This window comes from Leptospira meyeri, from assembly GCF_004368965.1.
GTDB classification, from domain to species: Bacteria; Spirochaetota; Leptospiria; order Leptospirales; family Leptospiraceae; genus Leptospira_A; species Leptospira_A meyeri.
Genome location: NZ_SORO01000002.1, coordinates 288,358 through 403,700, shown reverse-complemented (window position 1 = coordinate 403,700; position 115,343 = coordinate 288,358). Strand labels below are relative to the sequence as shown.

103 protein-coding genes (2 of these 103 only partly in view) are annotated in these 115,343 nt (G+C 37.6%); 38 read left to right on the top strand and 65 right to left on the bottom strand.

Going from position 1 to position 115,343, the window contains the following annotated elements; all coding sequences use genetic code 11:
* On the top strand, window positions 1–399 hold the 3' portion of the coding sequence (locus CLV96_RS16030) for a CsgG/HfaB family protein (RefSeq protein WP_231292542.1). 219 nt of this gene lie to the left of the window's left edge; the window shows 399 of its 618 coding nt (coding positions 220–618); the start codon falls outside the window, past its left edge; the stop codon is at window positions 397–399.
* 23 nt (window positions 400–422) lie between these two features.
* Window positions 423–896: a Dps family protein gene (locus tag CLV96_RS16025; RefSeq protein WP_208739809.1), complete on the top strand. Its 474-nt coding sequence runs from the start codon at window positions 423–425 to the stop codon at window positions 894–896.
* Window positions 897–968: 72 nt separating this feature from the next.
* Here the strand turns inward: CLV96_RS16025 and CLV96_RS16020 are convergent, their stop codons facing one another.
* From CLV96_RS16020 to asd, 14 genes are all read right to left on the bottom strand, one after another.
* Complete coding sequence (locus CLV96_RS16020) at window positions 969–1,772, bottom strand: alpha/beta fold hydrolase (protein ID WP_004787657.1); 804 nt, start codon at window positions 1,770–1,772, stop codon at window positions 969–971.
* A gap of 29 nt (window positions 1,773–1,801) precedes the next feature.
* A complete protein-coding gene (locus tag CLV96_RS16015; protein ID WP_040917086.1) occupies window positions 1,802–2,923 on the bottom strand; it encodes an SH3 domain-containing protein in 1,122 nt (373 codons plus the stop codon).
* Window position 2,924: 1 nt separating this feature from the next.
* Window positions 2,925–4,142, bottom strand: coding sequence for a pyridoxal phosphate-dependent aminotransferase (locus tag CLV96_RS16010; RefSeq protein WP_004786073.1), 1,218 nt, complete (start codon window positions 4,140–4,142; stop codon window positions 2,925–2,927).
* An 8-nt stretch (window positions 4,143–4,150) separates the two neighbouring features.
* The gene (locus tag CLV96_RS16005) at window positions 4,151–5,848 is read right to left on the bottom strand and encodes a DNA repair helicase XPB (protein WP_004787372.1); all 1,698 of its coding nucleotides are present in this window, start codon (window positions 5,846–5,848) and stop codon (window positions 4,151–4,153) included.
* 334 nt (window positions 5,849–6,182) lie between these two features.
* Window positions 6,183–7,154, bottom strand: coding sequence for a tRNA dihydrouridine(20/20a) synthase DusA (gene dusA / locus CLV96_RS16000; protein ID WP_004786567.1), 972 nt, complete (start codon window positions 7,152–7,154; stop codon window positions 6,183–6,185).
* Between the two features lie 10 nt (window positions 7,155–7,164).
* Window positions 7,165–9,279: a flagellar biosynthesis protein FlhA gene (locus CLV96_RS15995; protein WP_004785715.1), complete on the bottom strand. Its 2,115-nt coding sequence runs from the start codon at window positions 9,277–9,279 to the stop codon at window positions 7,165–7,167.
* Between the two features lie 4 nt (window positions 9,280–9,283).
* Window positions 9,284–10,534 (bottom strand): EscU/YscU/HrcU family type III secretion system export apparatus switch protein, encoded by a 1,251-nt coding sequence (locus CLV96_RS15990; RefSeq protein ID WP_004784878.1) that lies wholly within the window; start codon window positions 10,532–10,534, stop codon window positions 9,284–9,286.
* The gene (fliR, locus tag CLV96_RS15985) at window positions 10,531–11,313 is read right to left on the bottom strand and encodes a flagellar biosynthetic protein FliR (RefSeq protein ID WP_004785277.1); all 783 of its coding nucleotides are present in this window, start codon (window positions 11,311–11,313) and stop codon (window positions 10,531–10,533) included. The genes CLV96_RS15990 and fliR overlap by 4 nt, the downstream gene beginning before the upstream one ends.
* A gap of 1 nt (window position 11,314) precedes the next feature.
* Window positions 11,315–11,578, bottom strand: a complete 264-nt coding sequence (gene fliQ / locus CLV96_RS15980; protein WP_004786411.1) for a flagellar biosynthesis protein FliQ — start codon at window positions 11,576–11,578, stop codon at window positions 11,315–11,317.
* The gene (gene fliP, locus CLV96_RS15975) at window positions 11,575–12,384 is read right to left on the bottom strand and encodes a flagellar type III secretion system pore protein FliP (protein WP_004784989.1); all 810 of its coding nucleotides are present in this window, start codon (window positions 12,382–12,384) and stop codon (window positions 11,575–11,577) included. Before fliP ends, fliQ begins: the two co-directional genes overlap by 4 nt.
* Window positions 12,381–13,124 (bottom strand): FliO/MopB family protein, encoded by a 744-nt coding sequence (locus CLV96_RS15970; protein ID WP_004786126.1) that lies wholly within the window; start codon window positions 13,122–13,124, stop codon window positions 12,381–12,383. The genes fliP and CLV96_RS15970 overlap by 4 nt, the downstream gene beginning before the upstream one ends.
* A 41-nt stretch (window positions 13,125–13,165) precedes the next feature.
* Window positions 13,166–14,236: a flagellar motor switch protein FliN gene (fliN, locus tag CLV96_RS15965; protein ID WP_134152045.1), complete on the bottom strand. Its 1,071-nt coding sequence runs from the start codon at window positions 14,234–14,236 to the stop codon at window positions 13,166–13,168.
* 94 nt (window positions 14,237–14,330) lie between these two features.
* The gene (locus CLV96_RS15960; RefSeq protein WP_004787162.1) at window positions 14,331–14,654 is read right to left on the bottom strand and encodes a DUF971 domain-containing protein; all 324 of its coding nucleotides are present in this window, start codon (window positions 14,652–14,654) and stop codon (window positions 14,331–14,333) included.
* Between the two features lie 2 nt (window positions 14,655–14,656).
* Window positions 14,657–16,903 (bottom strand): archaetidylserine decarboxylase, encoded by a 2,247-nt coding sequence (gene asd / locus CLV96_RS15955; RefSeq protein ID WP_004787274.1) that lies wholly within the window; start codon window positions 16,901–16,903, stop codon window positions 14,657–14,659.
* A 35-nt stretch (window positions 16,904–16,938) separates the two neighbouring features.
* On the opposite strand from asd, the gene CLV96_RS15950 reads away from it, so the two are divergent.
* From CLV96_RS15950 to CLV96_RS15940, 3 genes are read left to right on the top strand one after another with little or no spacing between them, the layout of a single operon-like run.
* Window positions 16,939–17,763 (top strand): LIC_11366 family protein, encoded by an 825-nt coding sequence (locus tag CLV96_RS15950; protein WP_004786534.1) that lies wholly within the window; start codon window positions 16,939–16,941, stop codon window positions 17,761–17,763.
* Between the two features lie 38 nt (window positions 17,764–17,801).
* Window positions 17,802–18,041 (top strand): hypothetical protein, encoded by a 240-nt coding sequence (locus CLV96_RS15945; protein WP_004786700.1) that lies wholly within the window; start codon window positions 17,802–17,804, stop codon window positions 18,039–18,041.
* The gene (locus CLV96_RS15940; protein ID WP_020776500.1) at window positions 18,038–18,385 is read left to right on the top strand and encodes an arsenate reductase family protein; all 348 of its coding nucleotides are present in this window, start codon (window positions 18,038–18,040) and stop codon (window positions 18,383–18,385) included. The genes CLV96_RS15945 and CLV96_RS15940 overlap by 4 nt, the downstream gene beginning before the upstream one ends.
* A 12-nt stretch (window positions 18,386–18,397) precedes the next feature.
* On the opposite strand, the gene lpxD is transcribed toward CLV96_RS15940, so the two are convergent.
* Window positions 18,398–19,417: a UDP-3-O-(3-hydroxymyristoyl)glucosamine N-acyltransferase gene (lpxD, locus tag CLV96_RS15935; protein ID WP_004787690.1), complete on the bottom strand. Its 1,020-nt coding sequence runs from the start codon at window positions 19,415–19,417 to the stop codon at window positions 18,398–18,400.
* 102 nt (window positions 19,418–19,519) lie between these two features.
* Between lpxD and CLV96_RS15930 the strand changes: the two genes are divergently transcribed.
* Window positions 19,520–19,996: an OmpA family protein gene (locus CLV96_RS15930; RefSeq protein WP_004785280.1), complete on the top strand. Its 477-nt coding sequence runs from the start codon at window positions 19,520–19,522 to the stop codon at window positions 19,994–19,996.
* Here CLV96_RS15930 and CLV96_RS15925 read toward each other — a convergent pair.
* The 5 genes from CLV96_RS15925 to CLV96_RS15905 are packed head-to-tail and all read right to left on the bottom strand — an operon-like array spanning window position 19,993 to window position 24,764.
* A complete protein-coding gene (locus CLV96_RS15925; protein ID WP_004786963.1) occupies window positions 19,993–20,589 on the bottom strand; it encodes a TIGR04282 family arsenosugar biosynthesis glycosyltransferase in 597 nt (198 codons plus the stop codon). The two genes, CLV96_RS15930 and CLV96_RS15925, sit on opposite strands and share 4 nt — an antisense overlap.
* Complete coding sequence (locus tag CLV96_RS15920; RefSeq protein WP_004784419.1) at window positions 20,549–21,832, bottom strand: MptA/MptB family glycosyltransferase; 1,284 nt, start codon at window positions 21,830–21,832, stop codon at window positions 20,549–20,551. Before CLV96_RS15920 ends, CLV96_RS15925 begins: the two co-directional genes overlap by 41 nt.
* Complete coding sequence (locus CLV96_RS15915) at window positions 21,822–22,535, bottom strand: glycosyltransferase family 2 protein (RefSeq protein ID WP_004785631.1); 714 nt, start codon at window positions 22,533–22,535, stop codon at window positions 21,822–21,824. The genes CLV96_RS15920 and CLV96_RS15915 overlap by 11 nt, the downstream gene beginning before the upstream one ends.
* Window positions 22,528–23,883 (bottom strand): multiheme c-type cytochrome, encoded by a 1,356-nt coding sequence (locus tag CLV96_RS15910; protein ID WP_004784801.1) that lies wholly within the window; start codon window positions 23,881–23,883, stop codon window positions 22,528–22,530. The genes CLV96_RS15915 and CLV96_RS15910 overlap by 8 nt, the downstream gene beginning before the upstream one ends.
* Window positions 23,841–24,764: a sulfurtransferase gene (locus tag CLV96_RS15905; RefSeq protein WP_040917089.1), complete on the bottom strand. Its 924-nt coding sequence runs from the start codon at window positions 24,762–24,764 to the stop codon at window positions 23,841–23,843. The genes CLV96_RS15910 and CLV96_RS15905 overlap by 43 nt, the downstream gene beginning before the upstream one ends.
* Window positions 24,765–24,902: 138 nt before the next feature.
* On the opposite strand from CLV96_RS15905, the gene CLV96_RS15900 reads away from it, so the two are divergent.
* The 8 genes from CLV96_RS15900 (at window position 24,903) to CLV96_RS15860 (ending at window position 32,988) form a co-directional block, all read left to right on the top strand.
* Entirely contained in the window at window positions 24,903–25,379 is a 477-nt protein-coding gene (locus tag CLV96_RS15900; RefSeq protein ID WP_004786678.1) for a DUF4395 domain-containing protein, read from the top strand.
* Window positions 25,380–25,588: 209 nt separating this feature from the next.
* The gene (locus tag CLV96_RS15890; RefSeq protein WP_004785353.1) at window positions 25,589–26,710 is read left to right on the top strand and encodes a hypothetical protein; all 1,122 of its coding nucleotides are present in this window, start codon (window positions 25,589–25,591) and stop codon (window positions 26,708–26,710) included.
* Window positions 26,694–27,305 (top strand): helix-turn-helix domain-containing protein, encoded by a 612-nt coding sequence (locus tag CLV96_RS15885; protein ID WP_004784412.1) that lies wholly within the window; start codon window positions 26,694–26,696, stop codon window positions 27,303–27,305. The genes CLV96_RS15890 and CLV96_RS15885 overlap by 17 nt, the downstream gene beginning before the upstream one ends.
* A 224-nt stretch (window positions 27,306–27,529) precedes the next feature.
* A complete protein-coding gene (locus CLV96_RS15880; RefSeq protein ID WP_004786936.1) occupies window positions 27,530–28,885 on the top strand; it encodes a hypothetical protein in 1,356 nt (451 codons plus the stop codon).
* Between the two features lie 81 nt (window positions 28,886–28,966).
* Window positions 28,967–29,326, top strand: coding sequence for a hypothetical protein (locus CLV96_RS15875; RefSeq protein WP_004786363.1), 360 nt, complete (start codon window positions 28,967–28,969; stop codon window positions 29,324–29,326).
* Between the two features lie 3 nt (window positions 29,327–29,329).
* Window positions 29,330–30,286, top strand: coding sequence for a hypothetical protein (locus tag CLV96_RS15870; protein WP_134152043.1), 957 nt, complete (start codon window positions 29,330–29,332; stop codon window positions 30,284–30,286).
* Between the two features lie 8 nt (window positions 30,287–30,294).
* Entirely contained in the window at window positions 30,295–31,746 is a 1,452-nt protein-coding gene (locus tag CLV96_RS15865) for a rhodanese-like domain-containing protein (protein WP_004787664.1), read from the top strand.
* 105 nt (window positions 31,747–31,851) lie between these two features.
* Window positions 31,852–32,988 (top strand): multiheme c-type cytochrome, encoded by a 1,137-nt coding sequence (locus CLV96_RS15860; protein WP_004787464.1) that lies wholly within the window; start codon window positions 31,852–31,854, stop codon window positions 32,986–32,988.
* Here the strand turns inward: CLV96_RS15860 and CLV96_RS15855 are convergent.
* The 11 genes from CLV96_RS15855 to CLV96_RS15805 form a co-directional block, all read right to left on the bottom strand.
* On the bottom strand, window positions 32,948–34,120 hold the full coding sequence (locus CLV96_RS15855; RefSeq protein ID WP_004786673.1) for a trans-sulfuration enzyme family protein: 1,173 nt from the start codon (window positions 34,118–34,120) through the stop codon (window positions 32,948–32,950). The two genes, CLV96_RS15860 and CLV96_RS15855, sit on opposite strands and share 41 nt — an antisense overlap.
* A gap of 95 nt (window positions 34,121–34,215) precedes the next feature.
* A complete protein-coding gene (locus tag CLV96_RS15850) occupies window positions 34,216–34,884 on the bottom strand; it encodes an ABC transporter ATP-binding protein (protein WP_004785018.1) in 669 nt (222 codons plus the stop codon).
* On the bottom strand, window positions 34,885–36,138 hold the full coding sequence (locus CLV96_RS15845; protein ID WP_004785909.1) for an ABC transporter permease: 1,254 nt from the start codon (window positions 36,136–36,138) through the stop codon (window positions 34,885–34,887).
* A gap of 1 nt (window position 36,139) precedes the next feature.
* Window positions 36,140–36,910: an efflux RND transporter periplasmic adaptor subunit gene (locus CLV96_RS15840; protein WP_004785954.1), complete on the bottom strand. Its 771-nt coding sequence runs from the start codon at window positions 36,908–36,910 to the stop codon at window positions 36,140–36,142.
* 55 nt (window positions 36,911–36,965) lie between these two features.
* The gene (gene mtaB, locus CLV96_RS15835) at window positions 36,966–38,255 is read right to left on the bottom strand and encodes a tRNA (N(6)-L-threonylcarbamoyladenosine(37)-C(2))-methylthiotransferase MtaB (protein ID WP_081581530.1); all 1,290 of its coding nucleotides are present in this window, start codon (window positions 38,253–38,255) and stop codon (window positions 36,966–36,968) included.
* Complete coding sequence (locus CLV96_RS15830) at window positions 38,252–39,031, bottom strand: tetratricopeptide repeat protein (protein ID WP_004784124.1); 780 nt, start codon at window positions 39,029–39,031, stop codon at window positions 38,252–38,254. Before CLV96_RS15830 ends, mtaB begins: the two co-directional genes overlap by 4 nt.
* The gene (locus CLV96_RS15825) at window positions 39,028–39,462 is read right to left on the bottom strand and encodes a hypothetical protein (protein WP_004785347.1); all 435 of its coding nucleotides are present in this window, start codon (window positions 39,460–39,462) and stop codon (window positions 39,028–39,030) included. Before CLV96_RS15825 ends, CLV96_RS15830 begins: the two co-directional genes overlap by 4 nt.
* 26 nt (window positions 39,463–39,488) lie before the next feature.
* Window positions 39,489–42,041: an ATP-dependent Clp protease ATP-binding subunit gene (locus CLV96_RS15820; protein WP_004785613.1), complete on the bottom strand. Its 2,553-nt coding sequence runs from the start codon at window positions 42,039–42,041 to the stop codon at window positions 39,489–39,491.
* A 61-nt stretch (window positions 42,042–42,102) separates the two neighbouring features.
* Window positions 42,103–42,882 carry an ATP--guanido phosphotransferase gene (locus CLV96_RS15815; RefSeq protein ID WP_004786245.1) on the bottom strand — a complete coding sequence of 260 codons (780 nt, stop codon included), beginning with the start codon at window positions 42,880–42,882 and terminating at the stop codon, window positions 42,103–42,105.
* Between the two features lies 1 nt (window position 42,883).
* Window positions 42,884–43,579, bottom strand: coding sequence for an ABC transporter ATP-binding protein (locus CLV96_RS15810; RefSeq protein ID WP_004784813.1), 696 nt, complete (start codon window positions 43,577–43,579; stop codon window positions 42,884–42,886).
* On the bottom strand, window positions 43,572–44,924 hold the full coding sequence (locus CLV96_RS15805) for an ABC transporter permease (RefSeq protein ID WP_035983248.1): 1,353 nt from the start codon (window positions 44,922–44,924) through the stop codon (window positions 43,572–43,574). The genes CLV96_RS15810 and CLV96_RS15805 overlap by 8 nt, the downstream gene beginning before the upstream one ends.
* 60 nt (window positions 44,925–44,984) lie before the next feature.
* Between CLV96_RS15805 and CLV96_RS15800 the strand changes: the two genes are divergently transcribed.
* Together CLV96_RS15800 and CLV96_RS15795 are read left to right on the top strand one after the other, a co-directional pair.
* Entirely contained in the window at window positions 44,985–45,971 is a 987-nt protein-coding gene (locus CLV96_RS15800) for a hypothetical protein (RefSeq protein ID WP_004786538.1), read from the top strand.
* Between the two features lie 6 nt (window positions 45,972–45,977).
* Window positions 45,978–46,997: an LIC_10230 family protein gene (locus CLV96_RS15795; RefSeq protein ID WP_004786369.1), complete on the top strand. Its 1,020-nt coding sequence runs from the start codon at window positions 45,978–45,980 to the stop codon at window positions 46,995–46,997.
* A 4-nt stretch (window positions 46,998–47,001) separates the two neighbouring features.
* On the opposite strand, the gene CLV96_RS15790 is transcribed toward CLV96_RS15795, so the two are convergent.
* The 6 genes from CLV96_RS15790 to acpP are packed head-to-tail and all read right to left on the bottom strand — an operon-like array spanning window position 47,002 to window position 51,180.
* On the bottom strand, window positions 47,002–47,742 hold the full coding sequence (locus tag CLV96_RS15790; RefSeq protein WP_208325422.1) for a toxin-antitoxin system YwqK family antitoxin: 741 nt from the start codon (window positions 47,740–47,742) through the stop codon (window positions 47,002–47,004).
* Window positions 47,717–48,613 (bottom strand): mechanosensitive ion channel family protein, encoded by an 897-nt coding sequence (locus tag CLV96_RS15785; protein WP_004785960.1) that lies wholly within the window; start codon window positions 48,611–48,613, stop codon window positions 47,717–47,719. Before CLV96_RS15785 ends, CLV96_RS15790 begins: the two co-directional genes overlap by 26 nt.
* A 1-nt stretch (window position 48,614) precedes the next feature.
* The gene (aroB, locus tag CLV96_RS15780; protein ID WP_004786949.1) at window positions 48,615–49,706 is read right to left on the bottom strand and encodes a 3-dehydroquinate synthase; all 1,092 of its coding nucleotides are present in this window, start codon (window positions 49,704–49,706) and stop codon (window positions 48,615–48,617) included.
* Window positions 49,703–50,167, bottom strand: coding sequence for an NUDIX domain-containing protein (locus CLV96_RS15775; protein WP_134152041.1), 465 nt, complete (start codon window positions 50,165–50,167; stop codon window positions 49,703–49,705). Before CLV96_RS15775 ends, aroB begins: the two co-directional genes overlap by 4 nt.
* Window positions 50,164–50,892 carry a ribonuclease III gene (gene rnc / locus CLV96_RS15770; RefSeq protein ID WP_004785212.1) on the bottom strand — a complete coding sequence of 243 codons (729 nt, stop codon included), beginning with the start codon at window positions 50,890–50,892 and terminating at the stop codon, window positions 50,164–50,166. Before rnc ends, CLV96_RS15775 begins: the two co-directional genes overlap by 4 nt.
* 54 nt (window positions 50,893–50,946) lie before the next feature.
* A complete protein-coding gene (acpP, locus tag CLV96_RS15765; RefSeq protein ID WP_002974954.1) occupies window positions 50,947–51,180 on the bottom strand; it encodes an acyl carrier protein in 234 nt (77 codons plus the stop codon).
* A gap of 376 nt (window positions 51,181–51,556) precedes the next feature.
* Here acpP and CLV96_RS15760 point away from each other — a divergent pair, with 376 nt between their 5' ends.
* From CLV96_RS15760 to CLV96_RS15750, 3 genes are all read left to right on the top strand, one after another.
* A complete protein-coding gene (locus CLV96_RS15760) occupies window positions 51,557–53,050 on the top strand; it encodes a sulfurtransferase (RefSeq protein ID WP_004785404.1) in 1,494 nt (497 codons plus the stop codon).
* A 101-nt stretch (window positions 53,051–53,151) separates the two neighbouring features.
* On the top strand, window positions 53,152–55,056 hold the full coding sequence (locus CLV96_RS15755; RefSeq protein ID WP_004786523.1) for a DUF1538 domain-containing protein: 1,905 nt from the start codon (window positions 53,152–53,154) through the stop codon (window positions 55,054–55,056).
* A gap of 1 nt (window position 55,057) precedes the next feature.
* Window positions 55,058–56,182 (top strand): P-II family nitrogen regulator, encoded by a 1,125-nt coding sequence (locus CLV96_RS15750; protein WP_004786641.1) that lies wholly within the window; start codon window positions 55,058–55,060, stop codon window positions 56,180–56,182.
* A 258-nt stretch (window positions 56,183–56,440) separates the two neighbouring features.
* Here CLV96_RS15750 and CLV96_RS15740 read toward each other — a convergent pair whose 3' ends face one another.
* From CLV96_RS15740 to CLV96_RS15710, 7 genes are all read right to left on the bottom strand, one after another.
* On the bottom strand, window positions 56,441–57,619 hold the full coding sequence (locus CLV96_RS15740) for an integrase core domain-containing protein (protein ID WP_040917460.1): 1,179 nt from the start codon (window positions 57,617–57,619) through the stop codon (window positions 56,441–56,443).
* A 144-nt stretch (window positions 57,620–57,763) separates the two neighbouring features.
* Complete coding sequence (locus tag CLV96_RS15735; protein ID WP_004787843.1) at window positions 57,764–59,314, bottom strand: GH3 family acyl-acid amido synthetase; 1,551 nt, start codon at window positions 59,312–59,314, stop codon at window positions 57,764–57,766.
* Between the two features lie 61 nt (window positions 59,315–59,375).
* Entirely contained in the window at window positions 59,376–60,014 is a 639-nt protein-coding gene (locus tag CLV96_RS15730; protein WP_208325416.1) for a hypothetical protein, read from the bottom strand.
* A gap of 68 nt (window positions 60,015–60,082) precedes the next feature.
* Window positions 60,083–61,159: a hypothetical protein gene (locus tag CLV96_RS15725; RefSeq protein ID WP_004788163.1), complete on the bottom strand. Its 1,077-nt coding sequence runs from the start codon at window positions 61,157–61,159 to the stop codon at window positions 60,083–60,085.
* Window positions 61,137–62,450, bottom strand: a complete 1,314-nt coding sequence (locus tag CLV96_RS15720) for a B12-binding domain-containing radical SAM protein (protein ID WP_004788202.1) — start codon at window positions 62,448–62,450, stop codon at window positions 61,137–61,139. The genes CLV96_RS15725 and CLV96_RS15720 overlap by 23 nt, the downstream gene beginning before the upstream one ends.
* A 65-nt stretch (window positions 62,451–62,515) precedes the next feature.
* Entirely contained in the window at window positions 62,516–63,856 is a 1,341-nt protein-coding gene (locus tag CLV96_RS15715; protein WP_004788064.1) for a B12-binding domain-containing radical SAM protein, read from the bottom strand.
* Between the two features lie 6 nt (window positions 63,857–63,862).
* Complete coding sequence (locus CLV96_RS15710) at window positions 63,863–64,435, bottom strand: YybH family protein (protein ID WP_004787952.1); 573 nt, start codon at window positions 64,433–64,435, stop codon at window positions 63,863–63,865.
* A 57-nt stretch (window positions 64,436–64,492) separates the two neighbouring features.
* On the opposite strand from CLV96_RS15710, the gene CLV96_RS15705 reads away from it, so the two are divergent.
* Window positions 64,493–65,431, top strand: coding sequence for a fatty acid desaturase (locus tag CLV96_RS15705; protein ID WP_243836516.1), 939 nt, complete (start codon window positions 64,493–64,495; stop codon window positions 65,429–65,431).
* On the opposite strand, the gene CLV96_RS20165 is transcribed toward CLV96_RS15705, so the two are convergent.
* Window positions 65,381–65,764, bottom strand: a complete 384-nt coding sequence (locus tag CLV96_RS20165; RefSeq protein WP_420813715.1) for a phosphatase PAP2 family protein — start codon at window positions 65,762–65,764, stop codon at window positions 65,381–65,383. The two genes, CLV96_RS15705 and CLV96_RS20165, sit on opposite strands and share 51 nt — an antisense overlap.
* Window positions 65,765–66,446: 682 nt before the next feature.
* Here CLV96_RS20165 and CLV96_RS15695 point away from each other — a divergent pair.
* Window positions 66,447–67,154, top strand: coding sequence for a hypothetical protein (locus tag CLV96_RS15695; RefSeq protein ID WP_208325415.1), 708 nt, complete (start codon window positions 66,447–66,449; stop codon window positions 67,152–67,154).
* An 8-nt stretch (window positions 67,155–67,162) separates the two neighbouring features.
* Window positions 67,163–68,080: a Rieske 2Fe-2S domain-containing protein gene (locus CLV96_RS15690; protein ID WP_004788087.1), complete on the top strand. Its 918-nt coding sequence runs from the start codon at window positions 67,163–67,165 to the stop codon at window positions 68,078–68,080.
* Between the two features lie 4 nt (window positions 68,081–68,084).
* Here CLV96_RS15690 and CLV96_RS15685 read toward each other — a convergent pair whose 3' ends face one another.
* From CLV96_RS15685 to CLV96_RS15675, 3 genes are read right to left on the bottom strand one after another with little or no spacing between them, the layout of a single operon-like run.
* On the bottom strand, window positions 68,085–70,361 hold the full coding sequence (locus tag CLV96_RS15685) for a transglycosylase domain-containing protein (protein ID WP_004788281.1): 2,277 nt from the start codon (window positions 70,359–70,361) through the stop codon (window positions 68,085–68,087).
* Between the two features lie 14 nt (window positions 70,362–70,375).
* A complete protein-coding gene (locus tag CLV96_RS15680) occupies window positions 70,376–71,608 on the bottom strand; it encodes an SH3 domain-containing protein (protein ID WP_004788196.1) in 1,233 nt (410 codons plus the stop codon).
* 9 nt (window positions 71,609–71,617) lie between these two features.
* Window positions 71,618–72,601 (bottom strand): NADase-type glycan-binding domain-containing protein, encoded by a 984-nt coding sequence (locus tag CLV96_RS15675; RefSeq protein WP_004788259.1) that lies wholly within the window; start codon window positions 72,599–72,601, stop codon window positions 71,618–71,620.
* A 749-nt stretch (window positions 72,602–73,350) separates the two neighbouring features.
* Between CLV96_RS15675 and CLV96_RS15670 the strand changes: the two genes are divergently transcribed.
* A complete protein-coding gene (locus tag CLV96_RS15670; protein ID WP_004788235.1) occupies window positions 73,351–74,319 on the top strand; it encodes a hypothetical protein in 969 nt (322 codons plus the stop codon).
* Complete coding sequence (locus CLV96_RS15665; protein WP_004787935.1) at window positions 74,316–77,687, top strand: hypothetical protein; 3,372 nt, start codon at window positions 74,316–74,318, stop codon at window positions 77,685–77,687. The genes CLV96_RS15670 and CLV96_RS15665 overlap by 4 nt, the downstream gene beginning before the upstream one ends.
* Before the next feature lie 79 nt (window positions 77,688–77,766).
* Here the strand turns inward: CLV96_RS15665 and CLV96_RS15660 are convergent, their stop codons facing one another.
* The gene (locus tag CLV96_RS15660; protein WP_004788081.1) at window positions 77,767–78,852 is read right to left on the bottom strand and encodes a helix-turn-helix domain-containing protein; all 1,086 of its coding nucleotides are present in this window, start codon (window positions 78,850–78,852) and stop codon (window positions 77,767–77,769) included.
* Between the two features lie 169 nt (window positions 78,853–79,021).
* Between CLV96_RS15660 and CLV96_RS15655 the strand changes: the two genes are divergently transcribed.
* The 4 genes from CLV96_RS15655 (at window position 79,022) to recD (ending at window position 89,728) form a co-directional block, all read left to right on the top strand.
* Entirely contained in the window at window positions 79,022–80,743 is a 1,722-nt protein-coding gene (locus tag CLV96_RS15655) for an alpha/beta fold hydrolase (protein ID WP_040917453.1), read from the top strand.
* A gap of 274 nt (window positions 80,744–81,017) precedes the next feature.
* Window positions 81,018–84,326, top strand: a complete 3,309-nt coding sequence (locus tag CLV96_RS15650) for an exodeoxyribonuclease V subunit gamma (protein WP_004788151.1) — start codon at window positions 81,018–81,020, stop codon at window positions 84,324–84,326.
* Entirely contained in the window at window positions 84,327–87,938 is a 3,612-nt protein-coding gene (locus CLV96_RS15645) for a UvrD-helicase domain-containing protein (RefSeq protein ID WP_004788208.1), read from the top strand.
* On the top strand, window positions 87,935–89,728 hold the full coding sequence (gene recD / locus CLV96_RS15640; protein ID WP_004788275.1) for an exodeoxyribonuclease V subunit alpha: 1,794 nt from the start codon (window positions 87,935–87,937) through the stop codon (window positions 89,726–89,728). Before CLV96_RS15645 ends, recD begins: the two co-directional genes overlap by 4 nt.
* Here recD and CLV96_RS15635 read toward each other — a convergent pair.
* From CLV96_RS15635 to CLV96_RS15620, 4 genes are all read right to left on the bottom strand, one after another.
* Complete coding sequence (locus tag CLV96_RS15635; protein ID WP_004788017.1) at window positions 89,720–90,241, bottom strand: nucleoside 2-deoxyribosyltransferase; 522 nt, start codon at window positions 90,239–90,241, stop codon at window positions 89,720–89,722. The two genes, recD and CLV96_RS15635, sit on opposite strands and share 9 nt — an antisense overlap.
* Window positions 90,242–90,283: 42 nt before the next feature.
* Complete coding sequence (locus CLV96_RS15630; protein ID WP_004787972.1) at window positions 90,284–92,665, bottom strand: TonB-dependent receptor plug domain-containing protein; 2,382 nt, start codon at window positions 92,663–92,665, stop codon at window positions 90,284–90,286.
* Window positions 92,666–92,770: 105 nt separating this feature from the next.
* A complete protein-coding gene (locus CLV96_RS15625) occupies window positions 92,771–93,376 on the bottom strand; it encodes an HmuY family protein (protein ID WP_239671275.1) in 606 nt (201 codons plus the stop codon).
* 135 nt (window positions 93,377–93,511) lie between these two features.
* Window positions 93,512–94,234 carry a hypothetical protein gene (locus CLV96_RS15620; RefSeq protein WP_004788051.1) on the bottom strand — a complete coding sequence of 241 codons (723 nt, stop codon included), beginning with the start codon at window positions 94,232–94,234 and terminating at the stop codon, window positions 93,512–93,514.
* Window positions 94,235–94,360: 126 nt separating this feature from the next.
* On the opposite strand from CLV96_RS15620, the gene CLV96_RS15615 reads away from it, so the two are divergent.
* Genes CLV96_RS15615 through CLV96_RS15600 form a run of 4 tightly spaced genes read left to right on the top strand, consistent with a single transcriptional unit; the run spans window position 94,361 to window position 98,020 of the window.
* On the top strand, window positions 94,361–95,209 hold the full coding sequence (locus CLV96_RS15615; protein WP_004787941.1) for a heme/hemin ABC transporter substrate-binding protein: 849 nt from the start codon (window positions 94,361–94,363) through the stop codon (window positions 95,207–95,209).
* Window positions 95,206–96,192 (top strand): FecCD family ABC transporter permease, encoded by a 987-nt coding sequence (locus CLV96_RS15610; protein WP_004788252.1) that lies wholly within the window; start codon window positions 95,206–95,208, stop codon window positions 96,190–96,192. The genes CLV96_RS15615 and CLV96_RS15610 overlap by 4 nt, the downstream gene beginning before the upstream one ends.
* Entirely contained in the window at window positions 96,189–96,968 is a 780-nt protein-coding gene (locus CLV96_RS15605; protein ID WP_004788126.1) for a heme ABC transporter ATP-binding protein, read from the top strand. The genes CLV96_RS15610 and CLV96_RS15605 overlap by 4 nt, the downstream gene beginning before the upstream one ends.
* The gene (locus tag CLV96_RS15600) at window positions 96,965–98,020 is read left to right on the top strand and encodes a hemin-degrading factor (RefSeq protein WP_004788258.1); all 1,056 of its coding nucleotides are present in this window, start codon (window positions 96,965–96,967) and stop codon (window positions 98,018–98,020) included. Before CLV96_RS15605 ends, CLV96_RS15600 begins: the two co-directional genes overlap by 4 nt.
* Here the strand turns inward: CLV96_RS15600 and CLV96_RS15595 are convergent.
* Window positions 98,000–99,532, bottom strand: a complete 1,533-nt coding sequence (locus CLV96_RS15595; protein WP_004787974.1) for an MASE3 domain-containing protein — start codon at window positions 99,530–99,532, stop codon at window positions 98,000–98,002. The genes CLV96_RS15600 and CLV96_RS15595 overlap by 21 nt on opposite strands.
* An 89-nt stretch (window positions 99,533–99,621) precedes the next feature.
* Complete coding sequence (locus CLV96_RS15590; RefSeq protein ID WP_004787985.1) at window positions 99,622–101,487, bottom strand: 7TM diverse intracellular signaling domain-containing protein; 1,866 nt, start codon at window positions 101,485–101,487, stop codon at window positions 99,622–99,624.
* Between the two features lie 134 nt (window positions 101,488–101,621).
* Here CLV96_RS15590 and CLV96_RS15585 point away from each other — a divergent pair, with 134 nt between their 5' ends.
* Window positions 101,622–101,801 carry a YegP family protein gene (locus tag CLV96_RS15585; RefSeq protein ID WP_004788220.1) on the top strand — a complete coding sequence of 60 codons (180 nt, stop codon included), beginning with the start codon at window positions 101,622–101,624 and terminating at the stop codon, window positions 101,799–101,801.
* On the opposite strand, the gene ppnP is transcribed toward CLV96_RS15585, so the two are convergent.
* A complete protein-coding gene (gene ppnP, locus CLV96_RS15580; RefSeq protein ID WP_035984072.1) occupies window positions 101,792–102,103 on the bottom strand; it encodes a pyrimidine/purine nucleoside phosphorylase in 312 nt (103 codons plus the stop codon). The genes CLV96_RS15585 and ppnP overlap by 10 nt on opposite strands.
* Window positions 102,104–102,219: 116 nt before the next feature.
* On the opposite strand from ppnP, the gene CLV96_RS15575 reads away from it, so the two are divergent.
* The gene (locus CLV96_RS15575) at window positions 102,220–102,825 is read left to right on the top strand and encodes a TetR/AcrR family transcriptional regulator (protein WP_004787905.1); all 606 of its coding nucleotides are present in this window, start codon (window positions 102,220–102,222) and stop codon (window positions 102,823–102,825) included.
* 3 nt (window positions 102,826–102,828) lie between these two features.
* On the opposite strand, the gene CLV96_RS15570 is transcribed toward CLV96_RS15575, so the two are convergent.
* Window positions 102,829–103,299: a PaaI family thioesterase gene (locus CLV96_RS15570; protein ID WP_004787879.1), complete on the bottom strand. Its 471-nt coding sequence runs from the start codon at window positions 103,297–103,299 to the stop codon at window positions 102,829–102,831.
* 93 nt (window positions 103,300–103,392) lie between these two features.
* Here CLV96_RS15570 and CLV96_RS15565 point away from each other — a divergent pair, with 93 nt between their 5' ends.
* Complete coding sequence (locus CLV96_RS15565) at window positions 103,393–103,980, top strand: TetR/AcrR family transcriptional regulator (protein WP_040917450.1); 588 nt, start codon at window positions 103,393–103,395, stop codon at window positions 103,978–103,980.
* A gap of 19 nt (window positions 103,981–103,999) precedes the next feature.
* Here CLV96_RS15565 and CLV96_RS15560 read toward each other — a convergent pair whose 3' ends face one another.
* From CLV96_RS15560 to CLV96_RS15540, 4 genes are all read right to left on the bottom strand, one after another.
* Window positions 104,000–104,188, bottom strand: a complete 189-nt coding sequence (locus CLV96_RS15560) for a hypothetical protein (RefSeq protein WP_004788110.1) — start codon at window positions 104,186–104,188, stop codon at window positions 104,000–104,002.
* A 23-nt stretch (window positions 104,189–104,211) separates the two neighbouring features.
* The gene (locus CLV96_RS15555) at window positions 104,212–104,844 is read right to left on the bottom strand and encodes a helix-turn-helix domain-containing protein (protein ID WP_004787991.1); all 633 of its coding nucleotides are present in this window, start codon (window positions 104,842–104,844) and stop codon (window positions 104,212–104,214) included.
* Between the two features lie 519 nt (window positions 104,845–105,363).
* A complete protein-coding gene (locus CLV96_RS15545) occupies window positions 105,364–106,242 on the bottom strand; it encodes a ParB/RepB/Spo0J family partition protein (protein WP_004788174.1) in 879 nt (292 codons plus the stop codon).
* Window positions 106,243–106,268: 26 nt separating this feature from the next.
* Window positions 106,269–107,000 carry a ParA family protein gene (locus tag CLV96_RS15540; RefSeq protein WP_004788236.1) on the bottom strand — a complete coding sequence of 244 codons (732 nt, stop codon included), beginning with the start codon at window positions 106,998–107,000 and terminating at the stop codon, window positions 106,269–106,271.
* Between the two features lie 711 nt (window positions 107,001–107,711).
* Between CLV96_RS15540 and CLV96_RS15530 the strand changes: the two genes are divergently transcribed.
* Window positions 107,712–108,293 (top strand): helix-turn-helix domain-containing protein, encoded by a 582-nt coding sequence (locus tag CLV96_RS15530; protein WP_004787858.1) that lies wholly within the window; start codon window positions 107,712–107,714, stop codon window positions 108,291–108,293.
* A gap of 28 nt (window positions 108,294–108,321) precedes the next feature.
* Here the strand turns inward: CLV96_RS15530 and CLV96_RS15525 are convergent, their stop codons facing one another.
* Complete coding sequence (locus CLV96_RS15525; RefSeq protein ID WP_004788113.1) at window positions 108,322–108,768, bottom strand: hypothetical protein; 447 nt, start codon at window positions 108,766–108,768, stop codon at window positions 108,322–108,324.
* A gap of 114 nt (window positions 108,769–108,882) precedes the next feature.
* On the opposite strand from CLV96_RS15525, the gene CLV96_RS15520 reads away from it, so the two are divergent.
* Entirely contained in the window at window positions 108,883–109,848 is a 966-nt protein-coding gene (locus CLV96_RS15520) for a YheT family hydrolase (RefSeq protein WP_040917444.1), read from the top strand.
* Here the strand turns inward: CLV96_RS15520 and mdoH are convergent.
* The 3 genes from mdoH to CLV96_RS15505 are packed head-to-tail and all read right to left on the bottom strand — an operon-like array spanning window position 109,787 to window position 113,812.
* The gene (mdoH, locus tag CLV96_RS15515) at window positions 109,787–111,868 is read right to left on the bottom strand and encodes a glucans biosynthesis glucosyltransferase MdoH (RefSeq protein ID WP_004788010.1); all 2,082 of its coding nucleotides are present in this window, start codon (window positions 111,866–111,868) and stop codon (window positions 109,787–109,789) included. The genes CLV96_RS15520 and mdoH overlap by 62 nt on opposite strands.
* Window positions 111,865–112,254 (bottom strand): hypothetical protein, encoded by a 390-nt coding sequence (locus CLV96_RS15510; protein ID WP_004788117.1) that lies wholly within the window; start codon window positions 112,252–112,254, stop codon window positions 111,865–111,867. The genes mdoH and CLV96_RS15510 overlap by 4 nt, the downstream gene beginning before the upstream one ends.
* A complete protein-coding gene (locus tag CLV96_RS15505; RefSeq protein ID WP_004788158.1) occupies window positions 112,238–113,812 on the bottom strand; it encodes an OpgD/OpgG family glucan biosynthesis protein in 1,575 nt (524 codons plus the stop codon). The genes CLV96_RS15510 and CLV96_RS15505 overlap by 17 nt, the downstream gene beginning before the upstream one ends.
* 142 nt (window positions 113,813–113,954) lie before the next feature.
* On the opposite strand from CLV96_RS15505, the gene CLV96_RS15500 reads away from it, so the two are divergent.
* On the top strand, window positions 113,955–115,343 hold the 5' portion of the coding sequence (locus CLV96_RS15500) for a hypothetical protein (protein ID WP_004788040.1). The gene runs 90 nt beyond the window's last position; only the first 1,389 of its 1,479 coding nucleotides appear in the window; its start codon is at window positions 113,955–113,957; its stop codon lies off the right edge, out of view.

Sequence of the window (115,343 nt, the reverse complement as noted above, 5' to 3'; positions counted from 1 at the left end):
ATCGAAAGAGAACAACTCTCCAAAGTGGTAAACGAACAAAGTTTTTCGAAAACCGGAATCATTGATACACAAACAGCCGTTCGATTAGGAAAAGTGCTTGGAGTGGACGCACTGGTTTTCGGCAGAGGATCTGCACTCAAAAAATATGATGAAAAAGGAAAACTCATTCCCAATTTGGTGGATACAGTTTCCCTCAAAATTGTTCATATTGAATCAGGGCAAGTCATTGTCAACGCTCGTAAAAAACCAGGAGCTGATTGGACTCTAGGAAAGTTAATCCAATATAGTCTAGGGCTTGGACTCATTTGGAGTCGTGAGGACATTCTGTTAACCACTAGCCAATATGACTTTGTTGCAGAGAGCCTGGTAGAACGGATTGTTTCAGAACTAAAAAAATAATTTATATCAAACCAAAAGGATAAATAATGAAAATTAATATTGGAATCCCAGAAGAAGAAAGAAGTGCGATCTCTGAATCTTTAAAAAAACTTTTAGCGGATACGTACACTTTGTATCAAAAGACTCATAGTTACCATTGGAATGTAACTGGGCCAATGTTTCAAACTTTGCACATTCTGTTTATGACACAGTATACAGAACTTTGGAATGCAATTGATCCCATTGCAGAAAGAATTAGATCTCTTGGATACTACGCACCAATGGGTGGTTGGGAATTTGCAAAATATTCGAGCATCGCAGAAGACAAAGAAGTTCCCAAAGCCCAAGATATGATTAAACATTTAGTCGAAGGAAATGAAGCAGTCATTAGAACAGCACGGGCAGCATACGCACCAGCTGAAAAAGGAAACGACCAAGCAACATTAGATTTACTCACACAACGTTTGGACATTCACGAAAAAACAGCATGGATGTTGAGGTCCTTACTGGAAGATTAAAACCTTTCCTGATTTGACCAAAAAACTTCCTCTAAAAATTTAAAATCCAGCTTCTGCAACAATACTATTGTTTCAGAGGTTGGTGATTTTAGATTGAAACCAATTCTTCAAAATTTCCAAATACTCTGCTTGGTGGGTATAATGAATATAATGGCCACCTCCCAAAATACTTTTCATTGTTAAATGGGAAAAAGTTTCCTGAATCAAGATTTTATCCGAATCCGTAATGTAAGTAGAAGCTGCTCCCAGAATAAAAAAGGCGTTTGTATCAGAGGATATTTTTTCAGGAAAAGGATGATCGAAGATTCGCCTTGCTGCATTCAACCCCGATACATTTAATTTCCAACGATACTCACCAGAATCTAATCGTTCCAAACTCATTTGTAAAAATTGGCGGATAAACGTATCCGGTAAAAACTTTGCCATCTCCATATCTATTTGAGTTCGGGAAGTAAATCCTTGAAGGGGAAAAGACATAGACTGGATTTCCTGATCGTAAGCGAAAGGATAGGATCTAGGCGCAATGTCTTGCACAATCAAGGCATCCAAAAAACCAGGATGCATAAAATCAAAATACATTGCCACAAGCCCACCCATAGAGTGACCAAGTAAAATCGGATTTTTAATTTGATGGTCCAAAAGGAATTCTTCCATATCCTCTGACATTAACCGAATGGAGTGTTCATCTGCATGAGGAGAGTCTCCATGGTTTCTTTGGTCAACAGTATATACGGAACCAAAATTTGATAAAAACTTTGCCACGGTTACCCAGTTTTTTGATGAGCCAAATAATCCATGTAAGATGACAATATTACCTACAGATTTTTGATTTTCTGAACTTGCCTGAAATGGATACAGTTTGTAACTTAATTTCACAAAAACCTCTACTGCATCTCAGATGATTGCTAACGAAAACATTCTTTCTTTAGAATTTGTAAATGAGGGAGGATTTGTTTTTTTTCTCTCGGGCCAATCTCAGAAGCATATCGAATCATCTGATTGATTTCAGACTTAATCCCTTCCCCTACTGGGGCGAAACAAGGAATGGAATCTGGATCTTTTGTCATCGATTGTAAATTGTATACTAAATCTTTGGTATATAAATTGATATAATTGCCTGTGGGGAATAAATAAATATAACGAAGTTTTCCCTTTCTCATTTCTTCCAAACGACATTTCAAATCCACATTACAATCTGCATTCGGCATACTTTCTGTTGCCAGGTAACCTGCGTAATCCGAGTGTTTCGTTTTTGGATAGGCTTCCAGTAGTTTCCAAAAATAATTTGAATCTACATAGTATTTTCCAGAATTGTAATCATACAATAGCCGGGTTTGGTGGCGTTTTAAAAATTCCAAAGTACCTGGATCATTATCAGGTTTGATTCCCTTTGTATTCATCAAATCGACTGTTTTTTTTAAGAAAAATCCAGCTTTGGCTCGGATAAAAATAAAATCATCACCAGTAAATTTTCCCGTAGAAGAAATTGCAAAAATAGTATCTGTAATCTCTTGTTTGGCTGCAAAATCAATTTGATTGGAAAGAATCATTCGTTCTGCTTCAAATAACAAAGTCGACAAATACAGTTTTGGAGGAACCGAACGAACAACAGAACGTTTGATGAACCCGGAAAGACCATCTTCTAACTTCACTGGAATCCAATCTTCTTTTGGGCTTTCAAGCGAATCCTTGTCAAAAGATACAGGTTCCCCAAATTTTAGTTTTCGTAATACATCGCTTTTCTGATCGGCAAACAAATGCAAATTGAGTCCTATCACCGGAATGACAATCTGCGAGGTGGAATCTCGTTTTATGAGTTCAGATGGTTTTGTTTGTTTGGATTTATTTTGTATGGTCGGAAGAGAACTGAGTGAAGCGGACAAGGTAGAGACTAAGATCAAAACTGCAATGAATGAGGTAAAAAAATCCAATCCATTGCGAAAGAGAACCCTCGATCGTAAATATACCAATGACTGAGAAAAGACCATCCCTCTACAAAAAATTTTCTGTAAAGGGACAAATATCATTTTATTTTTGTAAATCCTCTACCATTTGTTTGATGCGAGAGACACCTTTTTCGATGTCTTTATCACCTAACGCATAGGACAAACGAATAGCTTTGTCATCTCCAAATGCAATCCCTGGCACTGCTGCCACATTGTATTTATCAAGAAGAACATCACAAAAAAGTTTGGAATAAGAAGTTTCTTTTTTCTCTGCGAGAAGTCGTTTGAACCCTGGAGTTTCGTACACACCCGTCATGTAAGGGAAAGCATAAAATGCTCCTTCTGGCATCCGGCATTCTACACCTGGAATCTCACGTAAGAGACCCACAATGAGTTTACGACGTTTGTCAAATGCTTTTAACATATCATTCACAGGAGTTTGGTCACCAGTGAGAGCGGCCTCTGCAGCTGCTTGGGAAATGGAAGATGCATTGCTTGTGGATTGGCCTTGCATGGTATCCATATTTTTCACAATCTCTGCGTTTCCTGCTCCGTATCCAATCCTCCAACCCGTCATGGAATAAGCTTTGGACACACCATTGATCACAAAGGTTTTTTCCTTCATCTTCTCGGAGATCATCGCTGGATTTACAAATTCCAAGCCATCATAGATGATTTTTTCATAAATATCATCCGAAACAGTAATGATATCTTTTGGCTCCAATACCTTTACAAGTGCTTCGACATCCGAACGAGTGTAAGCCGCTCCAGTAGGGTTGGATGGTGAATTAAAAATAAATACCTTTGTTTTGGGAGTGATGGCTTTTTCCAATTGAGCTGCGGTGATTTTAAATCCACTGGAAATATCCGTTGAAACAATCACCGGAGTTCCTTCCGCTAAACGAACGATGTCCGCATAACTTACCCAATACGGTGCAGGAATGATCACCTCATCTCCAGGATTGAGAGTTGCCATAAAAAAATTGTAGAGAACCTGTTTCCCACCTGTTCCTACAATGATTTGGTTCTTTTCGTATTTTAAACCGTTTTCAGTTTCGAACTTTTTAATGATGGCTTCTTTCAAAGAAACAGTTCCACTCACAGGAGTGTATTTGGTTTTCCCTTGGTCCATTGCTTTTTTGGCAGCTTCTTTGATATGTGTCGGTGTATCAAAGTCAGGTTCCCCTGCTCCAAATCCAACAACATCAAGTCCACTCGCTTTCAACTGATTGGCTTTGGCAGTGATTGCGAGAGTGGGAGAAGGTTCTACGACATCCAGTCGTTTTGCTACAAGTTTCATTTTTTCCTCTATTTAGTGAGTGATTCTTCCGGAACAGTTTCTTTAAACTGATCCAAAGTATAAATTTCGTATTCATACCCTTGTTCGGTGAGGAAGAGTTGCCTGTTTTGCCCAAATCTTTCTTCGTTGGTATCACGCGAAATCAACGAGTAAAAAATTGCCGTGTTGTCTTGGGATTTAGGACGAAGGATTCGACCTAAACGCTGTGCCTCTTCTTGTCTCGAACCAAAGGTACCCGATACCTGGATGGCAATGTTTGCATCTGGTAAGTCGATAGAGAAGTTCGCCACCTTAGACACCACAAGTTGTTTGATTTGACCAGAACGAAACGCTTGGTAAAGTTCTTGTCTTTCAGGCAGTGGAGTTTTTCCCGTAATCAAAGGGATTTTGAAAGTATTTGAAATTTCTTCCAACTGATTGATATACTGCCCAATCACCAAAATATTGTTAGTGGAATGTTTTTTTAAGATATAGCTAATCGCACGAAGTTTTTCCGGGTTTTCTGATGCCAATCGGAACTTCTCACGGTCATCTGCCACAGAATACTTCATACGAAGGTCATCTTCCATAGGTACACGAATCTCCACACAATTGGCTTCGGCAATCCAAGACTTTGCTTCGAGTTCCTTCCAAGGCACATCGTATTTTTTAGGTCCGATCAGTGAGAATACATCTTCTTCCAGTCCATCTTCCCTTACAAGAGTCGCAGTAAGACCTAACCTACGTTTGGCTTGGAGTTCTGACGTCATACGAAACACAGGAGCCGGCAATAAGTGAACCTCATCGTAAACAATCAGTCCCCAGTTGTTTGCACTGAAGATATGAAAGTGTGTGAAGTCGCCACCTTTTTTCTTTCTATGAGTTAAGATATTATACGTTGCAATCGTGATGGGTTTAATTTCTTTGAGTTCACCCGAATACTCCCCAATGTCTGATTCAGGGATATCGGTTTTGTCTAAAATTTCATTTCTCCACTGACGGATGGACAAAGTGTTCGTTACAAGAATCAGAGTTTCCGCACCGACAATCTGCATCACTCCCATCCCCACGATGGTTTTTCCCGCACCACAAGGAAGGACTACAACCCCAGATCCCCCTTCGTTACGCCCACCAGCATGAAAAGCCTCAACCGAAGCTCTTTGGTAGTCACGCATTCCAAACTTAATTCCACCTTTTGTTGTAGGACGTAAGTTAAACGGGTATTTATTACCTTCATCATAACCAGCAAGGTCTTCCACAGGAAAGCCAATTTTGATTAACGCTTGTTTGATGTGACCACGATATTCTTTTTTGATACGAATTTTATCACCTTCCATTCCATCCACAAAAGGTTGAACGGCACGGTTGTTTGCAATTTCAGTAATGAATCCTTTTTCGTTGGAAATGATATACAATTCCCCGGATTCTTCTTTCACTAGTTTTACTTTTCCATAACGAGAGATTTGTTCTCTCACTTCATTCATCACGTTTTTAGGAACGGAATAACGAGCAAACTTAGTTAAACCTTCAATGATCTCATCTGCCGTCATTTTAATGGATGCAGCATTCCACAAAGAAAGTGGAGAAATGCGATACGTATGCATATACTCTGGGCTTTTTTCGAGCTCAGCAAACTTGGAAACGAGGTCCCGACAGGCTTCAAATTCTGGGTTATCCACCTCTAGAAGCATTGTTTTGTCACTTTGTACGGTGAGTGGCTTGGTCATGGTATTCCCTCTCAATTTAACCAGGCTGGGAAGAGAAACCGCCCTGTCAACTCATTTGATTTTAATAGATTTTGGATGAGTTTTCTCCGTGTTTTTCAGGCAAATCCAGAATTTTTTGAACAAACTCTACACACAAGCCGTCTAATCCAAGTTAATCTATACCTTCCAATTTTAAATAATTCGATTGACTTCTTTTCCTTTTCATTGGGCGTTCCCCAATCCATTTGTATCCGAAACTTTCATTTTCCAAGGGTCAGGCTCCTCCGGGGTGCGCTTTCGCTCCCGTCAGCTTCTCGTCGTTAGACGAAAAGCTGACCTTACGCCCTTCAGATCCTTAACGCTTCAGATAATCCTCTAGGATGGATTCATTAGCTCCCGATAGGTGCATCCGGTCTGTGAGAAATTTTCGATACTCACGAGCTCCCCTTTCTCCAAAATAAAGTCCCAAAATATGGCGTAAAATATGATGTACTTTTCCATCTCTCGCAAGAGATGACCGAATATAAGGAATGAGTTCCCGAAGAACATCTTCTCTAGACGGAGGATTTTCCTTAGATCCATAATACAATTGGTCTACTTCATAAAACATATACGGATTATCATAAGCAGCACGCCCAATCATCACTCCATCTACTTTCATTAGGTGCTCTTTAATTTCAGAATGCGTCTTAATTCCCCCGTTGATGGTGATGGGTAAATCAGGGAAATCTGTTTTTAATCGGTAAACATCTTCATAACGAAGGGGAGGAACCGTTCGGTTTTCTTTGGGAGAAAGTCCTTCTAAAATAGCAATCCTTGCATGAACAATACTATGATCCACACCAGCGGCATTAATCTTAGAAACAAAATGATGCAGGTCCTCGTAACTTTCTTTTCCATTCACACCAATCCGATGTTTGACGGTTACAGGAACTTTAACCTTTCCCTTACAAGCAAAAACCATTTCTGCCACAAGGTCTGGATCTTTCATGAGGCATGCCCCAAAACTTCCACTTTGTACTCGATCCGAGGGACAACCGACATTCAGATTGATTTCGTCATATCCATAATCTTCGCCAATTTTGGCACATTCTGCCAGGGATACTGGCGAATCACCACCTAACTGAAGCACAACGGGATGTTCTTCTTTTGAAAAATCTAAGTATCTGTGGTTGTCTTTCCCACGGAGGATGGCACCTGTAGTTACCATCTCCGTATAGAGTAAGGTCTGTTTGGAGATAAGCCTCATCAAAAAGCGGAAATGTCTGTCGGTCCAGTCCATCATCGGAGCAACAGAAATGCGGTGCGATGGGACAAGACTAGGCAAAAAGATTCTCCTATGCTTCTTGTGGGTGTTCCTCTCGGGATGGAAGGCTTAAAACCGAAGCAATTTCTGTCGGAACCCCTCTATGAATTTCTTCAGAAGCAATTACTGCAAAGTTCCTGGGGGGTAGTTCCTTTGTCAAAAAGAATGCGAATGCTTGTCTGAGATACCTAGAAACTACAAAAATCAGGAACCTATTTTCATCCAATGCCTTTTGTAATTCATTGTAAACAGATTCTAAAATCCTCACACGAACATCATGTGGAAGGATGATGAGTTTACTACCATCAGTTTCATCCAGTGTGATACTTTTGTTCATACGATCAATGATCCTTGGGTCAATTGTAACCACATGTAACTTTCCATCTGGAGAAAGAAAATCATTGATGATTTGGCGCGATAAAGCTTGCCTTACATGTTCAGCCAAATCAAAAGGATTGTTTGTCCTTGGGAGATGGTTCGCAATCGCATCCATAATTTTCGGAAGGTTTTTAATGGATAGTCCCTCTGCCAGAAGGTTTTGCAAGGTTTGTTGGATGATCCCCAGTCTTCCTTGTTTGTCATAATCCAATTCTCCCACAAGAGTGGGATGGGTTTGTCGTAAGTGTTCTAGAAGTGCTTTTACTTCTTCTCTTCCTAAAAGTTGTGAAGCGTAATTTGAAATTAACTCTTTTAGATGAGTGATGATAACCGTTGATGGATCCACAACCGAATAACCTTTATTCTCCACCTCAATTTTATCATTTGGATCAATCCAAGTTGCCTTCAAACCAAATGCCGGCTCCGTGAATGGTTCTCCTACGATTGGATCCAAGTTACGTGCGGTATTGTTCATTGCCATCAAACGATCAGCTCTCACTGCTGATTGCCCAACAACAACACCATTGATGCGAATGCTATAATTATCGTGAGGGATTTCTAGATTGTCTATGATTCGAATCGCAGGGATCACGAGACCAAAATCGATAGCGAATTTTTTACGAGTATTGGCAATCTGCTCAAGTAGATGCCCACCAGAAGATGCATCCACTAACGGAAGTAAATCGCGACCTAGTTCCACTTGAATGGCTTCCACAGAAATTTCTTTGATGTAGTTTTCTGGTTTTTTCTCTTGGACCTTTTCTTGCGCAACGTTTTCAATTTTTTTGATTTCTTCTTTTGCCACTTGTTCGATGGAATATCCCAAATACCCAATGGCACCTGCTAAAAACAAAAGGGAAAAAAATGGAAGTCCCGGAATCAAACTAGAAAGACCAAGTGCCCCCGAAACCACATACAAAGTTTTGGCATTCCCAAAAAGTTGGTCTTTGATCTCTACGGTTAGCTTCTTTTCTGAACTGGAACGAGTGACAATGATACCAGTAGCAGTTGTAGAAAGAAGACCTGGAATTTGCGAAACAAGTCCATCTCCAATCGTAAATTTTCCATAGGTTTCAATGGATGCGAGAAATGATTCTCCACGAATCGTAGATCCAATCAGAATCCCACCAAGTAAGTTAATCGCGGTAATGATTAAACCTGCACGAACATCACCTTGAACGAATTTCGAAGCTCCATCCATGGCCCCATAAAAATCTACTTCTCTTTGGACTTTTTTACGTTTTACTTTTGCCTCTGCTTCTGTAATTGCACCACTATTCAATTCCATATCTATCGACATTTGTTTTTGTGGTAATCCATCGAGTGTGAACCTGGCAGCAACTTCCGAGATCCTCGTCGCACCTTTCGTGATCACTAATACCTGTACGATGGTAAGGATGATAAAGATAATAAGGCCTACGACATACTTCCCAAGTCCCGATTCTCCACCCACCACAAATGTTCCAAATGCTTCAATCACACTTGAGTTCATCGCAGGGCCTTTGGATAAAATTTGTCTTGTTGTGGATACGTTCAGCGCTAACCTAAATAAGGTGGTAATGAGTAGTAAACTTGGAAAAATCGAAAACTCGCTTGGTTCGGTCACGGACAATGCCGTCATGAGAATGAGTAACCCAAGCCCAATACTCACTACTATCAGAATGTCCAAGACAAATCCCGGTAAAGGGACAATCAACATTCCCAAAATCAGAAGTGTTCCCACCCCTAAAACCACATCGGATTGTTTGAGTATGTCTCTAAAGTTCATTTGCTTATGCCATTCCTACTTTTTTTTTGAACTTCTCAAGAGTGATGAGGATTTGCACCACTGCTTGGAAGAATTCTTGTGGGATCTCTTCTCCCACTTCCACTTGCGCATATAAAAGGCGTGCTTGTTTGGGACTTTCTATAATAGGGACATCGTTTTCACGAGCAATCCTTCGTATTTCAAGCGCTAGGCGATTCTCACCTTTAGCAATTACTCTTGGTGCTGAATCCCTTCCCATTTCATAAGATAATGCCACCGAATAATGAGTAGGATTGGTAATGACAACATCGGCTTTCGGGACTTCACGAAGCATATTTCCTTGCATCATATCCCTTGCCAATTGCATCCTTCGGTTTTTCATCACTGGATCACCAGAATCTTCTTTCATCTCTCGTTTGGCTTCAGAAGGAGTTTGTTTAAGAGATTCTTCAAATTCGGACTTTTGGAAAAAAAAGTCAGCAACAGCGATTCCAAGTAACAAAAGTCCAGCAGCCATCATAATCTTAAATCCAGAATACGTAATGAGAGTAATGGCCTGCATCATTCCCATATTTCCTGTCAAAAGAACTTTCAAAAAGTCACCTGATATTAAAACATAACTTATTACACCAATTAACACTACTTTTGCGAGAGACTTAACTAAATTAAATAATGTTTGGCGATTTGGCAAAACCCGTTTAAAGTTGGGAGCGATTCGATCAAATCGAAATGAAAGTGCTCTCGGCGAAAACATAAATCCCACCTGCACCACATTCCCAACAATAGCAAATACAAGTGTAATTGCAAGGATAGGCCAAAGCAGATTAAAAAAATCACGGGAAACACCGGCAAGGATCACCCGGAATTCCTCTGCCCCGAACCGGTCAAGTTTCATGCCCATGGGGAGATATTTTTTAATAAAAATTGCAGTGTTTCTTATAAATGTATCACCCAAGATAAACAAAACACCCGTTCCACCTAACAAAACAAGAGTGGACGCTACTTCGTTGGATTTCGGGACATTTCCCTTTTCCTTTTCTTCTCTTCTACGACGTTCACTCGGCGGTTCAGTTCGACCTTCATCAGCTGCAGCGAAGAGTTGGAGTTCTATCGCATAATAACCGGTAGTAAAACGAAGATCCTTTGAAAATAAATCTGTTTGCAAATCTTCAGCAAGGCCAAATGACAAAAAACGAATTCCACCAAACAAAGGTTTGGTCACAGCCTCTATCCATGCGGTTATCTTAGCAAAGAAGAACTTTAATTTCCCTTTCATAAGTTTGGCCACTCCCGGATGAGTAAATTTGCCTTATCCATGGAAATCTGAATTCCTTGTACCATTTGAGTTGCGATGAAAGTAAGGGTTGCAATGAGAGTGAGTGTTCCAATAAAAACTTTCAGTGGGAACGACATTGACATTACATTCATCTGTTGGGCAGCTTTTCCCATTAGGCCTTCTGCAAGGGAAACCAAAAATAGAATTCCCATCACAGGAAGTGCAATTTTAAAGCTAACAACAAACATAGCACCGATCGCTTCTTCCATCAACTTATAGAGCCCAGCATTTACCTTTCCCGTAAAAGCAATGATTCTAATTTTTTCAAAAGAATAGGCTAATGTTTCAATGAGAAATCGATGTGCTCCTATCACGAGAAAAAGAGCGGTTGCCATCAAATTTTTCATGGTACCAATCGCAGGAAGTGAGTTTTGAGTAACTGGATCCAAAATTTCCGTATAACCAAATCCAATTTGGTTATTAAAAAATTCTCCAGCCATTTGAAAGGCAGCAAACACTAGTGAGACGAGAAATCCAATAAATACTCCTACCAACAATTCAGAAAGAATTAGGATTCCAAAATTGATCATATGGCCGGGAACTGGTGGCATGTAAGTTGCCACAACTGGATAAACAATCAACGAAACCATAAAGGAAAAAATCATTCGGAGTGAAAAGTTGATTGATTCAGAAGAGAAAAATGGTGCTACCAAAAAAAGTCCGAGTAGTCGAACTAAGACAAAGAGAAAAGATTGAAAGTGTAAAACAAATGATTCCATATCATATCTTTTCTATCATAAAAAAAATTTCACGAGTATAGTCTGTCATCACCCGCACCATCCAAGCCGAAAAAAATACTATCACAGCAAAAATAGAAACAAGTTTGGGAACAAAAGCAATTGTAGGTTCTTGGATCGAAGTTGTGGTTTGTAAAATTCCAACAATCAGCCCCACAACAAGTGCAGTAATCAAGATGGGACTGGATATTTTTAGAGTCACAATGAATGCTTCTCGCATCAAGTTAACAACGTCTACTTCTGTCATTTATAACTCCTTACAAGTTCCAAAACAAGTAGGTTCCATCCATCAATCAAAATGAAAAGAATGAGTTTTAACGGAAGAGAAATCATCACCGGTGGCAACATCATAAAACCCATAGCAAGGAGGGCAGACGCAACAATCAAATCGATTACAATAAATGGTATGAAGATATAAATACCGATGATAAATGCTTTTTTGATTTCACTTAGCATAAAAGCGGGAACCAAAACGTAAGATGGAACATCTTCAAAAGATTTTACGTTTTGTACTTTCCCAATTTTCAGAAACAAAGCCACATCTTTGGTTCCATCTTTCCCTAACTGGCGAATCATAAATTGACGAAGATGTTTCATGGAACCTTCCATAAAAGCAGACTGGTCAATTTTCCCATTTAAGTAAGGTTGGAGTGCTTCATCATTCACCTTACCAATCGTAGGTGCCATGATAAAAAAAGTTACAAACAACGCAAGACCCATCATCACCTGGTTTGGTGGTAAATTCTGTAAGGAAAGTGCCCTTCTCACAAAATCAAATACAATCACAACCTTCGTAAATGAAGTCACACTCATCACAATCGCAGGTGCCAAGGAAAGAATGGTCACAAGAAAAAGGATCATAAGAGACAAACTTGTCTCTTTTGGGCCCTTCGCCTCATTTACGTTAAATGACAAGTTCGGAATTGGAATCCTTGCACCTTTGTCCTGAGCCATAAGGCCCGTAAACCCACCGGCAGTGATGAGGAATAGAATTCCAATGAGAAAAATAATCGATTTATGTCTCTTAAGGAAGGATAAAAAACGAGATTTCACGACTCCCCTCCCTCTAACAATTCACGGTGTTTGCGGAGACGCTCCAATCCTTCTTTGGCCTTTCTTTGGATTTCGGCCGCACCGTCAAATTCCAAACTTTCCATCTTGGATGGGTTGATACGAATTTTTCTTTGTGCTTTGGATTGTAAACTTTCGAGAACAGTTTCTAAAAAATTAGGAACGTAAGGATCAGCTTCCTCTTTCATTTTTTGGATTTGCGATTTTTCGTCCGGGGCAGTCACTTCTGTCAGTAAACTTACCGAACCATCGGCAACACCTAACACAAGTGTACGCCCACCCACTTCGACAATCTGAACCGATTGAGTGGCCGACAGCGGCAAACTAGATAAAACCTTCATAAACCCTTTTACGGGGTATTTAGCTGATTTTGTTTTTTGCATTTGTAGGATTAGAAAATATCCGGCACCAACGAGAATGCTTAAGATAAATAAAATTTTGAGTAAAATCCAAGTTGCGGAAGGAGAATCATCAGAGTTTTCCGCATATCTTTCTTGGATAAGATTGGTTTCTTCGTTCCCTTTTGTGGCCTCACCAGCATTCGAATTGGCCGTGTTAGTCGAGCCTTCAAACTTTGGACCGGAATTGGAGGGATTCGCATCAGCTGGTTTGGGTTTAGAATCACCTAATTCTTGGCGAAGGATTTGATCCAATTCCTTGGTTTCCGCATTTTGAGAATATACAGAAGAAACCGCAAAAACAAGGATCAGGCAAAAGTACATAACTTGCCCCTTTTGTTTTAAGCTTTTATGAATGGATCTGATCATTTTTCGCCTTTGAGTCGGTCAGTAGGACTTACAATATCGGTAACACGAACCCCAAAGTTTTCATCGATAACCACAACCTCACCTTTTGCGATGAGTTTGCCGTTCACAAGTAAATCAACTGGCTCACTAGCTAACTTATCCAACTCGATGATAGAACCTTCACCCAACCCCAAAATATCTTTGATGTACATTTTGGTTCTTCCGAGCTCTACTGTCAGTGCCATTTGCACATCCATTAGAAGATTGAGGTTTGTTTGTCCAGGGCCACCACCTGCGGTAGCAAGAGAGGGGAAATTGACACCTTTGATTCCAACAGATCCTTGTCCACCACCCATACCCATATTCGGTTGCATGTTGACGTTCATTCCGCCGGACTGTTGTTGTTGTTTTTGGCCGCCACCTTTTTGGATATCCAAAACGGAATTTGCCATAGACAATGCGATTACATAGTATACTTTAAAGGAACCAACTCCATCAATATTCAAACTGAGGGAAGTTTTCACCAAATTGCTGTCATCTGGTAGTTGTAAATCACGACCTGAATTCACAAGGGCAATTTCCGGTGGGCTACCTGACATGGTGCCACCAAGTTTCATTCCTATTTGTGCAGTCACGGTTCCAAGAATCGGCGATAATGAATCTTTTAGGGTTTGGAGCTGGGCGTTGTCTAATTGGCCCGGAGGGGTCATTCCCCCCATCATCACTCCTGCAATTTTGGCTGCATTTTCTTGGGCCATGATGAGACAAACACGACCCGCCAAACTTCCGCTAATTGTCGAAAACAAACTAACGGATTTTGTTCCAAGTTCCTTTTGAATGTCAGCAGAGGAGCTCGATTCGGTGGCAGGGTTCATAAAACGAGTGTTTTTTGCCAAGATCGTGCCAAGTGTGTTCCCCGCCACCTGGAATGCAGAGCCGATCACATCAGAAATAATGTCTCGGTCAATTGGAGATAGGTTGTCCGATGACGAACTTGCGGCGCCACTTAAAGAAGAGAGGTCGAATGTATCATCCGCACCTTGTAGTAATGCGTCTATCTCGTCTTGTGAGAGTGAACCTTCACCCATACCCTTATATCTCCGGAAAACTTAGGATAATGAGACATAATATGAATCTTTTTGTCACTCAGTTTTTTTCCGAATTGACAAAAAGTAAAAGAGGTCAGTCGAATGCGCTCGCAAATCCGTCCGAATAGGCACGAAGATTGTCATATGAGTAAATTCCAGTGTTATGGTAGTCACTCCAAACAATGGAAATCGCATACCGACCAACTTTGGTCCAAGAAAGGAGTTTGATGGACTGGATATGACCCGTCGCATCCCCTACTTTCCCACCATGCCCGCCCCGACAAGTGGCGCAGGGGCATTTTTTGCGAAGGTCTAAAAGAGAATACTTTGACCCATGGCCATCCTTCCATTCGATGTACAAAGAATCATCATCGAAAGAAATTTCTTTAGGGAAGGTAGCAAGTTGCGAATTCGACATTTTTAAGGTTTCACCGGTAGTTTTGTCGTTTTGGAACGAAAATTTCCCACAGTGGTTCCGTATTGGATTTTGTCACCGAGGGCGATGTTTGTCAAGTCGATGGTATCATTTTCGAAAACAAGGATAACGGTGGACCCCATCTCAAAACGTCCCAGTTCCGACCCTTTGTCGATCATAATAGAGACATCTTTGTAGTGGTATTCTTTTGCAAAACGAATCCAGTTGTTTGTTACAATTTTATTGTCATACGTCACGCGAATCTTACCCACGTTAGACGCCCCGACCTTAATGACCGCAATTTTGCCGTATTCAGTTTGTAAGAAGGTGATAAGTCTTTCGTTTTTAGGAAAAAGCCCGCGGATATTCAGAACGGCCAAATCATTCACGGGGAAAAGTTTTCCAGGCTCATAGTAATAACCAAGAATTTGACCAGCGAATGGACTGTGGATGCGGTGGTAATCTTGTGGGGACAAGTAAAAAGTGATGTATTTTCCATTTGTGAAGTAAGGATAATACTTTTCAGAGCCTAACAATTCTTTTACGGAATAATCGATTCCTTTGGCTTGGATAATGGTCGACTGGCTGATATTACCAAAACTTGTAATTTTGGAATCTGTTGGAGATACAACCGCATTGCTTGCCGAATCAATGATCCTTGCTTCTGCCCGAAGGGCTCTTGTAAAAAATTGATTGAGAGATGCGTATTCTTTTATCTCAAGTTCGGCTTCACTTAAATTGATTTTGTAAGCCTTCGCAAATGCCTTTAAAATAGGGATCATCATAAATCTTGGCAATTTTAAAGTCGAAAAATATCCAAAAATTTTGGAAATCAGGTTTTTAGGAAGTAAGGTCAAAAACAAAAGGTAAATGTCTTTGAAAATTTCGTAACGAGCACCTGATTCGGAAAGATACTTTTTTAGTTCCAAATTGGCAGATTTTCCTAGCAACATAAGTGAAACTAACAATGGCACACTGGTAATCACTGCTGCGATATAACCCCAATGCATTACAAATATAAATACACCAATTCCATAATTTACAAAAAGATAAGCAAAACCAAGAGTTGATCCAATGAATAACATTCTAAAAAAATTGGAAAACTTTTCACCAAACACATAAAATGCATTTTGTTCTCCACTATAAAACCAACCGGCAAGACTAAGAACTCCGAAACAAAGGAAGGAGACAAAAAATAAAATTGCAGGCAATGTATCCTTTTGTTCCAAAATTCGATTTGGAAAAGATAGAATGGTTTCTAAATTGACGGCACCGTAAGAATACAATACAAAACCAACAAGAGTTGCCATAACAAACCCTTCAAAAAAGGATGCAAGCATACTTACTAACCCTTGTTTTGCGGCATAATCAGTTCGAACCACCCCAGCAATCCCAGAAGATTTTCCGACAGCGGTTTCTGTAGATAAAAAGAAAGTACTTAAGGAAACAGAAAGGCCACGTAAAATTCCAAATGCCCCACCACCTTGTAAGGCCTTAATAGAAAATGCTTCTTTCGTAACGTCCGATAAAAATCCAAAAAAGGAAATCATTCCACCAGAGAATAAAGATACATACCCAAAAATAAAGAGAATGATACCAATTGGAGCAAGGATGGAAGCAGCACGACCGACTCGCCTAACACCACCAATGACAATAAAAAGCAAAATCACAGAAATGGATATGGGGCCCGATAAACCGGATAAACTCAAACCCTCTTTGGTGATATACGTGAGCCCTACATAAGGAAAAATTCCACCGAACAAAAGGACCGTTACCAAACTTGCGAGCGAAAAAGCAACGGCAAGCCATTTGGCACGCAAAGCTTTTTCGATAAAATACATTGGACCTGAAAGATAACGACCGCTCGGAAGTTGGTTTCTGAATTTGACTGCAAGTGTTGAGGAAACAAAACGGATGGGCATCACAAACAAACTCATGACCCAAATCCAAAAAAGAACGCCAATTCCGCCATAAGCGATGGCCAGTGCCGTTCCGATCACAGAACCAGCCAGTAAGGAAGAACCGATCCCTGCAAAAAATGCCTGTGAATGAACCAATTGTCCCTTGGAACCTTTGAAGTCCATATTGCCCGTAAGGATCTTGAGAGCGAGGAAGAGAAAACGAATTTGTGGAAATCCCAATCGGAAGCTCAAATACATAGAGGCAATCAGAATGAGATAAAAATAAGGGCTGAGAATGTCTGATCCTAAAATCAGATTAAACGTAGATCCGTTTTGAAAGAGTGTTTCCATATTGGTTCTTCCTCACGAAATTGGAATAAATTGTTATGTCAAGATGTATTGTGATCCTTTCTCTATTGGTTTTTATGATTTCTTCTCTAACCCTTGGCAACTTAGCCGCCGAACCATCCGGGATCGAAGTGGGAATGCGATATGGTGCTGGTGAACGAATTCCAGGTCGATTTGACGGTGACCTAAAACAGTTCTCTTCCACCTTTAATCCATTGGTTTTTTCTGACGTTAGTTTGAGCGGAGGAAAGTCTACCAACTTGTATGAAGGTTTTGTCCGTTTCCTTTTGGATTCTAGATCAAGGGTTGGGTTTGTTATTGGCAGAAATGATTGGCAAATGCTACACCTAACAGAAGCTACAAGTGATATGTATTACACAAAACTTAGGTCAGAAATTTACTCCTACCATGTCCTTGGGATGTATTACTTTTCAATGCCTATCTTTCGGAATTGGGAATGGGAAAATGGATTGGGTATTGGATTTACATCTGCCGATTGGAACATAAGAGGATATTCCATTGGGGAGTTACCTCCGGATACTCAATACTTTAATCAAAAAGGTAGGCTTAGGGGAAGTGGGCTCGCGTATCGAGCAGAAACTGCCATCAATCATAGGTTATACGAAAATACATTTTTTCAAATTGGCCTTGGTTATCATCATGTTGCTATTGATAAGTTTAGCGGAAACTATAATGGAGAGACTTCAAGTTTCTATATTCGGGCCGACGGGAAAGTCGGTGTGATTGATGACACTCGAATCTTAGATGCCACTGTGAGCACTGCACAAACTTTTCGAAGGTTAGATATGAATACGGGATCATGGGTTCTTTATTTTTCAGTCTTCCAAAGGTTTTTGGATTGACGATCCATTGATGAAAGTATCATTTTTAAGAAAATTACATGAAACCTTCTAAAATCATTACCATCGGTATTAAAGAATTGGCTCACCAAAAAGTCATCCTTGCTGCTTGGTATAACTTTCTAAAAGAAAACTTCGATGCAAAAAAAGTTTCTGCAGAAGAATTCACTTTATACCTACAAGCGCATGTCATGTACGACTTGGACAAAGATCAAATCGAATTGATGTTGTCTGGTCCTGAAATGCTTTTAGAAGATTTCAAAAAGTCTATTTTTGGATGAATCTCCAAATCTTCGGAACCAAAAAATGCAAAGATACGAAGAAGGCACAACTCTTCTTCCAAGAACGTCGCGTAAATTTTCAGTTCATCAACCTGCAAGAAAAAGAGATGAGCAAGGGAGAACTTCGTTCCATCCTCGGTAGTGTCAGTTTAGATGACTTGATTGATACAGAATCCAAAGTTTACGAAGACAAAAATCTCAAATATATGTTATACGATAAAGAAGAGGCCTTACTCGAAAACCCTCTTCTCTTCAAAACTCCAATCGTTCGAGATGGAAAACGTGCTACCATCGGATTTGTTCCAGATGTCTGGAAACAGTGGATCTTAGAATCTAAAAAATAAAAGTCGAAACCTTTAAGACTCCAACTTCTTTCTTTTTGAAAAATCTTTTGCAATTTCTGGTAACACTGGCAATGAACTATGAATTCGATGCATTTCCAATGCTGGCCTTGCAGGAATTCCAAAATATGCGGTTTTTTCTTTTGAATCTTCTGTAAGTCCCGATAATCCCATAAGAATTGAACCTTTTTTCATTGTTAGGTGTTCCGCAACAGCAGATTGTCCAGCAAGAAAACATCCATCTTCAATCGTAACAGAGCCAGCAAGAACAGTCGCTCCAGCAATATAAACGTAATTTCCAACACGACAATTATGACCCACATGGACATGGTCATCAAACTTTGTAAAATTCCCAATAGTAGTGGATTCAAGAGCGGCTCGATCCACAGTGCAATGTGCACCCATTTCTACTTCATCACCAATGATGACGTTTCCAATCTGGGGAACTTTGTAACGGATGCCGGCATAATCATAAAATCCAAACCCATCCGCACCTATTACAGTATTAGAATGAATCAAATTTCTTTTTCCCAACTTACAATTATAATATACGACAACTCCAGATTTTAAAACTGTTTCTTCACCAATTTCTACATCTGATTCCAAAACTACATTGGGATAAATAACTGCTCGATCACCAATGACTACATTTTCTTGGATCACAGCAAAGTCCATGATTGTCACATCTTTTCCAAGTTTGGCGGAAGGATGGATACTAGCTTTAGAGGAAATAGAAGCCGAATGTTTTGGTTTTTTTTCAAACAAAGAGACAACTTGAATGAATTTTACCTTAGAACCTTCTTCTGGGATAATGATAGCATTAGGAAATTGTGAAGCGAGCGAGTCGATTGTTAAAGCTACTTTTACATCCGAAGCTTTTTTGTGTTTTGCCAGGTATTTTTTGGATGCTACGTAATAAATACTATTTGGATCTACGGGAGTATGGTGCTCCAAATCTTTGATCCCATTGATTTCTAAGTCACCGGATCCGGTGAAACTTGCACCTAATTGTTCAGCTAAATCTTTTAGTTTCATTCATACACCTTACACTTGAAAATGAATTGGAAGGGACATATTTCAATCACATTTTTAAAATCTATCATATTGATTATTTTCAAACAATCCGATGATTAGACTATGCGCCATCTACTTTTAAACAAAGGTCTCCGCTTGCTTTTGTTAACTTACACCGTTCAATATTATTTATTCACAAAAGATCTAATAGCGCAGGAAGGATATGTCTTCGAAAATCCTTATAAAAAGAAAGAACAGGTTTCTGATGAAAAATCATTTACAATCTACTTTTCGAATCATTCTTCCAAAATTTCTAAATCAGATTTAGTTCGATTACAACCCGTCGCCGATTTTTTAAACCAAAATCGAAACTACTGTGTTTACATTCATGCGCATGCAAATGAAGGGAAAACGACTTCTGAAGATATCGCAATTAGCGAAAAAAGGTCTTTAGAAGTGGAACGTTTTTTTTTGATTCACTTTGTGGAACCGAATCAAATCAGAAGATTGTTTTATGGAAATGCAAAATCACCTAACAAAACGAAGGAACACCAAGCTCTTAACCGACGAGTCGAAATAAAACTACAGCCACTCCCCTAAAGTGGACCTTTCCAATCTTTGAGGTCAAAGATATCATCAATATCATTTAGCTCTGTAAGTAAAGTCACAGTTTTTTTGTTCTTTCGAATGACATCAAGTGTAAGCGGAAGAACTTCACTAGTGCTCCAAGGAATGGAATCAAAAACAAAGGGAAAAAATTCCCTCATTCCCAAAAGATAATACCCTCCATCCTTTGCTGGACCTATCACAAAATCAGTATCATCTAAACTATGATATGCTTTCTCTAAAATTTCTTTTGTTAAAAAGGGACAATCGGTTCCAATGATCAAGACCTTCCCAAAGTTTGATCGAAATTCATTCTCAAAGGCAATTTTCATTTTTAATCCAAGATCTCCTTCTGCTTGGACTTTCTTTGAATCACCAAATTCAAATTCTAAAGTGTTTCCTAGATGAAGGTGATCCCAATAAACAATTTTTTCTACCGAGAGGGTTGACGTAATTTTTTTTGTGATCTCAAGGAGTTCCAAATAAATCTTTAAAGTTTGAACTTCTCCGATACTCACTGCTAGGCGAGTTTTTACTTTTCCACGTTCAGGTTGTTTTGCGAAGATGATTAATTTGTTTTTTTCCATAAAAACCTAATACTAAAATTGAAATCGTCCAATGAAAGTATACAAAATCAGAATGTGCATACATTCCGTATGACAAAAAGGCCAAAAACACAATGAGAGAAACAATCTTTTCGGCTTCCTTTTTTTTAATCATAAACAAAATCCAAGGAATCCAATACCAAGGATGAACGACAGGAGAAAACAAAAGAAACAAAGAATACAAAACCAAAAATGAATCATTTTCCGTTAGGCGAAAGAAATACTTTTCTTTGGCTAAATAAAATAAAATTAATCCTAAAATTGAAAAAGAAATGGCCCCTGACAAATACTCTCCTTCAAATATAGATAAAACAAAATAGAAAAAAGGCTCTAAAATACCAGCAAATCGAAAGGAATGGAAAAAAAGTCCAATGCCGGCACTCCCCTGCAATAAAAAATCAGAAAATACTGTCAATTTCCAAATCAAGAGTGAAACAATCATTACAAATACCAAACGAATCCATTGTCTCCAGTCTCCAAGAAACCCAAAAACAAAAAGAAATACATTTAACTTTAATTGTGTTAGGATAAAAAAAGAAAACAAACGAAACCAATTGGACTGCAAAATAAACAGAAATAAAAACCCCGTGACTAATATAACCTCTGGATGCATTTGAGAAACTCCTTCGATGATGACGATAGGATTTCCAAAATATAACCAATAGGATTGGTTCTTATCTTGAGAGTATAATTTTCGAATGAGAGTCAAATTAAGACTTTCGGCCGCGACAAATAAAATCTGAATTCCGACCAAACTATCTCCAAAGATAGAACCAATCAAAATTCCAGTTGAAAAAAAAGTTTGCACTAACAAAGGATAAACGGAATAATAATCAGGGCTGTTCATCTTCAAAAATAATAAATCCAATCCGAGTTTCGAAGTGGCCTCAAGACCGAGAACTTCACGAGGAGTATAGTGATAAGGAGTGATACCGTTTAAAAATAGTTTTGCATCAAATAAATAACGATAAATATCATCGCTCCATACTGCCGGAGAACCAATCACGACAACCCGTAAAAAAATCCCATACAAAAGAAGAAGATAAAATCGACTTCCAAACAAAGATGTGATGTCCGATAAAAAATAAAAATATAGGGACAACACAACAGCCAACACAATGATTACACTGAATTCATTTCTATCTCCATAATGTACCGAAACAAACAAAAGAATCGGATAAATCAAAAGCAAAAGAACTTTTAAAATCAATGGTTTAGTGGACACGGAAAATTAATAACCGAAAGAAAGTGTATAAAATTTTAATACCAACACGTAAGGACATCGATAATGTTCCAGAAATTTTTGAGACACCGGCAAATCGTTTTCGATAATTGACCGAAATTTCACGAATATCCAATCCAAGTTGTAAAGCCTTTACATGCATTTCAATATTCCATCCCCAAGTTGGATCTTGCATTTGCAATTTGAGAAAGGATGCAAATTTTACAATGCGAAGAGGGCCCATATCCGTAAACTTACGTCGGAAAAAAAGTAGGATCAAAAAACAAGTAAGGGCATTTCCAAAAATTTGGATGGGGGACAACGCACCTCTTTCGACATTCCCAATGATCCTTGAACCAATGACCAAATCAGCTTTTGTTTCGTTTATCACCCGAATCAATTTTTGAATGTCAGAAGGATCATCGGAACCATCCGCATCGCAGAACAAAATATACTCGGGATCCAATTTTGATTTATTGATCCAATCCAATGCCACCAAACATGCGTTTCCATATCCAATTTCAGGACAATCCAATATCAATAAACCCATTTCTCTGACAATTGTTGGAGTTTGGTCTTTTGATGCATTGTTGACGACAATAAACTGAGATTTATTTAACCCAGAACCAACAATAAGACCATTTAACGCACGGGAGATACCTTCCTCCTCATCTCTTGCTGGAATGATACAAAGAACTTTATTCACCTTTTCTTTGTACGTTCCTTCGAAATAGTTCTTCTAAAGGAGTGTCTTTTCTAAATTTTGTTTTCAAATGATAAATTGATTCAATGATAATTGAACTATGAGGATACAAATCTTTCATTTTTTCCACTTTTTCTTTATACGGAGACGAAAGGTAACCAGAAGAAAGGATCATATAGTCTGAAGTTTTATCCTTTAAACGAACGTGGACCGCTTGGAAAAGATAAGATTCAATCTCAGTATCCGTTTGTTTCAATTTCCAAATGAAATCTTTTCCTGATTGGATCCGCGAATCACTAACTTTTTTGGCAGTAGGAGACCAAGACCATTCTTGCCCAATAGTAGTTTCTTGTTTAAAAATAGTTTTACCATCTTTGTTTAGGCCAATGAGTGTTAGCCGATAAAACCTCTCAGGATCTCCTGTCGTGACATGATGGTCCGCATTTGTATTAGTCAGTTTTAATTCTACAGAATTGTTTTCCACTTTTATGTTTGAAAGGATCATCCCTGGCTTGTAACCCAATCGGATTTGGTCAGAATACAATTCAAAAGTTTTTGGAACACCTCCACCAATAAATCCATGTTTGTGTGATGTTCGGATTGGTTTCTTTAAGGATGATTTTACAAAAGATCGACGAACTTCTGGTTGGTGACATGAAGAACAGGATTCATTTGATTTTGTCGCGAGGAGTTCAGTCCCCGTCTGAAAGGAACAAACAAGAGATTCGTTTAAAGTATAAGTTTCATTATGACAATCGTAACAACGACTTAGCAATTGTTTACGATCAATTTTTATGGGATGGGGTGGTGAAGTTCCGCCTGTACCACCAATCACATAACTTTCTTTAGTTTCAGAATCCACACGAACATGGCAGGTAGCACAAGTGACACCCTCTTCTTTCATCTCAGGGTTGAAACTGGGGTTTGCGATTTCTATCGGTCGGAAATAATCTCCATTTTTTAGACCCGTGATGATTGTTTCTCTTTGATTTTGTACAGGGATATGACAATTCAAACAAATCCATTTTGGTGAACTTGGTTTTGCTAATTCTGATTGAAATTGGATATCAGAGAGGGCATTGGCATGGGTGGAACGTTTCCACTCTTCATAAATTTCTGTGTGGCAATTCCCACAATTTTTTGCAGTCGGTGGCCCAACTGCTTTTAAATCTGTTAGGTTTTCAATTGGTTTTGCCCAAACCTTTCCAGGAAACACTTGTTCAATGGGAACTAATCTTTGGTTGAGATAAATAAAAAAACTCGAACTTAAAATAAGAAAAAGAAAAAATAAAATGTAAATATTTCGTTTCAATTTCCAGTTTCCAAAGGAAGTTTCGGATCGTGAGACCATTCCCACATAGAACCCGCATAGTTATAAGCATTATAACCATAAGTGCGAAGAATTCCAACGACAAAAGCAGACCGGACCCCTCCCGTACAATAAGCAACAATTGGTTTTTCTTTTTGGATACCCAAACGTTTTAAATAAAGTTCTACTTCGGCCTTAGATTTGATTCGACCTTTTGCATCGAATAACTCTTGGTAAAATGCAGATTTAGCTCCAGGGATATGCCCCCCGCGGGATTCGCCATATGGTGTGGCTCCGATATATTCTCTCGGCTCCCGAGTATCAAGGATTTGATACTCTTTTGAGGGTAAACTTTTCACGAGTTCCTCTTTTTGGATCCCATAGGATAGATTGGAATTTGGTTTAGGAAATTTCGTTGTCGAACTTATATTACTTTCTGATTTAGAATTTGTTTTCTTTTGAATTTCCTTTTCAAAAGTTTCAAATCCGCCATCCAACCAAAAGGCTTGTGAAAAACCAGCTTCACGTAGACTCCAAACGATGCGTCCCTCTTCTCCCCATCCGCCAGTGCCGTCACCTAACACAAGTATACTGTCATTTTCTTTGATTCCTAAATCATAAATTCTTTTACGCACTAATTTTAATTCTAACAATTCCCCTTTATGCGGAGCATCCGTTCTCGATAGCTCTTCCCATGAGATGACTTTGGAACCTGGAACCTTATTTTTCCAACGTTGTAAGGAGGAACGTACGTCTAGGATAGTAAACTGAGTGAATGGAAGAGAGGATTCTTTGGAAAGAAACCAAGGGGTTTCTTGGGTTTCTCCTGACTGGGCCTTGGGCCCTGCACTCAATGGAAGCCAAAAAGCCCAAAACAGAGACAAAGAAAAAAGATAAATCCCATAACCACAGAATACTTTCACGAAGATCCCTCCCGATTTCTAAAATCTTTCTCTTTTAAGACGAATTTTCGTCAATAAAATAAACATTTCATCCAAGAAAGCGAATTTTCCTTGCCGAATTGAACCCTCTTCGTAATTTGGAAGCAAATGGAGGGCAATATGAAAATTGGATATTATCCGGATGTGGTCAATGAAAATGTCACAAGAATTGTTGCTTCAACAGTCGTGTTCCTTGGTGTAACCGCTATTTTATTTCCGAATGCCTATGTGCTCGGACTTCTTTTCATTGGATTTACTCTACGATTGAGTTATGGACCAAAGTTTGAACCATTTGCTTTTTTTACCTCTCGGTATTTAGTGCCTTGGCTTGGAATTTCTTTTGTTGGAGTGGCAGGGCCACCAAAACGATTTGCTCAGTTGGTTGGATTTGTCTTTAGTTTGAGTGCAATCATTTTCTTTACTTTGGGTTATTCATTCGCTTACCAAATCACTCTGGCTACACTTGTTTTTTTCGCTTCACTTGAATCTTTTTTAGGATGGTGTGCTGGTTGTTTTGCCTTTGGTTTACTCATGAAACTGGGAATCATTCCAGAAGAAATTTGTGAACGATGCAACAACCTAAACTTCAATAAATAGGTTTGTAGTAGAACTGTGTTACGATGATTTTTTTCTCCTTTTTTTTTCTGGTAACCATACTCTTTTTGAGGATGGTTACCTTACCTAAAACTTTTTTTAAAAAATATTCTCTATTAATTTTTATATTAGGATTTGGAATTAGAATTCTTTGTATTTTTTTACCACCCATTTGGGAAGACGATTGGTCAAGATACTTGTGGGAAGGGAATTTGATTCGCAACGGAGAATCTCCCTACCAAATCGCACCTTCTGCCTATTTTCTAAAACAAAACATATCGGAAACAGAAATAGAAATTTTATCACAAATCAATCATCCTGATTGGACAACCATCTATAGTCCTTTTGTTCTGCTCTTTTTTGCCTTATTTTCCCCTGGTTTTTCCGGGATTTTTCTTAAACTCAGCTATCTCATTCTTGAAACAGCCAGTATTCTTTTTTTTTCCAAAAAAAAAATCAACAAACAACTGCTACTCTATTGGAGCTTTCCAATTCTTATCAAAGAAGTTTATTTAAATTTTCATTTTGAAATTTTAGTTTTATCTCTGGCTTTTGTTTCCTTTCGATTTATAAGAGATAAAAAAAGAATACTAGCAAGTTTCCTCTTGGGTCTAGGGTTCCATATTAAAATATTTTCGTTATTTTATTCTTTTTATTTAATCACTACAATGGAACTACAAAATTGGAAAACCCAGGTTATCCCTTGGATTTCAAATGCCCTTTCATTTTGTCTTGGATTTTTTATTTTCTTTTTTATCTACTATCTACTTTTTCCAAACACAATCGATTTTGGAACAACCAACTTACTTAAATTTGGTGCAAATTTTAAATTCAATCAATTTTATGAACCTTTCTGGAGACTATTTGGAGTAATAGATCTAAAAGTTTTTCCTTTTTTGATTCACTACATTACGATGACCGTGTATGTATTTCTCTCTTTAGAGAAACAAAATCGAATTCAAAAGTTCAGAAGATTTTTCATTCGTTACAATCTATATTTTGTATACAGTTATCTATTTCTATCCTTACTTCCCGTATCCAATCCTTGGTATTTTTTGGCCCTGGTCCCGTTACTTCTGATTTCTCCCTTTCCATCTATCATTCCTTGGATTTTGGTTTCAGTTCCGCAGCTATCTTACCTTACCAAAGTTCGATTGGGACAAGAATTTACCTACTTCTATGAAATCCCGGACCCAATTCTCCTTGTAGAAGCCCTCTTTTCCGTTTTATGTCTTTCCTGGTATTCCAAACAAATATTCATTTTACTTTACAAACTATCCAATATATCAAACATAGCCCCAAAGGGAAGTATTGGGTATGGAAACAGAAATTGAAAGTTTTTCGGCCTCAACAGAAAACGATAGAAATGTAGATGAAGTTTTGACGGTTGTTCTCGGAGAAACCTTAAAACGGAGAAGGCTTGAGTTAGGGTTATCAATGGAAAAACTTTCTCAGCTATCAACCGTAAGCCGGGGAATGCTCGGACTCATTGAATCAGGCAAAACCACACCCAGCATCGGTATTTTATGGAAATTATCAAAATCACTCCGGATTCCGATTGGAGAAATGATTCCTGATTTGTTTGCACAATCGCCTCGGTTTATCGGGGCAACCGAAGGAAGACGTTGGATTTCACCCAAAAATACAGCCGAATCCCGTATTTTTTACCAAGAGGAACGGGATCGTTTAAGTATCGTCGAGTGGAAACTGGCAACCGGGAAAGTCACTCAATTCGGACATTTGCCAACAGCTTTTGATATCAAAGTCTACCAAGTAAGCGGACAATCCAAAATTAAACTAAAAACAAAAGAGTTATTTTTGGAAACATCTGATAGTGCTTTTTTCCCAATTTCGGAATTGGAATCAATTGAAAATGAATCCCCAGTAGAATCCAAATTCCTTTGGATCGCTTCAAAAAAGGTAAGGTAAAAAATAAGATCCTATTGATGCACCTCCGTCCTCTTCATAAGGAGAGGGACCAAAAGAATGGACATCCCGAGAATATTTTGTGCGTTATATAGGATTTTATGTTCAATATATAAGATTATCTGTTTTTGGTTTTCTCTCCCTTTTTCAGACTGACCTTACCTTGTTTTTGGCTCTGGTGCAACCCCTACAGAGGAAAAACGGGAATTCAATCTAAGGATTTACAAATGAAAACCAATCTAGTTTCCAAACTGATTGCTCTTATTACCGCGGGGTTCATCGGAGCCTGCGGTGGAGCAAATAAGAATAACGATACCGAAAGTTTACTTCTAGCAGCACTTGCCCTTTCTTCTGGAATTAAGGTCAACAGCGCAGCAGAATTAGCCAAAGAATCTAACGATGATTACAATCTCAATGAGTATGGTCTCATCACTCCATCTACTTTAGGTAAATGGGTGAACAATTGGGCGGGAACAAAGCCTGCTGGTATCAATGGCAAATTGGTCATTTTACAAAATGGTGCAAGTGCCACAGTCGGAAAAGAATACATAGCAGGAAATGGAAACGATGTTGTTGTCTATAGTTTTACATTTGCTGATGGAGCAAGTGCCCTTGATGGCGGCGATGGATTTAGTCAAAAAAGAAATAGTGGACTTAGCGATACGGTTTCCATCATTGCAAACGGAACAAAAGTTGATTCGATTTTGAATCGTTATGGAATCGATCCAATCAATGACTTAGTTGTTTTTGTTTCTTCTGCTAATGCCAATAGCCATGTACAAGGAACTCTCAGAGGATTTTATACTTTCCGTTATTGGGGATTTGATGCCAAAAACTTAGCGTTTCTCAATGGAACACTACCTCGACTTGCTGTCACTGATGGAAATTTTGTTCCTTTCAGCTCTACTACAAATACACCTCCTGGTTTCACAAATCGTTATTCAGTTCGGTCACTAAGAGTAGACAACACAATTCTTATGTTACCTTTGGAAGATGTCATTAAAGCGGTCAAAGATCCAAACAACGTTACTGTTGCCGGCCTTACTTCTAGCGTATTTATTTCTGATGCACGATCATCATCAGGAACAAGCAATGAATACAACGGTGTGATTAAAAGTACAGCTTCTGAAGTTGCAGGAAAATATGTTGGTTTTGAAGGAAGAATTAAAGGTGCAAAAGAAGTAAAGTGGACTGATTTACTCGACACAGAATTCCGTTTTTTGCCAAAAGCTACTCTAAAAGCATATTATGCTGGCAAAGGATACCAAGCAGGACAAACCGCTATTCAACTTTGCCGAACAAATAACAGATCACAGGTGACCGGATTTTCTTACGTAGCCATCCTGGGATATCCTTCTACCTACTATGATGGAAGTTGGATTGAATGGGGTAGCCTGACTGGCGGAGGACCTGCGCCAAAATTACCGTCAGATTCTCCTTTCCGGACAGATGTACCTGAATTATCTGAAGTGATTACTTATAACGTAGCTGGAGATGTTGACCCAAGTCTTCCTACAAATCTAAATACTTTCGCAACAACTTCCAGAAAGATTGTTGAAGAAGACAAAGCATACAAACGCTAAAAGATACTAAAAAGTTTAGAGGGATGTTCCAACATCCCTCTAAAAAATAAATAAATAAATCGTTACAACAGGGAAAGTTATATGAAGAACTTATCAAAGCTTATATTAATTCAATTAACGCTCATTACATCATTAAGTGCATCCGGCGGAATTGGCGGCGGTGGGATTGCAAACATTCCACAAGGCCAAGATAGAGAGAAATACCATCTAGGAAAAGCGGTCTACAACCAAGACATCACTTTAGAAAAACAGACGAATGTTAAGTTAGTTGATCAAGAAGAGCGTCTAGAATACTTACAAGGTAGTCTACCAAATACAGAAAAGAGACGAGTTAATCTCCCTGACTTTGCTGGGAAATTGACAGAAGAGCAACTCCAAGCACTAGAATATTTCATCCAAATTCGGTTTAATGTTAAATTTCCAGACAAAAAGAAGGAATAAAACATGAAACCCTACTATAAATATATAAAATCATTTTTATTCGTTACTTTTTTTGTAAGCTCAAGCATCTACTCACAACAAGCCTGGGCTCCCTATGAAAGACAACTTTGGGTACGCCCCGTATTTATTCATTCCGAATACGACAGCGCATTTTTAGCCGGACAGAAAGCCAAATACGACGATAACGTTCGTTTATCGGTTGCAAACTTAGCTTTAGAATACGGGATCACTGATCGACTAACGGCAGATTTAACTTTAGGATTTGGTAAGTTAGGAAGGCATAGAGTTTTTAACAGATACTTAGGTTTACAACAAACCCCAGATGTTCCAGATAAATATGGCTTTATGGATACAAGATTCGGTATTCGTTACAAAATCCTCGACGAGTTTGATTCGAAATATAGATGGATGCCCACAATTTCTATTCGTGTTGGAGGAATTAAACGAGGAGATTATGATCGTAATCCACAATCACTTGGAGATGGTGCAAGTGGCGGTGAGGTAAACCTATATTTAGCAAAAGATTTTGGAGTTTGGGGACTTGGTTCTTTAGGTGAATTTTCCTATCGTAAACGTGAAAATCCTGTTCCAGATGACATTCTTTACTATTCAGCTATTTATAAACGATTTTTTGAATCTCTCTTTTTAACGGTAGGACTCCGCGGCCAAGTTGGACAAGGAGGATATGCTTATGCCGATCCAAGACAACAGCCTCCATTGAATATGGTTCGATATCCGCAACCATCGATCTATGGAATCAACCCATATGATCTTTATGTACAAAATGAACGGCCAGCTTGGGGGAGAAAGGAAGATTTTCATAATGCTGAAGTTGGTTTGAGTTATTCAGACAGTTTTGGAAATTTCTATATTCTATTTTATTCGGAAACAATCGCTGGCTATAACACAGCTAGACTTAAAACTGTCGGTTTTGCTGCGACACTTCCATACAATCTCTGAGGTTATCTATGAAACTTAAATACTTAACTATATTCACTGTTTTAATCATCCATATCCTAGGTTGCAAAGGTCTGCCGGAATATCTGTTTTTACCACAGAGTATGAAACTAGACCTAACTCCTTTTTTATTTCGTGTTTATTCACCTGGAGAACTGGCAACATTATCCAATTCTGATTATAACTTAAATGAAAGTGGACTCATTACTTCAACCAAGTTCTCTCGTTTTTTATCTAACTGGAGTAACAATCGACCTGTTGGAGTATCTGGAAATTTAATTGTTTTTCAGATCCAAACCTCTGGTGTGACAAGCGGTCGCTATGTCTTCTTTGATGGAAAACAAAGTTTTGCCTATCCCATTGCAAATTTACCTGATTTGCTAACGGATACAAGAGATGATGGAGTTTTAAATATTGATGGAGTTGTACCTAAAGGGAAAAAAATATCTGATTTTTTTGCCATTTACGGAATTGATCCTGCCATTGATTACGTTGTATTTGCACAGGATACGTCTTCACTGACCAATCTTTCCTCTGCAACTTTTGCTTATTATTCCCTACTGTATTGGGGATTCCCAAAAGAAAGGTTAGCTATCTTAAATGGTTCCATTGCTGATTTAACAGCTGCTAATAGTATATTTACAACACCATCCTATTCTTATGTGAATAGCAATCGAGCAGGAAGTATCAAAACTCTTTTTCGAGACCAAACTGTTTTGCAACTTACAATCGGAGATTTAATTCATGCGATTAAAAATGGGAACACAAATTTGGAAGAGGTAGATCCAATACCATCGGAAGGTTTTTTCCTAATTGATGGTAGACCAAATGCATCCTTTACTGGGGCAACAAATTCAACTGCTTCCGGATCAAAATATGCCAATTGCACAGCCAAAACAAATTCAACCTTTGTTACGAATACTTGCGTAGTGACATATGAAGGAAGAGTTAAATCTTCAACAAATTTAGTTCCTACCGATTTGTATGATGGGACTACATTCCAATTTAAATCCTTTGTGCAGCTTCAAACCTATTTAAACAATACAGGATATCCAACAAACAAACAAATCTACGTTTATGGAGAAGATGCAAGTAAAGGGTCCCTTGTTTGGTTTGTATTACACCAAATTCTTGGTAAACCAACAAGATTGTATGAAGGAGGATGGAAACAATTCGGTGCACTTGGACTTCGAACTCCATCTTCCGGATCAAGCCCAAGTGCCATCACACAACCTGCTTCTTATTGGAGAACCGACATCGCTACTCTTTCCGAAAGTAATACCGCAAATGCCGACAACAATGTTCCCAATTACCAACTCGATATTTCAAGACAATATTCGAAAACAGCAAACAAACTCCGAACAGAAGACAAAGCCTTTTTACGAGGATCTTCTTCTGGTGGATCTTCGGGCGGAGGCGGAGGTGCTCCATCCGGTGGTGGTGGAAATGCTTGCGGAGGATAATCCTTTTCGTATAGTTTACGATTAGGTATGCGATTTCTAAACTTTCAACTTACGAACATTTTATTTTTGGTCTCAATGTTCGTAAGTTGTTCTGACTCAAATTTTATGGAGTCCCACTGGATTCATCCCATCCAACCACAAGGGATCCCTCCTTCACATTTTTCTTCATTAGAAAAGAGTTTGGATCCAAATGCTTGTGCCACTTGCCATACGGAACAATTCCAAAACTGGAAAAAAAGTTTTCATGCAAAATCAATTGGCAAAGGTTTTTTATGGCAGAAAGAAGTTTTAACACCTGAAGAATATAAATCTTGCTTCAACTGCCACTCGCCTCTCCCGGAAACCAAATCCGAACTATCAACTGAATATCAAACTCCAGAAATCCTCAATTCTAAATCTCATAATTTTCCCAATGGAATCACAAACCCATCCATAATATGTGCTTCATGCCATATTCGAAAACAAATTCGATTTGGACCACCTTCAAAAACAAATACAGAAACAAACAAAGACAATCCGAATAAAATATTCCCACATAACGGATATATAGTGAAAGAAGATTTTGAATCATCAAAGTTTTGCAGATCTTGCCATGAAAGTAAAGAAGAGGGAGTGAGACTTAACGGAAAAAAACTGATGGAAGTGTATTCCGAGTGGGAAAAAAGCCCTTTTGCAAAACAAGGAGTAGAATGCCAAAACTGCCATATGCCAAACCGGGAACATTCCTGGAAAGGGATTCACGACAAGACCTTTGTTCAAAACTCAATTTCTCCAAGTTGGCAAATCAAAGAACAAGGAGGACTTTATTCAATCAAAGCCGAAATCAAATCAATCAGAGTCGGCCATATGTTCCCTACTTATGTAGTTCCGAAGATCTATTTACGTTTTTATGCTATCACAATCGAAAACAATCGAATCCTTTTGGATGAGTCGATTGTGGGCAGGTATGTGAATACCAATTTGAATGAAGAATACTATGATACAAGGATCAAACCAAATGGAATTCTACTAGTTCAGTTTAATTATAAACCAAAAGATGAAATTCAAGAATTCCTTTGGGAGATTGAAGTTGATCCTGATGAACAGTATGTTCGGAGTTTTGAAGAGCAGTTATCCACAAAATCTAATATCATCTCCAAACAAACTAAAAAGATGTTGGAAGAGTCCTTATCAGAAAAAAAGAACTCTCGTTATCTTCTATTTACTTTGAATTGGAGAGTGCCTGCTTCACTTCCGCAATGATATCGTCAATATGCTCCAAACCAACAGACACACGAATGAGTCCTGGTAAAATTCCAACCGCTTGTCTCTCAGCTTCTGTTAATTTTGAATGGGTTGTTGAAGTTGGATGAGTCACTGTGGTTCTTGTATCACCCAAATTAGCAGTGAGGGAAAACCATTTTAAAGAATCTAAAAATTTCCTTGCTCTTTCGACTCCCCCTTTGATCACAAAGGAAACGATTCCACCACCAGATTTCATTTGTTTTTTTGCGATCGCATAACCAGGATCATTCGGCAAAAAAGGATACCGAACTAATTCCACATCAGACGATTGTTCTAAAAATTCTGCTAATTTCATGGCATTTTCGGAATGTCTATCCATACGCACTGCAAGCGTTTCTAAACTTTTCGAAATAATCCATGCATTCATTGGGGATAAGGATGGACCAGTATTACGAGCCATATAGCGAATCGGTTGGATGTATTCTTTTTTACCTAAGATGATACCAGCGATCACCCTTCCCTGACCATCCAAATATTTAGTGGCCGAGTGAATGACGATATCTGCACCAAAGTCAGCAGGCCTTTGGATATAAGGAGAACAAAAACAATTATCAACTATGAGAATTGTTTTTTTCTTTTTACATAGCTCTGCAACCCATGCCAAATCTACGATATCAAGTCCTGGATTGGAAGGTGTTTCAATATAGACAATTTTAGTATTTTCTTGGAAAGCAGTTTCCCATAACTCAGGTTTGTTGATATCAACATAAGTAGTTGTTACTCCGAATCGGGGCAAAATGTTTGCAAAAATCTGATGGGTAGATCCAAAAATAGCACGAGCCGATACAATATGATCCCCCGACTTAACCAGCCCAAACACAGAAGTAAAAACAGCAGACATTCCTGAAGCAGTAGCAATCCCGTCTTCAGTATGTTCCAAAGAACATAATTTATCAATTAACTCGGTTGTGTTCGGATTAGAAAATCTTGTGTATTGATTGCCGGTCACTTCTTCTGCAAACAGAGCCCTTGCATGTTCTGCATCATCAAAAACAAAACTGGAAGTTAGAAATAACGGGGTGGAATGTTCTTTTTCCCCGGTTCGTTTGGTTTGGATGCGGATGGCGTCAGTCTCGAAGTGTTCAAACATACTTCTACCAAGTTTGGTGATGAACGCTCGAAAACATCATTTTTTTTAGAAAATATCTGCTATAAAATCGGAAATAAACTAATATAGCGGATATTTTAAGAAATTTCTGCAATTTTACCGTCAATCATATGGACACGACGGCTAGCAAGGCCTGCATAATCGGGATCATGAGTGACAAATAAAATGGTGGTCCCATCAACTTTGTTGATACGTTTAAATATCTCCATCACCTTATCTCCGTTAGTTGTATCTAAATTTCCTGTAGGTTCATCTGCAAAAAGAAACTTTGGTTTTTGGACAAGGGCGCGTGCGATGGCAACCCTTTGTCCTTCTCCCCCAGACATTTGGCTTGGAAATTTATCTTTACAGTGTAATACGGAAAAACTTTCCATCAAATGTAAAGCATACTCTTCCATCAATTTATGTGATCCAGTTTTTCTCGCAGGCATAGTGATGTTCTCAAGTCCAGTGAGCTCAGGAAGTAAGTAATGAAATTGAAAAACAAATCCAATCGATAAATTTCTTAGGGTATGAATTTCTTTACTTCCCATTCCCACAAGAGAATTGCCATTCAGTTTAACATCACCACTGGTGGGGTTGTCAAGACCACTCACAATATAAAGTAAGGTTGATTTTCCAGATCCAGATTTTCCAGTCAGTGCTACAAAATCGCCAACTGCAATTTCAAGCGATACATCCTTCAATACATCTTGAGGTGGTTCTCCAAAAGATTTAAAAATATGTTTGGCTTCGATTCCTAACATTTACGTTGCCCCTCGGATGATATCTACAGGAGAAAGACGACTTGCCATACGAGCCGGTATATAACTGGCAATTGACGCACTAAGGACTGCGATGGAAAAACCCTTTACATAAATCATCCAGTCCCATGAAATCATCATCGTTTTCATCAGGGCTTTGGAATTTTGTTTTGGATCTCCAATGGGAATTCCATCAATATAATAACATCCTAGAATTCCTACAAAAATTCCGATGATGGCTCCAAGTGTACCTAAAAACAATCCTTGGAAGATAAAAAGTTGGATTGTATCTTTTTCATCAAACCCTATAGAACGAAGTATGGCTACTTCCTTTTTCTTTTGATTCACAACCATATTTAGAATATTATAAATCCCGAATGCAACAACGAGAATAATTGTAAATGTTGTTGAGTTTCTGACAATATCTTGGGTCTTAAATACCTGTAAGATACTAGCATTCACTTCGTCCCAACTTTCCACTTTATCTTTGCTAAAGTAGCGAAAATCCTCTGCAATTGAGGCAGCAGATCGAATGTCTTTAATTTTTACAATGATCTGAGAGACCTCTCCACTGGATTTGGTAATACTTTGGACGGAGGATAAGGATGAATATACTGTGACGTCATCAACCAATCGGTTACCCGTGCTTAAAATTCCTACGATTTTTACAGGGATCAAATCAGTCCCTGGAATATAAACCGAGATCGTATCTCCAATTTTAGCACCAAGTTTATTTAGAACTCCTTCTCCCATAATGGCAAGAGAAGTCCCCCTTGACAAATCAGAGAGTTTCCCTTCTACAATATAATCACTCAGATTGGTAACTTTGGGTTGGATATTGGGATCAACCCCGACGAATCGAGCCGGCGCTGTCGATTTACCATTCACAAAAATTACTTCTTTTGTTAGCTGTGGCGCAAAGGAAACAACTCTGTGGTCATTCGAAAGTTTGTCCATCCACCCAAGAACATTAGTTAAACGAGAATTATCAGTCCGTCCCGATGGAGGAGATAACCAACGAACCACTTTGTTTTGAAAAAAAACATCTTCGAAAGTTCTTTCCGTAATAAGTTCATCTTTTGGAGAAATCTTGATTTGCCCATCGGAATTCACCAGTTGGTCAGTAATGACGGCCTGGAACCCTAACATAATTCCGGAGAATACAATATAACCGGCAGTGCCCAAAACGATTCCAATCAATGTTAAAATCGATTGTTGCGGTCTCGAAAGAATTTGTCTAATGGCAAGAAACAACATACTAGTTTTTAACCAATACTTCGTCGCCTTCTATTAAATCTCCTTGGATGAGTTCTCCAAATTCAGAATTGATTGCTCCAATTCGAATTTCTATTCTATCGCGTTTTCCATCTCGAAAACGATAGATTTTACCTCTATCCACGGCAACTAGCGGAACTAAAACGACATTTTCTTTTGATGAAACTTCTATCGCAACATCCGTTGTCATATCAGGCAAAATCCCCTGCGGAAGTTCATGTGGCTCAATACGAACTAAAAACTGGCCGTTCGAAGGATAAATCCTTTCTACCTTTCCCTTATACACATTTCCACGAATGGATTCAAAACTAAGTTGGACTGCTTGGCCAGGTTTGACCCTTAAAGCCGATTCTTGGTCCAATGACACAGAGATGTATACTTCTTTTAAATTCTGGATTTCTAAAAGAGGAAGTCCAGGCATTGCTGTTTCGTTTTTAGCAACATTTAACTTTGTCAAGGTGCCTGTAAAAGGAGATCGAAAAGTAATCCCTGAATCGTTGGTGAGAAGAGCCTGCCCTTTCGTGACCATTTGTCCTTCTTCCACAAAAATTTCTCGAACGGAAGCAGCAATTCCAAACTTTAAACTAAAACTTTCAACAGGTTTGACAGTTCCTAAAGCATAAACTGCTTCTACCAAAGAACCTCTTTCGATTTTTAAACGATTGGATTGGGAATTTCTAAGGAAAAGGTAAATTGTAACGATTAGAACCATTACAAAGATAAAACCAACGATAGATAACTTTTTACGATCCATGATGACCTAATAGTCAATAATCGAAAGTTTTTGAAAATTCTTTTTCTATAAAAAACTAAAGGGACAGGCCAAAAACGAACTCACCTTCTTTATCTTTGGCGGGTTTGTATTCCAAGCACCTAACATCAACGAATTGACCTTTTTGTAGAGTGCTAAAAATTTCTGAATTTTCCAATCGACCTTTCAAATAATTATCAGTCACTAACCTACCATCACTTTCAAGAATGGCTTCATAGGTTTTTCCTATGACAGACTCTGCATACTTTGTATGAAGAGTGGAACTAAGTGACATCAAATCCAATACTCTGCGTTTTTTTTCATCACCAGGAATTGGATCACCAAACGATTCAGCCGTTGTTCCCTTTCGAACAGAATAGGGAAATACATGTAACTTTGCAAATCCAAGTTCGACCAATAAATCCTTTGTTTCTTGAAACTCTAATTCCGTTTCCGATGGAAATCCAACAATTACGTCGGTTCCGAGAAACAGGTTTGGTAGCTTTTCTTTGGCAAGTTCGATCCTGGTTCGAAATGCATCAGGATGATAAGTCCTTCGCATATCCTTCAAAACCTTACGACTCCCACTCTGGATGGGGACGTGCAAAAATTTACAAAATCGTGGATGTTTCATTAAGTCTAACAAACCAGAACCTACATCTGGTGGTTCAATAGATGAAAGGCGAATCCTAGAGTATTCTAAAATCTTTAAAATATCTTCCAAAAGATTGAGGAATCCTTTTTCGCCATTCTCCAATCGATACCAACCCAAATTAACACCCGTTAACTGAATTTCACCAACTCCATTATCTTGGAGATACCGAACTTGGTCCAAAACATCATTATAATTTCGACTAACACCAAGCCCACGAGCTGCTGGTATTTTACAATAAGAACATTTCCGATTGCATCCATCTTGGATTTTTAGATAAGATCGAGTATGACCTTCTGGCAGAACATCGGAATAAGCAAAACGATCCAGTGTTTTCTCGGGATAACTGTCTTTCCCTTCCCAATCTTCTAAAATCTTATAAGGAAGAGCACTTTTTTCGGAATTTCCAAAAACTCCGAATACACCGGGAATATTTTGTAAAATTTCTTTATCAGTTTCTGCATAACAACCAGTCACATAAACCTTTGCACCAGGATTTGTTCGGATGGCATTACGAATAATATTTCGATTTTTTACATCAGCCTTATTTGTCACCGTACATGTATTCACAACAATATACTGTGCCTCTTCCTGAGCTTCCGCCAGAGAAAAACCTTTGTCTTTTAATACAGAGTACATACCATCGGTTTCAAAAAAATTCAACCGACAGCCAAGCGTATGAAACTTAATTTTCACAAGTCGCTGAGCGCTACAATCCGTTTAGAGTTTTCTTTGATTGTATTACTTTCTCCGTTTAGGTCAGAAGCCTTTTGGATGCATTCTTTTGCTTCCGCCAAATAAGTGTTTGCTTGGGATTTTTTTCCCAACTTTTTATTTGTTTTATATAATGATTCTTGAACCAAAGCAAGGTTATTCCAAATTTCAGCAGAATTTTGTTTTAAAGAAGATGCCCATCTCAAACTCACATCAGCTTTATCATAGTTTTTTAGGTTATAATAAATTTTTCCTTCCAACTCTAACATTCGAAAATCATTAGGGCTTCCTGCCTTTGCTTTTTCGATTTGGGAGAGAGCTGTTTTGGATGCACCTTTTTCTGAAAGTGCTAACGCATAGAAGTATCTTACTTCAGGATTCTGAGGATACAAAGGAATGGTTTTTTCAGCAAGTTCGATCGCAGGTTTCCACTTTTTATGACGTGTTAAAATTGCAAGACTTGCTTGTAAAAGGTCTTCGTCGTCCGGTTTCCGTTTCCTTGCTTCCAACATATTTTTATAAGAATTTTCAAAGTCATTCAACTTATCATAGTTAAATGCAAGTAGTGCGTAAAACTCATAAGACGATTTGCCATCGGTAAGTAAACTTTTTACAAGTTCAATTGACTTGTTATAATTTTTAACCTTATATTCATCCACAGCTTGGAAATAAGCTGAACCTACTTGTTCTTTTCCTTGAGAGTGAAGGGATGTTACAAGAAGACAAGTAACTGAAAAAGTGAGAATCAAATGTTTCATAAAAGGTCCGATGGAACTGTAATGGAGTTCAAATTGACCGAATCAATCCTGGAATGGTAAGGTTCGATGGGGTCCAGGTATAGGAAAACGCTTCCCCCCTTGGAAAGCAAGTAATGTTCGATATGTTCTTCGGTGATGATTTCGGTATCGGCGGTGTAAAGAATCGGGATTTCTCCCGGGCCCATATGGACATGAAATTCCTGGTTTAAGAGAAAATCGGAAAGGTTGAGATAACCAGACCCAAAATATAGGCCTGACTGGAAGTAGTATTTATAGTAGACTTTCACTTCTGGAAGGATGAGATTCGGCCGAATGAATCCCAATTCGATTCTTTCAATCGTCCCAACGGTTCGGATTTTCCGGAGTTGGAACCAAATTTTTCGGATGAAAAAATAAGAAAACAGAAAGACGAGGGGAATGAGAATAGCCATTTCCGTTCGCCTTTCCGAAAGGCTCTCTAGACGAGAGCCAAATCTTTTTCCTCTGTGCTCGGAGAAGAACCGTCGTCTTTTTTCGGAATTTCTTTGTAATCAGACCAAGGAGATTCCGAATACACTAATTTTCCCTCTGCAAAATCAACGAGGATCTTTGTAGGGTTGTCATAAACACCTTTCAAAGACTGCACCGCCATATAATCTTCCAATTCTCTTTGGAACACACGTCTCAGTGGACGAGCTCCATAGTTTTGGTCGTATCCAATGGTTGCAAAATGTTCTTTTGCTGTTTGCGAAAGATCCACAAGCACTTTCTTTTCAGTCAAACGTTTGTTAAAGTCTTTCAACATAATATCCACAATGTTTACAATCTCTTCTTTTTTTAGAGGAGCAAAGTAAACCACTTCATCCACACGGTTGAGGAATTCTGGATTAAAATGTTTTTTTAACTGTTCACGAGCTTGTTCTGCTTTGTAGGTTTCTCTTTCGTCTGCAAAGTCTTCAAAACCCAATCGCCCACCTTTCGAAATTTCTTTCGCAGCGATATTCGATGTCATGATGATGATCGTATCGCGGAAGTTTACCTTACGACCCTTCGTATCAGTTAAATTCCCTTCTTCCATAATTTGAAGCAGGATGTTAAAAAGATCATGGTGAGCTTTTTCAATTTCATCAAGAAGTACCAAACTATAGGGTTTTCTTCTGACAAACTCTGTGAGTTGACCACCATCATCATATCCTACGTAACCTGGAGGAGCTCCAATGAGTCTTGAAACTGCATGAGGTTCCATATATTCCGACATATCAATGCGGAGCATATTATCCTCTGATCCAAACAGTTGTTCTGCGAGTGCCTTAGCGAGTTCCGTTTTTCCCACACCGGTTGGTCCAAGGAAAATAAACGAACCAGTAGGACGTTTTTCACTTTTGAGACCTGTGCGTGAACGGCGGACTGCACGTGCTACTTTTTCGATGGCATCGGTTTGGCCAACAATACGATTTTTGATATCCTCTTCCAAATTGAGAAGTTTGGTATTTTCGGACTGTTCCATTTTTTTCAAAGGGATTCCTGTCCAGAGACTAACAACGGAAAGAATGTCCTCTTCTTCAATGGAAACAGCATACCCTTCCATTCGTTCTTGCCATTGTTTGGTTTTTTCTTCCAACTGGCCTTTTTTACGATTCACTTCATCGCGAACGGCTGCAGCCTTTTCATACTCTTGGCTACGAACTAAATCTTCTTTTTTAACAGAAAGACCTTTGATTTCTTCTTCTATTTCTTTGATTTCATTAGGACGTTGGCAATTGGCAAGACGTGCCTTTGCCCCTGCCTCATCAATGATATCGATGGCTTTGTCTGGTAAAAAACGATCGTTGATATAACGGTGCGATAACTTAACCGCTTGTTCGATCGCTTTTTCCGAATAACGGACCTTATGGTGTGCTTCGTATGCTTTTTTCAAACCATCTAGAATGAGAACCGCATCATCTACAGAAGGTTCTAGAACCTTTACCATTTGGAATCTTCTTTCCAAAGCAGAATCTTTTTCGATGTATTTACGATATTCGTTATTGGTTGTGGCACCGATACATTGTAACTCCCCACGGGCAAGAGCTGGTTTTAGAATGTTTGCTGCATCCACTGCACCTTCTGCCGCACCGGCTCCAATCAGAGTGTGTAACTCATCAATAAAGATAATGATGTTTTGCGAGGTAACGATTTCCTTCATGATTTTTTTCAATCGTTCCTCGAATTCACCACGATATTTTGTTCCTGCAATAAGACTTGCCAAATCGAGAGATAACACTCGTTTATCGAAAAGGAGATCAGGGACCAATTTTTCGATTACGGCTTGGGCAAGACCCTCGACGATGGCCGTTTTCCCAACACCCGATTCTCCTACAAGAACCGGATTGTTTTTCGTTTTACGAGAAAGGATTTGGATGACTCGTTCGATTTCTTTGGAACGACCAATGACTGGATCCAATTTTTTCTCACGAGCCAGTTGGGTTAGATCCCTTGCAAACTCATCCAAAATAGGAGTTTTACTCTTTTCTTGTCTGGGGGCAGCTTGTTGTTGTGTTTGGCCTTGGGTTGCCCCTTGTGTGCCAGTTGTTCCACCCACAGCACCAGAAGGTGGCGCGCCGAGAAGTCGTAAAATTTCAGATTTAATGACGTTATAATTTACGCTAAAAGATGATAATGATCCGCCTGCGATATTATTATTATCACGTAATAATGCCAATAGAATGTGTTCTGTTCCAACATAGTTATGTTTGAGGCGTTTTGCTTCCTCTTTAGAAACTTCGATCATTTTTTGGTATTTGTCTTGTCCTTGGCTTACATCCAAAAGCAAGGCACCCGAACCCTCACGAGTTCTTTTTTCGACTTCTTTACGAAGTTCGTTTAAATTGATATTTAGATTCGTAAGAATCTTGATCGCGACAGAGTCCTCCTCCCGGAGAAGCCCAAGTAGAATGTGCTCAGGACCGATAAAATCGGAACCCAAACGTTTTGCCTCATCTTGGGCGATTTCGTTGATGACTCTTTTTGCTCTTTTTGTGAATTCCAACATGCCGCACCCTGCCTTTGTTAATTAGACGAACGTTCTTTGTTCCCATCATGACCGTACCGGTTTAATACGAGCCGAGTAAACCAAGAATTTTGTAAAACTGACGTTTTTGAACCACGGAGGCGTTCTTCCACGAGATTTTTACGACAAGAACCCGGTCTTTTCCGATGTTCCTAAGTCTATGATCGGTGGAAGGAGCAAATTCTATACCAAATTCAGACAATGTTTTTAAATTTGAAAAAAACCCAATCGCAAGCTCTGGATCCACTCCTAGTAGGACCGAATCTCTCCTTCCTGCTCCCAAATTGGTCGGACAGGACGAAATAAACCCGAGTCCCGGGAGTTTCGCCCAAATCTCCTTCTGAAACAAAAAACGAAATAGGCGAGTTTGGCTTCCCGAATGAGGCCGAAACATTTCTCGTTTCCATTCCTCACCGGAGAGAATTTTTTCAAAACGAAGGTGGTCTTCCGATCCCAAATATAAACCCATCGTAGAAACCAGATTTTTATCTCGTGTTTCGGTAGGTAAAGACCCATTGGGATAAAGAAATGAATCTATTTTTCTTTCAACTAACATTCGTTTTATCTCTATATCGGAAGGTTCGTAAAAAGGAAAAAGTTTCGATTTTAGATTTCTTGTGATTCTTGTTCTTAAAGATAATAGAGTTAAATACTTTGTATTTTTTTTTACAAAGTTTTCCAAAGTTTGGATTTGTTTTTCCGAAATTAATTTTTTGAAATTTGGTTTGGGATATTCAAAAACAGAAACGCAGTGGACACAACCAAACTTGCCGCTTTTACGAAACTGGATTTCTGTGGTTCCGCAAAAACGACAAAAACGCATTCTATGTAACTGGAGTTAGTTTTCCGGATACAATTCGGTTTCTTTTGTGTGCCATAGAGGCAAGTTCCAAGTCGTGAGTCACAAGGATCAAAGAGAACTTAAATTCATTCTGAAGTTCTTTGATTAAATCCATCAGATGGCGAGAGTTATCCCTGTCCAAGTTTCCTGTTGGTTCATCTGCCAAAATCAGTTGCCTTCGTCCTACAAGTGCCCTTGCCACACCAACCCTTGCACTTTCTCCACCTGAGAGTTGGGATGGAAAACTTTCCGTCCTTTCTCCAAGGCCTACCTTTTTTAAAATTTCAGTGGCCTGTTGTTTTGCCAAACCTGGATTTATTTTTGCAATGAGAAGCGGCATCATCACATTTTCTAAAGCGGTAAAATCTGGTAAAAGAAGATGTTGTTGAAAGATAAAAGAAATTTTTTCGGCACGAAAACTTTCCCTCTGTTTTTCGGTTAGGTTCTTTAAACTAACTCCGCAAACCTCCACCTCACCGTCATCAAACGAATCCATAGCACCGAGGATATTGAGAAGAGTGGACTTCCCCACTCCTGATGCCCCCTCTACAGAAACGATTTCACCAGGTAAAACTTCAAAATCTAAACCTGAAATGATATGGTATCTTTTATCCACAACTTGGTAGTATTTTTCTAATTTGCGAACAGAAACAGTTGGTTTTATATTCATATCAGTCATTTCGTATTGTATCCACAGGGTTTAGATTCGCAGCCATACGTGCAGGGAAATAACCAGCAAGACCCGAAAGAATGGTCGCTGCCGTTGTCACCATAAAGATAAAAGAAATATCAATATCCACAGGGATATGATCAAAATAATAAATATCTTTTGGAACAAGTTCTACTGGATCCCAATCACCAGGGTTCAGCAATCCGCCTATTCCATTGATGATCTCAGAGATTACGTTGATAATGACTTCTAACTTAGTGGCAATAAAGATCCCGGCCATCCCACCAACTAACGATGACAAGATACCTACAATCATTGCGTTTAATGTAAAAATTAAAAGTATATCGTTAGAAGCTAGGCCAAGGGCCTTCAATGTCCCAATTGATCTTCTTTTTGCTCGAATCAATGAATGGACGGTGGCCACCATTCCAAGAGCAGCAAGGACAATAAATAAAAATACAATAATGGAGATAATTGTTTTTTCAAGTCTTAGTGCTGCTAAAAAGTTTTCCTGTTCTTCAGCGATCGTTCGGACAGACCAAGAAGTTTCATCTTGAATTTTTTTGTCCCAGTTATCTTCGTTTAACCTTGATAAGATTCGATGTTTGGTGAGTTTTAAATCATCCAAGGAACGAACCTTAATGGCAACTTGATTGACCGCTCCTTTCATTTTAAAAAACTCTTGTGCTTGTGGGAGAGATAAAAACACAAACTTAGAATCGTAATTATAATAACCTGTTTTAAAAAGTCCGGTCAATCGAAATGTTTGGACATTCACCTGAACCCCACGTTCCACAGTAAATCTTCCACCAGGAACAGCCATAGTAATTTCACGACCAAGCCCATACCCGTAGATGGCACTCATTTCTTTACCCACAACAACCAACTTCTTCGTGTTGATGGATTGGATTGCATCTCGATCGTATTGCAAAATGCGAGGGAAGTTTGGTAATCCATTTTCCACTAATTTTTCTACTGAGTCCACGGGGACTGCTCGAATCATAATGGGGTTGAAGTTGTTATTGCTTTGAATGAGTCCATGACTCGTTATGTTTCCCTCGACAGAAACAAAAGACTCTGCCAATTTTGGATCTGACTTTAGGTGAGCGATGACCTTTTCATAATCATAAATCGCCCCAGACCCATATGAGTTTTCGATGGTGATATGTGGACCCCCTTGCCAAAGAGATTCTTTCACTTGTTTTTGGAATCCGTTGAAAATGGAGAGGACTACGACGAGAAGTCCCACTCCCACTGCCATAACAATGAACGACAGCCTGGATTTGATGGAGAGGAATCCTAGTACTCGGGACCCTCGGATGTAACGGATTGTGATTAAAGAGACAATTCCCATGATGACCTAATCTTTTTGACAGCTTTCTTCAAAAGATGGATACTGTCAAAAAAGAACCTTATGCCTGAGACACCAAACTATTATTCTGTCAAAGTAAACCTTCGAGACGAAGCCAATATGGTCTACACCATGATTGCTGCTGTCATTGACCCGGTTGAAACCAAATCGGTGAAGTTTGAGGGAGTTTCGTGTACAAGCCCACTGTCCCTTTTGCCAGTTCGGTCCACATTTCAGGACTTTTACAACCGGATGCAACGGGTCATTTACAAAGGGGAACAACAAAAAAACATCACAAAGTCCCTCCAAGAGCTGATCAAAACAAAATTTGGATCAGAAAGTTTTTTGGAAGAGATCCTTCACTATATGGATCACAACCTAACAGATCGTTTGGACTTTGTTTTTAGCGAAATCCATAAAAGAACCTCCGGAAATACAGAACCTAAGGTAGAAATTCATTTTGAACTCATTGATCCAAGTGAAGTTTCAAAAACCACTGTGGACGAGGAAGAAGTTGCAAAAAAAGAAGCCCCGCCTCCAACTCCGGTTCCTCAAGCCTCTGGTTTTTTAATCCCGGCGGACAAACAAATTGTTCAATTTAAGTTCCAACTCTCCCCCGTGAATGGAGTTCCACTCGTTGAACTAAAAGCAGGCGACAATGTATACATTCGTTTGGTTCCTGGTGATGCAGTCACAGATTCCATCATCAATACTCTAGAACTCAAAGAAGAATCTGGCGCAATCAAACAAATTCCCGCAAAAATTGTAAATATCTCGAATAACAAGAATTTTTCGGAAGTTGTCATCAAAATCAATGAACAAATCTACGGAAAAATCATTGAAGAAGAGAATTCTGTAAAAATCAAAACAACCGACGCACAACAAGGTGCAGCCAATATCATAGGTTCTGTTGCTTCTCCAACTGCCGCCGTTACCAAAGCAAAACAGAATCAAAAACTTTCTGCTGATGAAAGTTTTCATTTAATGCCTTATATCATTATGTTAATCGTTCTTGCGATTGGGATGATGACTATTTTTGTGATCTTATAAACATCTATGGAAAAAATAAAAAGAAGACTTCCGATCATCACTTCGGCATTTATTGCCATCATTCTGATTCACTCCCTCTTTGTTGATTATACGGTTCAATTTCCCGATTATATCGCCACAGAAACTTCCGAATCGGCAATGGAATCAATGAAACCTCAAGTAGTTGCTGAAAATGGAGTTCTAAATCGAATTTCCTATTTGGAATCATTTTTAGTTGAGTTGGAATCAAGAGAACTTCCTGTAGATACAGAGCAGGAAGATACAAAAGAAAACATTAAACGAGTACTAGTTGGTCAAAAGTTATTACTTGGGCTTTCTTTGTTCTATTTGTTATTAGCATTTTCAACCGCAGTATCCTATGCCTACCGAGCATGGTTTCATAAAACTTTGGCAAACGTTTTTTATCCGGTTTCTTTTGTTGTTTTGGCTCCAAAAGTCTTTTACCAACTCAACTTGGCAATGCAACAGGAAGTTTTTTCCTATTTCTATTTCGTTTTTTTAATCACTACGTACGGAATCAGTGTGATATCCTATCGGTTGATTTTAAAAAACAAAGAATTAGCGGAAGGATTTCAATCACTACAATTTTCATCTTCTTTAGAAGAAGAAGGAAGATCTCCAAGTAACACAAAAACTGGATCTATTTTTGCGCCAGTGTTTCATGTTGCCATCATCATCTTGATTGGGATCTTGATCGGAAACTTAATTTATATTCCACTTTTTCTATTACAAAAACACTATGTAACAGAATTTAGTTATTTTATTTTCTTTTTACTTGGGATTTTATCTTTATTTTATATCTTCAATTATAAAAAAGTGGGGGGAGAACCAAACAGTAGCTATTGGAAAAATCTCAGTGTTAGTTTTGCTTATTTACAATTTCGTTTTTTAAGGAATGGATTTTTGTCCCTATTTAGCACAATACTGATTGTATTCTTCGTAACGTTTTTGTTTAGTTTATTACTTTTTAATATTGATTTGATCCAAAATCATTTGGGTCTTTTTGGGAAAGCTACAGAATTCTGAGTGTTTATTGACACTCAGATTCTTTTCCTTTGCGCACCAAACACCAAACCTTTCCATTCGGATAAAACGTAGATCTAGAAATCAATTCTCCTTCATTTGAATAGATTTCGGTTGCTTCTTTTGCACCAGTTGGGTAGTAATAAAACCACTCACCCACCTTCTTATCGTTTTCGTAACTGCCCTTTTCTTCTACTTTTGTATCAGGATAATAACGAACCCAATCTCCCGTACGTAACCCTCCGTCAAAAAAACCTTTTTCGTTCAATCGACCACTACGAAAGTATCTATAGTATGGTCCGGTTTCATTTCCGAGCTCAGCGGATCGAATCCAAAGCTGTTTTTTACGATTCCCTGCTTTGTAATTTTGTTCGATGTACAATTTCCCATCAGAGAAATAAAACTTCCAAAGTCCGTCCCGATCACCGCTTTTCATATTTCCTTCCATGATGGTAATCCCGGTGAGGTAATTTAACTTTTTCCCATATCCATTTGGTTGGCCAAGTGCATCAACCGGCACTTCTGTAATTAAGTTTCCATTTTCATACCATTCACGATAAAAACCATCCGCCGCCAAAAGGTAGAGATTTGTTTTTTTTTCATAGTTGGCATCTTTAGGAATGGAACCGGGTCTTGCAGTTGTTGCTTTGCAAGGACCAAACAATAAACCGGAAACTAAAATCACAACTAATAAGGATACAAATACCCAAATCGAACTGTCTTTAATGTGTGTGGATGTAGATGTCATTTTCATTTTTGAACTTTGTTAGGATTTCTTTCGAGATAAGAATTCGATTGAGTCTCTTTGACCGAATGGGAGTTAAGTAACGCAAACACATCAGGATAGTTCCGTCTGGTTCTAAAGAAGTGTATACGATAGGAGTTGTTTTGCCAAGTCGAACCAGATAGTTTTTAGACATCTCTCGAATTTTTGATTCTACCAATTCAGGAGCTAAAACCAATTCTTCATGAAGAATTTGGGAACAGATTTTTTCTGCTTTTTCCCAATTGGAATTGATCTTTAAGAAAACCTTAAACTCATCCCAAACAAAATCCATAGTTTCTGAAACGATGAAAAATCGATACAAAACAATGTTATAGTTTGGAAAATGAATGAGTCGATTTGTTGATTGTTCAAATCTTGGGTCTGAAGCAATTTCTAATAGAGTGAACTTAAAAAAACCAATATTAACAACATCACCTTTGATATTATCTAGTTCAATCCGATCTCCCACCTTAAATCCGTTGGCTCCCATAATCATAAACCAACCGACCATATTGAGCCATACTTCTTTGAGTGAAATGACAATCCCGGCACCAGCAAGACCAAGCACCGTTGGCAAAAGCGACAGACTAGAAAACACAATGGGAAGGTAAGCAATCCCAAAAACCAAAAGAAATCCCATGCGGGCTACTTTTCTACGATTGTATTCATGAACCGCATCAGGAGCAGGTTTGATCCTTTCAACAAGAATCATTGTAATTTTATAACAAAAAACAGCAAATACAACCATGTATCCAAACAAAATCATGGTTTCCGCAAAATCACGGTTAGTGCTACGAAGCAAAGTTAATGGATTTAAATCCAAATAGAATTCTTTTAGGCTTCCCCTACCCATTCTATAGTTTTCCTTTTTGGCGTTTTAAAATTTCAAGGATCAACTTTCTTTCCACTGGAACACCAAACTTTGGTTTTCCGAAATCTTCTAAAAGAACAAAATTTAAGGAACTACCTTCCTTTTTTTTGTCATGTTCCATATGTTTTAAGATTTCTTCCGGTTTTTCATCCAAACGAGTGGGAAGTTCCAGTTTTTTCATTAGGGTGATTGCCTTTTGAAAATTTGATTCAGAAAATCCAACCAATTCTTTGGATAACAATAAGGCAGTGACAAGGCCCACAGAAACAGCTTCTCCGTGGGAATATTTTTTATATTGGGTTAGTGATTCAATGGCATGGCCTGTTGTGTGTCCTAAATTTAAAACTGCACGTAACCCCGATTCCTTTTCATCTTGGCCAACAATCCCTGATTTTACTCGCACAGACTCATCTATCGCATAACGAAGAGTTAGTGAATCAGCAGTATATTCCGATCGTTTCGAATTCGATATTTTTTCCAAAAAATCGCCGCCATCGAGGAATGCGTGTTTTGCGATTTCTGCTAACCCACAACTCCATTCTTTTTCTGGCAGAGTAGAAAGTGTAAAGAGTGGAGCAAAAACAAACTCTGGTTGGTAAAAAGCACCTACCATATTTTTACCGGAATCAACATTCACGGCAACCTTCCCACCTACTGACGAATCAACGCAAGCAAGCAGCGTTGTTGGAACCTGAACAAAACGTACACCTCTTTGGTAGGTAGCTGCAATAAAACCGGCAAAGTCACCTACCACACCACCACCAAAAGCAATGACAACAGCTCTTCTATCAGCTTCCGTTTCAATCAGTTGGTTATAAACCTTCTTCACTCGATCGATATGTTTATTTTTTTCGCCAGGTTTTAGATAAATAAAAGAAAAAGGGACGTTTAAGGACTTTAATTCTTTGGTAATGTATTTTTCATAAATCCCCGCAATTTCTCGGCTTGTAAGCACATAGATTTTTGAAACCTTGGGTAATGAATTTAATTTTTCAGTGAGGCCTTGGAAGTCTTCGTGTAACTCAATCGGGTAACGAAACCCCTGTCCGACAATTTCACGTTCTGACAACTTCATGGTTCATTCACCCATGGGCTGGAAATATATCTAGGTTTATTTGTTGTTTTTGCGCGGAAGTAATGTTTTATATCGGGCCGAATGTCCATAGACAAAATTTCTTTGGTAGTAAAATAACCGAATCCAGAAATTGCCTTTTCTTTTGGATTCAATACCGGTAATAGATCTTTGACCTTGGTTAAAAAAACAATCTGAATGAGGTGGCGTTTTTTATTTGGATCGATTGATTCATTTAAAAATAAAAAATCAATTTTACTCACTTCCAGAGACAATTCTTCATTCAGTTCTCGTTTGAGTGCTTCCTCTCCCGACTCACCAAATTCAATCCCACCACCGGGAAGTAACCAATACCCAGACTGTTTTTTTTGCTGTTGTACAAGCAAAATTTTACCCTTGGGATCTTGGATGAGATCGGCGACACGGACTCTCATCGATTTGGATTTTAATAAAAAATCGATCATAGTATTTTTAAAAAACGTAAGGCCGCTTTTGCTGCCATCTGTTCTGCCCGACGTTTGTTTTTTCCTTCCCCTGTTGCTTGGAAATTTTTTTCCAGGACAACAGAAACAAGGAATTCTTTATCGTGATCAGGACCCTCTTCTTTCATAACAGAATATTCAGGTAATTTTTTCCATTTCTTTTGGCAAAATTCCTGCAAAATGGTTTTATAATCTTTTGTTTCTTCGGCATCATCCACTGCCTTTTCCATCATTTGGAAATGAGGAGTGAGAAACTTCCGGCAACTTTCTAAACCTTGGTCCAAATACAAAGCACCAAGGAAGGCTTCAAAACAATCTGCTTGTAGGTTGGCATTAGCTTCCCCTTTGTCCCTCTCGCCTTTGCCGAGGAGTAAATACTCAGGGAATCGATACACACGCGCTAATTTCGCTATAGCGGGGGCTGAAACCATTTTGCTTTTTAATTTTGCAAGTTTCCCTTCTTTTCCCTTGGGTAAGGATCTATATAAAAATTCAGCAGCTAAGATTCCAAGAACCGAGTCACCAAGGAACTCCAAACGTTCATTATCAGATAAATAACGATCTGAGTCTTCGTTTGCGAATGACCTGTGAACAAATGCTAGGTGGAGAAGAGAAATATCCTTAAATTGGGTTTTCGTTAAAACTTGGAGTTCTTTAAGGGAGGAAATTCTTTCAGGTGGGAGTTTGATACGAATCGAGTCGGACAAGGGTTCGAAGATCCGGGTTCCTCTATTCGGGGAACCCGGTTTTTGGATTGGGAATTACCCCTTAAGTTTATCGATGAATTTAATTACATCGCCTACGGTTTGGATTTTTTCTGCGTCTTCGTCAGAAATTTCCACACCAAACTCTTCTTCAAGAGCCATTACTAGCTCAACTGTATCAAGAGAGTCAGCACCAAGATCATTGATGAAGTGAGCTTCAGGTGTAACTTCTGACTCATCAACACCAAGTTGTTCTACGATGATTGACTTAATTTTTTCGAAATCTGCCATTTTATATCCTCCAGGCCACTGTGAACAGTGGGGCAAGTGTTAAATCGTTTTCCGCCAGGTATATATGTACGCCTAGCGTTTTTTTAAAATGAAATTGTCGGAATTTTTGGCAAGTCTAAATAGATTATTTTCCTCTTGAAACCTTTGACATCGTTCTAACATCACCTAACATAAATTAATTTAAAGAAATTTCCTGCGATTTGTTCAGAAAACCGAGTCCACGCCCAATGGACCGAACAATTTCCAAAATCCTGACCTGATTTCCAATGCTTTGCTCTATTTTAGCAGATTTAACTTCTGCTATAGCAGAATTAACTTCCCATTCACCTTCGGGTTTACGAAAACAATTCCAAGAATATAGATTAAGGAGAACTCCATGATTCAAAATTGGACCCGATCACTCACAACTTTCCTCCTACTTTCCTTTGCGGTATCTTGTACAGAAAAGAAAGAAGACAACAATACATTGCTGGCTGGTTTATTGCTATTTGCGGCAAACCAAGTCAAAGTCAGTTCCGCTACCGATTTGGTGAACGAATCAGCTGATGATTACAACCAAAACAATTGGGGACTCATCACTCCGCAAACTTTGGCCCGATTTGTAAACAATTGGTCTGCAAACAAACCAAGCCATATAAGTGGGAACCTGATCATCTTACAAACAGATGCGGCAGATCGAGTTGCAGGTGGAGCTGCTTCCCCGTATATCGCTGAAAATCCAAGCCAGGGAGTCTATGTATACCTTTTAGATGATTATAAAACTGTTGATCTGCCAAATGGAGGATTCCGTTTCAATCAAACAAGAGACACAGGCCTATTCTCCAATTCAGTTCGTTACCAGGCAAATGGTCAGTTTGTAGATGATTGGCTAAAAACTTTTGGAATCAATCTCTCAAAAGATTTAGTTGTTTTTACAGTTGGTACAGGAAATGGAATCACGGCAGGAGCCTATCCAGCAAAAGCGGTGGGTGCAGGTGCCGTACAAGATGTCACAAGGGCCATATATTGGTTGCGCTATTGGGGAGCAGATATCAAAAACTTGGCGATTCTCAATGGAAACTTGAACAAAAAAGCAACAGGTGCAGGAATTCCTCTCTCTGCAAATCGGTCTGGAATCAACTTAGAAAGGAACGCCGGATTTTCAGTGAAACAACTACGAGTTGATAACACCGTGCTTACCCTTGGATTGGAAGACATTTATGAGATTGCAAGAACTGGAGGGACTGCAAATCTTCCCGGACTTACCGCCAAACAGCAGATCATCGATGCAAGACCTCAAACTCAGTATAATGGAACTGCTGATGGTTTAAACGTGGCACGAAATGCACTTCTAACAAACCCAGGAAACCAAGTCTATATCACAACTTCCTTTCAATCTTCCGGTGCACCCTCAGCCAGCGCAGGAAACCAAACATTTGTTCCTTTTGAAGGAAATATCAAATCTTCAAAAACGTTTCCTTGGGCGGATCTTCTCAAAGACAATGCAGATGGATATGAATTCTTAGACAAAGCAGCCATCAAAACATTGTTTGATACAACACGAGCTGTTTACACACCAGGTACTACTATTATCAGCCAATGCCGTACAAACTTTGAAGCACAGGTTAATGGATTTGCTTCTCTAAATATCCTTGGATACCCAACAGTCTATTATGATGGATCTCTTGTGGAATGGACAGCACTAGTAGCTGGACATGGTACAAATGCCATCAATCAAGTACCTGCGGACTTCAAATGGAGAACAGATACTTCCAGCGTCTCTACCTTCCTTTGGTACAATGAACCAACCCATGTGGTTCGCCCAACAGTCAATCTCACCGCAACCACCACTAAAAAATTCATCCAAGAAGATAAGGCTTATAAGTACTAATCTCTTTCCCAGTTTACACTCCGTCTCCTGGCATGTGCCAGGAGACATTCTTTTGAAATTATTCCCTTTCCAAGAAAGATTTTCCTAGTCAGTTTGTCATAATGGCAAGGAACGAAAAAGAAGAATCCATTCACATTGGGTTTCGTGAATCCATCACTTTAATCTTACCCTACTTTCAGAAAAAAATTTGGGACCAAATCAAAGCCGTCATCTGGATTGTTCTCTATCTTGCTCTATTTCAATTATTTGTTTTGCGAATTCCCATCAAAGAAGCAGGACTAATTGCCCTAGGAATTTCTGCGGTAATTCTTGGTTTAGCCTTCTTTTTGGAAGGGCTGTTTTTGGGCCTAATGCCCTTAGGTGAGGCATTAGGACTTCGCCTTCCCCAGAAATTAGGAATTCTTAGCATCATCCTTTTTTCCATTTTGATGGGAGTTGGTGCCACTCTTGCTGAACCAGCCATCACCATTCTTCGCGCCTGTGGTAGTAAGGTGGCACCTTGGGATGCTCCCCTACTATATTTTTTATTAAATGAAGGCTCTCACTATCTTTATTTATCCATTGCCATCGGCGTTGGGATCTCAGTTGTTTTTGGGATGTTGCGATTTTTATTTGGATTTTCTTTAATGCGAATCCTTGTGCCAACCATCGTTTTGCTGTTAGGTGTAAGTATATATGCATACTTTGATGAAAATTTAAAATTTATTTCTGGTCTTGCTTGGGATTCGGGAGCGGTGACAACGGGACCTGTCACTGTCCCACTGGTTGTGGCTCTGGGAATCGGGATTTCGAAGGTTGCAGAAAAAAATGAACAAAGCAGTGCTTATGGAGTGGTGACCCTAGCTTCCCTTTTTCCTATCCTCTCTGTTTTTTTAGTAGGAATGTATTTTTCTGGAAAACTTCCCAAACCAATGCCAGAAGAATTATTTTTTAACCAAGGAATCAAATTGGAAGAAGCCAAACTTCTGCTTGGTGATTCATATAAAATTCCTTCAAAAAAAGAAGTATCTTTACCAAAAAAAATCAATCCACCTGAGTTTTTCAAAAAGGCAAAAGAAAATATTTTTAATGCTTTCGAATTGGCAATCAGAGCCATTTTACCTTTGTCGATTTTTTTACTTTTGTTTTTGGGATTAATTCTAAAAGAAAAAATATCCTACCCGGAAGAAGTGTTTTTGGGGATTGGATTCTCTATCATTGGTCTCAGCATTTTTAATTTTGGGATCATCTTCGGATTAAATAAACTGGGAGACCAAGTCGGCGGAAAACTTCCTTCCACCTTTCGTTCCATCGAACTGATCGATTCCACAAAATTCATTCCTAACTTTAACCCAAAATCTGTTTTGAAAGCAGTCAACGAAGACGGGAAGGAAGAAAAATTCTTTTATCTCAAAGAAAGAAAGTCCTATACAGGGATTCCCTACCATGAAGAAAACTGGAATCAAAAAAACAAAGTGTATGAATATGTTCCCATCCACGGACCTATTTTCGGAAAAGAAGACAATTTATTAGGTTACCTAGTCGTTCTTGTATTCGCTTTCTTTTTGGGTTATAGTGCAACACTCGCCGAACCGGCTTTATCTGCTTTAGGAAACACAGTTGAAGAAACAACTGTTGGTACATTTCGAAAATCACTATTAATCCAATCTGTGGCGGTCGGAGTAGGATTAGGGACTCTTCTTGGAATGTTAAAAATTCTATTAGAAATTCCTTTGGTTTGGATAGTTGTTCCAATTTATCTTTTACTTCTTTTTCTAAATACATTTAGCAAACCTGAATTTATTGATATAGCCTGGGATAGTGCCGGTGTGACCACAGGTCCCATCACCGTTCCGCTGATCATCGCCATGGGACTTGGGATTGGTAACCAAATCGGGACCGTCGATGGGTTTGGAATTTTAGCAGCCGCATCAGCTTTTCCCATCCTATCTGTTTTGATTATGGGTATGATTGTTGAGAATTCCCGCAAACTTTCGTTACGTGATTCAGAGTTAAAAGAGAAATAAAATGCATTCTAAACAAAAAGCAATACGAATCACGGCAATCGTACATAGAGATTTAACTGACCTTGTTGTTGCCGCATTAAAACGGAATCAAATTCACTATTTCCATATGGAACCTGGTAGGTATCCAGTCCTTGCTAAAAGAGGTTGGCTTCTTTTTGATTTTTATCAAAATCATTCTATCATTGATACACCTGTTACGATCTTTGAAGTTTCTTGTGAAGCATCTACTGAAAACTTTTTACTTTCTCTTTTCAAGGATGCAGCTGAATTGAACATCCCAGGACACGGCAGTGTCTATTCAGAGACCATTGAATTCCACAGTCCCGTCCCGACGGACTACATTGCAACAACAGAAGAAAAAACAAAAACGATTGGTTTTTCTGGACTCACTGGAATTTTTTGTATTTTGCCTCGAGGATCAGCAGAACCCATTGCTCGTTTGATTCTACAAAATGGAGTGGCCGTTCCTACCATTAGTTATGGAACAGGAACTGGTTTACGTGACCAATTGGGACTTTTAAGAATCACAATCCCGAAAGAAAAAGAAATTTTAAAATTGGTTGTCCACTCTTCTGATGCGGAACATGCGATGGACTTTATTATCGAGGTAGGCCGGTTAGATTTACCAGGAAGAGGATTTATTTTTGAATTCCCGATTGGCCGAGGTTTACTCAATACAAAAGTCAGTTTGGAAGGACCCAAACAGGCAGCCAGTATGGACCAAATCATTTCCGCCTTAGATCAATTATACGGAAATATGGAATGGAGAAAAAAGTCCAATCAATTCAGACAATCGGCTCGTCATAGAAATTATTTTGAAGGAGTAAACGTTGTCATCAACTGCAAAGAGGAATCCATTGAATCTACACTTGCTAGTCTACGAAAAGTCGGAGTTTCTAGTTCGACTATTTCTCTAAACAAATTAGTTCATTCCCAAAATGAAAAGAACGCATTCACTCCCGCAAGGGAAGCTGCCAACATTTTGATTCCGAAAAAAAATCTTTCAGAAGTACTCACCGTATTGGAAGAAACAGGTTTTTTTGGAGAAGAAACAGAAGGGATTGTTTACACGATCGAAATTCCAAGAGCTTTTTCTTACCAATCGAAACTAGGTAAAAAAAAATAAAAATCCCCTCATCTAGAAGATTCGAAATTTAGGGGATCTTTTATCATCAAAGGATGGAAAGGTGGTATTGATATACAGAAAGGACAGTTACCACTAAAACTTAAGTGGTAACTGCTAAATTCCTAAATCTTAATGACCGCCACCTGGTAGAAAACCACCACCATTGATATCAAGGATATGTCCTGTGATAAAAGAAGATGCATGTATGGAAAGGCACATCGGTAACACATTAGATCACTCACATGGGTTACACTTTTGCTAGTCAATTCTATACAATATTCTCTGGTATTTCAACACTTTACTTGTATACAAATCCAAAATTCCAAGAATTGCATTCGAAAAGTAAAGACGACAATGCCTGTCAGAGATCTCTTCAAAGCCAACTACCTCTCCAATAAAAGGATTCCCAAAGAACACTCGATGGGGCCCGTACTGCGCAAAACCACTTTCGTGAACTTTATCTGTAACAATATGAGTTGGATAAGCTACCTCTAGAATTCTTTTTGGGAATGTCCTTTTAGAAGATTTATAGACTTTAGAAGGTGTAAGAAAACCTAAAGCTTCATGCGGTCTTACCTTGTTGAACTCATCACGGAATCTATCAAAGGCAAGCTGTTGAGCATCCAAACTAGACCTTGGAGGTAATGCAGTTTCTTCTTTGAGTGTTCTGTGCATTCTTTCGTGGCGACCATTTTGTGATGGTTTGCCTGGTTCTATACGTTCCGGTCGGATCCCAAATTTCAACCACCATATAGAAAGACTAGTTAAGCCGCCAATGGCCTTACTTGCAAAAGGTGATCCATTATCTGATTTGATTGCCTGCGGAAGTCCATACTCTTTAAATACCCTTTCAAATACTGCTTTTGTTTGCTCTGCATTCGTTTTATTCAGGATTTCACAAGCTAAAAGGTAACGACTATGTGCATCTGTTATTGTAAGCGGATCGCAGCGATTACCATTACCTACTGTAAAATGGCCTTTAAAATCAACACACCAAACATCATTGGGAGCGACTACATCAGAGAAAGGAAATAAAGACTGAGGCACTCTTGGTTTTTTTTTCTTAGGTTTGACTAGGCCTTTTTTGCGAAGAATGTTTCCAATCGTAGTTTCACTTGGAATCTGTTTCATGCGGTGAAACTTTGCTCTAAGTATGGGACGAAGTTTTTTAGGTCCCCAAGAAGGATGGTCTTCTCGTAACGATACGATTAGGTGAACGATTTTCTTTGGAGTTTCATTGGACTGCGTGATTCTTTTTCTAGATTTATCTTTGAGTCCGTCGATACCTTCCGACTCATAATTCTTTAGATACTTATATCCAGTTTTTCTTGAGATATTAAAGTCTCTGCAAAGATCAGCAAAACACCAATTGCCACTTTTAACAGCTGCTATAAACTTGATTCTTTCTTCTATCACTTTGGTTTCCTTCCAAGGTATCGGATTGTCCTCCGATACACAATGTAGGTGTTACCCATGTGAGTTGTCTCTTTTGTTACCTATCTGACCTATCCATACCGTGATTGAGTGTACTCGTACATCCTTTACAGTTTTGTCTCAATACATACTTTACAAAAAGTATGATTAAAATCCTGATTCAGACGTTAATGAGGATGGCACTTTAGTTTTTAGCGGACTTCGTAGAAATCTATTTTTGGTTGTCGAAGATCTTCCCATATTCCTTTTTTCGGATTCCACAGACAGAGTCACCTTTGCAGGGTTTAATTGCCCAATTTTTCTTGCATACTCATAATGTGGGTTATGGCACAAAATGGTTTCCAATAATGAAGTTAATTCAGAAATCTCATTATTTTTGAACTTCATATCTATGACTAATTCATAAAAAGCTTTCTCTTCTTGTAAATTTCCTCGTAAAAATGAATTTGATGCAGTGAGATCATACTTTTTTAATTCTGGTAACAATTCTTTTCCAATAAAGGCTTCGTGTATTTTTTCACCTACTAGATCTGATATATCATCGTTTCTACCTAAAAATTTTAGAATTGGTACTTGAAAGTGATAACCAGTAACTAAAAAACGATCCCCTATTTTATATCGATACAAACCCCCTCCAGTCGTAAGAAGGACTTCATAGTCATTACCCACGATTAGATTTTGCGGAAGATGGACTGCGCCATCTTTATCTATAAATTCATAAAAATGAGATGTGTAAGCTAATAGTGAAATTGGCCCCTGATTTCCGGTGTAAAAAGGGATGCTGATCATACCTTCTGTTGCAATGACTCCTTTTGATTCAAAATTCATATTGGGAAGTTTTTCCTTTAATAGTGCAAAGGAATTTTCTGCAAATGAATCAGTCCACAAACTAACACAAGATAGATTTGGCCACACTTTGGCCCATTGAATATTTTTTTCTAAAAGATTCCCAAGTTCTTCTGCACGTTGGGGAACATGGATCCGCAGTTGGTTTTGAAATTTCGTAGCGATAGAATTTTCAAAATTTGATATTTTCCCATATTGAAGATCCTTTATTAAAAGGTCTTTTTTGTTTACAATTAGCTCTAGTATTGAAATTAAAAATGAGGGATTCCAAACTGAAATGAAAGTAAGATCCTTTGCCGCTAAAAGTCTTAGAGCCGTTACATACAAAACAAAATCAGAATTTTGTATCCTTCCTAGCCACTCTGGTACGACCAGAAGATGGTCTGCAAAAATTCTCTCCCATGGTTTTAAATAATCACCATCAACATCAAAACCAATTTTTACGTATTCATTTTCAATCTCGGGGAAACCAGTGGGTGATACTGAAAAATAAAATGAACCTCTTAATAATTTCGGTTTAGAGGATAATAACCCATAAATCCAAACAGAAATGGATTTATTAAACTCTGTTGCTAATAAGTCAGTGAAAGGAATGTATTTTACCCGACCTGAACTACCACTGGTTAAACCAACTCTTCTGAGTTTTGACTTGGTTAAGACATTTTTTTCGCCTTTTAAAATTCGATCTAAATTGTCTTCGTAAGTATTGTATTCGCTAATTGGAATTTGTTTTTGAAATTCTTGGATGGACCAATTTCTTTTGATCGTAAACTTCTCTCCAAACTTTGTTCCTTCTGCATTTTTTAAAATATTTCTTAGGTTATCTAACTGAACGTCTTCGATACGGTTCAAGTTTCTCTTAAAAAAAATATATCCTAAGTAACAACTGAACTTCCATAGATACGCAGATAGATTAAACATTTGATTTACTGTTCAATATTCTTAGAATGTATTGATGAATGTTGGAGGTATGAAAATGAGCCAAACAAACCAATTCATGACCCTTATCAAAATCTGGATTCGTTTTTTCGAAAAATTTTATGAAAGGATCCTTGGATATTCTCATTACATTTCGATCGGAAACAATATCCCGAATTGTTTGTGAATTTTCTCCTCGATTTAGGATTCCAAGGTTTGGATTATAAAGGTTAGGAAAAAATTTGTTCGCAACCTGATCTCGCAATCTTACTAAAAATTGGTTCGTCTGGGTTGGCATAGGGATAAAATCTTTGAAAAAAACCGAAAGATATCGGTAAGTTCTAAATCCCTTAGATGTTAATAACCAATATAAGTTTGGATGTTTTTCGGAAAGTTTTAACATAAAAATCCCCCAATAAACTGGGATCGATAAGGTCCCGCGAAAACTTTCGTCAAGGACAGTGTCTCCTGAATATGCAATGAGTAGATCTTGGTCTTCAAAATGGAAAGGTAATAACTTCAAACCTGTAAATCCATAAATTGTTCGGTTGGAATGAAATAAAAAAATGGAATCTTTTTGTTTGAGATCTTCAATAAAAGAATCAAACAACAGACCAACATAATTTTTTTCCATGAGAGCAAACATTTGCATAATATCTTTCCTGCTTAACTCAGATGGCGAAATGATTTGGCATTCTAACCTCAAAGTAATCCTGCCTCCCAAATACTAAACCCATCGATCTTTTGTGCAAAAAGATTCTCGGATGGATTCCAGTAAACAAAGTAAGCGAAAGATTCTATTTTCCAAGATGGAATCTTTTTGATAAACGGGTACCATGGATCTTCTTTTGATAGGGTATAACATAAATATGCAAAGGGAAAATCTTTTAATGAAGTTAGGAGAATTTGTGAAAATATTTCAGGTAATCGATTTTCATATTCTTTTGCGATGCATAACTGTGTTAAAAAAAGATAATTCAATGTAGAACCAGGATTCGGCAAAATTGGCAAATTTCTCACCTGAGCATACAAATTATAAAATTTCCGAAAAAAATGAATCCATCTAGAATATCCAATAACTCTCCATCTTTTTGTTTGGTTTTGATTCCAAATAGAAAAACAAGAAATAGTTTTTTCACCATCTTTTATGAAATACCGTGTTATTTGTTTATTTTCATAAAATGAATCATCCAAGTAGGGACTTAAATATGCGGGTCTCTCTGTTTTTTTTAAAAATGATTTATATTCATTTATATTATTTATTTGTACCGTCCGTAGTTTGGTTTTTTTATTAAAAGCCTTTGGATTCCAAATAAACGTAGTTAAACGAGTTATAAACTGATAAAAGGGAAGTCCCGCTCTATGAGAGGAGAGAATCCTAATTGCATTCTGATTCTCAGATTGAATGGTCGTGAAATATCCATTACATGAACTTTTTTCGTGAATTTCTTTTAACTTTTGATAACCTCTCGCAAGTGCTATACCAGATCGATAACCTTTTAATAACCGGAGCCCTGCCAAATAACCGAATCGCAATCGTTTTCGTTGAAAAAGGTAGTCCGATTCGATTCTATAGCCAACACCTACTAGTTGATTGGAAGATAAATCTCTACCAATAATTACCTCAGGGTTTTCTCCATCCTTTGCAAGCGAATCAAAAAAAGTTGGAGTTCTGTCTAAAGCAAGTTTAAGACTACCTTCCGAAGCAAACGAAGCAGTGAATTGAACCAGCTCTTCGTCATCCTCTCTGGTTGCTTTATTGATTCTGATGGATGGCAAGTAAAGGTTCCTTAACTTTCATTAATTCTCCCTTAAAAGACAAGTCTCCCAAAGGATATAAATCACGCAAAGTTGCTTCCTTCCGAAGTAATAAATTAATAAACAAAAAGGCTTGGAGCATAAAAAAACTTCCGGAATTTGTTTTCGAAAACATTCGTTTCAAAATTGAAGGAAAGGAATAAAATGACTTTCTTGCTTTCACACATTCTGTCCGAATTACTTCGGGGTCTAAATTTGTCTGAAAGGGAACTTGTCCATAACGGTATTCATCGGCTAACCACCATTTGCTGTACAATAGTTTTCCTTCTGATTCGAGCCTTTTGTACAAAGGAGTACCGGGGAAAGGAGTGAGGTGGTTGAACGCTGCCATAAAAATTTTATGTTTTATACAAAATTCAACTGCTTCTTGAAAAGAATCTAAGGTATCATTTTCATACCCGAAGATGAATGTTGCATAGAGTCTAATGCCAAATTGATTCATTCTTTGTACAGCTCGTTCGATCCCTCCTCTAGTCCCGTTAAAAGTTTTATTCATCTTTTCTAGATTTTTTGGATTCAGAGATTCAAAACCAATAAGAACACCTTGGCATCCACTTTCTTTTAAAAGTTTTAACATCTCATCATCATGGGTCATTGTGATGGCAGCTTGACTCACCCATTTGATTTTCAGTGGGATCAAAGCACGATAAAATTCTTTCGCTTGCGAAGGATGGGAAACGATGTTATCATCAACAAAGAAAATGAGTTTACTTTTGTCGTAGATACTTTTGATTTCATCCAGAATACTTTCTGTATCTTTCCTGTTTTGTGTTGAATTGAAGTAGGTTTGGATAACACAAAAATCACATTTAAAAGTACAACCACGAGCCGCTTCCACTAATCCAATTGGTAGGTACCTTTTGCCAGCTAATACAGACCGATCTGGTTTTGCTTTTTTTATATCCGGTCGTTTTTCAGAACGATATAAACGTTTGAGTTTCCCATTTTCAAAATCTTCGATCAAATCCTTCCATACATCCTCAGCTTCGCCCACTACTACCGCTTCTGCATATTCTGCAACTTCTTCAGGAACTAAAGTGGCATGAAAGCCGCCCATCACAACCGGTATATTCCGCCTTCTGTATTCCGTGGCAATTTGATATGCACGTTTTGCAGTATATGTTTCAATACTAATGGCAACCAAATCAGTATTTTCATCAAAGGGAATTTGTTCCATTCGATCATCATAAAATTTTACATCTATATGTTTTGGAGTGAGTCCAGCTAAATGAGCAGCGGGAAGTGATTCCATCTGCCATCCCTTAATGTATTTTTTACCAGGGATTCGACCTATACAAGGATGAATAATCGTTAATCTCAAACTAAACCACCTCTGCAAGTGTAAAATCGGGACAAATTATTTGCATAATATCGGTAAGCAGAATTGGCACCAATGACAATAGGAAATATCTTTGTCAAATTACCAAAAACTCTTTTGCCAATTCCTTTGATCGAGTATACCTCTTTCCATACTTGCTCATGACCAATTTGTAATTGTTCGGCGGTCATATTTTTCGGCTGAAAAACAATATGTTGGCCATCGTATTTACTCCAATCTCGATCAATAATTCTTCCTTCTGATTCTAATCTCTTAAATAAAGCCGTTCCTGGGAAAGGAGTGAGAATTGAAAATCTTGGTAACCCAATTTTGTTTTCTAAAACGAAATCACGAACTGCAGCAAACGTATTTATATCATCATCGTCATTCCCAAAAACAAACGTTCCGTTGATAATGATTCCTGCCTTATGTAGTTTCTTTATTAATTCGGAATATCCATCTGGATCATTAAAGGATTTGTTTGTATTTTTCAATGTATTTTTGGATATACTTTCAAAACCGATTAGTAATCCTTTACATCCACTTCTCACCATCAAATCAAGAAGTTCTGGATCTCTACCAACCAAGGTAGTTGATAGGCCTACCCAATATATCTTTAAAGGAATCAGAGCTGCAAATAGCTCTTTTGCATAGGTCTTATTAGCAATCAAATTGAGGTCATAAAATAAAACCTGTTTTGTTTTTCTCTGTTTGATATCTTCAACGATATGGGCGATTGGTTTTTGATAAGGTTTTCTTCCCCAAGCAGCTGGGACAACACAGAATTCACAATTGTGAATGCATCCGCGTGTGGCTTCAAATGTATTCAGCGTCTTGTATCCCTTTTGATTTAACAAATCTCGCTTCGCAAAAGGTAAGTTCTCTTTTTTTTCCAAAGAAAAAGAAGAGTCCATAAAATATCTTTTTTTTAGTGTTTTAGTTTGAAAGTCCCTTAATAACCTGGGCCAAGACTCTTCCGCATAACCAGTCACTATCGAATCTGCATTTTTGGTTGCTTCTTCTGGCAATAAAGTTACATGAGGTCCACCCAAAATAACTATTTTTCCCTGATTTCGAAACTGTTTTGAAAGTTCATAACTTCTTGGAGCACTCCCAGTAATGACGGTCATACCAACCAAATCTGCGTCTATGTGAGATGGGAGATCTTCAATTCCTTCATCATATATTTTTACCTCTGCATTTAAATCCTCAGGAACTAGGGCTGCTAGAGTTGTTAATGTAAGCGGTGCTGCCCTAAGATCCTTTCGAAAAATCCCTGTTCGGTGGCGATAAAGTGGTCCCTTGGGAGAGATTAATGCAATTTTCAGGCGAGTTGACATTCGTTTTTAGCCTTTTTTGGAAAACAATCTTCCGACTCCGAAGCCAATGGTAACTCCCAAAATTAGGCCAAGAGTTCCTATAAAATAAGTGGATGATTTAGCAGCCGTTAAGAGAGGGTTGTCAAATAAGTTTGAAGAAAGGTGAGCCGAAGTGAGTAACCACTTATTTTTTTCTTTTACCAGAGTGGCAGTCCAGCGATTTTTGGAGTTAATTTCTATACCTTCTGTTAACAATAAGTGATCGTTTGAATTCCCGAAAGCAATTCCAGTATTTCCATATAAAATGGTAAGCTCATCTACATCCAAATCAGTTTGGAATTCTTTTACAACTGGAGAATCCGAAAAAATCATTCTTGTAACGAATTTTTTTACACCTTCCCTTCCCCTAGAAACTTCCCCATTGTGCCAAGTAATCACAACATTGGGGTGCAGCAAGTTTACCAGACCATCTATGTCTCTTTTCTTTAATACCTGTTCAAACTCAACTTTCAGTTGTCTCAATTCAGCGTGAGCAGGATCTTCAGCAAATAACGTTTGCTGAGTGAAAACTATCAGAAGAAAAACAAATAGGTGTTTCATGGTCTCTTTATTTATGATTTGATTAAAAAAGCAAATCATAAATAAATTTAAAATTTAATGCAAAACATACAAATCCCCAATCGATTGAATTTACTAATGTCTCTCTCTAATTTGACTTTGAGCATAGCGGCAATCGTGGTTGGCGATAAACACCCAGACTATTTTATACCCTGCTTAATACTATTTGCTTTTCTCCATTTAAATAACTATGCCCTACTTCACGAAGCAACACATTCCAATTTGCAATCGTACAAACGATGGAATTATGTATTAGGTGTGTTATCTGGCTTTATGTTCCCAACTTCATTTAGTATCGCAACATTGACTCATACTAAACACCATTGCTGCAATCGAACAGATCATGAAATGTTTGATTATTATTATCCAAACGATAGTTTGTTTTATAAATTTGGCCAATGGTATTCTGTGCTTTTGGGAGGGTTTTGGCCAGTTGCGGTGTTCGGGAATATCATTATATTTTTTTATCCGAGTTTCCCAAAAAGTAAGTTCATTCAGAAAGTTCGAAGTGGGCAAAGGATGTTGGAAGACATGAATTCCAAAGATGTCATCCGCATTCGATTAGAAATTCTCCTCATTTTTGGCTTCTGGACATTAGTGGTCTATGTTTTCAATCTTTCAATTGCAACTTTGATATATTTTTATGTTGCCGCTGGATTCAACTGGTCAACTAGACAATACATTACTCATGCATTTTCGAAAAGAGATGTATGGGAAGGCGCTATTAACTTAAAAACAAATCTTTTACATGAGAAAATTTTATTAAATGGAAATTGGGATTTAGAACATCATTTACATCCGGAGTTACCTTGGACTTATCTAAAAAAGTCAGCAGAAAATAAAAAAACAGATACAACATATTTCAAACAATATTTAAAAATGTGGACTGGCCCGAAGAAAAACTTTGAAAGTTCACCGAAACCAATATCACTGAAGGAATATTTTAATGGATATAAAAGAGAGAATCATTCCACCTAAAATATCAAGAAAATGATGTTGGTGTGTGAATATCACTGAAGAATATATAAGCGTTGTCCAGAAAACAAAAAATATAATCAAGGGTATTCTTGTTTCCTTTTTGTATAAAAAGACAAATATAGTCGAAGTAAAACAAACATGTAGAGAAGGAACCAAATTATGCGGATGGTCCACTTGTTTTAAGTAAGAATAAATAAAATTAATACTATGATCGGGTGTATACAGAAACCCAAGTTTGGTAGGAAAAATTAAAAAAAATAAACAAGAAATGATAATGGAAAAAATGAAACTTCTCTCTAGTTTTTTTATTTCAAAAAAATCCAAATAAAACACAGGAATTGCAAAGAATAAAAAAACAGATACATACGGATAAATTGCCCATTCGTAGAAAGGTATTTTTTGTTCAAATGGGAAATATAAATGGTAATAATTGGTTCTGTTGGTATTCAAATAATTTGAACCAAGATAGAAAATTAAAAAAAGAAATGAAACTCTTGAATAAACAAATACAAACTGGAGAAATAATTTGTATTTAACATTCACTTATACAATTCCTAATTGTTAACCCTAACCACTTACCAGATTGAGATCAAGTTTAATCTAAGGAAAACCAACCAATCCGTTAATAAAATCCGCGAAAAAACATCTAACTTTGATTCGGATTTGTCTTTGAAGGAAATAAAAAACTTTACATTAACCTCCGCTATAAGGATTTCCAAAAGAATTATTTGACATCCTCTGAGATGATTAAAAAATCTATCGCATGAGTTTGCTTAGAAAACTACAAAGTTATATTCCGGATAGGAGTATCGATGAATTTGAGTTATTTGAAGAAGCCAAAAAGTTATATCCGAAAATTAAATTTGAGGAGATAACTAATTCATTGCTTAAAGAAATGACAACGGAAGTAGGAATAGAAAAGACCACGGCATTTTTTTATCACAAGTTAATTCATTTTTCAAATAGTTCAAAATTTATAAAAAAAATAAACTCAAACCCCGTCAAATTTTCCAATTTGCCAAAATTAAAAAATGAAGTTTGGGTAATCCCAGCAGGATTTTACAGAGATATTCCCGAATTTGACGGGGATGGTGAACTTATCAGAAAAATAGGTTCTCATTTTGGAACTCGATCAAGATTAATTGAAGTGAACCCCAAAGGCTCCATTACAAACAATGCAAATGAAATCATAGCTGAGTTGGAAAAAACGAATGCAAACAACTTAATTGTTTTTTCCATCAGCAAAGGAAGTGCTGATTTAAGAGTAGCACTTGAAAACAGACCAGATCTGCAAAAAAAAATCTTTGTTTGGATTACAATTGGAGGATTACTTAAAAATAATCCCCTTGCAGATGTGTTACTTGATAAAACCACCTTTAGAAAATTAATTCAAAAGACAGTTTTACAAATTTTGGGAATCCCATTTGAATTTCTAACTGAATTTTCGACTTTATCCGGAATTTTAACCTCTCCGATAAATATCCAAATTAAAAACAAAATAACCTTACTTCCGATTCCTTTGCCATCACACATGCAAGGCAATATATTAAAAAAACATAGGATCCTTTCTGAGTATGGGCCAAACGATGGTTATGGCTTGCTTACCGATTCTATATTGCCAGAGAGTTATATCATCCCTGCATGGGGAACAGATCATTATTTTAGAACTCCTATGTTAAGTGAAATTCTTTACAAAGTGTTCTTCTACATATCCAGTTTATAGGAGCAAAAATGGTCTCAATTCCATCTTCATGGTATTTTGTCTGTGCATCAAAAGAACTAACAAAAGGCAAAGTCATCCAAAGAACTTTAAACGGAATCTCCATTGTGCTGTTTAGAAATGATACAAATGCAGTTGTCATTATGAAGTCCAGATGCATTCACCTTGGAGCCGATCTAAAATCCGCAACAGTTAAAAACGGAAACATAGTTTGCCCCCTACACCAATGGACGTTTAATTCTGAGGGGGACTGTATTCATGCAAAGATGCACGAGGACAAAATTCCAAAAATAAAACAAGTTGTTTTGTCTTCGATTGAAGTCTGCCAAAGTATCTTTGTGTTTTTAGGAGATAAATATTTTCCATTTCCTGAATTAAGCTTTATAGATGATTTTAGTTTTGAACCAACACCTTATGTACGACTTGATACAAATTGGCAAAGTCTTGCTTCAAATTCCTTTGATATCGAACACCTTTCAGTGGTGCACAAAAGAGGTCTTCATAAGGAGCCGGAGTTACGAATACTTAGTCCTCATATTATGTTTATGAGTTATGAATCTTACGTTTTATCAAATGAACTTTCCGATAAAATCATGAAATTCCTTTCAGGGAATAGGATACAAGTCAAAGTTCATAATTATGGGGGAACTTTACTCACGATCGAGTCACAGCTAAAAAAACGTAAAGCTGTTTTGATATTTTCATTTGTTCCGGAAAACGAAGAGTTTATTCGAATACATACAATTGTAGGAGTTCCAAAGAGGTTTCCATTACTTGATTTCATCCAAAGAAAAATAAGTATCTACTTGTACATGAGTTTTCTAAATAGAGATTTTATTGCGATTCGGAATCTCCGGGTGAGGGAAGAGAACCTCGCTTCAGATCAATATCTAAAGATATATGCTGAATATTTAAAAGGATTGGAATGAGGTTTTATCCCTTTGGTTTCTCATCTGGTGGTTTATAAAACTTTTCATCGTTTGGGGAAGAATCTTCTCGATCCTTATCGTAAGGAACCATATCTTCGTTAGGTTCTTTTTCTCCCTCGGCAGAAGGCAAGTTCCAATCAGAGTTGGTTGGCCCGTCAAATTCCTCAGTTTGCGGAACAAAATCCAGATTAAATTTTCGATTCTTCTCACTTGGATGAATCGCATTCTGAGCATAATGCGCCCAAGTAGATGCTGCCATTGAAGAGCCTGAGCCCGGAATAGGGACTCCTTTTTCATGTCCAAACCAAACAACCGTTATTTCCTCTGGAGTGATTCCCACAAACCAAATATCACGAGCCCCTTTTATTTTTTTAAAATTTACATTATCATTTTCAACGGTTCCTGATTTTCCAGCGATATCAAAGTTTAAAAAATTTGAGTTCTGTTTTTTGCCAATCCAAGACGCGGTACCGCCACTTGCAAATACTGATTTTAGAAAATGTAGAATAGTTGATGTATTTTTAGAATTAAAAATTCTTTTATGTCCACCGGAACTAGAGTAAGATTCGAAAATCACATCATCGTTTAAAACTATTTTTCGAATGATGGTTTCTTCAATTATTTCGCCACCGTTTACAATTTCAGAATAGAGAATTGAAACTTCTAAAGGTGAAAAATCAGCGGATCCTAAAGCCAATGTTAAATCTTTTGGGAACCTATCTTTTTCAGAATACGAAAGATTTAATCCATTGGAAAGATAACCAATATAATTCGAAATCCCTAAATCTTTTAAAACTGTAACTGCGACGGTATTTACTGATTGTTGTAAGGCTTGCTCAATTGTAATATCGCCTAAATATTTCCCATACCAATTTTTAGGTTTATATCCCGATATATTGATCGGTTCATCCTTAAGGATAGTCGTTGGTTCGATAATTCCTTCTTCCAAAGCAGCACAATATAAAAATCCTTTTAATGCGGATCCAACTTGTCGTCTCATATACAGAGACCTTACCATATTTCTATAGTAGTCCCCTTTGTTTGTCCCACCGGAAACCGCCAACACCTCCCCTGTAAATGGATGGATTGAAAATACGACTCCATTGATACCAGAAGCGTAATTTTTACCTTCATCATAACTTAAACCAGATTGGTTACGAAAATTCCATCGTAAGGTTTCTATATCAGCATTTAAAACCTTTGTTGATATTTTTTGTTTTTGAATATCGATTGTTGTATAAACTTTTATATTCGCTTCTGACTCATGAAACCCTTCTATCGTCTCATTCAAATATTTTAATACATATTCATTGACTTCTGGAGCCTCATTCACTTGGAACAAACGATTTGTTCCATTTTTTGCAATGGATCCATGAGCATTTTCGTCATCATTTTCTTTAATTTGATAAAAAACTCTGAATTCATTTAAATGTTTTTGGGCTTTTTTCTCCGTGATCGCATCGATATCAACCAGAGCCATCATGACAGCCTTTTGTTTTTTAAATGCAACCTCTGGATTGCGAATGGGATTGTAAAGGGAAGGAGCAGGTAATAATCCTACAAGTAAACTTGCTTCTGCATAAGTAAGTTTAGTAACTGATTTATTAAAATAATATCTAGCCGCTTCTTCCGCACCATAAGAATTTTGTCCGAAATAGGCTTTATTCATGTAAAGGCAAATGATTTCTGATTTTCCAAGAATCGATTCTAAATACAAAGCAACGATCGTTTCATAAATCTTTCTGTTAATCGAATTACGAGTTTTATCTGTGAACAAATTTCTTGCGAGCTGTTGTGAAATGGTTCCCCCACCCTGTCTGATTCTAAATGACAATAGATTTTGAACGAATGCTCTGATCATCCCCTTAATAGAGAAACCCGAATGTGTTTGGAATTCTCTATCTTCCGATGCGATTAATGTCTGTTGAAACACTTTTGCTTCGTTACATTGTTTTGCAGATAGCGTAAGAGAAACGCCAGAATTATACTTACCGATGACATTCTGATTTCGATCAAAAATCATCACAAGCTGTTTCGGCACCATAGTAGCACTGCTATTTTTAGATAATGCTTCCTTTAGTTGTTCTAGGTCATGAGTGATGGACTTTTTATTATAAAAAAATAAAGCCGTTTGGTAACATGTGAGAAGGAAAAGAAGGAGGATAGAAAAAAGGATCCCCCATGTTAGGTAATGGCGGATAAGATCTTTTTTTTCTTTTAAAAAAGATAAGAATACATTGGAATACCTTCGGACATTTTGTACTAAGGTATTCCAATTCACGAAACTAAAAAAACCTAATCGTGATAACTCAAACCATCTGCACCAGAGCTGGTCCAAATGACTTTATCGATTGGGTTTACAGAAATCGCATTGATTTTGTTACTTGCAAGACCATTATCAGTTTTGTAAGTAACCCATGAAATACCATTGTCTGTAGAGATATTTAAACCATTATCGGTTCCAATGATCACACGGTTCCCATCCATATAGATGTCTTTCACAACGGATTTTCCACCAACACCAGTCCATTTAGATAGATTTTTGGTAGTACTTTTGCTTACACCAAGGTTGGTTCCCACAAATAGATTTCCATCAGATGTGATTCCAATGGAATTGATGGAATCACCCATATTGGGTTCGCCTTTACCGATTCGGTTCCAAGATACTTTTTTTCCACCAAAGAGAGTGTTCCCTTCAACAAAAGCATATAAACCATCGGCAGTTCCTGCGAATACTTTTCCATCTTCACTGACAGCTACGGAAAGTATTTGTTTATCTAACTCTTCACCGTTGACATCATAAGTCCATGTTTGACCGCCATCTTTGGTTTGAGAGATCCCTTTGTCTGTGGCTACAATAACGCTTCCATCTTTTGCAAAAGCTAAATCAAAAACATTATTGGAACGAAGTCCTTGAGCCGTACTAAACTGTGCCCAAGAACGCCCGACATTTGCTGTTTTCCAAATTCCGCCACCAGTATCACCACTTGCAGCCACCCAAATTTCTCGATTAATCAGAATTAGTTTATTGATGACTCCAATATTGTTTCCGAGAGCTTGTGGAACTAACTTTCTCCAAGTTTTGCCTTTATCCGAACTAATGTGGATATTGCCTTTTTCGGTTGCGGCGACAATCTCGCCAGTGTTAGAAACAACAATTCCCGAAAATTTTTGTCCACCACCTGGATTTACAGTTTTCCAACGAAGCCCACCTTCGAGATTCATTTCGAAACTAATAAAACCACCAAAAACCCAACCCGTTTTTTTCTTACCAAGATTGATTTTATACCAATAATCTGTGATATCTTCTTCTACACTTTGGTTAGTGGATCTATCGAGAACATCCACTTGATCCCCTCTTTTTAAAGTTGCAATCACATCACCACCAGATGCGGCAATGTTACGAACATTCAATACGCCAGCAGTCACTTTTGCCGGACCTGGCTGAAAGCCAGGATCTGCAAAAAGAGAAACGCTCGTGAAGAGACTCAAAAGAGCGACAGTAAATTTTATAGTATCTCGATTCATAATTTAACTCTAGTTTGAGTCAGTACCTTCGTAATTTTCTTCAGGTTCACTCGAATAAGTTTTTTCTGAACCTGTGAGTTTGATTTCACTTAAACAAGTATCGGTAATTTTTCCTTTATGAATTTTTGTAATGATAAATTTAAAACTACTTCCTTCCAAATCTACAGTTTTAGTTTGGAAATCGAAAACATCGTCGTTAAAATCCAACGTTTCTGTTTTTCCATAAGAGCCTTCTACTTTGATAGATGCAATTCTGTTATTGTTTTTGTAACTCTCTTCACTTTTTGCAAGTCCATTCACTAGGCTAATTTCTGTTAGCTTGATTGTGCTTGGAAAAGATACTGTAAGAGATTCGCCAACTCCGTCATCACCAGTTTTTCCTTCACACCAACCAGTTTGGAATTTACCATCAAATGCATTTCGTGGGTCGTAATCTAATTCTTTACCTTCTGTTTGAATGTATTGAGAAGAGGCAGAAACTGTTGCAGCTCCTAAACCAGAGATGCTAATTGTTTTTACAACTGTTTCTCCATCGCCTAAGTCAGATTTGAGGATATAAGATTTTTTTCCAGGGAATTGGATTAATGTAAAATTATCAGCTTCTTCTATAACAAAAACGACTAAACCAGCTTTTACTTTTCCAGATTTTTCACTTTTTTCATTTGGACGAAGGTATAAATCAGCATCACGGATTACTGTTGCAGACTTCAGTTCTCCTTCATAAAGGTTTTTTTCTTCTAACCAACCTTTTGTGCTAACACCTTTGATCTCAACTAAGTTGAATTTCACACCGTTGAAGTCTTTTTCTTCTAACAATGTAACATATTCTCCTCGTTTCACTTTTCCTTCCGGAGTTAAAATTGGCTTTTTTTCACCTGGGTTTTCAATTAGAAATGCGTCCGAAAGAACCGTTTTGCTTTTCTTGCAATTCACTGCAAAAAGCGAAACCAAACATAGAAGCATGATTACTTTTATGAAACGAGATTTAAACATTAGAGACTCCAAAATTTTATACGTATTTAGCAAATAAGCTAGGGCAAATCCTCTATCCATTAGAGGCTTTTGTAAAGAAAAATCTAAGCGGTCAAAAGGGAATTTTCATTGGGACCCCAAAAGAAGGGTTAGATTCTACGATTAAAACATCCGTTAAATGTCCAAAATTCCGATCTTCCCATCCTCCTAAAGCGAAAAGAAAAAGTGGCAATTTTTGCTACAACCCTCTGCACTCATTCTCTAAAAATTCCCATAACAAAGGGACTAGCTAGGCTCCCCAATTCCTTTCAATTGGAAGGGGTGATAAGAAAAACCCACTGAGGGAGGAAAACAATCACCTAATGACTGTATCACGAAATTTCATTTTTAGACAAACACAAATTCAACTTAATTGATTCTATTATCGATTAACTATGTTTTTGCGGTAGGCCTATACTAAACGATAGGGTTGTTTCAAAAGGAAATTAGGAGAACGTTTTTTTTCGTAACCTGACAGGCCCACCACCGTAACAACTATAATCAAAATATTTCTCAGTTTCTTTGTTTTAAATTAATTAAAATGTGCCAAAGAATTCTTTGATACATATTTGAATTTTTATACAAACGATTCATTGTATAAAATTCAAGACGAATACTTTTGCTTGTAGCGATATTCATGGTTTTTATATTCAAAAATGCTAAAATAAAAAAATAAATTGCCTAATCAAATACAGTTTTCAATTTGCATTCAAAGATTTCAGAAAATCAAGATGTTAGAAATTAAAACTATTATAACCAACGACGTAAAAAAAGAATCCATTGTGACTGGATTCGAAAAGATACTTTTTGAAAGAGATTTTTTTGGCAATCTCTGGATAGCTTCTTGGAACCAAAGTCCTATCCTTTACAAAAATGATGGGAAACAAATCACACGTTACGAATTTCCAATTGGATATTATCTTGCAAGTGATAACCCTTTTGATTCCAATCCAGACTGCACCTTATTTGGGTCTTCGAATTCCATCCTATACTTCAAAGATGATTTATTTTTTAATGTACCTTCGCCGAAAGTGGCAAACATGGCACCATATCAAATTCTAAATATTGGGAAATATACATATGTGATTTTTGCAAATACAAGTGGAAGAAGGTCTATTCATCGTTGGAATGGAAATGGTTGGGAAATATTAAACTGCAATTTAGAATTTGAAAATCTAAGAAACTTAAAACAAGTCAGCAAAAATAGAATCCTAATAACAGAAAATAACTCAGAAATTGCCTATATCCTTGATTTGGATGGAAAATTAGTTTCAGAATTTTCGACCAGTAGCGCACCGATGAAAATAAAAGTAGATTCAAAGAAAATTTTTTTATACTCCGACTCCAAATTAGAAGTCCGTAATCAAGAGGGCGAATTAATCAGTATTCTCGATTTATATGATGAGTCAATGAAATCCTATTTCGGATCTTATTTGGAATTTATCGATTTGTGTATAGAAGATGAATCTAACCTTGTTTTACTTTTAAAAGAAAGAAACAGAAAACCAGCAAAAAAACATCTATTAAATTTTAACTTAGACACATTAACCTTAACACCTCACCCACTTTATGATAAGCTCACACCTGAATTGAACTTACTTCAATTTGCAAAAGACAACTCGGGAGAATTTTGGTTTAAAATTTTTGGAAACCATTATTCAGAATCATTTTTTACATTGAATACGGAACTAACATTATGAAACAACCAACAACACTTAACCTTCAAAAATCAGATTTTTATTATGGAAACCTAAAAGAGATTATGATGGATCGTATGTTGGTATTCCAATCTTTAAGAGACAAATTTGAAAATGCACTAAAAAAGAATAAAACAAAACTAGACCAAACCTTTTTAAAAGAATTTGAATCCATGTATGGATTTAAGCCAGGGAAAGAAATTTTAGAATGGGAGAATCTAAAAAAAGGATACAAATCGATCATGTATGAAGTGGCAGATGTATGGAACATGATTGATCACCACTCCGCCGAAGAAGAAGAGTTGGAAGAAGATGAAAACGGTGGATTCGACTACGCTATATCTTCCACAGAGAGATTAACCAAAGTGAAAGACCCGGAAGAAGTACTTTCTTGGTTAGTTGGCACTTACAGTGGACTTATGTTTTTATTCAATGGATCGTATGCGTTTGCTTCTGATGGAGGTGGAGATACGTCATGGATCAACCTACTGCCTAATGAAAAAGAATCTGTTGAAGTCAATCATTACAACCATGAAATAGGGGAACTAGAAAACCTTCCCTACTATTCCATCGCACATTTTATTTTAGATAACTGGAACAATGAATCAAACGAAGGTTACGAAGAGGAAGAAGAAGAATTTGAAGAAGAAAACCTACAGCAAAAAATAAAAGAAGAAGTATTAGTTTCTAAAATCAAAGATAGTGCCATCAAAGCATTTGAAAAAGAGGCCACGAAGTTTTACGAAAGTAAACCTATTTACCATAATTCTTTGGACATGTTTGAACGATCTTCTTGGCTGCTCGGGCATAGTTATGGAGATCCAGCCTATGCATTTACGGAGAAACTCGCAGATGCACCTTCCTTTGCCATTTGGGAAGAAGAAAAATCAGATATCAAAAATTATCCCAATTTAGCTGCTTACTGGATCCTGCATCATTTCTATTTTAAAAACGATGCCGCTTGCAAAGAAACTATCAAACTAGCAAGCAAATCCAAAGGGAAAATCATACCAACACTAAGCCATCACATACTCAAATATTTAGATGGGAAATCAAAAACCTTATTCAACTTAGCCTCAGAGAAAGTAGAAAAGATCCGAACACAAACTTTTTCCAATGCTGACGCAAAACACATCGACCCTAAAAATCTTAAAATTTATAATGATACTTTGGGATTATCCAATCTAAAAACGATTTCAAAAAAAGAATTGGAATCAAGACTAAAATCAGAACTAAACTTATTCCAACTTATGGAAGAATTTCCTGATGATGTGGCCACGCATGATTCCATCCTAAAAGAAATTTCCAAAAAAGATACAAACCTTAAAAGACTTATCGATGATTACTTTCGAGAACGAACTGATAGTGCATATAATACTTGGCCATACAATCCTGAAAAATTAGACAAAAGACTTTCTGTTGCGATCAATGCCGCCTTTCGACAAGGCCTGAAGTACGATGCGGAAAACAAAAAAGCATTTTGTGGGATTACAAAGACCATTGGCATGTTAGACGATGATAGGTCGATGGTTTCACTTAGAGAAGCGGTTCATAAACTGAAACAAGATGACCCCAGGATGGAATACGTTGTAGAAGCATTGATCAAAAGCAATCATTCCGAAGCAAAATCTATACTCGCCGATGCCGCATGGAGAACTTTTGAAACCTTAGACAATATAAAGGAAATCAGAAACAAGGTACAAAAAGAAGGACCTACTCTGAACAATATGTTCACTGTTTACACACACTTAAATGAAGCGTTACAAGAGCGGATTCTTAATTTAGATGATGTCTCAGTACAACTCATCAACAAACTCTTTCAGTATAAGGATCATTTTGGATATTTTGGAATGAGTGTGGGGAATGCTTTTTCTGTCTGTGCTTATCTCAATATAAACGAACACATAGAAATTATTGCAAACTACGTTAGGCAAAGTTCAAAAATAAAGGGACGAGATAGAAGTGCATATTTAGATTTGAACACAATCATCAATACAGCAGAAGCCGCACTCGCATGGGCAAAAATGGACCCAGATAGAGCGAAGTTGGAGTTACTTGAATTTTACTTACAAATGGATCATTCATCTTCTCCTGGAATCGCCATTGATCTTAAGGCTTGTTATGTGGCTGGATTACTCCTCTTGGAACCAGAAAACCAGAACTATTTGGAGTTTGCAGAACGAATCCTTGGAAACAAAGGGGACCAGGTTCGAGTGTATGGAATCATTCGTTGGATTAAAAAACTGAAAGTCCAAAAATTTAAAAATCATCTTTGGTATCATATTTATGCGGACCCTGACCCTATGGTTGATTATTCTTGGACACACATTGAAGTAGAAGCAAGGGATGCTTGGATCGCACTTACTGGTGAAGATGCACCCGAATTTAATGGATCTGATCAGTATGCTTCCGCACTTTCTAAAAATAAATCCTTATTACCAGAGGCGATACTCCATCCAGAAAAATATAGCATCCAACATGTATTTGAGAAGATTCGAGAAACAAAATACAAACATGAGGATGTCATTCGATATGGTGGTCCGTGGCTTGTAGAATCCCTGCGATATTCTATGGATGAATACAAATATTCCGGATCTTACGACAGGTGGGAAGCAATCAAAGCCTTATTCATCCAAGGACAAGGAGTATATCCGTATTTTCTAGAAATTTTCAAACTACCTTATGCAGACTCATCATGGAAAACTTATTTATTACAATTTATGCGAGTCATGGAGCCTGAATCTTTAAAGTGGAAAAAGGTTCTTACGATGGATGAAGCCCAAATCAAATTAATACTTGAAGAACCAACTCCCGATTGGTATGTATGGACCGATTTACTTGCCGCTAAATTGTTTTTGTTAGATGGTGACTCATCTTTTGAAACGATTTCAAAAGCCATCATTAGGCGTTTAGATATGACAAACCACGAGTCTTATGATTCTAGTATTTATGAAGAAGTTTTGGGGTTAAGACTACCATTACTTTGGCGATGGTTTGGCAAAAAAGGAGACGATTTGATTCAAAAGTATTGGAAAGAATCTAAATCAGGTTCAGAAACACGAACCATGTTTGATATGGCAGCCAGACGCAAGTTAAATGATAAAATCCCTGATATGCCAAAAATTGAAGACCCAGGGATTTTGCTTACCTTCTACCCTGAGGAACGAGAATATGGTTGGCATACATGGATTCATATGACTCCCGATGTGGTCCGGTTCGGAACAAATGAATTCCATTTACATTCTGTTTTGCCAGATTCCAAAACAGAATCGAGCATTACGGAAGCCAAAGAACATCTAGAAATGATTTGGAAGATGGCGAATATTCTAGGTTATACAGTTTCAAAGAAAAAACCCAAAGGGAAAAAGTAACGCTCTGTTAAAATTACAGAAATCATCCTAGTTTTCTCTGTCAATCAGTCATTGCAAAAAGTAGGATGAAGAAAACAAACTACCCTCTTCCAACAGATTTCGCATATTCGCTGGGGGATACTTTTTTGAAAGCCTTAAATGCTAAATTAAAGTTGGCTTTGGAGTTAAAACCAACTTGGTAAGCCAGAGATAACAAGTTAGCTTTTGGTTCTTCTTCTAGAAGACGACAGACCTCCGATATGCGACATTCATTGATCAAACGATTAAAGTTAATGCCAAGATAGGCATTGATATATTCGCTGAGTTGGTAATCTTTAATACCTAACTTTTCAGAAAGAGAGGCCAAATTCAAATCCTCTTCTCGATAGATACATTCAACTTTCAAATAATAGTCCAAATCTTTTTGAAGTTTTTCCAAATCCAAGTTAAGGATACGAGAAGTGCGATAGGATTGGCGAAGACCTGGCAGAATATCTTTGAACAATTCGTGATTGATTTCTGTTCCGATAAATGCAACCACTGCCATCAGTGTGGCAAGCCCCGCCGTAAAATATATTCCTGTATGCCAACGAAAATACGTACTAAAAAAGATAAAACTAGCAAAGGTAATGTTTCCTTTTAAAATCATTCCTAAAACTTGAACACCTAGTTTTGCTTCTTTGTTGGGATTACGATAGAGAATCATTCTATATTGATAGATCATCCACACAAAAGTACCAACCCAGTAAACACATCCAATGGCAGAAATCATTTCTGGTATAGAGAATGGAGCTCCCGCAAAACTTTGATTCATTGATTGTAAAAGCAGATGAGGAAACTTCCATTCCAAAAAAAGAAGGAGAAGAATCACAAAAAAAGTTGGATACAATCGTTTTAACCCACCCAAAGGAATAGGTTCTAAACTTAGAAATTGTTCAATTGTGTACTGCATACTCCCAGGAATCAAAAAAATTATGGGAACGTAACCATGGTTCAAGACAGGAGTTTCAAATTCGAACCCAACATACAATCGATAGGCGTAAAAAATTAAAGTCCCACCGGAAAAAGCAGCAATCATTGCAAATGGAAATCCTTTAGAGCCCTTCTCTTTTACAAGAATACCAAGCCCTAAAATGAAATGATACCAGGCCCCAAACTGGAGCCAAGAGCCAAAAAAATCGAACATTTTGCAAAATTCGGACAAAATGCACGCTTTCGTCAATCTTTTGCCTCCCCGTTGTACAAAGAATTAGTACAAAATTATGATATTAGACCTAAAAAATCGTCCAGAATCGCCATCTTGGACGCCATTTAAACGCAATCATGGTAAATTTGAGGCAATTCAGAGGCGAATTATGAAAAAGCAAAAAATCTTTCGTCTGCTTTTGCCACTTGGAATCTTCCTCGTGGTGGCTTGCGGACAAAACGGAAACCAAAACTCAAAAGACAATGCTGCCGTACTAGCTGTGTTAAATGGAACAAACTCTAGTACTTCGGCAACACCGGAAGCCCTCCAACTAAGCAATGCAGCCAATACAAAAGACATTCAATCTGCATTTGCAAAAGAAAACGATGGAAGTTTCACTTTCAATGATAACATTTCGTTTCTCAGTAACGATGGTGTCAAAATTACGGGAAACTTATTCATTCCTAAGTCAGGAACGGGCCCCTTCCCCGCTGTGATTTTTGTCAACAGCTGGGCTCTTAACGAATATGAATACATTGTGCCCGCTGCCAAACTCGCAAAAAAAGGGTATGTTGTATTTAGTTATAACACAAGAGGATTCGGAACTTCTGGTGGACTCATCAACGTAGCAGGTCCGAAAGACATGGAAGACCTTTCCAAAGGAATTGATTTCCTTCTAGCAAATGCTCCTGTGAATCCGACAAACATTGGTATTGCGGGGATCTCTTACGGTGCAGGGATTTCTCTTCTTGGTCTAAGCAAAGAACCAAGAATTAAAACGGCGGTTGCCATGAGTGGTTGGGGAAGTTTGCCAGACTCTTTGTATGGAAACCAAACTCCAAGACTAGTCTGGGGTTTATTACTTGTCACTGCTGGTTATATTACGGGAAGAATGGATCCTATCATCGCAGAAAACTTTGGAAAACTATTAGACACCAGAGATGTTGCAACAGTATTAGCATGGGCAAGTGAACGATCACCAAACAGTGCTGTCGCAGCTTTGAATGCAGCAGGAAAACCTGTTTACATTTCTAACAACTCACAAGACAACCTATTCCAACCAAACCAAATCCTTCCTTATTTTGAGCAACTCACAGTTCCAAAAAAATTAGATTTGAACAATGGAATTCATGCCACTGCGGAAATTGGAGGAGTTCTTGGACTTGAAAATTATGTTTGGACCAATGCTTATGACTGGTTTGATTATTGGTTGAAAGGAATTCAAAATGGAATCATGGCAAAACCAAAAGTTTCGATTCAAAAAAGATTTTCTTCTTCAAGAGTTACCTACTCGACTTGGCCAAATCCAAACAAAGTAGAAAGGACTTATCACTTAAGACCGATGGGTCTTCTCACTCCAGGGAAAATCACAACCACTGCGAATACAACAAACGGAAATGATACGATCCTCTCTGGTGGAACAAGTGCTACAACTGGAGTTCCACTTTTATCGGAAATCTTAGATGGCGCAGTCTCCGTCCCAGTGACAACCAATGTCAATTTGATTGATCGCTCGAATGCAATGGTATATATTTCTGACCCATTGATAAGTGTTCTCAAAATACGCGGGCGTACTTTTTACAAAGGAAAAATTAATAGTTCCGACACGGCACCTCATGTTGTTGTGTATTTGTATGAAGTTGATTTTTGGGGAACTGGAAAGTTAATCACACATGGAACGGCAACCCTCTTCGGTGTCAAAGGCAAAGATACAGATCTTAATGTTGATCTACAAGCAGTAGCTCATGATTTTCCAGTAGGTAGTCGATTAGCACTTGCGATTGACAATATTGATCCAATGTATGCGGTTCCAAAACCTGTGTCTCTATACACAACAACCTTTAAACACAGCACATCCAGTGCATCAACACTTCGTTTTGAAAGTGAATAAAAAACTATTTCACTCATAACGACTCACCGTTGCTTGGGAGGGGATTTCCTCTCCCATTTTGATCTTCTAAATCAATTCCTTTTTTGATCCACAGATAACAAAAATCTTATGCGCCCCGGATAGTAGCGGAAATCCTTTCTCGAAGAGAAAGATTGGAGCGGATAGCCGGAAGTGGCGCCCCCACCTTTATTTTTCCATTTCTTAAATAGATTAGAATGGACTTTGATCGTTACAGGATTAGATTCAGTACGAATTACCAAAAAAGGGAACCCCGTTGCCGATACATTACTACGCAGGTCTTCATCTAAATGAAATTACCACCGAACTTGGGAAACGAATTGCAGAAGACCAAAAGGTAAACCCACTCAAAAGACCATTGGTTGTGGTTCCGAATCAAAACCTGATCCCTTGGTTGCGATTGAATTTACCAAAATTTGATCCGTCTTATCTTTCATTAAATATAGAATTTACATTTTTAGAAAAAGCAATTTTAAAAATAATTTTCGAAAATAAGAATATACAAATATACGAAGAAGAATCGGCTTTATACCAATATGAAACAGTCAAACGAGATTGTTTTTCTCTTCTCTACCAAAAACAAGACGCACTGTTAAAAAAATTCCCAGAAATCCAAACATATCTAGAAGAAATCCCTAGGATGTATTATCTCGCCGATGTACTAACGAGATACTTCAAAGATTATGAATTAAACCGAGAAAGCTGGATTAAAGATTGGCTTGGTTTAGAAACCAAAACCCTTCCAAATGAAATTAAAAAAGACCCATATTGGGAACTAGAAAAAAAAATTTACTCAGAGATTTACAAAGATAAGACAAAACCAAAAAACTTATTCCATTATTTGGAAGAAGGTAAAGATTTGCCACTCATAGGCAACTTACATTTGTTTTGTTTGTCTAACCTTTCTGGAACATACATCGACTTTTTAAAAGTAGCAGCTGGACCCGTAAACTCTCAATTAAACGTTCATATCTATCAGTTTCATAACGGCAAAACCATCGGAAAAAATCCAGAAAAAACAAAAAACTTTTTATCTAAGTTTTCAAAACCACAATCCTTTTTAGCAAAAGAATTTTCAAAAGACCAATACATAAAACAAAAACCTAAATTTGCCAACGGAGGAATGTTATCTAAATTAAAAGCAATTTTGTTAGAAGAAGCATTCAAAGAAGAGAACTATTTAGAAGACCAAACTGTTCGAGTGTGGAATGCACCTTCTGTGTATCGTGAGATAGAGGCAATTGTTCATGACATATTAAACAAAATTAATTCAAACAAAGGAAATATCAATTTACTTGATTTTGCAATTTTAGTTCCAAACATGAATGAATATCGGTCTGCCGTCGAATGGGTATTTGACGGTGGCATTTACGCAACAGAAAAAGAAACAAATCTACCAAAACTCATCAAGATACCTTACTCTATTACTGATCTAGTAGCAAAAGATACTTCGCAACTTTATTTAACATTGTCGACATTGTTCCGCTGTATCAAAAACAATCGATTCGAAAAAGAAGACATCCAGACCTTATTTAAAAATCCACTTATTATCGGGCCAAACGATTTAAACGAAGATGAAACTTCTTTAAAAGTTCTTGAATTGATTGATTCATTAGGTTCGATATACGAAGAAGAAAACGAATACAATCCATATACAATTTCATTTGGCCTCAAAAGAGCCGTGGTCTCTATGGTCGCTGATGAAGAATCGGCTTGGTCTGAACAAAGAATTGTAACAAAACAAATTTCTTCTGAAAAAACAATCATTCAATTTGTAGAGATATGGAATCGAATTAAAGAAATTCGCATTGAACTAAAAGAAAAAGTATGGAAGGCACCGAAAGAAAAACGTTATTCCATTATCGAAAACTTATTTCTAAAATTATTTTTTTTCGAAGCAGAATGGGAAAGGGAACGTATATATTTCAATCAATGGCTACGTTCTATCCAAACCTGGTGTGAGTCGGACTGGAAAGAAACAAAAGATTTTTTGGATATGATCTCCTTACTGACGGAAGAAGTTTTTTCCGATATTCCCATGCAACGTGGTAATTATTTAACGGAAGGAGTTACTGTTTCTCTTTTACAACCAATGAGACCCATTCCATTTTTGCATGTGTACATTGCAGGCCTTGGCGAAGGAAAGTTCCCCGGCTCTATTGATCGATCTCGGTTTAATTTAAGAAGGTATGATTCCAAACCATGGGATCTTAATCGAAGAGAAATTCAAGAATCACTTTTTTGGGAATCAATCTTATCAGCGGAAGAAAGTATCACCTTTTCTTATGTTGGTAAAAATACATTAGAAGATAAGGAATTTGAACCATGTTCCACTTTATTCGAAGTAATGAATGCTATGGAGATCAAAGACGCAATTGAATTGCCATTAACATCATATAGTCGATTCTATGATGAAAACCCCATCCCCTCTTTTGATTATGTTAGAAATTTAGAAAGGTTTATGGGAGAGGGTTACGAACTTCCAAACCCTAATTTTACAAATCCTGAAGATTTAATCTTCGAAGAATCCTCTTCTCAAAAAATAAAGGAACTTTCTGTATTACAACTTTCCAATGGATTAAAAAATCCGATTTTAAGATCCTTAACAGAAAACATGGGAAAAATTTGGGAAGAGGATGAAGATTCCAAAGAAGAACCTTTCCGACTCAACCAGTTAGAAATTTTTACCATCAAATCCATCTTTATTCCGATTTTTACAGAATCTTTAGTCACAGAAAATGAATGGACTTGGAATCGAAATAAAATTCAAACCCATCTTCAAGAGTTCACTCTCAAAGCGGAACAAAATGCAGAGTTCCCTTATGGAGCATTTTATATCGTTTCTTCAGAAAAACTTTTAGATGAACTAGAGATGGTCGCAGAAAGATTTTCTGTCATAAAAGAAGCACTTTTTAATTCAGAAGACCACTTGGTTTTTCAAAGAGCAGTTTCCATTGGCGATACAGGACTTAGAGATTGTAAAAAACTTAGTCCTTATCAGATAACAGCAACACATACACTTGTTGGTGAATGGGAAAATATGATTGAGAAAGATGGAGTGTACTATTGGTTTTATACTGGCAGCCTTTATGATAAACCGAAATATCCTAATGAGCATTTAAAAGATTATTTTGGAAAGATGGCTTATATATTATTGAGCGCTTGTTTGTTTCGAGTGACAGGCAACCGTTTGGTTATCATTCCCGCCAATTCAAAAGATTTCAAAAATAATGTTTGGATCGATATGACTCAGCTTTCAGAAGTCGATTGTAAGATGTATTTGGAATCGGTATTCCAATTGGTCACAGATGAAAATCCAAAATATATTCCGAGTGCTGGGCTCAATTTATTTTTTGCCAAACACAACTTAGAAGAAATAGAAACAGACCTAACAACGATAGACAAACTCTGGAATGATTTTTTAATCGAAGAGTCTGAATCGATCCTGGAATTTGAAAACCGATTGATGAAACTTTCTCCATATACAAAAGTTTTACTGGATGAATTTTCGATTCAGTCAGTGATTAATATTTTTTTACCACTTTTAAAAAAGGGGTTTTCTTAAATGGATCATCCCCTACTCCATAAACCAAAATTTATAGAAGCATCGGCAGGAACGGGCAAAACTCACCTCATCATGGAAATGTTAGGTGATATCATGAAAAATGATGTAGAGAATAATATTTCAGAAAACAGAATCTTAAATACATTGATTCTCACTTTTACGGAAAAAGCGGCAGGGGAGCTAAAGGCAAGACTCAAAGCAAAAATTTTAGAACTTTCAGATAATGGAAACAAACCAGGTTTTTATCGATACTTACGTGACTTAGATCAAGTTACGATCGCAACCATTCATGGATTCTGCAATATGGTTTTAAAGGAATATCCAATTGAAACCCAAAACAATCCAAATGTTCGTTTGGTGAATGCAGATGAAATTATAAATAAAAATTTTTATCTTTTGAAACGAAATCATTGGGGTGGAAAAAATTCAGATCTATTGGCAAAAGATCTGATTGAATCGAAAACGCTAGAGAATGAACAAACCATAACGATCACAGTATCAAAAATTCTTTCCAATACAAAAAATTACCACTTCCCGAAAGCCATAACTTTGGAGTCAATTCTTGGTTCACCAAATATTGAAATAATCGTCACGTCCCTAACCCAAATCATTGATTCCTTACGAGGCCCTATCGGACAAAAAATCCAATCCCAAGGAAACAAAGTTACCATCGAAAAATGGATTGAAAACTGGCTTTTGTTTGAAAGTTTTCTCTCTGCTATCGATTCAAAGTCTCCTGAGCTTCTTAAAATAGAATTACAACGAATTACTGGATTAAAAAGAAGTTCCGATGGTACAACCTACCAAGGTTTCTCCTATTTTCTGTTAGAAGGGAAAACGGTCGCAAAAGATTTAAATACAGAAGCTTCAGAATTACAATCATCTATAAAAATCGTAATATCTTTATTAGAAGAAACATTTCCGATCGACCAAATCGATATGAATGGAGTGTGGTTTCTACAGGAAACAACACTTCGATTAGTCGAGGATACGAAACAACACTTAAAAACGGGGGAATCTTTAACTTATGATGAAATGATTTTAAAAGTTCATGAGACTCTTGTAAGATTACCAAACCAATCCTTAATCCAGTCATTAAAAGAACGATATCAAGTTTGTATTTTAGATGAATTCCAGGACACAGACAAAAACCAATATCAAATTTTTAGATCTCTTTTTGTTGATCCCAATGACAAAACAAGGATGTTGTTCTGTATCGGGGATCCAAAACAAAGTATTTATGGGTTTCGCGGGGCTGATATTGGAATTTATTTAGAAGCAGCGTCGGACTTTAATGACTCCAAAGGTAACCTAACTACAAATTACCGATCCACCAAAGAAATTATCAATGGCTTAAACCTACTATTCCATAACAAAGAAAAAGATTTAGGAGAGACTAACTTTTTCCCAATTGAAGAGCCAGGCTCAAAAAAAGAAGACTACCAATACCATCCAATATCTTATCCTGAACTTTCAGATATAAAATACCAGTACATCGATCCGAACGAATTTGGAATCCATGTCATTCAATACCAAGAGAACATCCAGAATGTCAGCTCAGCAAGAAATATATGGGCGGAGTCCATTAAAAACGAAATCCTATCCTTCCAACAAAACAAACAAACTCTAACCTATAAAAAAAAGGGAACTGATACCGCTCAGACTGTTAAATTAAAAGACATAGCGGTGTTATGTGGCAGCAAAAAAGATACAGAATTGATTGAGAGAACTCTTTCCAAAGCAGGAATCCCCTGCTCTATCTACAAACAAAGAGGGATTTTCCAGTCAAGAGAAGCGGATCAAATAGAAAATCTATTAGAATGTTTAGCTGAATCGAATAACTCCCGCTCCTATAAACGAATTTTATTCTCCGATCTTTTTGGTGTAAAACCAGAAGACCTACCAAGGTACAACGAACATTCAATTGACTCCTATGAAAAATCACTGATGGATGTTTGGTTAAAACTCATTCGAGACAATCGTTATGCGGCTTTTTTTCGGTCTGTGATGGATGAAACAAAAGTCCTTTGGAATCATAACTTAAAGAACTTAGAATGGGAAAGGAAACGAACTAACTATAGACAAATTTTTCAGAGACTACTTGAATTTCAAATCAGGTCCAATGCAAACCTGACTGAATTACTTACTGAACTTAAAAAACTCAAACAAACCAAGTCTTCACCAGAAGAAGAACCACTTTTTGATCGCGAAACCGAAGATGACGCTGTTCAAATTCTAACCATTCATGCTTCCAAAGGATTGGAATGGCCTATCGTTTTTTTATATTATTTTGGAACCAGGGCACAAAGTATTTCAAATTACGAATACCCTACCCTAGTTGAAGAAAACAAAAAAAAAGAAAGAAGGTGGATACTCAGTCTTTGGGATTCAAAAAATGGAAAACAAAATGAATTCAAACATTTTCTAAACGAACAAAAACGGTTACTATATGTTGCATTAACAAGACCCAACCTTCGATTGTATCTACCAAAGTTATCTTGGGGAAAAGATTCTTTTCAAAAATCAGGCTATGGAAATATTTTATTCAGCGAACTGCAAAGGATTCAGGATTCATTTGTAGGGCCTTCTGAATCTCAAAATAGTTTTCTATTCCGAAGCGAAACCCATATCGATTTTATTAGAAAAAACAATACGAGTAAAGACGTTAACGAAAACAAAAAAAAGAAAACAAACCCGATTGTTCTTCCTATCGAAGTGAAAGCAGGAAGAATTTTATTACAACACAGTTATACAAGTTTACAAAGCACTCAAACTCATCCGATAAAACAAAACAATGATACCCCGAAAGAAATTGAAGAACCTCTTGATTCGGAGCTATACCAAACAAAATCCAAACTTCCTTCCAACTCAAAGGTTGGGAATTTTTTACACCGTATACTAGAGTTATGTGATTTTTCGATTTTTGAATTAGAAACTGAAAAAATTTTAAAACACCCTTCATGGAATTGGGCGTATTCACAATCCTTCCGGCAGTATCCGATCACATTACAACAGATATCGACTGAATCTTTAGAAAAAAATGTTCTGGATCTTTTGAAGCAGGCAATGACTGCAGAAATCACTTTGGCAGATGGATCTACTTTCCATTTGAGTACTTTGAAACCAGAAGAAAAATCTTCCGAACTAAAATTTCATTTGTATGTACAAAAAATGCTAGAAAAATCCGGCACTGCGTTGACCCCAGGATTTGAGAATTACCTCAAAGGAGCCATCGACTTAGTATTTTGTAAAAATGGGAAGTATTACATTGCAGACTATAAATCCAACCTCCTGCCAAATGATCTCTATGATACCGATGCAGTCACGATAGCAGTGGTTGAAAAAGGATATATGATCCAAAAGTCGGTTTATGCTCTCATTCTTTTTGACTACCTTTCCTCTCTTTATGGAGATGCATTGGCTTTGGATCGTTTTGGTGGAGTATACTATTTATTTTTACGTGGCATGGGTGCATTTCAGAATGCTGGCATCTATTCTGACTTAAAAACATCAGAAAAGAAATGGACTTTGGAAACATTCCAAAACATCAGGAAAGAAATTTTATCTTACATTCAAGAAGCATCTGTTAGTTTGGAGAAACATCATTTATGAAACAAACAGAATCTTCTTATTTGGAAATGGCAAAAGAGATCATCTATTGTTTTCCTCATCTCTCGGAAGTACATGCAGAGATAATTGAAAACTTAATCGAAGCAACACAAAATGGCGATCTTTTTCTTTCTATCACAAACCCAGAATCCATTATAAACTTCGAAAACAGATTCCCTTTCTATTTAGAGTCAATTGGAAAAGAATATAGGTTATTTTTTCAAAAAACATATAGTGAGAAAAAACAATTTGAAAAAAATATAACTACCTTAGTTTCAAACTTTTCCAAAAACAAAGCCCCATCACAAGAAGAATTAACAGAAATAGAGTCCATCATCTCCCATCTCGAAACAAACTTTCGGAATCCACTCGCAAGAGAACAAAAACAAGCCGTAATCGAATCAACCACTTCACCTTTTCGTATTGTGGCAGGAGGACCAGGAACAGGAAAAACAACTGTAGTTTCTTTCATCTTAAAAGTGTTAGATGAAACAAAAACTCTTCCAAATCCAAACCGAATTGCCCTTGTGGCTCCCACGGGAAGAGCCGCACAAAGGCTTACCGAATCCATTCAAAAAAACTTAAGTTATTTCCCAAACACGGAAGAACTTTCTTCTTTGATTCGAGGACAAACCATCCACAACCTACTAAAAATTTTTCCTAATATAACCAAACCATATTATGGAGAAAAGAGATACTTGCCTTATGACTTAATCATCATGGATGAAACTTCCATGGTGGACATAGAAGTAATGAATTCATTTCTTCAGTCAATCGGAGAAAATACAAAATTAATTCTGTTAGGTGATCCGAACCAATTACCTTCAGTAGGCCAAGGAGAAGTATTATCAGACCTTCTTGTTGAATTCAAAAAACAAGGAAAATTTATTTCAGAATTAAAGATCAATCATAGATCTTCAATGACTTCCAGATTCAGTCAATTCGCAGAGTTGGTAAAAAATTCATTTGATGATTCAGACACAAAACAAAATTTTCCAAACCCTAAAGTGTTAGAATCCAGCCAAATCTCAGGTGAGGATGATTTTATCTGGCTACAAAAAGAATCGAATCCAGGAGACAACGTTTTATTTAAAGATTGGAAACAAAATGACCTGATTCATTTTTTATGGACAAATTTCTTTTTACCAACAGCCGTTAAGTCTACCACTTTACATTGGGAAAAAGAAGACTTGGCCACAAAACAAAACAAGGAAATCTTGGATGGCCTTATATCGGAATATCGGTGTTTGACTATTTTAAGAAATGGTTTTTTTGGGATCGAATCTATCCACAATCGAATCCTTGATTTAGCAAAAAAACATTTAACCTCTCTTCATTCAAACTCACAAAAGATTGAATATCGCCACTTGGCCAAATCTTTTTACTTCGAAGGAATGCCCGTTATCATCAAAAGAAACGACCAAATTCGAAAACTTTTTAACGGAGACATTGGCCTCGTATTAAAAATTGATTCTGAGTTAAGGGCGGTTTTCCCCATCGAAAATCGTCTATATTCTTTTGCTTTAGACACTCTACCTGAACATGAGCCTGCTTTTTTTCTGACAATTCATAAAAGCCAAGGTTCAGAATACAACACCATTCTCATCTACCTGCCTCCCATTGCCTCATATCAATCAGAGGATCTAAGAGATGTTCCCATTCTCAATCGAAGAATTCTATACACCGCAGTAACTAGAGCTAAAAAGAAAGTAATCTTAATGGGAGATTATTCTACGTGGAAACTAGGTTTAGAGACATTTAGAAAACGAAACACAGGATTCACTTTAACCTAAACCTTGAATTAACTTCAACACCGTCTCTAAATTTCCAAGAACCAAACTCCCACCTGAATCTAAAATAGAAAATTCTAACATCAAATTGATACTGTTGCCGAAGTCTTCATTTAGCAAATAGCCATCTTGGTCAATCGCATAACCTGAATCATGTGCATTGGTTGAAATTTTTGACATTACGATTTCCGGTAGGCTTCGATTATCCTTTAGGTAACCAAAAATCCTTTTTCCTTTTCCAAACGCATACCCAATTTCGAAGGCAGTACCATCATCAATACAAGCCCCTCGAAACGGGCTACAATTGGCAATTACAATATCCGATCTTTGAATCAGTGAAATATTTTCTTTAAAAATTTGATTTGCTTTAGCAAGTTTAATTTGGTTTGTCACTTCGCCATCAAAAGGAGTGAGAGCATCAAATCCAAATCTCTCACAAAGTTTTTTTGCATTGTTAAGAACCTCCAAAGCATTTGGTAAAAAAACTTCTGGCCCCGCAAGATAAATTGTTTGCATACATAATTCTAGCGGAAACCAGGAAAAGATTTAAAGAATTTTTTAATTCACTTGAGGGTCTACCGAAGTCATTTTTACCTCGCTAAAAGCAAATTTACCATCCAATCCAAAATAATAAAAACGAGGCCTTTGGGGATTGTATTGCAAATCCCAAGCATCCAAAGCATTATCAACACCAACAAACCATTGGAAGTGTCCAAAAAACCTTTGAGACAAACGTAAATTTAAATTTGTATGAGGGTTCACCATCCTATATCCGTAAGTTGGATTTGTCGTACAATACGATAAATTATTTTCAGAACAATAATCTGATACTGCCGCTGGGAGCGCACTGAGCGAGTTCGTTATATTAGTTTGGGCTTGATTATTTAATAAAGTTTCCAACGCATCAAAGTTAGATGGAAGATCAGGATTACACCAAAATGGATTTTTTACGCAATAGTATGGTTGTTTTCCGAACACTACTGCAAATACAGACAAAGACAACCCACTTGATTTTTCATCCAACCGAACGTTAAAGTTCCAACGATGTGGTCCTCTACCTTCCAGTGGGAGATTTGTTAGCTCATCTTTCGTATTCGTATATGTGTAACCCACACTTGTTGTAACTATCTCTGAAATTCTAATGTTAATAGAAGACTCAATTCCTTGTGTTGTTGCTTTTTGATAATTTGATGTTTGATAGACCATCAAACCTGAGGAATCCCTTACCGGATTGGTTCTAAATCCAATTAAATTATCTACGTTGTTATGAAATAAATTAGAGCTATACCAAATCCTTTTTGTAATATCCCACTCCCAACCAAAATTATAACTTCTTGAAAGTTCTGGTTTTAAATTTGAGCTCCCAACAACTCTATACCCCACCCCAGGATTTAAAAAATTAAAATATAAATCTTGGAAACTTGGTGCTCTATATCCAAGTCCATTGGCTAATCTAAAGCGGAACTGATCTGTTACATCATACCGAACGGCAAGTTTAGGAAGCCATTCCCCGCCATAAATTGAATCATGATCGTAACGAATTCCAGGAACAATTTGAATCCTTGGTTTATCCGATACTCGCCATTCATCTTGTATATAAAATGCATTTCGAAAGCGGTAGGCATTTCCATTGATTGTTTGTCCCTTAGTTAATTCCGGGTTAAAATCTTCATAACAAACATTTGGATAAGTTCTTCGACAATCTGGTGCAATGCGGGCAGATGAAATCTGATCTTGTAGGTTCTCTGCGCCAACTGAAGTCACATGGTTTTCTGTAATTTTATAATCGACTCTAGACCTAAACTCAGTGACTGCATTGTCTGTCCTTTGTTGCGAGTCCAAATCATCTGCTTTCCTTTGGTCCGTTGTATATAAATCCTGAAACCTAGAATAGTTAGCATTAAGATTTACATTTATCTTTTTATTCGCTACCCAATCGACATTAAATGCACCCATAAAATCATGTGTCTTATTTCTGCGATCATATACAGTTCGGGGTGGTGATGCATCCACCGCCGACTGGTCTAAATGTCGATAATAAAACTGGCTTGTTAAAGTTAAGTTTTCGGTTGCATGATAAACAGTTTTATTCGAAAGGTTCATGTCATTGAAAGCACTGCCAGAAGTAGATTCAAGAGGAGGAGAATAACCAGGTAATCTTGTAGCAAATAAATAGGAATTAACAATAGAAGTATTTGCAGGATACGGATTGTAACCTGGAGCAAGTGAAGCATATCGACCATTTCTTGGCCCCGCAGTAGCATCAGGAGTTAAATCATACCCTTCACCTTTATGCCAACCAACTGTTATCAGAGTTGATAGTTTGTCCGTTTTTGCACCAACAGATGCATAATTTCGAAATTCCATATAAGGACCATAGTATTTTTCGCTGCCAGAACCACCTAACGTTCGGAATTCTGCGTATAGTGGATCCTGTGCCTCCTTGGTGATGATATTAATGACACCAGCAATCGCATCAGATCCATAAATTGCCGAGGAAGCTCCCTTTACAATTTCGATTCTTTCAATATTCTCTGATTTAAATCTTGTCAAATCAATGGAACCACTAAATCGTCCCGTTGTCCTTTGACCATCCACCAAAATTAGGACATTCTGTGCAGATAATCCTTGCAAGCGAACAGTTTGTCCCCTTTCTCCTGCTTGCGCAGGCCTCACTTCAATTCCAGGCACATTACCCAAAGTTTGCGATAGATCTCTTGCTCCCATCGCATCAATATCTTTTCGTGTAATGACTTCCGTTGTGATCGTTGAATCTTTAAGTAAATTCCTGCGTCTCGTTCCAGTGACAGTGATAATATTTGACCTATCTCCGTTAACCTCATTAGGCTGAACTCCGGATTCTCCGTGTTTTTGTTGTTTGTTGGCAGACTCCTCAGGCAAAATCGTTTGTGAGAATAAATTAAACTGTGTTACAATCAACAAGAAAACTGTCCAAAAAAAACACAGAAAATCTTTCTTATGGGATTTTTGATTACAAATTGGTTGATACATCACTTACACCAAACACCGATTCGAAGGACAGGATCACAACTTCTTCCAACGAAATTTGGGATACCCAGAGGTCCCGGCCACACTGTAATAATCTAACATTTGTAATGCATACTTAGAACCTTCACTTCCTGTGACGATATATACATTCGTTTTTGCAGTCAAAATTGTATCCGCATAGGTATACCAAGTACCATACCCAGCCGGCATTGGAGTTAAATCGAGAGGGGCAGCCATAACAGGATTAATACTTTCCGAAGAAGCAGAAACAGGGCCTCCGCCAGCAGATGATAATTTTACATCGACCACTGCCGTACATTCGGAACCATTAAATGTATCAGAAAAATTAGTTGATCCTGAATTACAAGCTCCTCCAGTTCCTGAGCCACTTGTGCCACTATTGGTTGCTATATTATATCTTTTGAAAGCAAGATCCCATTGTGCAGAGGAATCAACAAGTACCCCATCAGACTTCAAGCTTACATAAACCCAAACGCATGCGGACGATGCATTTACAATGGTGTTATAAGTTCCCGTAGTATTCACTGCGTTTGCCGGAATACTGCAAGATGAATTGTTAGAATTTCCACCGGTAAGAAGATACAAAAGGGGAGCAGAATCATCCTCTTCTTTTGGCTTCATAGAACAATTTATTAAAATAATAAAAAAGACAAAATATCCAAAAATTAAAACTCGTTTCAACGATTGTATTTTATGATTCATAAAAACTCACTTTTTGTTGGTTGCCGGAAAATCTTCGGCAACCGATTCTTTTCGTTATAGAATGCTTTCCGAAGAAACAACAATTTTAGTTCCTGTTAACAATGTAACATTTGAAAAACGGAAGTACGCTTGAGTTCCAGATGGAATCACATTTCCAGAGGAAGGCCATGCAGAGTAATTTATGACTGCATTTTCTTTTTGAAGAGTGTTTGTTAATTTACAGTTTGCACCACCGACACCAGTTACCCAAAGATAAGTTGTGGGAGCCGTTGCCGTTCCAGAGAAACTTACACAAAGCTCTTGGTCTGTCGACAAGCTAAAGTTAGTTGGATTTGCTCCGCTTGCAGCCTGACCGCCTTGATAGTTCCCATATTCTAAATTTCTAAACCAAACATAAGGATTAGGACTTGATACCGACTTACCTGCAACAAATGCGTATTGGCCTGTTGCAGCAGGTGTTGCACTTGTTGGTGCTGCTGAATAACCGAGAAACAAATAAAAATATCCATTATCTCCTAAAGCCTTCATTCCTTCGATACGAAAGAAACGTCCCTGCCCTACAGTTGGCGTACACAAAGGCGCATAAGATCCAGAAGTGTAAGAACCATCGATCACTGTCTCACACCGTTTCGTTGCATCCGCCATCGCCTGAGAAACTGTTAAGAGCCCTAGAAAGGTCGTATTGTCATCAGCATTCTCCTCCTGTTCGCAGGAAATGAAGGTCAAAACAAGGCAAGAGGCCAAGGTTAGAGTTAGGAATTTTTTGAGCTTGTTCATAGGTGCTCTCCCATTTAATTGATTCTGATTCTCAAAATTGTTTCTACCCGCTTCCCGTCAATATCAATTCTGAGTCTCATTCTCATTTATTATTGACAACATGTTCTTTTCTCCAATCCTAGGCCCATGAATCAATTCCAAACAGCTATCATAAAGGGATTTCTTGTTTTATCCCTTTCCCTTTTCGCTTTCTCTCTATTTGCAGAGAAAAACCATCGCATAGTTTCTGTTAACGGGACAGTGACTGAAATTATTTACGCACTGAAATTGGAAAGTCAGTTAGTCGCCGTTGATACTACTTCCTACTTCCCCAAACAAACCACTTCCCTTCCAAATGTCGGATACCAAAGAACATTAACAACAGAAGGGATCTTAAACTTAAATCCGACACAGATCATAGGTTTGGAATCTGCAGGCCCTCCGACAACGATTCAAAATTTAAAAGATGCTGGCATCCCTCTTCACCTTTTTCCTGATGAATTTACCTTTGATACTCCCACCAAACGTGTGCTAGAAATTGGAAAACTTCTCGGGAAAGAAAAAGATGCCGATGTTTTAGCTAAAACCATTAAAGATCAAATTCAAAAGTTAAAAATTACAAAAACAAAAGTAAAGGTTCTCTTTATATATTCAAGAAACCCGAGTTCTATTTTTATTTCAGGAACAGGAACTGCAGCTCATGCAATGATCCATCTATCTGGTGCGACAAATGCAATCAATGAATTTTCCGAATACAAACCTATTACAAGTGAAGCTCTTGCAAAAGCAAACCCTGACATCATTCTTATGCCAGAAAAGTCTGCCTTAGGATTTGGAGGAGAAAAAGCAATTTGGGAAATCAACGGAATGGAATTTACGCGAGCAGGAAAAGAAAAGAACCTAATCGTTGTAGACGACCTCCTTTTATTAGGTTTTGGTCCAAGGTTGCCTTTTGCATTAAAAACTTTGAATGAAAAATGGAAACAAATAGAATGAAGAAAAAAACTATCTTCATCTTTGGTTGCACAATTTTTACGATTCTTTCCGCTATTCTATCATCGTTGCTTGGAGCCATGAACATCAACCTAGAGAATGTCCTTCAAAAAAATAGTTTAGAATCACGAGTTTTTTTTGAACTCAGAATTCCTCGGATCCTTCTTGGCCTGATGGTCGGAGGTTCCTTAGCATGGTCTGGATCTTTAGCACAAGGACTTTTTCGAAACCCAATCATCGACCCAGGCCTCATTGGAATCACAGCAGGATGTTCTTTGTTTGCCGCTATTGCGATCGTCCTTGGAGCCTCTTTTTCATTTTTACATTCTATATGGAGTGTTGTTTTATTCTCTTTTATAGGAGGGATCCTATCTTCCTTTTTAATTTTCTTTTTCGCAAAATCAAAAGGAAGAACCGATATTTTTTCCTTACTTTTATCCGGAATAGCAGTAAACGCAATTTGTTATTCTGCCATCGGAATTTTAAGTTACATTGCAAATGAGTCCCAACTAAGAAACCTATCTCTTTGGAATATGGGAAGCCTAGGTGGAAGTTCTTGGTCGAACTTAAAATCATTTTCCCTTTTCTTAATTTTCCCGATCGCCGTAAGTCCATTTATCGCAAATCAGTTAAACGTTTTTATACTAGGCGAGAGAGAAGCAAATCACCTTGGAATTTCTACCGAGCTATTAAAAACCATTACAATTCTCTTCATCGGAGTGAGTACGGGAACTTGCATCTCACTGGTAGGTAATATTGGTTTTGTTGGCCTCGCTGTTCCCCATATTGTCCGCCTAGCAATAGGCCAGGACTATCGGTACCTACTTTTCACCTCATACATACTAGGTGGTGGCTTGTTATGTTTTGCAGATGGGATCTGTCGGGTCGTCATTGCTCCTTCCGAAATTCCCGTTGGGATCGCTACTGCACTTCTTGGATCTCCATTTTTTCTGAGTTTGATTCGCAAAAGGATGCCTCTTGTATGACAATCGAAGCAATTGACTTACATTACCAGATTGGTTCAAAACAAATTCTCACCAAAGTAGAATTAGAAATCGTTCCAGGACAACTTCATGTTCTGATAGGAAGAAATGGAGCGGGAAAATCCACTCTTTTCCATGCGTTATGTGGTGACCTAAACCCACAACAAGGGAATGTTTATTTGGACGGAATGGATATAAAAAATTATTCCAAGAGCGAACTTGCAAAAAGAAGAGCTGTCCTTACCCAAGAAACTGCGATTACTTTTCCAATTACCTCCGAGGAAGTAATCGAACTTGGACGACACCCTCATGGAAAAAACGTAAAGAGAGACAAAGAAATTGTTCACACTTGTTTAAAGATCACAAATTCCTTAGACAAAAAAGAACAAAACTACTCCACTCTCTCTGGTGGAGAAAGACAAAAAATCAACTTTGGCAGAATCTTAGCGCAAGCCTGGGAAACACCACCTCGGTACATCTTTCTTGATGAGCCAGTATCAGCTTTAGACATTCCCAATCAATACAAAACCTTAAATGTTTGTCGCCATATGGCAAACCAAGGTTACGCGATTTTTATGATTCTGCACGATTTGAATTTAGCCGCTCTATATGCAGATACCATCACTTTACTACACAAAGGAAAAATTATCAAGTCGGGCACACCCAAAGAGGTTCTTACTGTAGAAAATTTAGATACCGCATTCGGTATGAAAGCACGGATCATCACATCACCAGAAGGAAACTTTATCATTCCAGAAATCATAGGAGATACAATATGAATGAAAACTTAAAACAACAATGGGAAAATCTAATTAAAGAGATGCCCAAACTTAGGATTAGAGATGCTGCCAAACATCTAAAAGTAAGTGAAGCGGAACTTCTTGCCACAAAACTTGGTCCATCAGTGAAACTTTTGAAACCTGATTGGGCAAATTTTTTGCTGAATACACCAAATCTTGGCTATGTGATGGCATTAACAAGAAACGAGTCTTGTGTACACGAAAGGAAGGGAGTTTACAAAAACATTTCCGTTAATGGACAAACTGCTCTCGCAGTAGGAGACGATATTGATTTACGAATTTTCTTAAAAGATTGGAAGTATGGGTTTTATGTAGAAGAACCTAGAGAAAATAATCCAATGTGTAGTTTCCAGTTTTTTGACACTAAAGGTGAGGCAGTGCATAAAATTTATCAAACAGAAAAGTCAGAACAAGATGGATGGAAACAAACAATAGCCCAATTTGTAGATGAAGCCCAATCCTTTACAAAACCATCTACCGAAACAATCATTAAACTTGAAACCAACGATCCTAAAGAGATTCCAGAGTTTCTAAAAGCTTGGAGTCAACTCGAAGACACTCATGATTTTTTTTCTTTGATCCGCAGATTCAACTACTCGAGAGAATTTTCACTGAAAGCAGCCAAAGGGAAATTTGCTTTTCAAATTTTAACAAATGATTTTTTAAACCTAATGGTAAAAACAAGCAAACTGGAAATGGAGATTATGATTTTTGTTGGTAATCCGGGAATGATTCAAATCCATACAGGGAAAATACAAAAACTAGAGTCCATGGGACCTTGGTTCAATATTCTTGACCCTGAATTCAATCTGCATTTAAGAACAGATCTCATAGAATCAGTTTGGATTGTTGATAAACCTACAAAAGACGGACTTGTCACTTCAGTGGAAGTTTTTGATAATGAAGGCAACTTGATCCTGCAAATGTTTGGAAAAAGAAAACCAGGGATTCCACAATCAGAAACCTGGTTTCACTTAACTAGAGAATACTTAAGTAAAACTAATAAGGAGTTAGACCCTTCTCTTATATAAATCGCTAGGGAAGTTAAGTTTCAGTTGGAAACCTTGGGTACCATCGATACTCAAGGTTCCCCCCATTTGTTTTTCTGCAATAATCTTTGCCAAACTTAATCCTAACTTTTTCTGTTTTTCCAAATTAAATCCATCAGGTAGCCCAACACCATTGTCGTTATATTCAAAATGACAAATATTCCCTTCAAAAGAAAACCGTATAAAAACTTCACCTAACCTCATATTACGAAAGGCATATTTAAAACTATTGGATAGTATCTCCGTAAAAATAAGTCCAAGTGGGACGGCAGTATCCAAAAGCAAAGAACCTTCTCCAATTTGAAAGTTGATTTTTACTTCTGTTCCAACGGGAGGGTATGCCTGCCTGACCATCTCAGCTAAGGACTCTAAATAAGCAGATACCTTGATCTCACTTAAATCCTGATTGGCATACAAGTGATCATGGACCAGGGACATTGTCTGGATTTTTATCGAAGTATCTTCGACTATTGATTGGATATTCTTATCATCCGGAAAATCAGAAGCTTGAATCATTAAAATCGAACGAACTAATTGAATGGAATTTTTCGTTCTATGAAAAATTTCTGCGATTAGATTCTCCTTTTCACGCAAGGATTTTTTGATCATTTCCGAATAAGTTTTATTTTCTTCAATTTCCTTAAAAAGAAGTTGGTTCGTTTCGATCAGCTTCTCATAAGGATCATTGATTGCCGCTATGAAAACTGCTTTATATATTAAATAAAAGGCTACAATTTTATATAGATGGCCTACAACATTATAAACATCATATACACTCGTATAGAAAGCAAAGACTATTTCACTAAAAATACAAACTACAAATGCTGATAGATAATATTGTAACTGTCTTCTGGAGCTATAAAAACTGGCCTTGCGGTAAAGGAGAAGGGAGAAAAATAGAATTCCAATGATCAGAAACTCTGCATTTTTTTTGAATGGAGTTAAACCCTGTCCTTGTATGTAAGTATCCGGTATCCATTCGTTAAAAAAAATAACTAAAAGAAATATAACACCAACAATAAGAAAGGCAAATAAAACAAGAACCCTTTCCTTTACTAGTTTGTACTTCGTATTAGGTTTTATATAAATGGCACAAAGCAACACGAGTGCGGTAACCATACGAGAAAAAATCCAAAACTGAGAAGATTTATTACCAGAATTTGGAGTCACAAAATCGGGCATCCCTTTATAACCCAAGGTATGCATAAAATCAATAAGGCCAACCGCAAGAAATCCAACACCGAGAAATAAGGTGTGAGCATTACGACTCTGAGAATTGGAATAATATCCTAAGCCAAAAATGGAAAACGAAACTATGACGCTAAATATTTCAGTAACATTATGAAATACTAAAAAGAATTCAATTTCGAACTCTCTATAAAAGTATTCAGGAAAAGTACCAACAAGAACCAAAGGCAAAAAACAGAAAAATAAAACCCATATGTAGAAACGATTACTCTTTAATGCATTGAAATAAAAATCGGTTGTGGACATTCGTTAGCAGGTTATTGCACAAAAAATAACAATTTATGCAAGAATTATTTAAATTGGAAACAAACTATATTCTGGTAATCACATTATTTTCAAGTGATATCCAGAGAAATGAGAGTGATGTCGTCTCTAGAAACTTTCCTCATGCGAGAAAGTCGATTCAAAAGATTTTGATGGAACAACTCTTGAGAATATCCAATAATTGGCAAAATTTCTGGAAACAAAATGGACTCTGGTTCTTCGTCTGGTTTTAAATTTTCGTACAATCCGTCCGTAAATACCAAAATTCGATCTCCCTCCTGCAATCCAATTTCTTGTTCCTCATATTGATAATCAGGGCGGACACCTAGCAAAAGACCAGGACATTCGAATGATTCTATTTCTCCATTTCGAATGACAACAAAAGGAGGGTTTCCCGCAGAGCTAAAACTCAATTTCTTTTTTTCATAATCGACATAGAGATATGCGGCACTGACAAAACGAGCATGTAGGCTTGTACATAAAAAACGATTCATTGCTCCGATCAACTCTTTAGGAGACTTGTTATATTCCTTGGCATTCCGAAATGCTATCTTGACGGTAGATGAATCTAATGCTGCACTCACCCCATGACCAGTCACATCAGCAATGACTAAACCCAAACCATCGTTGAATTCAAAAAAGTCGTAAAAATCTCCACCTACATCATAAAGGGGAAAATAAGAAACCATCATGGCCAGGTTTTGATTCGCTGGCAATTGGTCAGGAAGAATCCTCATTTGAATTTTTCTTGCTGTTTCTAAATCTTTCTTAATCGTTGTTAGCTGATTTTTAGCGACAAGGTTTTCCTCTAATAAAAAACGCAGTCGACGACCCAAAGCCAAGGAGAATAAAATCACTTCAAAAGCTGTTCCAATCTGAACTCCATACCGACCAAATGTAGAAAAAGGAATAAGAGAAGCCTTTGTTAAAGAATCAACAATGACTCCGACAAATAAAGTAAACCATGCCAAAAGAAAAAATAAAGATGACTTTACTCCTTTTATGTAGGAATAAGCCCCTGCAGACATAAGCAGTAAAAACATATAAGGGAAAGTATAAATAAAAGATACTTCCATCCAATTGTGCGGGAGAAAAAAGGCAAGTATCGACAAAAATCCAAAGGCCAGCACACTAAACCGAATGACCTGGTCCAACCAAGGATTGACTTTTTTTAGATTCAGAAAGGAGAGAGAAAACAAACCCACAAAGGTCAAAGAAGCATTCACGGAAACATATAGATAAGGTTTAATGGACATGGTTAAGTCGGGAACCAATAACTGTTTAAAAAACCCACCCAGTAAGGAATAATTGATTCCTAAAGTTGTCAGATACAAACAATAATAAACATAGGCTCTTTCCCTTACACTAACGTAAATTAATAGATTATATAATAGAAGCGCAAATATGATCCCAAAATAAATTCCGTTTGCAACATAATCCCTTTCAATCCTATCAAAAAAAGAATTTATCCCCCAAATGCGAAATGGAGCGTTTAGTATCCCTGAATTTTTTATATTAGCGTAAATGGTTCTTGTTTCCAAAGGATCCAACGTCAATTGGTAAGTTGGATTTCTGTGTTGCAATTCTCTTGAAGCAAAAGCGGCAGAGCCATCAAATCGTTTCTCAACCACTTTTCCTTTTTCTTTCCAAACCAATATAAGGGAGTCAACCCAAGGAGATTCCAATTCCAAAATATAGTCCTTTGTGGATTCTTCCGGATTCACCAGATTAAATTTTACCCAGACTGATGGTTTCCAATATCCAAAATGATACTTCATTTCGTGGACCTCAGACCAAAGAACCTCTCCCATAAATATCTGTTCTGTCGTTTTGGATTGGAAGGTAAATTGGATGGGAGGACGTTCCGGAAACTTGTTACCGCAGGAAATAAAAACCAATAAAAATAGAAATAAATTAATTCTGCGAACGGGGATCATGGGACTGTAAGGGTTCTTAGGACAGTGTTTGAAATGATGGGATCAACTGGAATTCAAAATCGAATCTAGGGAGAAAACGTATTGCCAAAATCTCCAAACAAACGATAGTTTTGGCAAATCAAGGAGATAGATTTATGTCAGCAAAATTTGAAATTTACAAAGACAAAGCAGGAGAATTCCGTTTCCGCCTAAAAGCTGCCAATGGAGAAATCATCGCATCTAGCGAAGGTTATTCTTCAAAACAAGCTTGCGAAAGCGGCATCAATTCAGTAAAGAACAATGCCCCAACAGCGGAAATTGTGGATCAAACGTAAGAGCAACAATAGTCTGTTACAGTTTCAATTTTCAATTTGAACTTGGATCCTGCAGGGACTTCAAATACGGATTGACCATCGATTTGAAGCCATGTTTCGGATCCTGGCAATAGAACCGAAAGTTTTCCCGATTGGATTTCCATAATTTCTTTTTGGTCGGTTCCAAATTCATAATCCCCGGGCATCATGATTCCCAAGGTTTTCTTTTCCCCATTAGGAAATAGGACCGTCCGACTGGTAACGTTTCCATTAAAATAGATATTGGCTGGTTTTAGTACTGTTACGGATGCAAATGAACTCATACAGACCAAAAACTGGATGGCCTCAAGTCTTCCAAGTGAATTCTAAACCTTCTTTCTCTCCAAATTGGGATTAAAAAGTGTTTGCGAAATTCGAATAAACCAGAACGGTGAAGTCAGTGCCCATTCAGTCATCGCAAAAATCGGAGAACAAAAAACAGCAAGCTAGGGAGAAGTCCATAGAAAGGATTCTTGCCTCTGCAATAGTTTTGTTCGCAAAACATGGGTTCTCTCAAACCACCATGGAAATGATCGCAAACCATGCAAAAATTTCCAAGGGCCTTGCTTATAACTATTTTAAGAGCAAAAACCAAATTTTTGAACAAATCATCGATTCCCACCTAGCAAAACAGGAAAAATTTTACAGCAATATTCCCCCTAATCTTTCGGCAAAGGAATATGTTAGGGAATTTTTTAATCGTTCCATTCAATTTGCAAAAGAAGAAAGAAAAACCATGGTTTTAATTTCTGTATGTCTTTTCCAACCTGGATCCGTCTCACTTTCGAAAAAAATGCTAGAAAATGTGGAAAGACGATTTGCCCCATTCAAAGAAGCGATGCGAGAACGTTTCCGGTCCTATGGAATCAAAGAACCGGACAAGGAAATGATTCTAATCAAAACCTTCCTACATGGAGTCATTATGAGCCAACATTTCAATGATACAACAACTTGTACGCCAACGATCATTGAAATGGTTTTAGAAAGATACGACTACAAAGATTAAATCCTACTCCCCTCCTCCCGGAATTTTCAAAATCAAAAGATTGGTTGTTGCTGTAGCCAAAAGTTTATCTTTTTCCGTACGCATTTCCCCTATCATATGAATGGTTGAAAATCCTTTTGCTTCAACGGATGCCTTGACAATGACACGTTGGTCCACAGCGACTCCCCGAATGTATTGAATATTCATATCTATTGTCGTTGTCGGACGTTTTGCCACTAAATAACTCAGTGGTCCAAATGCATTGTCAAATGCTGCAGCGATGACCCCTCCCTGCATCATTCCCATTGGATTAGTTTGTTCTTCTGAAACAGGGAAAGCCACCGTTATGCTTTTCCCTTTGGTGTAGGAAAGAATTTCCGCTTTCATTGCGAGAAATATTGGCGGTGGGACCGTGATTTTTCTTCCGCCATGATTAAAGTTGATTGTCATGTCTTCTAAAATTTTTTGGGTTTCTTCGGTTGTAAGTGTTTGCATAAAACAACCTCCATATGTTACCACTAGTAACATCCAGCGAATATAGTTCAATAAAAATGTTGCCACTGGTAACTTATTTTTAAAAATTAGACAGTGCGCCGGTCTTCTTATCACCACGGAGATTTAAAAAACTCTATCATAAAATCTTGCCATAAATTGTTACAAAAAAAGGGTGCCTCTGAGTTTTCTCTCCGAGAAGTAGCAACTCTTTCTGGAGTTTCTCATGCAGCTGTTTATAGGCATTTCCAGGATAAAGAAGAAGTTTTGGAAATTTTATCTTCGATTGGATTTGATCGACTTGGTTCCCTACAAAAGAAGGTTCCTCAAGTTTCAGGAAATCCTGATGATTATTTTGTAAAATTGGGATTGGTATACATTCAGTTTGCTATAAAAAATCCAAATTATTATCGGCTTATGTTTCAAACCAAAAGAACAAGTGAATCTAAAATACTGAAACAATCTAAATTAAAATCTTATGCAATCCTTGTCAGGGGGTGTCGTTTTTATTTGAAAGAGAAACGTAGAAAAGAAAATCACCGAAGTTTTGCTCTGATGGCATGGTCTCTTGTTCATGGGTATAGTAATTTATGTATAGAAACTGATTTCCCCGAAACAGAAAGTAAAAACCTCAAAAAAACAAAGATGGAAATGGCAGAAGACATTTTACGATTTTCTATTTAGCATTTAGAATCAAATTTTTTTATGATAATTCTATCATTTTAAACTTCTCTAAAAATTCCTTTTTATCTCTCACAAATTTCATTGGATTTTCCTTACCATATTCACAGTAGTAAACCATTTGCTGTCCATCGTTGGCATTTGTGCAATTTTTTGCTTCATCTAACTTGAGATAAAAATTGCCTGTTTTGATGTGTTGATAAACTTCCATTTGTGTTTCCTTAAAAATTAAACTTAAAAAGAGGAGCCATATTGTGTTTGTAAGTGTTGTAAAGAATTCTTTTTTTCCATCCAATGATTCCAAATCAAACGAGAGGCTCCTTGTAAGAAATCTGGCGACGAAATACTTGTGATTTGGAAAGAGGTGGACTTAGACAAAGATCTTTCGCTCCATTTTTTAAATTCTTCCCAAGAGCTTTTCGTATGTACTTCATTTTGTACCTTTAATGTACTAATTAAGGGAACCGTGCTTTTTTCCCATTCTGCATTGGATTTTTTTGCGGATCGGACCTGGAGTTTTTCAACGAGTGGTTTTTGCTCCTGCACTGCTAGCATTGGATTTTTTTCCAGGGGTTCTTTTGTTTCTTTCTCTGTTCGATTTTGTTTTGTAAGTAGTGGTTTTAGGAAACGTCGTCTCCCATCAAATCCTGTTTGTTCGAGTAGGCCTAGTTTCTTTAGAGAAGTGATCAGTCGAGATACCGTATCCATTTTGAGTCCAAGTAATTCCCCGAAGTAACGATTGGATGCAAAACATCCACCTTTATCATGCAACGAGACGATCTCTGCGTATAATTTTGTTTGGCTATGAGATAATTTTAAATTCTCAATCCAAACGGGAATCCAAATTCCTGTTCGATTTGTTTTCATTTTAGGTTCCTTCTCCCAAACGAACACATCTCCGGCTACGAGCGTTTGGTTGTTTTTTGCCAATGTACTTTTTGAGTACAACTCCCCTACTCTACTGAATGAATTTTGTTTTTTTCAAAAACAAACCTTCGGTCCAACAAGAGAAGAGAAAATTTGGAAGTTCTTACGAACGTCCATTCGGAACTTTTTTAGAAATTCCGGTTTGAACAATAACGGCATTGTGGTAGAGCCGTGTTCGGTTGTGTGACCCGAACGTTCCCTATATGTACAAATTTAAAAATTTCGTCAAGAGAAAAATGTGACATAATTCGGTGACGGTCTCATTAGGTGAGGGGTGAAGAGAGGAAAGTCTTGTGAAATGGCCCCGGGTCGCTACCACACTTCCCAGGGCTTTATTGTTCAACCCGGTTAAGGATCTAAATACAATGTAGAATGTTTTGAAAAGAAGTACAAGTTTTTTTCTCTTCTCGTTACAAAAAAAGTTAAAGAGGTTTTAGCGAAAGTATCAGGGCGTTTGGTTTATTTTTTATATTTCCGAATGGTTTCCTCTAGAATGGTTTTCTGATTTTGAAGTTGTGAGATTTTTTCTTTTATTTTAGACAATTTGTTTTTTAGGTCTTTTAGCTCAAGGTTTCCAAGTTTTGTTTTTGTTGGTTTAGGTTTGTTTGGCTTTAGTGGGCGAACAAATTCTCTTAGGTCGTTTCTGGATGGGAAATCTCCTTTTTTTTCTAATCCTTTGATGAGGTAGTCGATGGCTTTTTTTCGATTCGGAACATCGAGTGGGGCTATTTCTGTGAATAAACTTGTAGGTATTTGGAAGATAGGATGCGTTTTATCCGCAGATGAAGATGGTGCTGCTTCTTTTAAAATTTCTGCATGAGAAATTTTTGTTTTTACCCACTGTGCTGATTTGTTGATACGTTTTGCCAGTTGCTCGTTGGTTTCTTTGTGCCTATTTTTTAATTCCTGAAGGGAAAGGGCAAGGTCTGATTCTGATAAATCTTCTCTTTGTAAGTTCTCAACCAACTTGATTTCTGGCAACTTGGATATGTCGATTTGCTCTACGTTTTTAACGATTGCTAATATGGTTTTTCTTTTTAAAAATTTGTGCGCGCGGAACCTCCTTTCTCCATTGATAAGTTCGTATTTCCCTAATTTTTTTCTAACCACAATAGGTTGTAAAAGCCCATATTGGGAAATTGATTCTGCAAGTTCTCTGATGGTGGACTCATTAAATGTTTTTCTTGGATTGTTTTCGGTGATGATCTGGTCGATCGGAATGTCAGTTGTATTATGATTTTCTAGGTTCTCTTCTTTTAGGAATGGGTTGAGGGAAGAAGTTCTGGCTGTGGCTCTAGAAAGGATGTCTGCTGGATTATAGTTTGCTTTGTTTTTCATAATATTCCCAGGTACGCCGGCGTACCTTACTTTAATTTCTCCGCTAAGGTTTCGAAAGCTTTCCAGGGAGCGCTTCCTTCTTGTAGAGGTTTGCCTGTTTCTGTTCGGTCCCGAATGCTGTCATTTTTTGGGATTGGTTCTAGAATTTTTAATGTTTTGATTGTGTTGAGTTTTTCGAGTAGGTCCATTTGTTTTTGCGAAGTCCCCCATTGTGAAGGGAGAATCATAACGGACTTTTTTTTTGATTGTTCATCAAATCTTTCTGCCTCATCTACTTTTTTTAGGACTTGTGCCACGGTTCGTACTGCCCATTTGGATGGAGTCACAGGTACCAGGATGACGGAAGCGGGTAAATAGGATGCTATGTTTTCTGATGAACCCGATCCAGGGGTATCGATGACCACATAATCGTATTTTGCTTTGAGTAAAATATTTTTAAGGCGAGGGATCATTGAAAAGTCTTTTGAAGCCAAATAACTCAAATCCGAAAGTTCGATGATGGATGGTAATACATCAATGTCGTTTGAATGTTTGACGGATTCACCTAAAGTAGTTTCTGCGTTTAGAACAGAAAGTATGTTACCCGAATCGAAAAATTCCACAGGTTCTTCGGGGAAAAAGAAGTCGGACAAATCGGCTTGTGGATCCATGTCGATCGCTAAGGTTTTGCCTCTTTTGGAAAGAGCTAATGCTAGATGGATGGCTGTAGTGGATTTTGAAGTCCCGCCTTTTATGTTGGCAACTGTAATGATCTTCATTGCAAAATTAGATTGCGATAGCTTGTTCTTTGCGCAATGAAAAATCCAAAAAACGGATTATTTTTGGAAAGTACGCCGGCGTACCTTCTTTTGTATTAATCGGGAATTTTGAATTGTTGCCTTTGTTTGTCTGCGCAAAGGATCGCAGCGGAAATCCTTTCGTGAAACGAAAGATTGGAGCGAAGAGCCTGGTCGTTTTTTGTTTTGCGGGTTGGTCAGGGTTGGATTCGATGCGCCCAATTGGTGGGAGGTTTTTTAGTTTGGAAATGAAAAATCCTTGTACTATTTTTGCAATTTTGTTAGATTGTTTGTAACCCCCTTTAACCGGGTGATGTAAACTCTCTGGATTGTGTGGAAGCAGTTCAGAGAGACTTTTCTCCCTCTTTTTGTCTCCTGCCCCATTCTTGTGGTTCCCCTATTCCTCTCGAATTCCCTATTAGGATTATGTCACATTAATACTTGACAAAATTGGGAATCGAATGTTAGTAGAAGTTGGGTAGGGGAGGTGTCCCTAAATCCCGAAGCGGTCTTCCACAATTTATACCGCTTATATACATCACCTGGAATTCAAAAGAATTCCAATATGGACGTTGTTAAAACTTCCAAAGCGTATGTTACAGTGCCGAAGGTTTATCTTTCTTCTGTAATAAATCCAAAGAAAGAAAACTTTTTTTGGGCGCCGAAGGCCTGTGTTGGATAGCAGGGGACGTTATGAAAGGATCAAAAAGAACGGGCGTATGGGTCGCTCAATGGATGGAGGATTTGGGTCTTACACCAAATCAAACTAGGTTGTATGCAGAGATTGTTTCTTTGGATGCTAGTGGCGGATGTTTTGCATCTAATGAGTATTTGGGAACTGTTTTGCGGTTAAAAAAAGATACAATCTCCCGACTGGTATCAGAGCTCAAAAAAAAAGGATTATTGAAACAAACGGGATTTGATGGGAGAAAAAGATTTTTAAAACCAATCTTTTCGCAGGTAGAGTCTGGGTTGGATGCGAACAAGGAAGGGGAAAGCGAGAATAGGTTGTCCGTCCCAGTGGGCTTTGGAGTTTCATCCAAGTCTGGGTCAACGGAGGATGTGATGCCTACTCATAAATACCAACTAAATAAAAAAATACAAAAAGATATTAATAAGAATGTAAGGCAAACGGATTGGAAGGAATTTTTGAACTGGTGCGAGAGGGAACTTTCTTTTTCGACACGGATGACTCTCTCGGGAGTGAGTGGCCCAGAGGGACTGAGTGGGTTGCAACTTATCTATTGGAAACGTTGGAAGGCAAATCCAGGATAATTCTTAGTTTGCCTCCGTTGTAAATGAGTTATTTGATTTGTGTTAGATCTTGTCTGAATTGTTTTCTCCCACCTGGGTATTCGATGGAGTAGAGGCATTGGCAGTTTTCCCAAGCAGCGCTTGCAAAAAAATAACCGTTATTTTCTGATTGGCATGAGTCCTGTTTGGGTTTGATTTTGTAAGCAGAGATAAGGCGACCTAAGTCCTTTGTTTCTACTTCATCTAGTTGGACGGATTCTTGTTCTAAGAGGATGGCGGTGAGTTTTGGAGAAGTAGAGAGGAGGTTGGTTGCATTAAGGCAGGTGCTTCTTCTCATGGCAAGGCTACCCGATTCAATTGCTTGTTGGCTTGCTTTTGCAGAAACAGCAGCATAAAACACCTCAGTATCGTTGACAGTTTTCCATTCTGATTTTAATGGCGTGTAACTTTGGCAGGCGATGAAACAGAAAAGTATAGAAGAAAGTATAAATCTCATAATTTGTCCTAAGTTTTGTCGAGGCTTTCTTAATTGAAACAGCTTTTGTTTGGGTTCGTCCAGGATAATTTATTGTAAAAAATTCTAATTCGCAGAAAGTAGGGTGATCCCGCTATGAGTCTTTTTAAACCACTGCCTTTTTTTTCTGGAGCCATGACCCAATCATTTTTGGCTTCTTTTAAATCAAAATCGGACAAACGGTATGGCAGGTCAGTAAAAGGTGAGTGGAAGTCTGTAAAGGCAAAAGATGGGACAACACTTCTTGCAAAAATTCATGAAGTCCCAAATCCTAAAGGTTTAATTGTGCTTTTACATGGTTGGGAGGGAAGCATACATTCCAGTTATATTGTTCGGACTACGAGACATTTTTTGCAAAAAGGATTTTCGGTTTATAGATTAAACTTAAGAGATCACGGCGATACTCATCATTTGAACGAAGGAATATTTAATGGAAGTTTGTTGCAAGAGTCTTATGAAGCTGTTTGTTCGCTTGTAAAAACTTCTGGTTTTAAAGGTCCGGTGTATTTGGCGGGATTTTCACTAGGAGGAAATTTTGTTTTGCGGATGGCGGGTCGGCATTCACTTCTAAAACATTCGGAACAAATTCCTGGTTTAAAACATTGTTTTGCATTTAGTCCAGCTCTTGATCCAAAGCGGGCGACGGTGAAAATGGATGAACATCCTTTTTTGCGGAAATACTTTCTGAATTCTTGGAAGGTCTCTTTGCAAAAAAAGGCAAATTTATTTCCTCATTTGTATTCGTTCCACGACTTGGATGAATACCAGTCGGTGATGCACTTAACAGAAAAAATGGTGAAAGAGTTTTCTCATTTTTCATCTGTAGATGAGTATTTTAATTCTTATACTTTGAATGATTTGTTTTTTAAGTCTGTTCGTGTTCCGACTACGATTTTGACTTCCATGGATGATCCAGTGATTCCATGGAAAGAATTTTCAGAGATTCCGCCTTCCTCCTATTTAGAAGTTGTGATTGAGTCGAAAGGTGGACATTGCGGTTTTATTGAAGATTTGAATCGTACTTCTTATTATTGGAAATTGATGGAAAAAAAGATGGGTTGATTTCTTCCCAAATGGTATTCCAATAACCTGCCCAATCTTCTTTTTTCGAAGTCCAAAATTTTAAATAAAAAGAATCAAGCAATTCTCTGTTAGAGAGAATTCGTAAGATAGTTTTTCTATCTAAAGAGTTTGGACCTTGTTTTAATAAACAAACAAGATCCTCTTCTGTGGATTTAGGGAGTTTGGACTGATAAGTTTTATTTCCTTGCAGTAGTTTGTGTTGGTGATGAAAGACTGGGTGGACAAGAGCAAAAAAGAATTCTCTCCTTTCCAGATAACTGTTCTTATGTGAGCCAAGTGTGTGCTCTAGATTTTTGATTAAGCCAGAGTTTGGTTTCCAAAACTCTGTTTCAAATAGACGGTTAAGAGGTTTATGTTCTTTTCCAGTAAAAATAACCAAGGGAATGGAAAGAATCCATCCAATCCAGATCGGGAATGTCAAAACAAACAACATAGTAGAATGAGCATAGCTGATGTAAGCAGAGGCAAATCCTAGGACTGTTACGCCGAAAAAGGAAGAGAGTATATAAGAAAGGGTGTACCCTGAATCGGCGTCTCTGTTTTGTGGGCCCCAAGTGATTCTTTTGTTTAGTAAAATTGAAAATACAAAGATACTATGATACACCATATAAATGGGAGCAATTAAAATGGAAAAGAGAGTCTCTATGAGAAAAGCAGGAAGTTTTTTGAATATTTGAAGGAGGGGTAGGCTAAAAAAACTTAAGACTCTTGGTAAAAACAATAAAACCAAAGATAAGGATAAAAGTTTTAGATAGAGTGGGTCATAGATTTGCGATTTAAAAAATTCATATTCTTCCGGCAACATAGAATAATTCAAATATTTACTGTCTTCTAAATAATTCCATAAACTTAGTAAGATGTAACACAACCAGATGGGCGAATTGAGATAAGATAAAATTCCGTTTAGAATATGAATTCTATTGATAAATGGGATCTTTTTCCCAAATAAAAACCAAAAATGTTGGAGATTCCCTTGGCACCAACGTTGGTCACGTTTTAGCACATCAATGATATTAGGTGGGCTTTCTTCGTAGCTTCCCTCTAGCTCATAAGCGCAATAAACATCGTATTCTGCTTTTCGCATCAAGGCAGCTTCCACAGTATCATGGCTCAAAATTTTTCCACCAATCCCTCCGTATTCTGGAAGGTGCGGGAGTGCGCAATGTTCCATAAAGGGTTTGACCCTGAGAATGGCATTGTGTCCCCAATAACCAGTTGCATTGATTTGCCAGTAGGTTGCCCCTTTTAGGAAAAAAGGGCTGAATAAATAAGAAGAGAATTCGGTTAGTTTTTGGAATAAAGTTGTGGTGCGAAAAATTTTTGTACTGGATTGGATGATTCCCGCGTTCGGATTTTTTTCCATATTCGCAATTAGTTGGATGATGAGTTCTCCTGAAACGAGACTATCTGCATCAAGGATGATCATGTATTTATATTTTTTCCCCCATCTTCTGCAAAAGTCTGCAATATTTCCGCTTTTCCCATTCAGGTTGCTTTTCCTTCTTCGGTAGTGGAAGTTATGAAAGTTTTTTGTTGATTCACATAACTCGATATAGGCGGCTTCTTCTTTAATCCATTTTTCCGGTGTCCTTGTGTCGCTTAGGATAAAGTAGTCTAGGTTTGGAAGATTGTGGATTTTGGTTATTGATTCAAAAATTACTTTGATTCTGGAGAAAATCGAAATTTCGTTTTCTTCATAAACTGGCATTACGATAGCAACGGGAATTGATTTTAAAGCCGAAAAATCCAATTCCTGTTCTGGGATTCTTTTTGTTTTTAGAAGTGGGTCTCCTTTTTTACTAAAAGAGAGTAAAAATCCGAAAAAGGCGGTGTTTGCTCCATAAGATAACATGGGGAGAAGAAAGATCAAAGTGATGAACTGATAGTATTCTGTGATTTCAATTCCTCGAAAGGAGATAATTTCTATGAATAAACTAAAACCCCAAATGACAGGAATGATAAAAGTTAAAAAAAATAAACAGCGTTGGATTTTGATCATAATAACCTGAATATAATGATATAGTAGAGAAGGCTCCATAAGAAGATGGATGCAATAATGAATAATGGTTTTAATGAACCAACAATGGATTGTTTTGTTTTGTTTCTGTCTCGTTTCCAGTCAGAAGAAATAGGAATCATCGATCCAAATTGCCAAGATCGATCTGCAATTGGAAATTTTCGAACCTCTTGGATTTTGTGGGTGTTTAAGTAATTTTGCCAGAGTACCCAGTCTGATGGGAAATCTAAACTTAAACTGTTTGATTTGAAAAAATCATTCAAAATTTCTACAATTTCAAATTCATTGTTCGTCCCACAAAGAATCAAATAGGTGCGAGTCCTTTCACTAAATTCTTTCAAATAATCTTTGTTATTTGGAAAGTCCATCTCTATACATCCAAGTTTCGGTAATTCTTTGGTTTTGATTTTTGAGAAAAACGGTCCAATCTGACTCTTCAGTAGAAGCCGGATACCAGATTTGTAGCCGCCATTGGTCTAGTTCAGAAATTTTTTCTATTTTATAACGGATTGAATCGGAAGGAATTTTATTATTCTGAATGATTGCTTCGAGTTCTGTTTTTTGGTCGAGAGCTTTTAGATGATCTCCGGTGAAGTAAAGGGTAAAAACTTTCTCTTTTGGAAAAAGAGGGTCAGCGCCTCTATAAAATGCGGATGCTTTCCCCAATATATGGTGTTTTGGAGATCTTTCTGTATAATGAAGTCTATATCGAAATTCATATCCTTCGTTTAAGTTGGGTGGGATGGCAGGTTCCCAAAAGGTAGTGACGTTGTCATCGGAATCTAAATTGGTCGTGAATTCCAATAAATACAAATTTCCTTTCCCCCAGTCTCCTTTTGGTTCCACCCAAATACTAGGCCTTAAATGATACTTGAGTTTTTCGTCTTGGTAACTTTTGAATTTTCGATCCCTTTGTATGAGCCCATAACCCAAGGGTGAATCTAATGGAATTCTTGTTAGTTGAGTCTTTTTTGGATTGATAAGAGGTCTCCATTCCCATTCTCCCATTTTATTTTGCGTTAAAAGTCCATCAGAGTCATGTACTTCTGGGTGGATATTTCCTAAAATGGGATTGTCTGGTTCGCCATACAAGTACATTGATGTGATGGGTGCAAAGCCAAGGCGTTTGATTTTTTTGCGAAGATAAATTTTTGCATGAACATCAATGGTTGTAATTTCACCTGGATTGACTATAAATTCATAGGAACCCACGACAGATTCACTATTCATAATCGCATAGATGGTGATGGCTGAATCCGTTTTATTCGGTCGTTTGATATAGAAACTTTCAAAAATGGGAAATTCTTCTTTATCTTTTGGTCCAGTGTTGATAGCAAGCCCTCGTCCTGAAAGTCCGTAAACCTGGCCTTTGGAAATTGCTCTGAAGTAGGATGCTCCTTGAAAAACTAAAAATTCTTCCAAGATCTCTTTTTGATTGATCGGGTAATGGACACGAAAACCGGTGTAGTGAAGTTTTTTAGTAAGCTCCGCAAAATCATCTGCAAGAGGTAAGTCACCAAAATTAAACCGAGACGCATCGTAGGGAATTTCAATTGGTTTTTCGTTGATTACTTCATAAATTTGAATTCCATTGCTATAGATATGACCTGGATGAAAAAAATGCAGTTGATAAGGGAGAGCAAGATTTTTCCAGATTGCTACATCTGGCTTGTACTCAATTTGTCTATAGTCTTCATAACTAATTCCATCCAACCCTGGGATTTTAAATTCGGGAGTAGGAGAAAATTTTGACTTTAATTTTTGTTTTGCGATTGAATCAGCAGTATGAAAGTCGAATACTTCTGTCGGGGTAGATATCGCCATTAAAGTGGCAATTTTGTTTAAGGTTAAATCATTTTTTCGGATGATGATGATGACACACAATACCAAGGCAATGAGTGCAAGATATATGTTCAATTTCTTCATAGGAGTAATGATAATTATTGAATCTATGGGGTCACGTAAATTATCTTCTGTGGTATTTTTGTCTCACTAAACATGGATTTAGCAAGAAGAACGTTTTTTTCTATTGCATAATTCAAACCTCTATATAGAATTCCCTCATCTTATGAAACCCATTCCTGCCAAATATTGTTTTTTGTTAGTTGTCGCCTTATTCCTGCAATGTTCTGGTTCCCCTAAAACAGATAAAATTTTCGGTGAATCAGTGATCAGTTCCAACAAACCACAATCCTTCAAAAAGATTGCTCCCTTAACTGCTAATTCTCTTGGTTCCAGAAAGAATTTATTGGAAAATGGATGGGCTGTGATTCCTTCGGGAAAAAAGAGTATGGATTTGGTTTATGAGAATGGAGGAATCAGTGCACGCGTTGCCAAAGCAATGGTCCTTGTCCATATGAAAAAAAGAAGCACTGATTATCCTGGGAAATTAGGGGACACAATGGCTTCGGTCGCTTCTTGGGTGAATACTGGCATAAATGATTCGTCTAGTCGAACTGAAGACATTTATGATGCAGCGTGGCAATTGAGTAAAACGGAATGGAAAACCTCAAAAGATAGTTTTAAGGAAGCTGGTTCTCGGTTTGTTCTCGGTTATATTTATTTGGTTCCAAGAGCTGAATCGGATTTCAGACGATTGAATTCAACTTTAGATGAACTTGGGTTGGAACGAGATACTTCTTCAAAAAAACTAAATGATTTGTTTAGTGCAACTCTCAAACAAAATACTAAAAATATCATTTCCGCATGGAGTGACTCTTTTTCAAAAGCATCGGATGAGTTTACAAAAAATTATGAAGCATCTGGTGAACGAGGGAATGCTCTTTTGGCTCTCGTAGATATCTTCCAAGGATACTCAGTGGCACTAAAAGAGGTAATGATAACGCCTATTGCGAAAACTGGTAAAAATACAGGAGAGATTCTTGTTGTCAATGGAGTGTATGTTCCTTTGTCACAAACAATGAATTTTTCATCCAATGCTTTGATTTCAACGGGAGTGGTTCTTTATTATTCGACGCAAACCGGATATCGGGTAATTTCACCAACTTTAGAAGCCGGTCTTTTCAGTTCTATTGGGATCCTCTCTGCATCTTCAACAATCCCGACTTATACAGGTGGCACTACGCTTGCTGCTTTTAACCAAGTGACCTCTGTTGCTGCTACAACGACTAGTGGAGCCATTGGTGTGGTAGGTGGTGCTACCTATGATACAACAGCCTTCGCCACTGGGATGTTATATGATTTGTCAAAAGGCACAGCTGAAGCGGGTATGTATGCAATGAGTTCCGGTATGGTATTAGGATATGCAGCACTAACCGTTTTGCCATCTCAATTGTTACTTACTGCTGTGGATGGGCCCATCCTTATTATTTATGATGGTCCTCGTGTTGCAATTGCTATGGTGAGAGGAAATTACTCCCCTTTTGATGATGTACCCACTGGAACTGTCATTAATTTAGAAGAAGCAAAAAAAGCAGGGAAAATAAAGATATTAACG

Bases quoted from the DNA above. Each gene is read 5' to 3' on its own strand.
- CLV96_RS16015 (WP_040917086.1), bottom strand. From the start codon at position 2,923: ATGATATTTGTCCCTTTACAGAAAATTTTTTGTAGAGGGATGGTCTTT.
- CLV96_RS16010 (WP_004786073.1), bottom strand. From the start codon at position 4,142: ATGAAACTTGTAGCAAAACGACTGGATGTCGTAGAACCTTCTCCCACT.
- CLV96_RS16005 (WP_004787372.1), bottom strand. From the start codon at position 5,848: ATGACCAAGCCACTCACCGTACAAAGTGACAAAACAATGCTTCTAGAG.
- CLV96_RS15995 (WP_004785715.1), bottom strand. From the start codon at position 9,279: ATGAACTTTAGAGACATACTCAAACAATCCGATGTGGTTTTAGGGGTG.
- CLV96_RS15990 (WP_004784878.1), bottom strand. From the start codon at position 10,534: ATGAAAGGGAAATTAAAGTTCTTCTTTGCTAAGATAACCGCATGGATA.
- fliR (WP_004785277.1), bottom strand. From the start codon at position 11,313: ATGGAATCATTTGTTTTACACTTTCAATCTTTTCTCTTTGTCTTAGTT.
- fliQ (WP_004786411.1), bottom strand. From the start codon at position 11,578: ATGACAGAAGTAGACGTTGTTAACTTGATGCGAGAAGCATTCATTGTG.
- CLV96_RS15970 (WP_004786126.1), bottom strand. From the start codon at position 13,124: ATGTACTTTTGCCTGATCCTTGTTTTTGCGGTTTCTTCTGTATATTCT.
- fliN (WP_134152045.1), bottom strand. From the start codon at position 14,236: ATGGGTGAAGGTTCACTCTCACAAGACGAGATAGACGCATTACTACAA.
- CLV96_RS15960 (WP_004787162.1), bottom strand. From the start codon at position 14,654: ATGTCGAATTCGCAACTTGCTACCTTCCCTAAAGAAATTTCTTTCGAT.
- asd (WP_004787274.1), bottom strand. From the start codon at position 16,903: ATGGAAACACTCTTTCAAAACGGATCTACGTTTAATCTGATTTTAGGA.
- CLV96_RS15950 (WP_004786534.1), top strand. From the start codon at position 16,939: ATGTCAAGATGTATTGTGATCCTTTCTCTATTGGTTTTTATGATTTCT.
- CLV96_RS15945 (WP_004786700.1), top strand. From the start codon at position 17,802: ATGAAACCTTCTAAAATCATTACCATCGGTATTAAAGAATTGGCTCAC.
- CLV96_RS15940 (WP_020776500.1), top strand. From the start codon at position 18,038: ATGAATCTCCAAATCTTCGGAACCAAAAAATGCAAAGATACGAAGAAG.
- lpxD (WP_004787690.1), bottom strand. From the start codon at position 19,417: ATGAAACTAAAAGATTTAGCTGAACAATTAGGTGCAAGTTTCACCGGA.
- CLV96_RS15930 (WP_004785280.1), top strand. From the start codon at position 19,520: ATGCGCCATCTACTTTTAAACAAAGGTCTCCGCTTGCTTTTGTTAACT.
- CLV96_RS15925 (WP_004786963.1), bottom strand. From the start codon at position 20,589: ATGGAAAAAAACAAATTAATCATCTTCGCAAAACAACCTGAACGTGGA.
- CLV96_RS15910 (WP_004784801.1), bottom strand. From the start codon at position 23,883: ATGGTCTCACGATCCGAAACTTCCTTTGGAAACTGGAAATTGAAACGA.
- CLV96_RS15900 (WP_004786678.1), top strand. From the start codon at position 24,903: ATGAAAATTGGATATTATCCGGATGTGGTCAATGAAAATGTCACAAGA.
- CLV96_RS15885 (WP_004784412.1), top strand. From the start codon at position 26,694: ATGGAAACAGAAATTGAAAGTTTTTCGGCCTCAACAGAAAACGATAGA.
- CLV96_RS15880 (WP_004786936.1), top strand. From the start codon at position 27,530: ATGAAAACCAATCTAGTTTCCAAACTGATTGCTCTTATTACCGCGGGG.
- CLV96_RS15875 (WP_004786363.1), top strand. From the start codon at position 28,967: ATGAAGAACTTATCAAAGCTTATATTAATTCAATTAACGCTCATTACA.
- CLV96_RS15870 (WP_134152043.1), top strand. From the start codon at position 29,330: ATGAAACCCTACTATAAATATATAAAATCATTTTTATTCGTTACTTTT.
- CLV96_RS15865 (WP_004787664.1), top strand. From the start codon at position 30,295: ATGAAACTTAAATACTTAACTATATTCACTGTTTTAATCATCCATATC.
- CLV96_RS15860 (WP_004787464.1), top strand. From the start codon at position 31,852: ATGGAGTCCCACTGGATTCATCCCATCCAACCACAAGGGATCCCTCCT.
- CLV96_RS15855 (WP_004786673.1), bottom strand. From the start codon at position 34,120: ATGTTTGAACACTTCGAGACTGACGCCATCCGCATCCAAACCAAACGA.
- CLV96_RS15850 (WP_004785018.1), bottom strand. From the start codon at position 34,884: ATGTTAGGAATCGAAGCCAAACATATTTTTAAATCTTTTGGAGAACCA.
- CLV96_RS15845 (WP_004785909.1), bottom strand. From the start codon at position 36,138: ATGTTGTTTCTTGCCATTAGACAAATTCTTTCGAGACCGCAACAATCG.
- CLV96_RS15840 (WP_004785954.1), bottom strand. From the start codon at position 36,910: ATGGATCGTAAAAAGTTATCTATCGTTGGTTTTATCTTTGTAATGGTT.
- CLV96_RS15830 (WP_004784124.1), bottom strand. From the start codon at position 39,031: ATGAAACATTTGATTCTCACTTTTTCAGTTACTTGTCTTCTTGTAACA.
- CLV96_RS15825 (WP_004785347.1), bottom strand. From the start codon at position 39,462: ATGGCTATTCTCATTCCCCTCGTCTTTCTGTTTTCTTATTTTTTCATC.
- CLV96_RS15820 (WP_004785613.1), bottom strand. From the start codon at position 42,041: ATGTTGGAATTCACAAAAAGAGCAAAAAGAGTCATCAACGAAATCGCC.
- CLV96_RS15815 (WP_004786245.1), bottom strand. From the start codon at position 42,882: ATGCGTTTTTGTCGTTTTTGCGGAACCACAGAAATCCAGTTTCGTAAA.
- CLV96_RS15810 (WP_004784813.1), bottom strand. From the start codon at position 43,579: ATGACTGATATGAATATAAAACCAACTGTTTCTGTTCGCAAATTAGAA.
- CLV96_RS15805 (WP_035983248.1), bottom strand. From the start codon at position 44,924: ATGGGAATTGTCTCTTTAATCACAATCCGTTACATCCGAGGGTCCCGA.
- CLV96_RS15800 (WP_004786538.1), top strand. From the start codon at position 44,985: ATGCCTGAGACACCAAACTATTATTCTGTCAAAGTAAACCTTCGAGAC.
- CLV96_RS15795 (WP_004786369.1), top strand. From the start codon at position 45,978: ATGGAAAAAATAAAAAGAAGACTTCCGATCATCACTTCGGCATTTATT.
- CLV96_RS15790 (WP_208325422.1), bottom strand. From the start codon at position 47,742: ATGACATCTACATCCACACACATTAAAGACAGTTCGATTTGGGTATTT.
- CLV96_RS15785 (WP_004785960.1), bottom strand. From the start codon at position 48,613: ATGGGTAGGGGAAGCCTAAAAGAATTCTATTTGGATTTAAATCCATTA.
- aroB (WP_004786949.1), bottom strand. From the start codon at position 49,706: ATGAAGTTGTCAGAACGTGAAATTGTCGGACAGGGGTTTCGTTACCCG.
- CLV96_RS15775 (WP_134152041.1), bottom strand. From the start codon at position 50,167: ATGATCGATTTTTTATTAAAATCCAAATCGATGAGAGTCCGTGTCGCC.
- acpP (WP_002974954.1), bottom strand. From the start codon at position 51,180: ATGGCAGATTTCGAAAAAATTAAGTCAATCATCGTAGAACAACTTGGT.
- CLV96_RS15760 (WP_004785404.1), top strand. From the start codon at position 51,557: ATGATTCAAAATTGGACCCGATCACTCACAACTTTCCTCCTACTTTCC.
- CLV96_RS15755 (WP_004786523.1), top strand. From the start codon at position 53,152: ATGGCAAGGAACGAAAAAGAAGAATCCATTCACATTGGGTTTCGTGAA.
- CLV96_RS15750 (WP_004786641.1), top strand. From the start codon at position 55,058: ATGCATTCTAAACAAAAAGCAATACGAATCACGGCAATCGTACATAGA.
- CLV96_RS15730 (WP_208325416.1), bottom strand. From the start codon at position 60,014: ATGGAAAAAAATTATGTTGGTCTGTTGTTTGATTCTTTTATTGAAGAT.
- CLV96_RS15720 (WP_004788202.1), bottom strand. From the start codon at position 62,450: ATGGAATCACTTCCCGCTGCTCATTTAGCTGGACTCACTCCAAAACAT.
- CLV96_RS15715 (WP_004788064.1), bottom strand. From the start codon at position 63,856: ATGTCAACTCGCCTGAAAATTGCATTAATCTCTCCCAAGGGACCACTT.
- CLV96_RS15710 (WP_004787952.1), bottom strand. From the start codon at position 64,435: ATGAAACACCTATTTGTTTTTCTTCTGATAGTTTTCACTCAGCAAACG.
- CLV96_RS15705 (WP_243836516.1), top strand. From the start codon at position 64,493: ATGCAAAACATACAAATCCCCAATCGATTGAATTTACTAATGTCTCTC.
- CLV96_RS15690 (WP_004788087.1), top strand. From the start codon at position 67,163: ATGGTCTCAATTCCATCTTCATGGTATTTTGTCTGTGCATCAAAAGAA.
- CLV96_RS15680 (WP_004788196.1), bottom strand. From the start codon at position 71,608: ATGAATCGAGATACTATAAAATTTACTGTCGCTCTTTTGAGTCTCTTC.
- CLV96_RS15675 (WP_004788259.1), bottom strand. From the start codon at position 72,601: ATGTTTAAATCTCGTTTCATAAAAGTAATCATGCTTCTATGTTTGGTT.
- CLV96_RS15670 (WP_004788235.1), top strand. From the start codon at position 73,351: ATGTTAGAAATTAAAACTATTATAACCAACGACGTAAAAAAAGAATCC.
- CLV96_RS15665 (WP_004787935.1), top strand. From the start codon at position 74,316: ATGAAACAACCAACAACACTTAACCTTCAAAAATCAGATTTTTATTAT.
- CLV96_RS15660 (WP_004788081.1), bottom strand. From the start codon at position 78,852: ATGTTCGATTTTTTTGGCTCTTGGCTCCAGTTTGGGGCCTGGTATCAT.
- CLV96_RS15655 (WP_040917453.1), top strand. From the start codon at position 79,022: ATGAAAAAGCAAAAAATCTTTCGTCTGCTTTTGCCACTTGGAATCTTC.
- CLV96_RS15645 (WP_004788208.1), top strand. From the start codon at position 84,327: ATGGATCATCCCCTACTCCATAAACCAAAATTTATAGAAGCATCGGCA.
- recD (WP_004788275.1), top strand. From the start codon at position 87,935: ATGAAACAAACAGAATCTTCTTATTTGGAAATGGCAAAAGAGATCATC.
- CLV96_RS15635 (WP_004788017.1), bottom strand. From the start codon at position 90,241: ATGCAAACAATTTATCTTGCGGGGCCAGAAGTTTTTTTACCAAATGCT.
- CLV96_RS15625 (WP_239671275.1), bottom strand. From the start codon at position 93,376: ATGAAGCCAAAAGAAGAGGATGATTCTGCTCCCCTTTTGTATCTTCTT.
- CLV96_RS15620 (WP_004788051.1), bottom strand. From the start codon at position 94,234: ATGAACAAGCTCAAAAAATTCCTAACTCTAACCTTGGCCTCTTGCCTT.
- CLV96_RS15615 (WP_004787941.1), top strand. From the start codon at position 94,361: ATGAATCAATTCCAAACAGCTATCATAAAGGGATTTCTTGTTTTATCC.
- CLV96_RS15610 (WP_004788252.1), top strand. From the start codon at position 95,206: ATGAAGAAAAAAACTATCTTCATCTTTGGTTGCACAATTTTTACGATT.
- CLV96_RS15605 (WP_004788126.1), top strand. From the start codon at position 96,189: ATGACAATCGAAGCAATTGACTTACATTACCAGATTGGTTCAAAACAA.
- CLV96_RS15600 (WP_004788258.1), top strand. From the start codon at position 96,965: ATGAATGAAAACTTAAAACAACAATGGGAAAATCTAATTAAAGAGATG.
- CLV96_RS15595 (WP_004787974.1), bottom strand. From the start codon at position 99,532: ATGTCCACAACCGATTTTTATTTCAATGCATTAAAGAGTAATCGTTTC.
- CLV96_RS15590 (WP_004787985.1), bottom strand. From the start codon at position 101,487: ATGATCCCCGTTCGCAGAATTAATTTATTTCTATTTTTATTGGTTTTT.
- CLV96_RS15585 (WP_004788220.1), top strand. From the start codon at position 101,622: ATGTCAGCAAAATTTGAAATTTACAAAGACAAAGCAGGAGAATTCCGT.
- ppnP (WP_035984072.1), bottom strand. From the start codon at position 102,103: ATGAGTTCATTTGCATCCGTAACAGTACTAAAACCAGCCAATATCTAT.
- CLV96_RS15570 (WP_004787879.1), bottom strand. From the start codon at position 103,299: ATGCAAACACTTACAACCGAAGAAACCCAAAAAATTTTAGAAGACATG.
- CLV96_RS15560 (WP_004788110.1), bottom strand. From the start codon at position 104,188: ATGGAAGTTTATCAACACATCAAAACAGGCAATTTTTATCTCAAGTTA.
- CLV96_RS15555 (WP_004787991.1), bottom strand. From the start codon at position 104,844: ATGAAAACAAATCGAACAGGAATTTGGATTCCCGTTTGGATTGAGAAT.
- CLV96_RS15545 (WP_004788174.1), bottom strand. From the start codon at position 106,242: ATGAAAAACAAAGCAAACTATAATCCAGCAGACATCCTTTCTAGAGCC.
- CLV96_RS15540 (WP_004788236.1), bottom strand. From the start codon at position 107,000: ATGAAGATCATTACAGTTGCCAACATAAAAGGCGGGACTTCAAAATCC.
- CLV96_RS15530 (WP_004787858.1), top strand. From the start codon at position 107,712: ATGAAAGGATCAAAAAGAACGGGCGTATGGGTCGCTCAATGGATGGAG.
- CLV96_RS15525 (WP_004788113.1), bottom strand. From the start codon at position 108,768: ATGAGATTTATACTTTCTTCTATACTTTTCTGTTTCATCGCCTGCCAA.
- CLV96_RS15520 (WP_040917444.1), top strand. From the start codon at position 108,883: ATGAGTCTTTTTAAACCACTGCCTTTTTTTTCTGGAGCCATGACCCAA.
- mdoH (WP_004788010.1), bottom strand. From the start codon at position 111,868: ATGATCAAAATCCAACGCTGTTTATTTTTTTTAACTTTTATCATTCCT.
- CLV96_RS15510 (WP_004788117.1), bottom strand. From the start codon at position 112,254: ATGGACTTTCCAAATAACAAAGATTATTTGAAAGAATTTAGTGAAAGG.
- CLV96_RS15505 (WP_004788158.1), bottom strand. From the start codon at position 113,812: ATGAAGAAATTGAACATATATCTTGCACTCATTGCCTTGGTATTGTGT.